Origin of the sequence: Rhizorhabdus phycosphaerae, assembly GCF_011044255.1 — a bacterium.
Taxonomy (GTDB): domain Bacteria; phylum Pseudomonadota; class Alphaproteobacteria; order Sphingomonadales; family Sphingomonadaceae; genus Rhizorhabdus; species Rhizorhabdus phycosphaerae.
Genome location: NZ_CP049107.1, coordinates 2,671,517 through 2,785,288, shown reverse-complemented (window position 1 = coordinate 2,785,288; position 113,772 = coordinate 2,671,517). Strand labels below are relative to the sequence as shown.

The 113,772-nt window shown below is 66.4% G+C and carries 100 protein-coding genes (2 of these 100 only partly in view); 38 read left to right on the top strand and 62 right to left on the bottom strand.

What is annotated here, in order from left to right; genetic code table 11:
• Nucleotides 1–429: the 3' end of a tRNA glutamyl-Q(34) synthetase GluQRS gene (gene gluQRS, locus G6P88_RS12925; RefSeq protein WP_165323529.1), read on the top strand. 429 nt of this gene lie to the left of the window's left edge; only the last 429 of its 858 coding nucleotides appear in the window; its start codon lies off the left edge, out of view; its stop codon occupies nt 427–429.
• A gap of 12 nt (nt 430–441) precedes the next feature.
• Here gluQRS and G6P88_RS12920 read toward each other — a convergent pair whose 3' ends face one another.
• Both G6P88_RS12920 and G6P88_RS12915 read right to left on the bottom strand, forming a co-directional pair.
• The gene (locus G6P88_RS12920) at nt 442–2,412 is read right to left on the bottom strand and encodes an OPT family oligopeptide transporter (RefSeq protein ID WP_165325178.1); all 1,971 of its coding nucleotides are present in this window, start codon (nt 2,410–2,412) and stop codon (nt 442–444) included.
• A gap of 323 nt (nt 2,413–2,735) precedes the next feature.
• Entirely contained in the window at nt 2,736–3,953 is a 1,218-nt protein-coding gene (locus G6P88_RS12915; RefSeq protein WP_165323528.1) for a polyhydroxyalkanoate depolymerase, read from the bottom strand.
• Between the two features lie 135 nt (nt 3,954–4,088).
• On the opposite strand from G6P88_RS12915, the gene G6P88_RS12910 reads away from it, so the two are divergent.
• Nucleotides 4,089–4,745, top strand: coding sequence for a glutathione S-transferase (locus G6P88_RS12910; protein WP_165325177.1), 657 nt, complete (start codon nt 4,089–4,091; stop codon nt 4,743–4,745).
• A 14-nt stretch (nt 4,746–4,759) separates the two neighbouring features.
• Here G6P88_RS12910 and galE read toward each other — a convergent pair whose 3' ends face one another.
• From galE to G6P88_RS12865, 9 genes are all read right to left on the bottom strand, one after another.
• Complete coding sequence (galE, locus tag G6P88_RS12905; protein WP_165323527.1) at nt 4,760–5,770, bottom strand: UDP-glucose 4-epimerase GalE; 1,011 nt, start codon at nt 5,768–5,770, stop codon at nt 4,760–4,762.
• Nucleotides 5,771–5,831: 61 nt separating this feature from the next.
• Complete coding sequence (locus G6P88_RS12900; protein WP_165323526.1) at nt 5,832–6,458, bottom strand: response regulator transcription factor; 627 nt, start codon at nt 6,456–6,458, stop codon at nt 5,832–5,834.
• Nucleotides 6,455–8,515, bottom strand: coding sequence for a PAS domain S-box protein (locus G6P88_RS12895; RefSeq protein WP_165323525.1), 2,061 nt, complete (start codon nt 8,513–8,515; stop codon nt 6,455–6,457). The genes G6P88_RS12900 and G6P88_RS12895 overlap by 4 nt, the downstream gene beginning before the upstream one ends.
• Nucleotides 8,516–8,644: 129 nt before the next feature.
• Nucleotides 8,645–9,496: an HpcH/HpaI aldolase/citrate lyase family protein gene (locus G6P88_RS12890; RefSeq protein WP_165323524.1), complete on the bottom strand. Its 852-nt coding sequence runs from the start codon at nt 9,494–9,496 to the stop codon at nt 8,645–8,647.
• A 72-nt stretch (nt 9,497–9,568) separates the two neighbouring features.
• Nucleotides 9,569–10,369 carry a LytR/AlgR family response regulator transcription factor gene (locus tag G6P88_RS12885; protein WP_165323523.1) on the bottom strand — a complete coding sequence of 267 codons (801 nt, stop codon included), beginning with the start codon at nt 10,367–10,369 and terminating at the stop codon, nt 9,569–9,571.
• On the bottom strand, nt 10,366–11,475 hold the full coding sequence (locus G6P88_RS12880; RefSeq protein WP_165325176.1) for a sensor histidine kinase: 1,110 nt from the start codon (nt 11,473–11,475) through the stop codon (nt 10,366–10,368). Before G6P88_RS12880 ends, G6P88_RS12885 begins: the two co-directional genes overlap by 4 nt.
• Nucleotides 11,476–11,517: 42 nt before the next feature.
• Nucleotides 11,518–12,807 carry a dicarboxylate/amino acid:cation symporter gene (locus G6P88_RS12875; protein WP_165323522.1) on the bottom strand — a complete coding sequence of 430 codons (1,290 nt, stop codon included), beginning with the start codon at nt 12,805–12,807 and terminating at the stop codon, nt 11,518–11,520.
• 64 nt (nt 12,808–12,871) lie between these two features.
• A complete protein-coding gene (locus G6P88_RS12870; RefSeq protein ID WP_165323521.1) occupies nt 12,872–14,893 on the bottom strand; it encodes a TonB-dependent receptor in 2,022 nt (673 codons plus the stop codon).
• Between the two features lie 98 nt (nt 14,894–14,991).
• On the bottom strand, nt 14,992–15,783 hold the full coding sequence (locus G6P88_RS12865; protein ID WP_165323520.1) for a GNAT family N-acetyltransferase: 792 nt from the start codon (nt 15,781–15,783) through the stop codon (nt 14,992–14,994).
• A 137-nt stretch (nt 15,784–15,920) separates the two neighbouring features.
• Here G6P88_RS12865 and zwf point away from each other — a divergent pair, with 137 nt between their 5' ends.
• The 5 genes from zwf to eda all read left to right on the top strand — a co-directional run bounded on the left by zwf (nt 15,921) and on the right by eda (nt 21,625).
• A complete protein-coding gene (gene zwf, locus G6P88_RS12860) occupies nt 15,921–17,405 on the top strand; it encodes a glucose-6-phosphate dehydrogenase (protein ID WP_165323519.1) in 1,485 nt (494 codons plus the stop codon).
• Between the two features lie 66 nt (nt 17,406–17,471).
• Nucleotides 17,472–18,176 (top strand): 6-phosphogluconolactonase, encoded by a 705-nt coding sequence (gene pgl / locus G6P88_RS12855; RefSeq protein WP_165323518.1) that lies wholly within the window; start codon nt 17,472–17,474, stop codon nt 18,174–18,176.
• 55 nt (nt 18,177–18,231) lie between these two features.
• Entirely contained in the window at nt 18,232–20,052 is a 1,821-nt protein-coding gene (gene edd, locus G6P88_RS12850) for a phosphogluconate dehydratase (protein WP_165323517.1), read from the top strand.
• Nucleotides 20,052–21,017, top strand: coding sequence for a glucokinase (locus G6P88_RS12845; RefSeq protein ID WP_165323516.1), 966 nt, complete (start codon nt 20,052–20,054; stop codon nt 21,015–21,017). Before edd ends, G6P88_RS12845 begins: the two co-directional genes overlap by 1 nt.
• Nucleotides 21,014–21,625, top strand: a complete 612-nt coding sequence (eda, locus tag G6P88_RS12840) for a bifunctional 4-hydroxy-2-oxoglutarate aldolase/2-dehydro-3-deoxy-phosphogluconate aldolase (protein ID WP_165323515.1) — start codon at nt 21,014–21,016, stop codon at nt 21,623–21,625. Before G6P88_RS12845 ends, eda begins: the two co-directional genes overlap by 4 nt.
• A 31-nt stretch (nt 21,626–21,656) precedes the next feature.
• Here eda and G6P88_RS12835 read toward each other — a convergent pair whose 3' ends face one another.
• From G6P88_RS12835 to G6P88_RS12800, 8 genes are all read right to left on the bottom strand, one after another.
• Complete coding sequence (locus tag G6P88_RS12835; protein ID WP_226946552.1) at nt 21,657–22,007, bottom strand: energy transducer TonB; 351 nt, start codon at nt 22,005–22,007, stop codon at nt 21,657–21,659.
• 73 nt (nt 22,008–22,080) lie between these two features.
• The gene (locus G6P88_RS12830) at nt 22,081–24,000 is read right to left on the bottom strand and encodes a methyl-accepting chemotaxis protein (RefSeq protein ID WP_226946551.1); all 1,920 of its coding nucleotides are present in this window, start codon (nt 23,998–24,000) and stop codon (nt 22,081–22,083) included.
• A gap of 251 nt (nt 24,001–24,251) precedes the next feature.
• Nucleotides 24,252–26,234: an acetyl-CoA carboxylase biotin carboxylase subunit gene (locus G6P88_RS12825; protein WP_165323514.1), complete on the bottom strand. Its 1,983-nt coding sequence runs from the start codon at nt 26,232–26,234 to the stop codon at nt 24,252–24,254.
• Nucleotides 26,235–26,296: 62 nt separating this feature from the next.
• Nucleotides 26,297–27,289, bottom strand: a complete 993-nt coding sequence (gene bioB / locus G6P88_RS12820; RefSeq protein ID WP_165323513.1) for a biotin synthase BioB — start codon at nt 27,287–27,289, stop codon at nt 26,297–26,299.
• Nucleotides 27,286–29,436 (bottom strand): methylmalonyl-CoA mutase, encoded by a 2,151-nt coding sequence (gene scpA, locus G6P88_RS12815; RefSeq protein WP_165323512.1) that lies wholly within the window; start codon nt 29,434–29,436, stop codon nt 27,286–27,288. The genes bioB and scpA overlap by 4 nt, the downstream gene beginning before the upstream one ends.
• 19 nt (nt 29,437–29,455) lie before the next feature.
• On the bottom strand, nt 29,456–29,893 hold the full coding sequence (mce, locus tag G6P88_RS12810) for a methylmalonyl-CoA epimerase (protein ID WP_165323511.1): 438 nt from the start codon (nt 29,891–29,893) through the stop codon (nt 29,456–29,458).
• 72 nt (nt 29,894–29,965) lie between these two features.
• Nucleotides 29,966–31,153, bottom strand: a complete 1,188-nt coding sequence (gene bktB / locus G6P88_RS12805; protein ID WP_165323510.1) for a beta-ketothiolase BktB — start codon at nt 31,151–31,153, stop codon at nt 29,966–29,968.
• A gap of 30 nt (nt 31,154–31,183) precedes the next feature.
• Entirely contained in the window at nt 31,184–32,716 is a 1,533-nt protein-coding gene (locus G6P88_RS12800; protein ID WP_165323509.1) for an acyl-CoA carboxylase subunit beta, read from the bottom strand.
• Between the two features lie 133 nt (nt 32,717–32,849).
• On the opposite strand from G6P88_RS12800, the gene G6P88_RS12795 reads away from it, so the two are divergent.
• On the top strand, nt 32,850–34,268 hold the full coding sequence (locus G6P88_RS12795) for a helix-turn-helix domain-containing protein (protein ID WP_165323508.1): 1,419 nt from the start codon (nt 32,850–32,852) through the stop codon (nt 34,266–34,268).
• Between the two features lie 49 nt (nt 34,269–34,317).
• Here the strand turns inward: G6P88_RS12795 and G6P88_RS12790 are convergent, their stop codons facing one another.
• The gene (locus tag G6P88_RS12790; protein ID WP_206335947.1) at nt 34,318–35,190 is read right to left on the bottom strand and encodes a 3-hydroxyacyl-CoA dehydrogenase family protein; all 873 of its coding nucleotides are present in this window, start codon (nt 35,188–35,190) and stop codon (nt 34,318–34,320) included.
• 37 nt (nt 35,191–35,227) lie between these two features.
• Entirely contained in the window at nt 35,228–36,376 is a 1,149-nt protein-coding gene (gene queG / locus G6P88_RS12785) for a tRNA epoxyqueuosine(34) reductase QueG (protein WP_165325172.1), read from the bottom strand.
• An 89-nt stretch (nt 36,377–36,465) separates the two neighbouring features.
• Between queG and msrB the strand changes: the two genes are divergently transcribed.
• Nucleotides 36,466–36,951 (top strand): peptide-methionine (R)-S-oxide reductase MsrB, encoded by a 486-nt coding sequence (gene msrB, locus G6P88_RS12780; protein ID WP_206335760.1) that lies wholly within the window; start codon nt 36,466–36,468, stop codon nt 36,949–36,951.
• Between the two features lie 102 nt (nt 36,952–37,053).
• Here msrB and G6P88_RS20445 read toward each other — a convergent pair whose 3' ends face one another.
• Nucleotides 37,054–37,881: a cold-shock protein gene (locus tag G6P88_RS20445; RefSeq protein WP_165323507.1), complete on the bottom strand. Its 828-nt coding sequence runs from the start codon at nt 37,879–37,881 to the stop codon at nt 37,054–37,056.
• A 375-nt stretch (nt 37,882–38,256) separates the two neighbouring features.
• Here G6P88_RS20445 and G6P88_RS12770 point away from each other — a divergent pair, with 375 nt between their 5' ends.
• The 6 genes from G6P88_RS12770 to rpoN all read left to right on the top strand — a co-directional run bounded on the left by G6P88_RS12770 (nt 38,257) and on the right by rpoN (nt 43,439).
• Nucleotides 38,257–39,018: a TerC family protein gene (locus tag G6P88_RS12770; RefSeq protein WP_165323506.1), complete on the top strand. Its 762-nt coding sequence runs from the start codon at nt 38,257–38,259 to the stop codon at nt 39,016–39,018.
• Nucleotides 39,019–39,054: 36 nt separating this feature from the next.
• Nucleotides 39,055–39,672 (top strand): ribonuclease D, encoded by a 618-nt coding sequence (locus G6P88_RS12765; protein WP_165323505.1) that lies wholly within the window; start codon nt 39,055–39,057, stop codon nt 39,670–39,672.
• A gap of 42 nt (nt 39,673–39,714) precedes the next feature.
• Nucleotides 39,715–40,392: an LPS export ABC transporter periplasmic protein LptC gene (gene lptC, locus G6P88_RS12760; RefSeq protein ID WP_165323504.1), complete on the top strand. Its 678-nt coding sequence runs from the start codon at nt 39,715–39,717 to the stop codon at nt 40,390–40,392.
• A gap of 20 nt (nt 40,393–40,412) precedes the next feature.
• The gene (locus tag G6P88_RS12755) at nt 40,413–40,925 is read left to right on the top strand and encodes an LptA/OstA family protein (protein WP_165323503.1); all 513 of its coding nucleotides are present in this window, start codon (nt 40,413–40,415) and stop codon (nt 40,923–40,925) included.
• Between the two features lie 157 nt (nt 40,926–41,082).
• Nucleotides 41,083–41,859, top strand: coding sequence for an LPS export ABC transporter ATP-binding protein (lptB, locus tag G6P88_RS12750; protein WP_165323502.1), 777 nt, complete (start codon nt 41,083–41,085; stop codon nt 41,857–41,859).
• Nucleotides 41,860–41,882: 23 nt separating this feature from the next.
• Nucleotides 41,883–43,439: an RNA polymerase factor sigma-54 gene (rpoN, locus tag G6P88_RS12745; protein ID WP_165323501.1), complete on the top strand. Its 1,557-nt coding sequence runs from the start codon at nt 41,883–41,885 to the stop codon at nt 43,437–43,439.
• Between the two features lie 34 nt (nt 43,440–43,473).
• Here the strand turns inward: rpoN and G6P88_RS12740 are convergent, their stop codons facing one another.
• From G6P88_RS12740 to G6P88_RS12730, 3 genes are all read right to left on the bottom strand, one after another.
• The gene (locus tag G6P88_RS12740; protein WP_165323500.1) at nt 43,474–44,232 is read right to left on the bottom strand and encodes a MerR family transcriptional regulator; all 759 of its coding nucleotides are present in this window, start codon (nt 44,230–44,232) and stop codon (nt 43,474–43,476) included.
• Between the two features lie 53 nt (nt 44,233–44,285).
• The gene (locus tag G6P88_RS12735; protein ID WP_165323499.1) at nt 44,286–44,507 is read right to left on the bottom strand and encodes a hypothetical protein; all 222 of its coding nucleotides are present in this window, start codon (nt 44,505–44,507) and stop codon (nt 44,286–44,288) included.
• A gap of 64 nt (nt 44,508–44,571) precedes the next feature.
• Entirely contained in the window at nt 44,572–45,828 is a 1,257-nt protein-coding gene (locus tag G6P88_RS12730) for a NupC/NupG family nucleoside CNT transporter (protein WP_165323498.1), read from the bottom strand.
• 101 nt (nt 45,829–45,929) lie between these two features.
• Between G6P88_RS12730 and G6P88_RS12725 the strand changes: the two genes are divergently transcribed.
• Together G6P88_RS12725 and argB are read left to right on the top strand one after the other, a co-directional pair.
• Nucleotides 45,930–46,586, top strand: coding sequence for a queuosine precursor transporter (locus G6P88_RS12725; RefSeq protein WP_165323497.1), 657 nt, complete (start codon nt 45,930–45,932; stop codon nt 46,584–46,586).
• A gap of 80 nt (nt 46,587–46,666) precedes the next feature.
• Nucleotides 46,667–47,572, top strand: coding sequence for an acetylglutamate kinase (gene argB, locus G6P88_RS12720; RefSeq protein ID WP_165323496.1), 906 nt, complete (start codon nt 46,667–46,669; stop codon nt 47,570–47,572).
• A 161-nt stretch (nt 47,573–47,733) separates the two neighbouring features.
• Here argB and dapD read toward each other — a convergent pair whose 3' ends face one another.
• The 10 genes from dapD to G6P88_RS12670 form a co-directional block, all read right to left on the bottom strand.
• Nucleotides 47,734–48,558, bottom strand: a complete 825-nt coding sequence (gene dapD, locus G6P88_RS12715) for a 2,3,4,5-tetrahydropyridine-2,6-dicarboxylate N-succinyltransferase (protein ID WP_165323495.1) — start codon at nt 48,556–48,558, stop codon at nt 47,734–47,736.
• 10 nt (nt 48,559–48,568) lie between these two features.
• Nucleotides 48,569–49,237, bottom strand: coding sequence for a pyrimidine 5'-nucleotidase (locus G6P88_RS12710; RefSeq protein ID WP_165323494.1), 669 nt, complete (start codon nt 49,235–49,237; stop codon nt 48,569–48,571).
• 81 nt (nt 49,238–49,318) lie between these two features.
• Complete coding sequence (locus G6P88_RS12705; RefSeq protein WP_165323493.1) at nt 49,319–50,011, bottom strand: VIT1/CCC1 transporter family protein; 693 nt, start codon at nt 50,009–50,011, stop codon at nt 49,319–49,321.
• A gap of 86 nt (nt 50,012–50,097) precedes the next feature.
• A complete protein-coding gene (locus G6P88_RS12700; protein ID WP_165323492.1) occupies nt 50,098–50,460 on the bottom strand; it encodes a HesB/IscA family protein in 363 nt (120 codons plus the stop codon).
• A gap of 25 nt (nt 50,461–50,485) precedes the next feature.
• Entirely contained in the window at nt 50,486–50,986 is a 501-nt protein-coding gene (locus G6P88_RS12695; RefSeq protein WP_165323491.1) for an SUF system Fe-S cluster assembly protein, read from the bottom strand.
• Nucleotides 50,983–52,197, bottom strand: coding sequence for a cysteine desulfurase (locus G6P88_RS12690; RefSeq protein ID WP_165323490.1), 1,215 nt, complete (start codon nt 52,195–52,197; stop codon nt 50,983–50,985). The genes G6P88_RS12695 and G6P88_RS12690 overlap by 4 nt, the downstream gene beginning before the upstream one ends.
• The gene (locus G6P88_RS12685; RefSeq protein WP_165323489.1) at nt 52,194–53,276 is read right to left on the bottom strand and encodes a SufB/SufD family protein; all 1,083 of its coding nucleotides are present in this window, start codon (nt 53,274–53,276) and stop codon (nt 52,194–52,196) included. Before G6P88_RS12685 ends, G6P88_RS12690 begins: the two co-directional genes overlap by 4 nt.
• 157 nt (nt 53,277–53,433) lie before the next feature.
• On the bottom strand, nt 53,434–54,177 hold the full coding sequence (gene sufC / locus G6P88_RS12680) for a Fe-S cluster assembly ATPase SufC (protein WP_165323488.1): 744 nt from the start codon (nt 54,175–54,177) through the stop codon (nt 53,434–53,436).
• 58 nt (nt 54,178–54,235) lie between these two features.
• A complete protein-coding gene (gene sufB / locus G6P88_RS12675) occupies nt 54,236–55,708 on the bottom strand; it encodes a Fe-S cluster assembly protein SufB (RefSeq protein WP_165323487.1) in 1,473 nt (490 codons plus the stop codon).
• A 4-nt stretch (nt 55,709–55,712) separates the two neighbouring features.
• Nucleotides 55,713–56,117 (bottom strand): SUF system Fe-S cluster assembly regulator, encoded by a 405-nt coding sequence (locus G6P88_RS12670; RefSeq protein ID WP_165323486.1) that lies wholly within the window; start codon nt 56,115–56,117, stop codon nt 55,713–55,715.
• 304 nt (nt 56,118–56,421) lie between these two features.
• Here G6P88_RS12670 and G6P88_RS12665 point away from each other — a divergent pair, with 304 nt between their 5' ends.
• The 3 genes from G6P88_RS12665 to G6P88_RS12655 all read left to right on the top strand — a co-directional run bounded on the left by G6P88_RS12665 (nt 56,422) and on the right by G6P88_RS12655 (nt 61,101).
• A complete protein-coding gene (locus tag G6P88_RS12665) occupies nt 56,422–57,456 on the top strand; it encodes a quinone-dependent dihydroorotate dehydrogenase (protein WP_165323485.1) in 1,035 nt (344 codons plus the stop codon).
• Between the two features lie 68 nt (nt 57,457–57,524).
• Nucleotides 57,525–59,243 carry a gamma-glutamyltransferase gene (ggt, locus tag G6P88_RS12660; RefSeq protein ID WP_165323484.1) on the top strand — a complete coding sequence of 573 codons (1,719 nt, stop codon included), beginning with the start codon at nt 57,525–57,527 and terminating at the stop codon, nt 59,241–59,243.
• An 82-nt stretch (nt 59,244–59,325) separates the two neighbouring features.
• A complete protein-coding gene (locus G6P88_RS12655) occupies nt 59,326–61,101 on the top strand; it encodes an AMP-dependent synthetase/ligase (protein WP_165325170.1) in 1,776 nt (591 codons plus the stop codon).
• Here G6P88_RS12655 and G6P88_RS12650 read toward each other — a convergent pair.
• The 3 genes from G6P88_RS12650 to G6P88_RS12640 are packed head-to-tail and all read right to left on the bottom strand — an operon-like array spanning nt 61,034 to nt 64,690.
• On the bottom strand, nt 61,034–62,020 hold the full coding sequence (locus G6P88_RS12650) for a putative 2OG-Fe(II) oxygenase (protein ID WP_165323483.1): 987 nt from the start codon (nt 62,018–62,020) through the stop codon (nt 61,034–61,036). The two genes, G6P88_RS12655 and G6P88_RS12650, sit on opposite strands and share 68 nt — an antisense overlap.
• Entirely contained in the window at nt 62,017–62,973 is a 957-nt protein-coding gene (locus tag G6P88_RS12645) for an aspartyl/asparaginyl beta-hydroxylase (RefSeq protein WP_165323482.1), read from the bottom strand. The genes G6P88_RS12650 and G6P88_RS12645 overlap by 4 nt, the downstream gene beginning before the upstream one ends.
• A complete protein-coding gene (locus G6P88_RS12640; RefSeq protein WP_247710550.1) occupies nt 62,966–64,690 on the bottom strand; it encodes an asparagine synthase-related protein in 1,725 nt (574 codons plus the stop codon). Before G6P88_RS12640 ends, G6P88_RS12645 begins: the two co-directional genes overlap by 8 nt.
• Before the next feature lie 927 nt (nt 64,691–65,617).
• On the opposite strand from G6P88_RS12640, the gene G6P88_RS12635 reads away from it, so the two are divergent.
• A complete protein-coding gene (locus tag G6P88_RS12635; protein WP_165323480.1) occupies nt 65,618–67,963 on the top strand; it encodes a TonB-dependent receptor in 2,346 nt (781 codons plus the stop codon).
• Between the two features lie 85 nt (nt 67,964–68,048).
• Here G6P88_RS12635 and G6P88_RS12630 read toward each other — a convergent pair whose 3' ends face one another.
• Genes G6P88_RS12630 through G6P88_RS12620 form a run of 3 tightly spaced genes read right to left on the bottom strand, consistent with a single transcriptional unit; the run spans nt 68,049 to nt 70,725 of the window.
• On the bottom strand, nt 68,049–68,609 hold the full coding sequence (locus tag G6P88_RS12630; RefSeq protein WP_165323479.1) for a hypothetical protein: 561 nt from the start codon (nt 68,607–68,609) through the stop codon (nt 68,049–68,051).
• 41 nt (nt 68,610–68,650) lie between these two features.
• Nucleotides 68,651–70,048, bottom strand: a complete 1,398-nt coding sequence (locus tag G6P88_RS12625; RefSeq protein ID WP_165323478.1) for a sensor histidine kinase — start codon at nt 70,046–70,048, stop codon at nt 68,651–68,653.
• Nucleotides 70,045–70,725: a response regulator transcription factor gene (locus tag G6P88_RS12620; RefSeq protein ID WP_165323477.1), complete on the bottom strand. Its 681-nt coding sequence runs from the start codon at nt 70,723–70,725 to the stop codon at nt 70,045–70,047. The genes G6P88_RS12625 and G6P88_RS12620 overlap by 4 nt, the downstream gene beginning before the upstream one ends.
• Before the next feature lie 215 nt (nt 70,726–70,940).
• On the opposite strand from G6P88_RS12620, the gene G6P88_RS12615 reads away from it, so the two are divergent.
• From G6P88_RS12615 to G6P88_RS12605, 3 genes are all read left to right on the top strand, one after another.
• Nucleotides 70,941–71,939: a DUF4272 domain-containing protein gene (locus G6P88_RS12615; protein ID WP_165323476.1), complete on the top strand. Its 999-nt coding sequence runs from the start codon at nt 70,941–70,943 to the stop codon at nt 71,937–71,939.
• 263 nt (nt 71,940–72,202) lie between these two features.
• Nucleotides 72,203–72,841 (top strand): hypothetical protein, encoded by a 639-nt coding sequence (locus G6P88_RS12610; protein WP_226946550.1) that lies wholly within the window; start codon nt 72,203–72,205, stop codon nt 72,839–72,841.
• A 53-nt stretch (nt 72,842–72,894) separates the two neighbouring features.
• On the top strand, nt 72,895–73,440 hold the full coding sequence (locus G6P88_RS12605; RefSeq protein WP_165323475.1) for a hypothetical protein: 546 nt from the start codon (nt 72,895–72,897) through the stop codon (nt 73,438–73,440).
• A gap of 82 nt (nt 73,441–73,522) precedes the next feature.
• Here G6P88_RS12605 and G6P88_RS12600 read toward each other — a convergent pair whose 3' ends face one another.
• From G6P88_RS12600 to G6P88_RS12590, 3 genes are all read right to left on the bottom strand, one after another.
• A complete protein-coding gene (locus G6P88_RS12600; protein ID WP_165323474.1) occupies nt 73,523–74,935 on the bottom strand; it encodes a methyl-accepting chemotaxis protein in 1,413 nt (470 codons plus the stop codon).
• A 157-nt stretch (nt 74,936–75,092) separates the two neighbouring features.
• Nucleotides 75,093–75,491: a hypothetical protein gene (locus tag G6P88_RS12595; RefSeq protein WP_165323473.1), complete on the bottom strand. Its 399-nt coding sequence runs from the start codon at nt 75,489–75,491 to the stop codon at nt 75,093–75,095.
• Nucleotides 75,492–75,577: 86 nt separating this feature from the next.
• Nucleotides 75,578–75,760 carry a hypothetical protein gene (locus G6P88_RS12590; RefSeq protein WP_165323472.1) on the bottom strand — a complete coding sequence of 61 codons (183 nt, stop codon included), beginning with the start codon at nt 75,758–75,760 and terminating at the stop codon, nt 75,578–75,580.
• Between the two features lie 137 nt (nt 75,761–75,897).
• Between G6P88_RS12590 and rlmN the strand changes: the two genes are divergently transcribed.
• The 3 genes from rlmN (at nt 75,898) to G6P88_RS12575 (ending at nt 78,650) form a co-directional block, all read left to right on the top strand.
• On the top strand, nt 75,898–77,106 hold the full coding sequence (gene rlmN / locus G6P88_RS12585; RefSeq protein WP_226946549.1) for a dual-specificity RNA methyltransferase RlmN: 1,209 nt from the start codon (nt 75,898–75,900) through the stop codon (nt 77,104–77,106).
• A complete protein-coding gene (locus tag G6P88_RS12580; protein WP_165323471.1) occupies nt 77,106–77,288 on the top strand; it encodes a hypothetical protein in 183 nt (60 codons plus the stop codon). Before rlmN ends, G6P88_RS12580 begins: the two co-directional genes overlap by 1 nt.
• 135 nt (nt 77,289–77,423) lie before the next feature.
• Nucleotides 77,424–78,650 carry an SAM-dependent methyltransferase gene (locus tag G6P88_RS12575; RefSeq protein ID WP_165323470.1) on the top strand — a complete coding sequence of 409 codons (1,227 nt, stop codon included), beginning with the start codon at nt 77,424–77,426 and terminating at the stop codon, nt 78,648–78,650.
• Between the two features lie 56 nt (nt 78,651–78,706).
• Here G6P88_RS12575 and G6P88_RS12570 read toward each other — a convergent pair whose 3' ends face one another.
• Complete coding sequence (locus G6P88_RS12570; protein WP_165323469.1) at nt 78,707–79,336, bottom strand: EF-hand domain-containing protein; 630 nt, start codon at nt 79,334–79,336, stop codon at nt 78,707–78,709.
• Nucleotides 79,337–79,532: 196 nt separating this feature from the next.
• Entirely contained in the window at nt 79,533–80,048 is a 516-nt protein-coding gene (locus G6P88_RS12565; protein ID WP_226946548.1) for an EF-hand domain-containing protein, read from the bottom strand.
• Nucleotides 80,049–80,126: 78 nt separating this feature from the next.
• Between G6P88_RS12565 and G6P88_RS12560 the strand changes: the two genes are divergently transcribed.
• Nucleotides 80,127–81,344, top strand: a complete 1,218-nt coding sequence (locus G6P88_RS12560; RefSeq protein ID WP_165325166.1) for an argininosuccinate synthase — start codon at nt 80,127–80,129, stop codon at nt 81,342–81,344.
• A 48-nt stretch (nt 81,345–81,392) separates the two neighbouring features.
• Here the strand turns inward: G6P88_RS12560 and G6P88_RS12555 are convergent, their stop codons facing one another.
• Nucleotides 81,393–82,946, bottom strand: a complete 1,554-nt coding sequence (locus G6P88_RS12555; protein WP_165323468.1) for a glycosyltransferase family 39 protein — start codon at nt 82,944–82,946, stop codon at nt 81,393–81,395.
• 165 nt (nt 82,947–83,111) lie between these two features.
• Between G6P88_RS12555 and G6P88_RS12550 the strand changes: the two genes are divergently transcribed.
• A complete protein-coding gene (locus G6P88_RS12550) occupies nt 83,112–84,341 on the top strand; it encodes an MFS transporter (protein WP_165323467.1) in 1,230 nt (409 codons plus the stop codon).
• A 26-nt stretch (nt 84,342–84,367) separates the two neighbouring features.
• Here G6P88_RS12550 and G6P88_RS12545 read toward each other — a convergent pair whose 3' ends face one another.
• On the bottom strand, nt 84,368–85,216 hold the full coding sequence (locus G6P88_RS12545) for an SDR family NAD(P)-dependent oxidoreductase (RefSeq protein WP_165323466.1): 849 nt from the start codon (nt 85,214–85,216) through the stop codon (nt 84,368–84,370).
• 214 nt (nt 85,217–85,430) lie between these two features.
• Between G6P88_RS12545 and G6P88_RS12540 the strand changes: the two genes are divergently transcribed.
• Both G6P88_RS12540 and G6P88_RS12535 read left to right on the top strand, forming a co-directional pair.
• A complete protein-coding gene (locus tag G6P88_RS12540) occupies nt 85,431–87,713 on the top strand; it encodes a TonB-dependent receptor (RefSeq protein ID WP_206335756.1) in 2,283 nt (760 codons plus the stop codon).
• 214 nt (nt 87,714–87,927) lie between these two features.
• On the top strand, nt 87,928–90,864 hold the full coding sequence (locus G6P88_RS12535) for a PAS domain-containing protein (RefSeq protein WP_165323464.1): 2,937 nt from the start codon (nt 87,928–87,930) through the stop codon (nt 90,862–90,864).
• An 8-nt stretch (nt 90,865–90,872) separates the two neighbouring features.
• Here the strand turns inward: G6P88_RS12535 and G6P88_RS12530 are convergent, their stop codons facing one another.
• On the bottom strand, nt 90,873–93,173 hold the full coding sequence (locus tag G6P88_RS12530) for an FdhF/YdeP family oxidoreductase (protein ID WP_165323463.1): 2,301 nt from the start codon (nt 93,171–93,173) through the stop codon (nt 90,873–90,875).
• 204 nt (nt 93,174–93,377) lie between these two features.
• Between G6P88_RS12530 and G6P88_RS12525 the strand changes: the two genes are divergently transcribed.
• Nucleotides 93,378–95,021: a histidine kinase famiy protein gene (locus tag G6P88_RS12525; RefSeq protein WP_226946547.1), complete on the top strand. Its 1,644-nt coding sequence runs from the start codon at nt 93,378–93,380 to the stop codon at nt 95,019–95,021.
• A gap of 14 nt (nt 95,022–95,035) precedes the next feature.
• On the opposite strand, the gene G6P88_RS12520 is transcribed toward G6P88_RS12525, so the two are convergent.
• Nucleotides 95,036–96,838 carry a methyl-accepting chemotaxis protein gene (locus tag G6P88_RS12520; RefSeq protein WP_165323462.1) on the bottom strand — a complete coding sequence of 601 codons (1,803 nt, stop codon included), beginning with the start codon at nt 96,836–96,838 and terminating at the stop codon, nt 95,036–95,038.
• A gap of 196 nt (nt 96,839–97,034) precedes the next feature.
• Here G6P88_RS12520 and G6P88_RS12515 point away from each other — a divergent pair, with 196 nt between their 5' ends.
• The 3 genes from G6P88_RS12515 to G6P88_RS12505 all read left to right on the top strand — a co-directional run bounded on the left by G6P88_RS12515 (nt 97,035) and on the right by G6P88_RS12505 (nt 102,099).
• On the top strand, nt 97,035–98,585 hold the full coding sequence (locus G6P88_RS12515) for an NAD(P)/FAD-dependent oxidoreductase (protein ID WP_165323461.1): 1,551 nt from the start codon (nt 97,035–97,037) through the stop codon (nt 98,583–98,585).
• 16 nt (nt 98,586–98,601) lie between these two features.
• Entirely contained in the window at nt 98,602–100,410 is a 1,809-nt protein-coding gene (locus G6P88_RS12510; protein ID WP_165323460.1) for a hypothetical protein, read from the top strand.
• 72 nt (nt 100,411–100,482) lie between these two features.
• Complete coding sequence (locus G6P88_RS12505; protein WP_165323459.1) at nt 100,483–102,099, top strand: hypothetical protein; 1,617 nt, start codon at nt 100,483–100,485, stop codon at nt 102,097–102,099.
• Here the strand turns inward: G6P88_RS12505 and G6P88_RS12500 are convergent.
• From G6P88_RS12500 to G6P88_RS12490, 3 genes are read right to left on the bottom strand one after another with little or no spacing between them, the layout of a single operon-like run.
• Nucleotides 102,027–102,758, bottom strand: coding sequence for a class I SAM-dependent methyltransferase (locus G6P88_RS12500; RefSeq protein ID WP_165323458.1), 732 nt, complete (start codon nt 102,756–102,758; stop codon nt 102,027–102,029). The genes G6P88_RS12505 and G6P88_RS12500 overlap by 73 nt on opposite strands.
• Nucleotides 102,758–103,750, bottom strand: coding sequence for a glycosyltransferase family 2 protein (locus G6P88_RS12495; protein ID WP_165323457.1), 993 nt, complete (start codon nt 103,748–103,750; stop codon nt 102,758–102,760). Before G6P88_RS12495 ends, G6P88_RS12500 begins: the two co-directional genes overlap by 1 nt.
• Nucleotides 103,747–104,163, bottom strand: coding sequence for a GtrA family protein (locus G6P88_RS12490; protein ID WP_165323456.1), 417 nt, complete (start codon nt 104,161–104,163; stop codon nt 103,747–103,749). The genes G6P88_RS12495 and G6P88_RS12490 overlap by 4 nt, the downstream gene beginning before the upstream one ends.
• Before the next feature lie 307 nt (nt 104,164–104,470).
• On the opposite strand from G6P88_RS12490, the gene G6P88_RS12485 reads away from it, so the two are divergent.
• Entirely contained in the window at nt 104,471–106,249 is a 1,779-nt protein-coding gene (locus tag G6P88_RS12485) for an AcrB/AcrD/AcrF family protein (protein ID WP_226946546.1), read from the top strand.
• A gap of 9 nt (nt 106,250–106,258) precedes the next feature.
• Here G6P88_RS12485 and G6P88_RS12480 read toward each other — a convergent pair whose 3' ends face one another.
• From G6P88_RS12480 to G6P88_RS12460, 5 genes are all read right to left on the bottom strand, one after another.
• On the bottom strand, nt 106,259–106,900 hold the full coding sequence (locus tag G6P88_RS12480; RefSeq protein ID WP_165325164.1) for a MarC family protein: 642 nt from the start codon (nt 106,898–106,900) through the stop codon (nt 106,259–106,261).
• A gap of 21 nt (nt 106,901–106,921) precedes the next feature.
• Nucleotides 106,922–107,815: a bifunctional methylenetetrahydrofolate dehydrogenase/methenyltetrahydrofolate cyclohydrolase FolD gene (folD, locus tag G6P88_RS12475; protein ID WP_165323454.1), complete on the bottom strand. Its 894-nt coding sequence runs from the start codon at nt 107,813–107,815 to the stop codon at nt 106,922–106,924.
• A complete protein-coding gene (locus G6P88_RS12470; protein ID WP_165325163.1) occupies nt 107,812–108,099 on the bottom strand; it encodes a DUF167 family protein in 288 nt (95 codons plus the stop codon). The genes folD and G6P88_RS12470 overlap by 4 nt, the downstream gene beginning before the upstream one ends.
• A 26-nt stretch (nt 108,100–108,125) precedes the next feature.
• Complete coding sequence (locus G6P88_RS12465) at nt 108,126–108,428, bottom strand: YggT family protein (protein ID WP_165323453.1); 303 nt, start codon at nt 108,426–108,428, stop codon at nt 108,126–108,128.
• A gap of 95 nt (nt 108,429–108,523) precedes the next feature.
• On the bottom strand, nt 108,524–109,015 hold the full coding sequence (locus tag G6P88_RS12460; RefSeq protein ID WP_165323452.1) for a hypothetical protein: 492 nt from the start codon (nt 109,013–109,015) through the stop codon (nt 108,524–108,526).
• A 373-nt stretch (nt 109,016–109,388) separates the two neighbouring features.
• Between G6P88_RS12460 and G6P88_RS12455 the strand changes: the two genes are divergently transcribed.
• Complete coding sequence (locus G6P88_RS12455; RefSeq protein WP_165323451.1) at nt 109,389–109,733, top strand: PilZ domain-containing protein; 345 nt, start codon at nt 109,389–109,391, stop codon at nt 109,731–109,733.
• A 104-nt stretch (nt 109,734–109,837) separates the two neighbouring features.
• On the opposite strand, the gene G6P88_RS12450 is transcribed toward G6P88_RS12455, so the two are convergent.
• Together G6P88_RS12450 and G6P88_RS12445 are read right to left on the bottom strand one after the other, a co-directional pair.
• Nucleotides 109,838–110,620 (bottom strand): sulfite exporter TauE/SafE family protein, encoded by a 783-nt coding sequence (locus G6P88_RS12450; protein ID WP_165323450.1) that lies wholly within the window; start codon nt 110,618–110,620, stop codon nt 109,838–109,840.
• A 150-nt stretch (nt 110,621–110,770) separates the two neighbouring features.
• Nucleotides 110,771–111,556, bottom strand: a complete 786-nt coding sequence (locus tag G6P88_RS12445; RefSeq protein WP_226946545.1) for a DODA-type extradiol aromatic ring-opening family dioxygenase — start codon at nt 111,554–111,556, stop codon at nt 110,771–110,773.
• Nucleotides 111,557–111,700: 144 nt separating this feature from the next.
• On the opposite strand from G6P88_RS12445, the gene G6P88_RS12440 reads away from it, so the two are divergent.
• The gene (locus G6P88_RS12440; RefSeq protein ID WP_165323448.1) at nt 111,701–112,078 is read left to right on the top strand and encodes a VOC family protein; all 378 of its coding nucleotides are present in this window, start codon (nt 111,701–111,703) and stop codon (nt 112,076–112,078) included.
• Nucleotides 112,079–112,126: 48 nt separating this feature from the next.
• On the opposite strand, the gene G6P88_RS12435 is transcribed toward G6P88_RS12440, so the two are convergent.
• Both G6P88_RS12435 and G6P88_RS12430 read right to left on the bottom strand, forming a co-directional pair.
• A complete protein-coding gene (locus G6P88_RS12435) occupies nt 112,127–113,197 on the bottom strand; it encodes an AI-2E family transporter (protein ID WP_165323447.1) in 1,071 nt (356 codons plus the stop codon).
• A gap of 167 nt (nt 113,198–113,364) precedes the next feature.
• Nucleotides 113,365–113,772, bottom strand: the 3' portion of a protein-coding gene (locus G6P88_RS12430; RefSeq protein ID WP_226946544.1) for a TlpA family protein disulfide reductase. The gene runs 141 nt beyond the window's last position; only the last 408 of its 549 coding nucleotides appear in the window; its start codon lies beyond the right edge, outside the window; the stop codon is at nt 113,365–113,367.

The window sequence follows — 113,772 nt, the reverse complement described above, 5'->3', positions numbered from 1 at the left end:
GCCGGCGAACAGCATTGCTGGCGGCTGGACGCCGGACGCTCGATTGCCCTGACCGGGCCGCTCGAGTGGCATGATGCCGATGCGGGGCGCGTCGTCGCCCGGCCCGAGGTGCATGGCGATGTCGTGCTGGCGCGCAAGGATGCGCCGACCAGCTATCACCTCGCCGTCACGGTCGACGATGCCGATCAGGGGGTCACCGACATCGTGCGCGGGCGCGACCTGTTCGAGGCGACCCATGTGCACCGCCTGCTCCAGGCGCTGCTCGGGCTGCCGACGCCGCGTTACCATCATCATGGTCTGTTGACCGATGCGGACGGCAATCGCCTGGCCAAGCGCGCCGGATCCCCATCGCTGGCGTCGATGCGCGAGGATGGGACGGACCCTGCCACAATCCTGGCGCAACTGCGCGGTGCACACGCTACGGGCTGATCGCGTGTCCGCTCAGCTCCCAATGCGCGCAGCGGCGCGGGCCGCTCCCCTGTAGAGCAGCACCAGCAACAACGCGACCAGCACGGCCCCGGCCGCCATGGCGAGGCCCGGATGTGCGCCGCCCACCAGCGCGAGCGGCGCACCGCTGCCCGTCGCGACGATCAGCCCGGCCAGCAGCACCCCGAACAGGCTTTCGCCGACGATGAAGCCCGAAGCGAGCAGAACCCCCATGCGTTGGGCAGCACCGCCCCGATGGCGGCGTTCGTAGAGATGGCCCATCACCGCGCCGATGACGACCGGCAAGGTCGCCGACATCGGCAGGTAGATGCCGATCCCGACCGCGAGCGGCGGCAGGCGCAACAGACCGCGGCGGCCGAGCAGCGCGTCCAGCGCGACCAACACGAGGCCCGCGCCCGCGCCCAGAAAGATCATGTTCCAGTCGAGCCCCTCGCCCAATATGCCGCGCGCGAGGCCGGCGATCAGCGTCGCCTGCGGCGCGGGCAGCGGCGACGTCGGGCTCGGCAGACCCGTGCCCGGCAGCGGGGCGAAGCCATAGGCCTGGTTGAGCAGGTCGAGGATCGGGGGGATCACGGCGGACCCGGCGAGCGTGCCGACCATCAGCGCGACCTGCTGCTTCCACGGCGTCGCACCGATCAGCTGGCCGGTCTTGAGGTCCTGGAGATTGTCGTTGGCGATCACCGCGCAGGCGAGCACCAGCGCGGTCACGAACAGGGCGAAGGCGACGAGCTGCGGCCCCGCCTCGGCGCCGGCCAACGGCCTGACCGCAACCGCCAGCAGCAGCGCGGACCCCAGCACGGCGAGGATCGCGAGGCCCGACACCGGGCTGTTGGACGAACCGATCAGCCCCGCCATATAACCGCACACGGCCGCCACGAACCCGCCCATCAGCAGGACGTAGACATAGAAGGCGAGCGACAGCGGCACGGCAAGACCGGCGAGCGGGCCGCTGGCCAGAAAATGCCAGAGCAGCCCCAGAATCGGCAATGCCACCAGGACGACGATGACCGCGAGCCAGCCCACCGGAACATCCTGTTCCTCGATCGGCAGCAGCGCACCTTCGGCCTTGCGCCGGCGGGACGCGGCCATTGCGTCGGCCATGCCGCGCCAGAGGGGGCGTGCGAGCTTGCCCAGCGTCCAGATCGAGGCGGCGGCGATGACACCCGCACCGAAGAAGCGCACCTGTCCGGCGAACACGGCGAGCGCGGCCTCTTCGGCGGGGCCGGGCGCAGCTGCGATCGCCGACAGGATCGGGGTGGCGACACCAAAGGCGATGAGCAGCCCCAGCCCCATGGCGAGGCCGACCGACAGGCCGACCAGATGCCCCGCGCCGAGCAGCGCGAAGGACAGCGACGCGGACACGCCGGTCGCGGCATAGCTTCCGCCCAGCCGGAACCAGGTCGAAGCCTCGGCCGCGACCAGCCGGGTGGCTGCCAGCAGGGCGAAACCGATCGATGCCAGCGACCCGAGCCCGATCGTCCGCAGCCCGGCGCGCGCCTCGGCCGCACCCTCGACGGTCTGCGTGCCCACCCTGAGCACCTCGGCGGCGGCGACACCCTCGGGATAGGGAAGATCGGAACCGGTCACCAGCGCGCGCCGTAGCGGCACCGACAGGACGACGCCCATCATCCCGCCCGACGCACAGAGCAAGAAGGTCTGCCAGAAGGGAAAGCCCTGCCACCAGCCGATCATCACGAGCCCCGGCAGGACGAAGATGATCGAGGCGATGCAACCCGCCGCAGACGCCACGGTCTGGACGATGTTGTTTTCGAAGATGGTGCTGCCCCGGACCAGGCGCAGGAGCGCCATCGAGATGACCGCCGCCGGGATCGAGGTCGCAAAGGTCAGGCCCACCCTGAGCCCGAGATACACGTTCGCCGCCGTGAAGACGAAGGTGATCGCAATGCCGAGCAACACGCCCCGCAGCGTCAGCTCGCGCACGACCGCGCCGTCCCGTCCCGTCATCGCGTCGTCCTTGTCGCCATTCTCCGCCTGCATGCTCTGTCCCACCCGACGTGGCAATGCCGCGGCGGAGTGCCCCGACCATGGCCATCAACGCAGGTGCAGTGAACTGACAGCGATGAAACTCGAAAAAACGGCAGAATCAAACGATTGCAGCTTCTTTTCGCACCTGCACATTTTTTGCTTGCCGAATCATGTTCGCAGATGCACAAAGGAGAGGCCTTTCAGGCATCCTCTCCTAAAACTTTCAAGGCCGGTCCCTCGGGATCGGCCTCTTTTTTTTGCCTGGTGCTTGGAACGGCTACCGCGCCGCGCGGCCGTGAGGATCAGGAGGCGGCGAGGATGTGGGCCCGCACCTGCGGGTAAATCTGGCTTTCCCAGCGCCGACCGCTGAACACGCCATAATGGCCGACGCCGGCCTGCAGATAATGGCGCTTCATATGCGGGCGCAGTCCCGTACAAAGATCGTGGGCCGCTGCGGTCTGGCCGACCGCGCAGATGTCGTCGCGTTCGCCTTCGACGGTCAGCAGCGCGGTACGCCGGATCCGGCTGCAATCGACACGCTTGCCGCGATGGTCGAGTTCGCCTTTTGCCAGCAGGGCGCGCTGGAACACGCGATCGATCGTCTCCAGATAGAATTCGGCGGTCAGGTCGAGCACCGCGAAATATTCGTCGTAGAATTCGCGGATCGACCGCGCCTGCTCCTCCTCGCCATCGGCAAGATGCTGATAGAGCGTGCGATGCTGCTCGAAATGGCGGCCCGAGTTCATCGCCATAAAGGCGCTCAGCTGAAGGAAGCCCGGATAGACTTTCCTCCCCCGCCCCTCGTAGCGCAGGGGCACGCTATGGATGAGATTGTCCTTGAACCACTCGAAACTGTTGGCGGTGGCGAGCTCGTTCACGGCAGTGGGATTGATCCGCACGTCGACCGGTCCACCCATCAGCGTCAGGCTGCGCGGGCAGGCGGGATTGGCGTCCTCCGCCATACGCGCAACCGCCGCCAGCGCGGGGACGCAGGGCTGGCACACTGCGACCATGTGGACCGGCGGGCCGATTTCCTCGAGGAAATGGACGACATGGTCGACATAGTCGTCGAAGCCGAACGCCCCGGCCGCCAGGGGAATGTCGCGCGCATTCTTCCAGTCGGTGACATAGACGTCATGGTCACGCAGCAGCACCTCGATCGTGTTGCGCAGCAGCGTGGCAAAATGGCCCGAGATCGGGGCGACGAGCAGCACCTTGGGCTGTTCGAGGACGGGACCGTCCTTGGCAAAGCGAAGCAGATCTCCAAAGGGGGTGGCGGCGATCACCTCCTCGCGTATCGGCACATCCGCATTGCCGCTCAGAGCGGTGGTGATGCGATAGTCGGGCCGTTCGGCGATCAGCCGGGTGTTCGCGACCATGTCCAGCGCCGCGAACATGCTGTTGGCCAGCGGTTCCCGGGCCAGCGCCCCGAACATGGGCCGCGCCCGCAGCCCCGCCTCGGCCATCATCCGCATCGGCGCGGCGAGATCGGTCATCGCCTGGTAGAACTGATACAACATGGCAGACGCGCCCCCTCTGCGGACAATAAGCCAGCTCTTTGACCGCGTGCCAATGTTTTTATGTTGCACTGCGCCATAAAATTTTGACGCCCGTCCCGCTTTGGTGCCATGATCGCAGACATAGAGGGGGTGCCGATGCCGCAAGCCGTCCTGACGCTGTCCAGCCGAAACTACTCCTCCTGGTCGCTGCGCGGCTGGCTGCTCTGCCGGATGGCGGGGCTCGACCCCGTCGAGGAGATGGTCCCGATCGATGCGCCGGGCCAGCGGGCAGAGCTGCTGCTGCTGTCGCCCTCGGTTTTGGTGCCGCGTTTGACCCATGAAGGCGCCGGCATCTGGGATACGCTCGCCATCGCCGAATATCTGCACGAGAGCTTTCCCGATGCAGGCCTCTATCCCGCCGACAAGCTCGCTCGCGCGCATTGCCGCTCGATATCGGGCGAGATTCATTCGGGCTTCCAGAATCTCCGCTCGGCGCTACCGATGAACCTCCGCACGCGGCATGAGAGCTTCCGGCTGTTCGCCGGCGCAAAGCCCGATATCGAGCGGATCGAGGCGATCTGGCAGGATTGTATCGCCCGTTATGGCGGCCCCTGGCTGTTCGGCGCCGCGCCGACCGTGGCAGACGCGATGTTCGCCCCGGTGGCGACCCGCTTCGTCACCTATGCGGTCCCGCTCGCTCCCGCCTGCGCCGCCTATCGCGACACGGTGATTGCCTGGCCGCTGATGCAGCAATGGACGAAGGCTGCGCTGGAGGAGCCCGAAGAGGTCGAGGAACTGGACGCGGAATTCTGACGGCGCTCGGCTGATCAGCCCCGCGCGGCGAGCTTTCGTTCCCACGCCAGCGCGTGCGCCACGATCGTGTCGAGGTCGGCCAGGCGCGGGCGCCATGGGGTCGTCGCGAGGATGCGGCTATTGTCCGCGATCAGCGCGTCCGGGTCGCCTGCGCGGCGCGGTTCCATGCGGCGGACGATGCTGCTGCCCGCCATCCGATCGACCGAGTCGAGCACTTCGAGCACGGAGAAGCCGCGGCCATAGCCGCAGTTCATCACATGGCTCGCATCCGGATCGGCGATCAGCGTTTCGAGCGCATGGAGATGTGCGTCGGCCAGATCGGCGACATGGATATAGTCGCGCACCCCGGTGCCGTCCGGTGTCGCATAGTCGGTCCCGAAGATCGCCACCTCGGGCCGCCGGCCGAGCGCGGCCTCGACCGCAACCTTTATCAGATGCGTGGCGCCCGCCGTCGACTGGCCGGTGCGGCCCTGCGGATCGGCCCCGGCGACGTTGAAATAGCGCAGCGCGCAATAGTTGATCGGATGCGCGGCGGCGACGTCCTTGAGCATCGCCTCGGTCATCAGCTTCGACATGCCATAGGGATTGATCGGGACGGTCGGCATGTCCTCGCGGACCGGAATGCTGTCCGGGATGCCGTAGGTGGCCGCGGTCGAGGAGAAGAGGAAATGGCGCACGCCGCCCCGCACCGCGCTTTCGATCAGGCTGCGGCTGTTGGCGGTGTTGTTGCGATAATATTTGAGCGGATCCACGACCGATTCGGGGACGACGACCGAGCCCGCAAAATGGAGGATCGCACCGATCCCGTCCTCGGCCAGGATGCGCGCGACCAGCGCGTCGTCGGCAATGTCGCCTTCGTGGAAGCGGGCGCGGGAGTCCACCGCCCAGCGGAAGCCCGTGACGAGATTGTCGAGGACGGACACCTGCCAGCCGGCATCGAGCAGCGCCAGCACGGCATGGCTGCCGATGTAGCCGGCGCCGCCGGTGACGAGGACGGAGAAGGGCCGGGACGCAGCGGAAGTCATGCCACTGACCTATCCGGCACGCACGGACCGGTCAAACTCTCTGCGCGCCGTTACGTTCAGCCTATTTCGGCAGCACCGAAACCAGCCCAGCCGCGAAGGCGATCCGCACCGCTTCCGCCACGCTGCGGACGCCCAGCTTGTCCATCAGATTGGCGCGATAGATCTCCACAGTGCGTGGGCTGATGTCGAGTTCGAAGGCGATGATCTTGTTCGCCTTGCCATCGATCAGCCCCAGCAGAACGTCGCGCTCGCGCGGCGTCAGTCGTTCGATGCCGTCACGCGCGGACTGAATAGCGCTCTCCTCGCGCTCGCGATCTTCGATCCGGGCGAAACCGGCGGCAAGCGCCCCGAGCAGCATCCGGTTGTCATAGGGCTTCTCGATGAAGTCGATCGCGCCGGCCTTCATCGCCTCGACCGCGATGCCGATGTCCCCCTGTCCGGTCAGCAGGATCGTCTCGAAGCGGCGATCGCGCTGACGCAGCAGGCGCAGCACCTCGAGCCCGTTGAGGCCCGGCATGTTGAGGTCGAGCAGCACGCAGCCCGGCTCAAGACGCGGAAGTTCCTGCAGGAAGGTCTCGCCCGAGGGAAAGCCGGAGGTGATGAAGCCGCCCGCCGCCTCGAGCAGCATCTCGACCGAGGCACGCAGGCCATCATCGTCGTCGACGACATAGACATGCCGCTCGGTCATCGCCCGCCCTCCCCGCTCATCGGCTGCAGCGTGAACGCGAAGACAGCGCCTCCTCCCGGAACCGATTCCGCCGACAGCTGGCCACCATGCGCTTCGATGATCCGGCGCGATATGGCCAGGCCGAAGCCGAGCCCTTCGCGCTTGGTGGTCGCAAATGGCCGGAACAGCCTTTCAAGCATTTCGGGCGCCACGCCTGGGCCCGAATCACGCACTTGCACTTCGATCAAATCGTCTCTCGCTAAAGTCGTTGCGATGGTGAGGTCGTGCGGGCCATTTCCCTTTGCGGCCATGGCATCCGCGGCGTTGCGGATCAGGTTGACCAGAACCTGCTGGATCTGCACCCGGTCGCACAGCACGTAACGGTCTTCCTCTTCGAATTCGTAATGGAGCCGGATGCCGAAGGCGCCGCTGTTGAACAGTGCCAGCGCGGCTGCTTCCCGTGCCAGCGCCGGGAGCAATTCTGCCCGCATGTCGGCCTCTCCGCGCAGGATGAAGGCCCGCAGGCGCCGAATAATCTCCCCCGCACGCGAAGCCTGTTCGCTGGCCCGGACCACCGCGTGACGCAGCCTGTCCGGATCAGGCTCTTCGGTCGACCCCAGCATCAGGTCGACCGCGCCGAGAAAATTGACCACCGCCGACAGCGGCTGGCTGAGCTCATGCGCGAGTACTGCGGCCATTTCGCCCATCATGCCGAGACGGGAGACCTGCGACAGATCGTTGTTCATCCGCCGGAATCGCTCTTCTGTGGCGATCGCCGGCCGCATGTCGCGCCCGAACACGACGAACAGGCGGGCGCCATCGATCCGTGTCTGCCCGATCACGAAGGACAAGGGCAGGATTTCGCCGTCGGCGCGGCGCAGGCTGATTGGCAGTGGCCATTCCGAATCGAGGCCCCGGTGGAGCGCTGCGCGCAGGTCGCGGCGGATCGCGGACCGACCGCGATCATCCTCGATCAGGTCCACCAGCCTGCGGCCGACCAGTTCCGCCTCGGGATAGCCAAGCAGGCGGCAGGCCGAGGCGCTGCACACGCGGACCACGCCGCGCTGGTTGCAGACGAACATGGCATCGGGAACGGTCGCGAGGATCGCCTCGCGCTCGGCCTCTCCGGAGCGCAGGGCCCGCTCTCGCGCGCGCCGTTCGGTGACGTCGAGATGGGTACCGAGCAGGCGCAACGGTCGCCCGTCGAGATCGCGGATGATCCGCGCCCAGCCTTCCGCGAGCCGCTTGCCCCGCCGGGGATGCTCGAACTCGAAGTCGAAATGCACGCGGTCATGGCCGCTGGCCTCGATCGCCTCGAGCGCCTTGCGCATATGGGTATAATGTTCGGGACCGGGCCCGTCGACCGGGCTACCGCCCGCACAATTTTCGAGCGGACGGCCGAAGAACATCTCCCCCGGTGTCGTCCAGATCGGCCGCCGCGACGGCAGGTCGATTTCGTAGATGAAGATGCCCTGGACGGACACGGCGGTCGCCAGGCGGGCCTCGCTGAGCCGCAGGGCATCCTGCGCGTTGCGCCATTCGGTGACGTCGGTCACGGCGATCACCGCCGCATGGCGGCCAAGGCCCTGGTCGAGGAGCTTGATATTGTCGTGCACGATGAGCTGGCGGCCATCGCGATGATATTCGACCATCTCGTTGGTCATCCGCCCTTCGCGCAGCAGGCTGGTCCACAACCCCTTGAGGCTCTGCCGGGATCGGCTGCACAGGAGGTCGACGCGACGCGCGCCCACCGCATGAGCCGCCGACCAGCCGTAAAGTTCCTCGCAGCCCCGCGACCAATGCTGGATCACGCCGCAATCATCGACCACCATGACGGCGGTGAGTTCGAGCGCATCGGTCAGTTCGCGGCGTTCGAGATCGGCCGAAACGACCGCCCGCACATGGGCGGTCCAGGCCGCGCCGAGCAGCGCCGAGAAGGCGAGCAGCGCCAGAAGCACGATCTGGAGGACGTCGGCCGGTCCGAATGGCGGAGCGAGATAAGCAGCGCGGAGCAGCGTTCCGATCAGGACGAGCGCGAACGCCGCCAGGAGACCGATGGTCCGACGATCGATGGCCATGCGCGACATAGCGCGCGGCAGGAGGGGTAAGGCCCGCGTCTTCTTTCCCCCTTCGGGTCTTTTCCCTTCGTTCAGCGAATCACGGCGATAAGCGGAACTACGGGGAAGCCCCGGGTTTACAGCAGACCGTCAGTTTTTAGCGGCCCTCGCCAGCACCGCCTGCGCCTGGTCGAGATGCAAACGCTCCACCATCTCGCCCCCCACCCGCACAGCGCCCTTGCCGGCATTCTCGGGCAGCTCGAACGCCGCGATGGCGGCGCGGGCCCAGGCGATCTCGTCATCGTCCGGGCTGAAGGCGCGATTGGCGACCTCGATCTGGCGGGGATGGATCAGCGTCTTGCCGTCGAAGCCATAGGCGCGCGCCTCGACGCATTGCCGGGCCAGCCCCGCCTCGTCGTCGAAAGCGTTGTAGACGCCGTCCAGCACCGCGAGGCCGTGGCCCTTCGCAGCGGCGACGGCCATCGCCATCATTCCCAGAAAGGGGGTGCGCTCGACGGTGAGGCGCGCGCCCATCTCCTTGGCAAGGTCGTTGGTCCCCAGCACGAAAGCGCCGGGGCGCACCGCCATGGCCGCGGCAACAGCGTCCAGCCGGAAAATCGCGCGGCAGCTTTCCACCATCGCCCAGAACCCCGTCGTCGGAGGCGCCTCGGCCAGCGCCGCCAGATAGCGATGGACGATCTCCGCATCGCCGACCTTCGGCGCAAGAATCGCATCGGGGCGGGCGGCAACGGCGGCCGCCAGATCGTCCTGTGCCCAGGGCGTGCCGAGCGCGTTGACGCGGATGACGAGCTCGCGCTCGCCGAAACCCCCGTCGCGGACGGCGCGCACCGCATTGGCCCGCGCCTCCTCCTTCGCCTCCGGCGCCACCGCATCCTCGAGGTCGAGGATGACGACGTCGCACGGCAGGTCGCGCGCCTTGTCGATGGCGCGCTGGTTCGAGGCGGGCATGTAGAGGGCGCTGCGGCGGGGTCTGACGGTCATGCGGAACTCCTTCGCGCCCGGCATGAAAGCATCCGCGCCCGCGATCAAGCCTTCAGCCGCAGCCGCCGGACCTCAATGGACGAAGCGCGCCACGACCTCGCGATAGGAGCGGCTGACCTTCACCTGCGCGCCCGAATCGAGCACCAGGAAACATTCGCCATTGGTGTGCGGCTTGACCTCGCGGACCAGATCGAGATTGACGATGGTCGAGCGGTGGACGCGCTGGAAGCGACGGGGATCCAGCCTTTTCTCGAGATCCTTCATCGTTTCGCGCAGGATCAGCGTGTTGTCGCCGGTGTAGATGCACATATAATCGCCGGCAGCATCGATGCGCTCGATCGAGTCCACGTCGACGCGGAAGATCTTGCCGCGATCCTTGATGTTGATCATCTTCTCGAAGCGGTTCGAGGCAGGTGCCTCATCGCCCTCGCCGAGCGTATCGACCGCATCCGGTGCGACCTCGGCCAGCACTTCCTTGAGACGGCCGACTTCCTCGATGCCCTTTTTTTCGGCCAGCCGCTGGCGCACCCGGTCGAGCGTATCGGCCAGCCGCTGCTCGTCGACCGGCTTCAGCAGATAATCGAGCGCCTGCGCCTGGAAGGCCCTGATCGCGTGATCCTCATAGGCGGTGACGAAGACGAACAGCGGCGGCTCGATCTCCATCAGGCCCTGGATCACCGAGAATCCGTCGAAGCCGGGCATCTGGATGTCGAGAAAGACCAGATCGGGCTTGTGGGTCTTGATCGCGCGGATCGCTTCCCGGCCGTTCAGGCAGGTTTCGATGATTTCGACATCCTCGTGCGGCGCCAGCCGGAGCTTCAGGCCCTGAATGGCCAGGGGCTCGTCATCGACGAGAATGGTGCGGATCGTCATGCATTGTCCTTGCGCTGTTTCGCGGTGTGGAAGGGGATGTCGATAACGACCCCGAACCCTTCCGCCCGATCAGTCTGGACCTCAAATCTCTGGTCCGTGCCATATGCCTGCGCCAGCCTGTCGCGAATGTTCGCCAGACCGACGCCTGTCGAATAGGTGGGACGCGTCACTCCATCGGTCAACCCCGGGCCAGTATCGGTGACCGTAATGATCAGGCGGCGATCGGGTTCCATGCCGGTCAACCGGGCGGTGACGTTGATGTCCGCGCCCTCCTCGAGCGGAGTCACCGCATATTTTATCGCATTCTCCACCAGCGGCTGCAGCAGCAGCGACGGCAGCCGCGCCTCGGCTGCATGGGGGTCGATCTCGAAGCTCGCGCGCAGGCGATCCTCGAACCGCATCTTCTCGATGTCGAGATAGAGCTTCAGCGTCTCCACCTCCTGGGTCAGGCTGACCGTGCCCTCGGGCTCGTTGGCGAGCGTGTAGCGCAGGAAGGACGACAGGCGGGACAGCATCGCGTTGGCCCGCTGGGTTTCCTTGAGCAGCACCAGCGTCGAGATAGAATTGAGGGTGTTGAACAGGAAATGCGGGTTGAGCTGATAGCGCAGCATCGCCAGCTGTGCCGAGCTGGCCTGGCTCTCCAGCCGCTGGACGCGGTCCGACTGCTCCTCGAGCAGCAGGTAGAAGTTGATGCCATAATAGAGCGCCGACCAGGCGGCGAGCAGCGCGAGGTCGAGCAGGATCGCGCCGAAGAACTGGATGCCCTTGGGCATTTCTTGCGGTCGATAGAAGGTCGCATGCGCCCAGGTCTCGATCGACGAGAAGGTGACCGAGGCGAAGACCAGGATCAGGATCGAGACCGTCCAGGTCACGATCGGCCGCAACCGGATCAGCCGGCGATAGGCCGACGCCATCAGCAGGGTCAGCGAATAGCCCGTGGCGGTCGACAGGGCGGTCGGGACGACGAACAACAGCCCCATGTTGTTGGCGAGCCCGCCGAGCGCGCGCAGGACGAAATAGCCCGTCCAGCCGGCCGACTGGAGCACCCAGAAGGCGTGGTTCTTGTCGTCGAAGAACGGCTTCGAGCCGATAAGCGAAATTGGCATCATGGAAGGCTTAGCCGATGCCGGGGCGTTTGTTTAGCCTCGCTAAGCGCCGCGGTGGCCGAGGGCGGCGGCCAGCTTTTCGCGATCGAGTCCCCCTTCCCAGCGGGCGACGACCACGGTCGCGACGGCATTGCCGATGAAATTGGTCAGGCTGCGGCATTCGGACATGAACCGGTCGATGCCCAGGATCAGCGCCATGCCGGCGACCGGCACCGACGGCACGATCGACAGCGTGGCCGCCAGCGTCACGAAGCCCGCCCCGGTTACCCCCGCCGCGCCCTTGGACGAGATCATCGCCACCAGCAGCAGGCTGATCTGTTCGCCCAGCGACAGGTCGATGTCGCAGGCCTGGGCGATGAACAGCGCCGCCAGCGTCATGTAGATGTTGGTGCCGTCGAGGTTGAAGGAATAGCCGGTCGGCACCACCAGCCCGACGACCGGCTTGGCGCAGCCGGCCTGCTCCATCTTCGTCATTAGGTTCGGGAGCGCGCTCTCAGAGCTCGACGTGCCCAGCACGAGCAGCAGTTCGTCCTTCAGATAGGCGATCAGGCGCAGGATCGAAAAACCTGCGGCGCGCGCGATCAATCCCAGAACGACAAGGATGAACAGGGCGGAAGTCAGGTAGAAGCAGAGGATCAGCCCGCCCAGATTGGCTAGCGTCCCGACCCCGAATTTGCCGATGGTGAAGGCCATCGCGCCAAAAGCGCCGATCGGGGCCGCCTTCATCAGGATCGCGACGAGCCGGAAGATCACCAGCGTGAGCGTCTCGAGCAGATCGAGCACAGGACTTGCCCGGGGACCGACGAGCGACAGGGCGATGCCGAACAGGATCGCGACGAACAGCACCTGCAATATCTCGCCCTTGGCGATGGCGGACAGCAGCGTGTCGGGGATAATTCCCATCAGAAAGCCGACCAGCGACTGGTCGTGCGCCTTCTGCGCATAGTCGGCGACATGGCTCGCATCGAGCGCGGCGGGAGCGATGTGGAGCCCGCTGCCGGGCTGGACGACGTTGGCGACGATCAGCCCGACGATCAGCGCCAGCGTGGATACGGTCAGGAAGTAGCCGAAGGCCTTGGCAGCGACGCGGCCGAGTTCGCCCAGATGGCCGAGCCCTGCAATGCCCGTGACAACCGTGAGGAAGATCACCGGCGCGATGATCATCTTGACCAGCTTGATGAAAGCGTCGCCGAGTGGCTTGAGCTGCTCGCCCACGTCCGGGGCCAGCCAACCGAGCGCCACACCGAGCAGGATCGCCACCAGCACCTGCGCATAGAGCGAGCGCCAGAAGGGCGGCCGGGTCGCCGGCGCGTCGGCCGTGTCGATGATCATCGCGGAAACACTCTCCAATGGGGATGCCGATCGCACCACATCGGTGCGGCGACATCAATCCCGGTCAGCGAACGTAACGCAGGGCCAGCCAGAGCGTCCGCGGGGTCGCACGTTCGATGGTTCCGTCTGCACCGACGGTCGCCTCGACCAGCTTGTCGGCGAGATTTTCGGCGCGCACTTCTGCGGTCAGCCCGCTGCCAAGCTGGACCGATGCGACCGCATCGAAGGTGAGCGCATCGCGCAGCCTGCGGCTGTTCTGGTCATCCTCGAACTGGCGCCCGACATAGCGCGCCGTTACCCCCGCCCGCGCCGTGCCGGGGCGATTCCATTCCAGCTGCAGGCTACCCTGGTCCTGCGGGGTCTGCGCCGGGCGCAGGCCCGAGAGCGCCACGGCCGCGCCGCTTGCCCGGACGCGCGGATCGATATGCGAATAGCTGGCCGACAGACGCCATTCGCCCAGCGTCCCCGTCGCCTCCACCTCCACGCCCCGGCTGCGGATCGCGTCCACATTCTGGCGCTGGCGGGTATTCGGCGCGATCGTCACGTTGGAGACCGCATCGTCGAGCCGGTTCCAGAACAGCGTGACCGCCGCGCGCCAGCCCGGCAGCGGCGCATAGGACAGTGCGCCCTCGATCCCCTTCACGCGCTCGGGGTCGAGCAGCGGGTTGGCGATGGTGCTGTCATTGCCCGCGCGAAACGGGCGATACAGTTCGTTCAGCGTGGGCAGGCGCCAGCCGGTATAAGCCGCGCCGCGCAGCTGGACCGCCGCCAGCCCCGGCGGATTCCAGGCGATGCCGGCGCGGCCGGTCGTCTCGGTTCCCGAGCGGTCGGCGTAGCGCTGGCTGTTCGCCGCGACCAGCGCGCCGCTGTTGCGGTTGATCTCGGTCCGCCGGCCCTTGCGCAGTTCCCAGCGGTCGACACGGCCGCTCGCGGTCACGGTCAGGCCCGGCGCCGGAAGCAGGGCGAGCTCGGCGAAACCGCCATAGATGGTCTGCTCGCCACCGGCCACGCGACCGACATTGGTCGCGACCACAAGTTCCTCGGTCCGGCCGCTGACATGGCGCAGGTCGCCACCGACGCGCAGCGTCCGCCCTTCACCCAGCCAGGGTCTAAGCTCGAAGCGACCGCCGACCCCGTTGGCCGGCACATTATACTGGTCGAGCGACTGGCTGACGCTGGCCCGACGCGCGCCGATGCTCGCGAAGCCGCTGGAGAACTCGCGATGCTGGAGCCAGGCGGTCGCCTCCCAGCCCCATCGGCCACGCCCGACCAGTCGCAGCGACGTATCCACGGCGAGATTCGCGTTTCCGGTAAAGGGCACGCCCCGATCGCGCTGGTCGAGCAGAAACGACCCATTGGCCTGCAGTTCGACATCCCCTCCCGCGGGGATCACGGCGCGCGCCGATCCCCGGCTCTGGCGATAGCGCGCGGCCCGGTCGATCGGTCCGCGGTCCTCCGCCACGATCGGCACGAAGCCGTCGCCGCGTGCATAGCCCGCCGACAGCATCGCGAAGCCGCCGCCCAGTGCAGCGGTTACCGTCGCGTCGGCATCGACCGACTCGCGGCTGCCATAAGCCAAACCGGCATCGACGCGCGGCGCATCGTCCCCGCCGATGCTCGTCAGTTCGATCGTGCCGGCAAGCGCGCCCGCGCCCTGGACACCGCTGCCGCCCCCGCGCGTGACGCGGACATGGCCGATCCGGGCCGGATCCAGCGCCGCCCAGCTTATCCATCCGCCGAAGGGGTCGATCACCGGCACGCCGTCGAGCAGGACCAGCGCGCGTGTCGCCGCATTGCCGCCGAGCCCGCGCAGGGTCGCGCCCTGGCTGGTGGGGTGGGCCGAGCGCGAATCGGAGCGGCGGAACTGCTGGAAGCCAGCCGCGTCGCGCAGAACGTCCTCCATCCTGCCGCTGGCGGACAGGGTCAGACGGTCCCGATCGATGCTGACGACATCATAAGCGGCGTCGCCTGGAGACCGGTCGAGTCCGTAGCCCGACACGATGATCGGCGCGTCGTCCGCCGCCTGCGCCGGCGCGGACAGGACGGCCACCAGCGCGGCGCTCAACAGATGGCGGGCATGCCGCAAGGTGATCCTCCCTCATGTTTCAGGAAGGCGGATCACCATCATGAGCGCGGCGCGTCAATGCGTTTCGTCGGGCAGCTGCGTCCGGATGAATGGAAAACTCAGGCGGCAACCTCGAAGCGCTGGGCATAGCGCGCGGCGATGCGCGCCACCGGCACAAGCACGAACACGTCGATCGTGTTGAAGGCGCGATCTATATAGGCGCCGTCGCCGATCTCCGCGCCGACCCGCAAATAGGCCTTGATCAGCGGCGGCAGGCGACGCAGCGCGATGCGCGGGTCATAGCCGCCGATCGGCAGCGCCGCGAGCGGGATGGCCTGCTCCCCGATCGCGCGGGCCCGCAGCTCCGGCATCGCCATATGATTGTGGGCAAGCAGCGAGAGGCCCTCGGCATGGTCGGCGGGATCGATGCCGGGAAAGCTCGCGCAGCCGAACATGTAGCCGATGGCATGCCGCTGCAGATAATCGGCGATGCCGCGCCACAGCAGCTGGATGGTACCGGCATCCCGATAGGCGGGGTCGACACAGGACCGCCCCAGTTCGAGCAGTTCGACGCCCTCGCGCCGACCATGGGCCAGGACCGGCGACAGATCGAACTCATGCGCCGAATAGAAGCCGGCATGGGCCTCGGCGACACTCTGTCGAAGCAGGCGATAGGTGCCGACGACCGGACTGCCCGGGCGGCCATGATCCTCGACGAGCAGATGGTCGCAAAGCCCGTCATAGGGATCGACGTCCCGCCGGTCGGTGGTCTCACCGATATCAGCCCCCATCGCGCCGAAGAAGATGTCGTAGCGCAGCTGCTGGGCGGCGACGATGTCCCGCTCGCCCTGTGCCAGTCGGACCGCGAGCCGCCGTTCACCAAAACCGGTCGACGAAACTACCTGCGCCATGGACCCGTCCCCTTTCTGCAACTATTGGACGGCAATAATCGCGCAGTGCGACATGGCCGCTACCGCGCGGCGATCCATTTGCTACACAGGCGTTCCATCCGCGTTACAAAGGGCCGGATGCGCGGCCCGGAACGGGCATGGTGGAAGACGAGGGAGACGAACTGGTGACGACACCCAGCGAAAAGCTGCTTCTGTTCGGCGCGACCGGCGACCTGTCGCAGCGCATGTTGTTGCCATCCTTGTACGGGCTAGCCGCTGAGGGTCTTTTGTCGCCCGGCCTTGCAATCGTTTGCACTGCCCGAACCGGAATGGACGACGCCGGCTTCCGGGGCTTCGCGGAAACGGCCCTGCGCCGTTTCGTTCCCGCCGAGCGCCTCGACGACGAGGCGCTCGCGGCCTTCCTGACGCGGCTCAGCTATGTACCGGTCGACGCGTCGAGGGAAGGGGACTTCGCCACCCTGGCCGCCCATGTGGGGTCGACCGAACGCGGCATGTCGATCTTCCTGTCGACCGCGCCATCGCTGTTCGGCTCGACGATCGAGGGACTGGCCAAAGCGGGCCTTGCCGGCGACGGCGTCCGCATCGGCCTCGAAAAGCCGCTCGGCTACGACATGGCGTCCAGCCGCGTGATCAACGACGCGGTGGCAGCGGTCTTCCCCGAGGATCGTACCTTTCGCATCGACCATTATCTGGGCAAGGAAACCGTCCAGAATCTGCTGGCGCTGCGCTTCGCCAACAGCCTGTTCGAGCCGCTGTGGCGCGCGGGCGGGATCGAGCATGTCCAGATCACCGTGTCGGAAACGGTCGGCCTGGAGGGCCGCGTCGGCTTCTACGACGGCGCCGGCGCGATCCGCGACATGGTGCAGAACCACATGCTCCAGCTGCTCGCGCTGGTGGCGATGGAGCCGCCCGCGCAGTTCGACGCGACCTCGGTCCGCGACGAGAAGGTCAAGGTGCTGCGCTCGCTGCGCCCGATCGACCGCGCGACCGTCGCGACCCACAGCGTCATCGGCCAATATGGCCCGGGCGCCATGGCGGGCGGCCCCGTACCCGGCTATCTCGACGAGCTGGGCAAGCCGTCGGATACCGAGACCTTCGTCGCGCTCAAGGCGCATATCGACAATTGGCGCTGGCGCGGTGTGCCCTTCTACCTGCGCACGGGCAAGCGCCTGCCCAGCCGCCAGTCCGAGATCTTCATCCGCTTCAAGAGCGTGCCCCACTCGATCTTCGAAGGGCGCGGCGCGATGTTGCAACCCAACAAGCTGATCATCCGTTTGCAACCCGACGAGAATGTCCGCCTGATGCTGATGTCGAAGGAGCCCGGCCTGGATCGCGACGGCATCCGCCTGCGCGAGGTGCCGCTCGACATCTCCATGCCCAACGCCTTCGCCGACAGCCGGCGTCGGATCGCCTATGAAAGGCTGCTGCTCGACCTGATCGAGGGCGACCAGACCTTGTTCGTCCGGCGCGACGAGGTAGAGGCGCAGTGGGAGTGGATCGATGCGATCCGCGACGGCTGGGTGGCCAATTCGATGAAGCCCCGTCCCTATACGGCGGGAACCTGGGGACCGTCGGCCGCGATTGCGCTGACCGAACGCGACGGGGTCACCTGGCACGATTGAGGTGCGCGGACGCTCCGCGCGCGGCACGGCCGTCTCGCGAGGCGAGGGCCAGAGAAGGAACGATAGATGATCGAAGCCGAATGGTGGGATTATGAGGATGCCGGCGAGCTCGCCGAGGCGGTGGCCGGCGATGTCGCCTTCATCATCGAGTCGGCGCTCGATGCGCGCGGACAATGCCTGATCGCCCTTCCCGGCGGGCAGACGCCGATCCCGATCTACGAAAAGCTGGCCAAAGCCAAGATCGACTGGAAGAAGGTGATGATCGTCCCCACCGACGACCGGATCGTAGCGATGACCGATCCGCTGTCGAACGCGGCGATGCTCGCCCGCATCTTCCTGCCGAAGGGCGCGCGGGTCATTCCCTTCATCAGCGAAAAGGCCCCCGACCATAAGGCCGCCGGTCGCGCGGCCGACGCGCGGTTGCAGGAGCTGCCCTGGCCGCCCGATCTGGTCTGGCTCGGCATGGGCAATGACGGGCACACCGCCTCGATTTTCGCCGGTCCCGATCTCGACGAGGCGCTGGATGCCCCCAAGGCGCGTCGCGCGGTGGGCGTGCTGCCCGATCCGTTGCCCGCCGAAGCCCCCGTCGCCCGCGTGACGCTGACCCGTGCCGCCATATTGTCGGCCCGCACGCTGACCGTGGTCGTCACCGGCAAGGACAAGAAGAAATTGCTGGAGCGCGCGATCAAGGACGGCGCTGGATCGCCGCTGCCGATCGGGCGCGTCCTTGCGGACGCCGAGCAGGCGATCGACATTCATTGGTGCGCGTGACCGGCGACGGGCGACGAGGCGCGCCCGGCCCGGTCCCAGCGAGGGAGTGGGAAAGATGACATTGCATCCGGCCGTCGAGGCCGTCACAGCCCGCATCGTCGAGCGGTCCAGACCCGGCCGGCAGGCCTATCTCGACCTGATCGAGCGCGAACGCGACACGGGCGTGGATCGTCCGCGCCTGTCCTGCGGCAATCTGGCGCATGGCTTCGCCGCTTCGGGCGAGGACAAGGCCGCTATCCGCGATGGCCGCGCGATGAACATCAGCATCGTGACCGCCTATAACGACATGCTGTCGGCGCATCAGCCTTATGGCCGCTATCCGGACCAGATGAAGCTGTGGGCGCGTGAGGCGGGGCTGACCGCGCAGGTCGCAGGCGGCGTTCCCGCCATGTGCGACGGCGTCACCCAGGGCCAGAAAGGCATGGAGCTTTCGCTGTTCAGCCGCGACACCATCGCCCTGTCGACCGCGGTCGCGCTCAGCCACGGCATGTTCGAGGGCGCCGCGCTGCTCGGCATCTGCGACAAGATCGTGCCCGGCCTGCTGATCGGCGCCCTGCGCTTCGGGCATCTCCCGATCATCCTGATTCCGGCCGGTCCGATGCCTTCGGGCCTCGCCAACAAGGAAAAGCAGCGCATCCGCCAGCTTTATGCCGAAGGCAAGGTCGGCCGGGAGGAACTGCTCGAGGCCGAATCCGCCTCCTATCACGGCGCCGGCACCTGCACCTTCTACGGCACCGCCAATTCGAACCAGATGATGATGGAGGTCATGGGCCTCCACATCCCCGGGGCGGCCTTCGTCAATCCCGGCACCAGGCTGCGCCAGGAGCTGACCCGCGCCGCCGTCCACCGGCTCGGCAAGATCGGCTGGGACGGCGACGATTATCGCCCGCTGGGCCGCTGCGTCGACGAGAAGGCGATCGTCAACGCCGCCGTCGGCCTGCTGGCGACCGGCGGGTCGACCAACCATGTCATCCACCTGCCCGCCATCGCCCGCGCCGCCGGGATCCTGATCGACTGGGAGGATATCGACCGGCTGTCGGCGGCGGTGCCGTTGATCGCGCGCGTCTATCCGAACGGTTCGGGCGACGTGAACCATTTCCAGGCGGCGGGCGGCATGGCCTATGTCATCGCGACCCTGATCGACGGCGGGCTGCTCCATCGCGACATCCTCACCGTCGCCGGAAAGGACCTCGGCGACTATGCCGCCGATCCGACGCTCGACGGCGAAACCCTCACATGGGAACCGGCGCCTGCCGCGCCGCGCGACGAAACGATGCTGCGCCCGGTGTCGAACCCGTTCCTGCCGGACGGCGGCATGCGCCTCGTCCAGGGCAATCTCGGCCGCGGCACGTTCAAGACCAGCGCGGTCGCGTCCGAGCGATGGACGATCGAGGCGCCGGTCCGCGTGTTCGACGATCAGGACCAGGTGACCGCCGCGTTCAAGGCCGGAGAGCTGGACCGCGACGTGGTCGTGGTGGTCCGCTTCCAGGGGCCGCGCGCCAACGGCATGCCCGAACTGCACAAGCTCACGCCATCTCTCGGCGTACTGCAGGATCGTGGCCATCGCGTCGCGCTCGTCACCGACGGGCGCATGTCGGGGGCAAGCGGGAAAGTGCCTGCGGCGATCCACCTCACGCCCGAGGCGCTGGCCCACGGGCCGATCGCCAAGCTGCGCGATGGCGATATAGTGCGGCTGTGCGGGCACAAGGGCGAGATCACGGTCCTCGTCGACGAAGCCGAATGGCAGGCGCGCGAACCGGCGGCCCCGCCCCCGGCTGCGCAGGGAACCGGTCGCGAATTGTTCGCCTTCATGCGCGCGGGCGCCGACACCGCCGAGCGCGGCGGATCGGCGATGCTGGCGGCGGCCGGGCTCTGATGAAGCTCGTCGCGGTCGACCTGGGCGGCACCAATGCCCGCTTCGCCATAGCCGAACTGCACGCCGGCGGGCGCCCGACGCTCGGCACCCCGCGCAAATACCGGACGGCGGACCATGCCGGCCTGGCCGATGCCTGGGCCGCCTTTGCCCGCGACGAGGGCGGCGCCCTGCCCGACGCCGCCTGCATCGCGATCGCCGGACCGGTCGAGGGGGAGTTGATCCGCTTCACCAACAACAGCTGGACGATCCGGCCCGCCACGCTGGCGGAAGAGCTGGGGCTGAGCAGCGTCACGCTGATCAACGATTTCGCCGCGATGGCAGCCGCGGTCGGCGTCCTCACCGAAGACGAACTGGTGCCACTCGGTGGTCCCGGCGGCGCGCTGCCCGAGACCGGCGTGACCACCGTGATCGGACCCGGCACGGGGCTGGGCGTGGCCCAACTGGTCCGCCGGCACGGACGACGCATCGTCCTGCCCACCGAAGGCGGGCATATCGACTTTGCGGCCCTCGACGGCTTCGAGGAGAAGCTGCTCGCACGGCTGCGCGAGCGTCATCGCCGCGTATCGATCGAAAGGATCGTCTCGGGCCCGGCGCTGTCCGACATCCACGAAACGCTGGCGATGGTCGGCGGCCTGGCGATCGTTCCCCGCGACGATGCGTCGCTATGGCAGGTCGCCATCGACGGCACCGACGCGCTGGCCGCACAGGCGCTCGATCGCCTGGTCATGTCCTTCGGCGCCGTGGCGGGCGATCTCGCGCTGGCGCACGGCGCGAATGCAGTGGTCGTCACCGGCGGCCTCGCCAATCGGATCGAGGCGCGGCTCAAGGGCCCCCTGTTCCACGATCGTTTTCGCGCAAAAGGCCGTTTCGAGGCTCGCATGGCGCATTTCCCCATCCGGCTCGCCCGCCATCCCGAAGCGGGATTGCTTGGCGCGGCCGCAGCCTTTCAGGAGGAGCAGGCATGAACGTCGAGCAGGTGATGATGCTGGCCCCGGTGATCCCGGTGCTGGTGATCCACGACGTGGCGCAGGCACGGCCGATCGCGGAGGCACTGGTCGAAGGCGGGCTGCCCGCGCTCGAAGTCACGTTGCGAACCCCGGCCGCGCTCGATGTCATTCGCGAGATGGCGAAGGTGGAGGGTGCGGTCGTCGGTGCGGGGACCGTCCTCAATCCGGACGATGTGAAGGCCAGTGCCGATGCCGGCGCGCGTTTCCTGGTGTCACCGGGGCTGACCGACCGGCTTGCGGACGCGGCGATCGCCAGCGGCCTGCCCTTCCTGCCGGGCACCGCCAATGCAGGCGATGTCATGCGCGGGCTCGACATGGGGCTGACCCATTTCAAATTCTTCCCCGCCACCGCCAATGGCGGCATTCCCGCGCTGAAGGCGCTGGCGGCGCCGCTGTTCAGGGCGCGCTTCTGCCCGACCGGGGGGATCACCGAGCAGACCGCAGCCGACTGGCTCGCGCTCGATTCGGTGCTCTGCGTCGGCGGCAGCTGGGTCGTGCCCGCTGGTGCTCCCGACGTGGCCGAAATACGCAAGCGGGCGGCCGCCGCGGCAAATTTGCCGCGCTGACCGCCCGCCTTTGTCTTCTACCGGCTGAAGCTTACTGAAGCTTCCAGGTCAGCGGGATCACGACCGAAGCCGCGCCACCCGGAGGGGCCGGGAAGGTGCCGACGCGCTTGATCGCCGCCAGTGCTTCCTTGTCGAGGAGCGACGAGCCCGAGGGCTGCACGATCGACACGGCCGCCACCGAACCATCGTCGGAGACGTCGAGCTTGACCTTGGCGGTACCTTCGTCGCCGCGCATCTGGGCCGCGTTCGGATAATCCTGCTTCGAAGCGATCATCTGGCGGATGCGGGCCGTCCATTCGGGCGTCGCCGCGGCATTCGCCGCGCCGGCGACCATCGTCGCAGCGGTCAGACCGATGAGGAGATTACGAAAGCGTACAGTCACATTGCCCTCCGTGATTGGAAATATGGGGTGGGTTGGTGGAACGGCGGAGCCGGATACGCCGCCGTCGGGGGGATCAGAACTCGGTCCAGTCCTCTTCCTCGACCTTCAGCGCGAGTGCACCGTGGACGGGAGCGGGGCTGGCCCATTTCGCAGGAGCGGCAGCGCGCGCCGGAGCGGGAGCGGGAGCCGGACGGGCCGCGCGGGCCGGGGCGGGAGCCCGGCGCGCCGGGGCCTGCTGGCCGGTGCGGAAGCCACCGACGCGATCGGCAAGCCGCTGCGCCTCGGCCGAGAGGCTCTGAACGCTGGCATTGGTCTCTTCGACCATGGCGGCATTCTGCTGGGTGGCATTGTCCATCGAGGACACGCCGGCGTTGATCTCGTTGAGACCGGTCGCCTGCTGCTCGTTGGCGGCGGCGATCTCCGCGATGAGGTCGGCGACCTGCCCGAATTCCTCGACGATCGTTCCCAGCGCCGAACCCGAGCGTTCGACCAGTTCCACACCGCTCACGACCTGGTGGCCCGAGGTCGCGATCAGATCGCGGATCTTGCCGGCGGCGTCGGTGCAGCGCTGTGCCAGCACGCGGACCTCGGTCGCGACGACCGCGAAGCCGGCACCCGCCGGGCCCGCCCGGGCCGCCTCGACACCGGCATTGAGCGCCAGGAGGTTGGTCTGGAAGGCGAGGTTGTCGATCGTGGAGACGATCTCCTCCATCTCGCGGCTCGACGATTCGATCGTCCGCATCGCCTCAATCGCCTGACGGGCGGTGGTGCCCATCGATTCGGCTGCCGAGCGGGCGGCCGCAACCTTCTCGCTCGTCTCGCGGGCATTGCCGGCGGTCAGGCGGACGGTGCCCATGAACTCTTCGAGCGCATTGGCGGTGCGGGCGAGCGAATGGGCCTGGCTCTCGGTGCGCTGCGACAGGTCCTGCGCCGCCTGAGCGATTTCGCCGGTGCCCGAGCGGATCGTACCGAAGCCGTCGATGATCTCGCTGATCGTCGTCGACAGACGGTCGAGCGCCTCGTTGAAGTCATGGTGCAGCTGCGCGAGCGGACCTTCGGCATCGTTGGGGACGCGGACGGTCAGGTCGCCATGGGCGACGGCCGAGAGGCCGGCGCCGATGAGCTCGACCGTGCGCTGGGTTGCCTGGGCCTGGGCAAGCTCTTCGGCGGCGCGACGCTGGTCGGCCAGGGCGCGCTCCTGCTCGGCAGCGAACAGGGCCTTGAAGCCGTCGAGTGCACGGGCCAGCCCGCCGATCTCGTCATGGCGGCGCAGCGCCGGGATCGAAACCGACAGGTCGCCATTCGAGAGAGAGTGGACCGCAGCGCTCATCTTGGACAGCGGACGGGCAATGCCCATCAGCAACATGACCATCAGGATGACGGCGAGCGCAAGCGAGCCTGCGATCAGCTGGATAACCAGGGTCCGGGTCTTGGCGTAGATGGCTGCCGCAGACTGGGATGCAGCCTGGCCGCCCTTGTCGTTCAGGTCCACGAGCGAGAGAATGTTGTCCTCGACCGCGTAGAATTTATCGAGGCTATCGCCACGAAAAAGCGCCACGGCAGCGGCCGCGTCGCCTGACTCGGCGGTCTGGGTCAGCTGCGCATTCGAGGCAAGATATTCTTCCCAGCTCGCCTTGAGGCCGTCATAGGCCGCAAGCTGCTCGGGCCCCTTGGCATAAGGCGCATAGTCGTCGAGCATGCGGCGGATCGCCTTGTCAGCGTTGCGCAGCTGGATGCCGGCCTTGCGGCGCCCGGCCTCGTCCTCGGACATGACGTGGAGGCCCTGGCTGATCCGATATTGCGACGTATAGGCATGGATGTCGCCCACCAGCTTGGTGGCGGGAAGCCACTGCGTTCGCATCTCGTTCGAGCGCTCGTTGACTTCGCCGATCTTGACGACCGCGAAGGCGCCAAGGCCCGCAAGCATCCCCAGCATCAGCAGGAATGCCAGCCCCATTTTCGCACCGATCCCGAACCGGGCCAGTAGTCCCATCTCTACCTCCATCTTGGCCAGGGTAGGCGATGCGAATCGCCCCCTACGCTTCCGACAAGGTAGTAACCGCAAGATTATTGATTATTCGTAAGGCTCGCCGCACGCAGTCGCCGAAAGCTCCGCGATTTCGGTTACTTACAACAGGGTTTGCTAACGAACCATAAACCATGACCCGAAGCGGAAAGCCGCTCCGGGTCATGGTGCCGAGCCTGTGTTCAGGACCGAAACGACCGGAAACCCGGCCGCTACGCTCACTCGAACTCGAGAATCACCGCATCGACGGCCAGGCTGTCACCCGGCTTGGCGGCGACCGTCTTGACCGTACCGGCCTTTTCGGCGCGCAGGATATTTTCCATCTTCATCGCCTCGACGACGGCGAGCGGCTGGCCCGCCTCGACCTTTGCGCCCTCACCGACGTGAATCGCAGTGACGAGACCCGGCATCGGGCACAGGAGGAAGCGCGAGAGATCCGGCGGGACCTTCTCGATCATATGGTGCGACAGGGCGGCCACGCGCGGCGTCAGCACGCGCAGGCTGTGGCTGGCGCCACGGGTCGTGAACGTCCACCCGGTCCGCTTGCGCTCCACGCGCAGCGACAGGCCTTCGCCGTCGACGACCGCCTCGACCAGGCGCTGGCCCGGGATATAGGGCGCGTCGACCACGACCGGGGTGCCATCGACGGTGACGGCGTCGCCAGCGATCTCCACCGCGCGCTCGACGCCGTCGAGGGTGACGACCCAGCTGGTCGAAGGCTCGGCCGGGCCATTGAGGCGGCCGTCGATATGCGCGGCGCGGGCCGAATCGATGCTGGCGAGAACGCCGGCAATCGCCGCCAGGTGCAGGCTGAGCTTCTCACTGGCAGGGGCGCCCTGGAAGCCCTCGGGGAATTCCTCGGCAATGAAACCGGTCGTGATGTTGCCCGAGCGGAATCGCGGATGCTGCATCAGCGCCGAGAGGAAATCGATGTTATGGCCGATGCCATCGATTTCGAAGCGGTCGAGCGCGGTGATTTGCTTGTCGATCGCGGCCTCGCGCGTCTCGCCCCAGGTCACCAGCTTGGCGATCATCGGGTCGTAGAACATCGAGATTTCGGAGCCCTCATAGACGCCATCGTCGACGCGGACATTGTCCACCTCGGCCGGCGGACGATAGCGGACGAGGCGGCCGGTCGACGGCAGGAAGCCGCGATAGGGATCCTCGGCATAGACGCGGTTCTCGACCGCCCAGCCGTTGATCTTCACATCGTCCTGCGTGAAGGCCAGCTTTTCGCCATAGGCCACGCGGATCATCTGTTCGACCAGATCGAGGCCGGTGATATATTCGGTCACCGGATGCTCGACCTGCAGGCGCGTGTTCATCTCCAGGAAGTAGAAGCCCTGGCCGGTCTTGTCGGCGCCCGACACGATCAGCTCGACCGTGCCGGCGCTATAATAGCCGACGGCGCGCGCGAGCGCGACGGCCTGCTCGCCCATCGCCTTGCGCATCTCGGGCGACACGAAGGGCGAAGGCGCCTCTTCGACGACCTTCTGGTGGCGCCGCTGGATCGAGCATTCGCGCTCGTTCAGGTAGAGGATGTTGCCATGCTTATCGCCGAGCACCTGGATCTCGATGTGGCGCGGGCTCTCGATGAACTTCTCGATGAAGACGCGGTCGTCGCCGAAGCTGGCGAGACCCTCGCGCTTCACGCTCTCGAAATTCTCGCGGACGTCCTTCTCGCTATAGGCAAGGCGCATGCCCTTGCCGCCGCCGCCGGCCGAGGCCTTCATCATCACCGGATAGCCGATGTCGTTGGCGATACGGACCGCGTGGTCGGTGTCCTCGATCTCGCCGACGAAGCCGGGGACGACGTTGACGCCGGCCTGCTTGGCGAGCTTCTTCGATTCGATCTTGTCGCCCATCGCGGCGATCGCGCCCACCGGCGGGCCGATGAAGGCGATGCCGGCGGCGTCGAGCGCCTCGGCGAAGCTGGTCCGCTCGGACAGGAAGCCATAGCCCGGATGGACCGCCTCGGCGCCGGTCGCCTTGCAGGCGGCGATGATCTTGTCGGCGATCAGATAGGATTCGGACGCGGGCGAGGCGCCGATGTGGATCGCCTCGTCGGCCATCTCGACATGCGGCGCGCGCGCATCGGCATCCGAATAGACGGCGACCGTCTTGATGCCCATGCGGCGGGCGGTCTTGATGACGCGGCAGGCGATTTCACCGCGATTGGCGATCAGGATCTTCTTGAACATGGGCGTCGTCGCTTCCCTATCCCGTATCTTGTCCTTCCGTCCCGAGGGACGGCGGCGTAATTCTATTCCGCGGCCAGGGCTTCCGGCGCGGTGTCGTTGATCGAGCCCTTGAGGCCCAGCTTGTCGAACAGGCGGCTGTCGGCATCGCTGCCCTGGTTGCCCGTGGTCAGCAGCCGGTCGCCGGTGAAGATCGAATTGGCTCCCGCCAGGAAGCACAGCGCCTGGGTCGCATCGCCCATGCTTTCGCGACCGGCCGAAAGGCGCACGACCGAGGCGGGCATGGTGATCCGCGCGACCGCGACGGTGCGGACGAATTCGATATCGTCGATTCGTGCTTCGGGCAGCCCTTCGAGCATGTCGCCGAGCGGCGTGCCCTTGACCGGCACGAGCGCATTGATCGGGACCGACCCCGGATGGTCGGGCAGGGTCGCCAGCGCATGGATGAAACCGACGCGATCGGCGCGGTCCTCGCCCATGCCGACGATCCCGCCGCAGCAGACATTGATCCCGGCTTTCCGCACGCGCTCCAGCGTCTGGAGCCGGTCGTCATAGGTGCGGGTTGTCACGACCTTGTCGTAATATTCCGGCGAGCTGTCGAGATTGTGGTTGTAATAGTCGAGCCCGGCCTCGGCGAGACGCTCGGTCTGTTCGTCCGACAACATGCCCAGCGTCATGCAGGTCTCGAGGCCCATCGCCTTGACCCCCTCGACCATCGCCACGATCGCGTCCATGTCGCGGTCCTTGGGGCTGCGCCAGGCAGCGCCCATGCAGAAACGCTCGGAGCCGGAGTCCTTCGCCTCGCGCGCGGCGGCGAGAACCTCTTCGACCTGCATCAGCTTCGAGGCCTTGAGTTCCGTCTCGTTCGATGCCGCCTGGCTGCAATAGCCGCAATTCTCGGCGCAACCGCCGGTCTTGATCGACAGCAGCGTGGATAGCTGCACCGCATTGGCGTCGTGATGCTGGCGGTGCACCGCCTGCGCCTGCCACAGCAGGTCGTTGAACGGCATTTCGAACAGCGCCGCGATCTCCTCGCGGGTCCAGTCGTGACGGATCATTCGGCAGCCTCCTCAACATTTTCCGGGGGCTGGTTATGGCCCAGAAGGCGGAGAACTTCAGTAGCCGCGGTGACGAGATTGGTCCCCGGCCCGAAAATGCCCTGTACCCCGACGTCGCGCAGGAACTGATAATCCTGCGCGGGAATAACCCCGCCGGCGATCACCTTGATGTCCGAACGCCCCGCATCCTTCAGATGCTGGATCAGCTCGGGAATCAGCGTCTTGTGGCCCGCCGCCAGGCTCGATGCGCCGACGACGTCGACATCTGCCTTCAGCGCCAGATCGGCAGCTTCCTTAGGGGTCTGGAACAATGGCCCCGCAACCACCTCGAAGCCGAGATCGCCAAAGGCGGACGAGACGAGATTGGCGCCGCGATCATGGCCGTCCTGGCCCATCTTGGCGACCAGCATGCGCGGCTTGCGGCCCTTGCGGCGGGTGATCGCCTCGACGCCGTCGATCAGGCCCGCCCAGCTGCGATCGTCGCCATAGGCGCCGCCATAGATGCCCTTGACCGGCTTCGGCGTCGTGTCGAAGCGGCCGAAGACCGCCTCCATCGCCGAGGAGATTTCGCCCAGGGTCGCCCGCGCGCGGGCACATTCCACGGCCAGTCCGAGAAGATTGTCCTTGCCCTTCGCGCCCTCGGTCAGTGCAGCCAGCGCGGCCTGGCACTTCGCCTCGTCGCGACCGGCCTTGACCTTCTGGATACGCCGGATCTGCGCTTCGCGGACCGCGACATTGTCGACGTCGAGGATGTCGATCGGATCCTCTTCGGCCAGCTTGTACTTGTTGACCCCGACGATCACCTCTTCGACGCGGTCGATCCGGGCGGCCTTCGCGGCCGATGCTTCCTCGATCATCGCCTTGGGCCAGCCGGCGGCGACCGCCTTGGCCATGCCGCCCTCGGCCTCGACCTTCTCGATGATCTCCCAGGCGCGGTCGACCAGCTGCTGCGTCAGGCTCTCGATATAATAGGAGCCGCCCAGCGGATCGACGACCTTGGTCATCCCGGTCTCTTCCTGGATGACGATCTGGGTGTTGCGCGCGATGCGGGCCGAGAAGTCGGTCGGCAGCGCGATCGCCTCGTCGAGGGCGTTGGTGTGGAGCGACTGGGTACCGCCCAGCATCGCGGCCATCGCCTCGATCGTGGTGCGGATGACGTTGTTGTACGGATCCTGCTCGGTCAGCGACACGCCCGACGTCTGGCAGTGGGTGCGCAGCATCTTCGAGCGTTCGTCCTTCGCGCCGAGCTTCGTCATCACCCGGTGCCACAGGACGCGCGCGGCGCGCAGCTTGGCGATCTCCATGAAGAAGTTCATGCCGATCGCGAAGAAGAAGCTCAGCCGTCCGGCGAACTTGTCGATGTCGAGGCCCGAGGCCACGCCATATTTCACATATTCCATGCCGTCGGCGATGGTGAAGGCGAGCTCCTGGACCTGCGTCGCCCCCGCCTCCTGCATGTGATAGCCGGAGATCGAGATCGAGTTGAACTTCGGCATGTTCTGCGAGGTGAAGGCGAAGATGTCCGAGATGATCCGCATGCTCGGCTCGGGCGGGTAGATATAGGTGTTGCGGACCATGAACTCCTTGAGGATGTCGTTCTGGATGGTCCCGTCGAGCTGAGCCATCGGAACGCCCTGCTCCTCGCCCGCGACGATGAAGAAGGCGAGGATCGGGATGACCGCGCCGTTCATCGTCATCGACACCGACATCTGATCGAGCGGAATGCCGTCGAACAGGATCTTCATGTCGTCGATCGTGTCGATCGCCACGCCCGCCTTGCCGACGTCGCCGGTCACGCGCGGATGGTCGCTGTCATAGCCGCGGTGGGTGGCCAGGTCGAAGGCGACCGACAGGCCCTTCTGCCCGGCCTTCAGATTGCGATGATAGAAGGCATTGGATTCCTCGGCGGTCGAGAAACCGGCATATTGGCGGATCGTCCAGGGACGACCGGCATACATCGACGCACGCACGCCGCGGGTGAAGGGGGCGAAGCCGGGCAGGCCCGGGTCGAGATCGGCCACGTCGTCCGCCGTGTAGAGCGGCTTCACGGCGATGCCCTCGGGCGTGTTCCAGGTCAGGTCCTTGCCCTTGACCTCCTTGGCGGCAGCGGCCTCCCACTGGGCCAGATCGGGCGTCTTGTCGCTCATCGCAGATTCCTCGGCTTTCTCAGTGGCCGGTGCCGGGGTCGTTCGGACCACCCGGCGATTCCATGATCTCGGTCAGCACCCCGCCCATGTCCTTGGGATGGACGAAGAAGATATAGGTACCGTGCGCGCCGATGCGCGGCTCGCCCAGCACCTTCGCGCCCTTGCCCTCGAACCAGGCCTTGGCGGCGTGAATGTCGGGCACCTCATAGCAGAGATGATGCTGGCCGCCCGCCGGATTCTTGGCGAGGAAGCCGTGGATCGGCGAGCTTTCGCCGAGCGGCTCGATCAGCTCGATCTGGGTATTGGGCGTGTCGACGAAGCAGACTTTCACCCCCTGCGCGGGAAGGTCGAACGGTTCACGGACCACCTCGGCACCCATGACGTCGCGATAGAAGGCGATGCTCTTCTCGATCGAGGGGGTCGCGACCCCGACATGATTAAGACGGCCCAGTTTCATCTCGATATCCCGTTATACCCGCTGTGACCGTCGGGCGTGCGACCGGCGAAGGCCTGCACGCCCGACCGTCCGTCAGACCCGCTCGATGATCAGGGCAATGCCCTGGCCGCCGCCGATGCACATCGTGATCAGCGCATAGCGACCGCCGATCCGTTCCAGCTCATAGGCCGCCTTGACCGTCAGGATCGTGCCGGTGGCACCAACCGGGTGACCCAGCGCGATGCCCGAACCATTGGGGTTCAGCTTTTCGCGGTCGAAGCCGAGCGCCTTGGCAACCGACAGCGCCTGCGCGGCAAACGCCTCGTTGGCCTCGATCACGTCCATGTCGGCCAGCGTCAGGCCGGCGCGCTTCAGCGCGATCGGCACCGCCTTGATCGGACCTTCGCCCATATATTCGGGCTCGACGCCGGCATGACCCCAGGCGACGATCTTCGCCAGCGGCTTGAGGCCACGCTTCTCGACCTCGCCCGCGGTGGCGAGGACCACCGCAGCGGCGCCGTCGTTGATGCCCGAAGCGTTGGCGGCGGTGACGCTGCCGTCCTTCTTGAAGGCCGGCTTCATCGCGGCCAGCGTCTCGATCTTGGTGTCGGCGCGGACATGCTCGTCGGTGTCGAAAACGGTGGTGCCCTTGCGGCTCTTGATCTCGACCGGAAGGATCTGCGTCTTGAAGCGGCCTTCCGCGATCGCGCGTGCGGCGCGCTGATGCCCCTCGACCGCGAGCGCGTCCTGCTCCTCGCGGCTGATGCCGTGGCGGTCGGCGCAATTTTCGGCGGTGATGCCCATATGATAGCCGCCGCTGGCGTCCTGCAGGCCCTGCACCAGGGCATCGACGAGCACATTATTGCCCATCTTCACGCCCCAGCGCGCACCATGATCATGATAGGGCACGTTCGACATCGACTCAGCGCCACCGGCGAGGGTGATGGTCGCTTCGCCGAGCTGCATCATCTGCGCCGAAGAGACGATCGCCTGGATGCCCGAGCCGCACAGGCGGTTCAGCGTCATCGCGGGGACCTCGAATGGAACGCCGGCGTTGAGCGCGATCGTGCGCGCCAGCATCGCGTCCTTGGCGCTGGTCGGCATGACCTGGCCGAACACGACATGGCCCACATCGGCGGGGGCGACACCGGCGCGCGACAGCGCCTCGGTCGCGACGAGACCACCCAGGTCGGACGGATAGAAGCCCTTCAGCGCACCGCCGAAGTCGCCGATCGCGGTCCGTACGCCGCCGACGATGTAGATGTCTTCGAATTGGGCCATGTTCGATTCCTGCAATTGACCCCCGCTTCTTCAGAGCGGGATGTTGTCGTGCTTCTTCCAGGGGTTTTCGAGGCTCTTGTTCTTGAGCTTGCGAAGACCCAGGGCGATCCGCCGCCGCGTGGAGTGCGGCATGATCACCTCGTCGATGAAGCCCTTCGACGCCGCCACGAACGGGTTGGCGAAGCGATCCTCATATTCCTTGGTCCGTTCGGCGATCTTCTGTGCGTCGCCTATGTCCTTGCGGAAGATGATCTCGACCGCGCCCTTGGCGCCCATGACCGCGATCTCGGCGGTGGGCCAGGCATAGTTGAGGTCGCCGCGCAGATGCTTGGAGGCCATCACGTCATAGGCGCCGCCATAGGCCTTGCGCGTGATGACGGTGATCTTCGGGACGGTCGCCTCGCCATAGGCGAAGAGCAGCTTGGCGCCATGCTTGATGATGCCGTTATGCTCCTGCGCGGTGCCGGGCAGGAAGCCGGGCACGTCGACGAAGGTGACGATCGGAATATCGAAGGCGTCGCAGAAGCGGACGAAGCGCGCCGCCTTCTTCGACGAGTTGATGTCGAGCACGCCCGCCAGCACCATCGGCTGGTTGGCGACGATGCCCACCGGGCGGCCTTCGATCCGGCCGAAGCCGATCACGATGTTCGCGGCATGGTTCGGCTGCACCTCGAAGAAGTCGCCTTCGTCGACGACCTTCGCGATCAGCTCCTTCATGTCATAGGGCTTGGCCGCGCTGTCGGGGATCAGCGTATCGAGGCTGGGCTCGAGGCGATCCCAAGGATCGTCGGTCGGGCGGGTCGGCAGTTCGTGCCGGTTCGACAGCGGCAGGAAGTCGACGAATTCGCGGACGCTCAGCAGCGCCTCGATATCGTTCTCGAAGGCATTGTCGGCGACCGAGGTCTTGGTCGTGTGCGTGACCGCACCGCCAAGCTCCTCCTGGGTGACGACCTCGTTGGTGACGGTCTTCACCACGTCGGGGCCGGTCACGAACATGAACGAGCTGTCCTTCACCATGAAGATGAAGTCGGTCATCGCCGGCGAATAGACCGCGCCGCCGGCGCAGGGGCCCATGATCACGCTGATCTGCGGCACGACGCCCGAGGCGAGGATGTTGCGCTGGAACACCTCGGCATAGCCGCCGAGCGAGGCGACGCCCTCCTGGATGCGGGCGCCGCCCGAATCGTTGAGGCCGATCACGGGCGCGCCGACCTTCAGCGCCATGTCCATGATCTTGCAGATCTTCTGCGCATGCCGTTCGGACAAAGCGCCGCCATAGACGGTGAAGTCCTGGCTGAAGACGAAGACGAGACGGCCGTTGATCGTGCCCGAACCGGTGACGACACCGTCGCCCGGAATATGCTCGGCCTCCATGCCGAAGTCGGTGCAATTATGCTCGACATACATGTCGAGCTCCTCGAACGAGTCCGCATCGAGCAGAACGTCAATGCGCTCGCGCGCCGTCAGCTTGCCCTTCGCGTGCTGCGCATCGATGCGCTTCTGTCCGCCACCGAGCCGCGCCGCCGCGCGCTTTTCCTCGAGCTTCTGCAGGATCGCCAGCATTCGGGTCCAATGCTCCCTTCGGATTCATAGTTGCGCCCCCTTTCCAAGCTTTCGCCGATAAGGCAAATGTGAACTTGCGGATTTGCGAAATACGGGTTTGCAAATAGTCGCCAATGCGAATCCCGGAGGAGCGATGGCACGGCGAGCCGGTACCCGCCTCTTTGCGGGCCACGAATTGAAGCAGTTGCGACAGAGGGTCGGCCTGGGCCAGGCGGCCATGGCTGCGCGCGTCGGCCTGTCGGTTTCCTACCTGTCGCAGCTGGAGAATGACGACCGCCCGATCACACCCGCGGTGAACGAGGCCTTCGCCGCCGCCTTCCCGATCGACTGGAACAACAACGCCGCCGAGGACAGCGACCGGCGCCTTGCCGGGCTGCGCGAGGCGCTCGCCGATCCGCTGTTCGCGGGGGCGGGAGTGGAGCCGCAGGCGCTGCACCGGCTGGTCGAGCAGCAGCCGCAGTTCGCCGACCAGTTCATCCGCCTCCACGACGCCAAGCGCCGCGCCGAGGAGAGGCTTCAGCTCAACGACGACCGCTTCGCCAGCGGGGTGCCGGGCGACGACCGCCTGCCCTGGGAAGAGGTGCGCGACTGGTTTCACGAGGCCGGCAATTATGTCGACAATATCGACCGGGCCGCCGAGACGCTGGCGAACGAATTCGCCGCAGAGCCACTGCCCGAGGCGCTGCTCGCCCATGCGCTGAAAAAGCGACACGGCGTCGACACCGTGATCGCTGTCGATGATGGCGGGATGCTGCGCCGGTTCGACCGGGCGCGCGGGCTGCTTACCATCGGTTCAGCCCAGCCGCCCGAAACGCGCCGCTTCACCATGGCCCATCAGCTCGCCCAGCTCGAATTCCGCTGGCAGATCGCCGCCGTCGCCGCCCAGGCGCGGCTGCGCGCGGCCGAGGCCCACCCGCTGCTGTCGGTCGGCCTCGCAAATTATGCCGCCGGTGCGCTGCTGATGCCCTATGGCCGCTTTCGCGAGACCGCCCGCGCGCTGCGCCACGACATCGACCGGCTGTGCCAGCGCTTCGGGGTGAGCTTCGAACAGGCCTGCCACCGCCTGTCGACGCTGCAGCGTCCCGGCGAGCGTGGCATCCCCTTCTTCTTCTGCCGGGTCGACATGGCCGGCAACATCACCAAGCGCCATTCGGCGACGCGGCTGCAATTCGCCCGCTTCGGCGGTGCCTGCCCGCTGTGGATCGTCCACGAAGCCGTGGCGATCCCAGACCGTATCCTCGTCCAGCTGGCGGAGATGCCCGACGGGGTGCGCTATGTCTCGATGGCCAAGGGTCTGGTGAAGCCGTCGGGAAGCTTCACCCGCGCGCCGCGCCGCTTCGCAGTCGCGCTCGGCTGCGAGGTCGAGCATGCGCGTGACTTCATTTACGCCGATGCGCTCGACACCGCCAATCTCGGCGCGGCCACGCCGATCGGCATCTCGTGCCGGCTATGCCCGCGGCCGCATTGCGACCAGCGCGCCTTCCCGCCGGCGGGGCAGCCGATCACTGTCGACGCCGACAATCGCGACGTCGTGCCCTATCGGCTCGCCTGACGGGCGCGGCCCGGAAAGCCGCGCCCCACGGTCGATCAACCAGTGGCGATCAGAAGGACGGGACCGGCGTCTCGCCCGAATAGTCGTAGAAGCCCTTGCCCGTCTTGCGGCCGAGCCAGCCGGCCTCGACCATCTTCACGAGGATCGGCGCAGGGCGGTACTTCGGATCGCCGAAATCGGCCTGGAACACCTTGAGCACCTCGACGATCGTGTCGAGGCCGACCATGTCGGCCAGGGTCAGCGGGCCCATCGGATGGCCGCAGCCGAGCTTCATGCCGGCGTCGATGTCAGGGATCGAGGCGAGCCGCTCGCCGGCCGCGAAGCAGGCTTCGTTGAGCAGCGGCAGCAGGATGCGGTTGACCACGAAGCCGGGGCTGTCGGCAGCCAGGATCGTCGTCTTGCCGGTCTTGCGCCCGAATTCCTCGGCGATCTCGACGGCGGCGGAACCGGTGGCGAGGCCCTTGATGAGCTCGAGCAACGGCATCAGCGGGACCGGATTGAAGAAATGCATGCCGATGAAGCGTGCGGGATCGGGCGCGGCCTGCGCCAGACGCGTGATCGAGATCGACGAGGTGTTGGTGGCGAGGATCGCGTTGGGCGCGAGCACCTTGCCGATATTGTCGAAGATGGTCCTCTTGATCGGCTCACGCTCGGTTGCGGCCTCGATGATCAGGTCGGCGGCGCGCATCGGTTCGAGATCGGCAACCGGCTCGAGCAGGGCGACGGTCGCATCGCGCTTGGCGGCGTCGAGCTTACCGCGCTCTACCGCGCGATCGAGCTGCTTGACGATGCCGGCCTTGCCCTTGGCCGCGACCTCAAGCGACACGTCGGAGAGAAGCACCTTGATTCCGGCCTGTGCGGCGATCTGCGCAATGCCCGCGCCCATCTGCCCCGCGCCGACGACTCCGACGATATCCACCATCATCCTGTCTCCCGAATTCATTGACTCGGCGTGGCTGTTATCCCCGCTCCGTCGCCTTCGCAATCGCAACATCCCATTCGGTCTGGACCTGCTGGTCATTTTCATAGCCCCGGCGGCGGTTCGCCTCGGCTGCGACCGCATCGGGATCGATCCGCGCCAGCGCCCAGATCGCGGCGCCGCGCACCTCCGCGGCAGGATCGTCCAGCAGCCGCGCGACGGGCTTGGCGAGATGGGGCGATGCCCCGTTGCCCGCTGCGATCAACGCGTTGCGCATCATCCGGTCACGTCCGATCCGCTTGATCGGTGATCCCGCAAAAACCGCGCGAAAGCCCGGATCATCGAGGCCCAGAAGGTCCTCCAGCTCGGGCGCCGCCAGTTCGGCGCGGGCGGCGAAGGCCTTGTTTGCAGCCCCCGCCGCGGCGAACTTGTTCCAGGGACAGACGGCAAGACAATCGTCGCAGCCATAAATGCGATTGCCTATCCCTTCGCGCAGGTCGAACGCTATCGGCCCCTTATGCTCGATCGTCAGATAGGAAACGCAGCGTCGCGCATCGAGAATATAGGGTCGCGGAAAAGCATCGGTCGGACAGGCGCGCTGACAGGCGTCGCAGCTGCCGCAATGGTCCGCCTGGGGGGGGTCGGAGGGCAGGTCGAGGCTGGTCATGATCGCGCCGAGAAACAACCAGCTGCCATGGGTGCGCGAGACCAGGTTGCTGTGCTTACCCTGCCAGCCGATGCCGGCGGCGGCGGCGAGCGGCTTTTCCATCACGGGCGCGGTGTCGACGAAGACCTTGAGCTCGCCGCCGGCCTGCTCGACCAGCCAGCGGGCGAGCGCCTTGAGCGCCTTCTTGACGATGTCATGATAGTCGCTGCCCTGCGCATAGACGGAGATGCGGCCGATGCCCGGCGCGCCGGCCAGCCGCAGCGGATCTTCCTTCGGCGCATAGCTCATGCCGAGCATGATCAGACTGCGCGCATCGGGCCATAGCGCCTGCGGGCGGGCGCGCTGCTCGCGGCGGGCTTCCATCCAGTCCATCGATCCATGCGCACCGGATTCGAGCCAGCGGTCCAGATGCCCAGCCGCCTCCGGTGCGGCATCCGCCCGGGCGAATCCGCAGGCGGCGAAGCCTAGCGCCGCCGCCTGGGCTCGTATCGCGTCGCGCAGACTATAAGGGTCGAGGGTCATCATCGCCTCTTTAGGACGCGATCGTAACCGGAGCCACGCTTGTCGCGTATCTTCCTCGAGCCCATATCCGGAATAGAGGAGACAGGATCATGATCGATCGACGGATGGTGCTCGGCGCGGGCGTGGTGACGATGATCGGCGCGGCGCTGGGCGGTCGGGCCTTTTCCGCTCCCGGCAAGCGCTTCGCGGTGACGATGAGCGAAGCGGAGTGGCGCCGCAAACTCAGCCCGGCCGCCTATGCGGTGCTGCGGGAACAGGCAACCGAGCGGGCCTATACGAGCCCGCTCGACAAGGAGAAGCGGTCGGGCAACTTCCTGTGCGCGGGCTGCGACCTGCCCCTGTTTTCGTCGCTGACCAAGTTCGACAGCGGAACGGGCTGGCCGAGCTTCTTCCGCCCGCTGCCCGGCGCGGTCGGCACCACCACCGATTACAAGATCGGCTATCCGCGCACCGAGGTGCATTGCAGCCGCTGTGGCGGGCATCTCGGCCATGTGTTCGACGACGGGCCGCCGCCAACCGGCAAGCGTTACTGCATGAACGGCGTCGCGATGCGCTTCGTGCCGAAGAAGGCCTGAGGTTCGCACAGCAACGCGGCCTTAGGATTCCCGCCACGCCGGACAAAAGAAAAGCCCGGCTCTCGGGAGAGAGCCGGGCCTATCTTCAAGCCGATCGCGAGATCAGCTGAGCGGCGACAGGTTCACCGCAGCATATTTGCCGCGACGATCGACCTCGAGTTCGAACTCGAGGCGGTCGCCTTCGTTGAGGTTCGTCATACCGGCGCGCTCGACGGCCGAGATGTGAACGAACGCGTCGGGCTGTCCGTCATCGCGCTGGATGAAGCCGAAGCCCTTCATCGCGTTGAAGAACTTGACCGTGCCGCTCGCCTTCTCACCGGTGAGCTGGCGCGCGGGGCCGGCACCGGCACCGGGTGCCGGACGCGGACCGCGATCCTCGACGGCCATAGGCTCACCATCGATCTTGAGGTCGGTGGCCGAGATGCGGCCGCCGCGATCGACGAGCGTGAACTCGAGCGGCTGTCCTTCGGCGAGACCGGTCAGGCCGGCCTGCTCGACGGCAGAGATATGGACGAACACGTCCTCACCGCCATCGTCACGAACGATGAAGCCGAAGCCCTTCTGTCCGTTGAAGAATTTGACGATGCCCTTGCCCTCGCCGATGACCTGCGCCGGCATGCCGCCGCCGCCACCGCCGCCGCCGCGGAAACCGCCGCCGCCACCGCCGCCGCGGAAGCCACCGCCGCCGCCGCCACCGTAGCCGCCGCCACCGCCGCCGCCGAAGCGATCGCCGCCACCGCCGCCGTAGCCGCCGCCACCGCCGAAGCGATCGCCACCACCGCCGCCGTAACCGCCGCCACCGCCGAAGCGATCACCGCCGCCGCCATAGCCGCCACCGCCGCCGCTGTAACCGCCGAAGCTGTCGTCACCGAAGCCATCGCGCTTGTCCCTGCCGCCGCGCGGACCGCGCCTACCTCTATCGAAACCCATGCCTTGCAATTCTTCCCGAATCTCGCCCCATTCAACGAAAGGACGTGGCGCCGGGCGTGGGCACGTCATCCTTCCGGCACGCAAAAACCATCCGCGCCATCCAACAGACATAAAGCAAACAGCGCGATACTGCGAGCGCTTTCATGGCGAAGACCCCGTCTGGACGGCGTCAATTCGGTCCAAAATGTCGACAGACCGATAATGTTACCGTATTTTCGCGCTTTGGCATTGACGAGCGCCGCGCGAAAAGTTCTTCGACATGCGGCTTGATCGCCCGAGTCGCGCCGGGCAGAAGCTGCGTTCTTCTCCGCGCCGGAACCTTCGCCCGAACGGATACGTTACGGCCGCGAATCTCTCCCAATCCGCAAGGGCATCATGTCGGACATCCTCGCTATCTTCGCCGATCCCGCCAACTGGGCCGCACTCGCCGCGCTCGTGACGATGGAAGTGGTGCTGGGGATCGACAATCTGATCTTCATCTCGATCCTGACCAACAAGCTGCCCGACGCCTATCGCGCCAAGGCGCGGATGATCGGCATCTCGCTGGCTCTGGTTCTTCGCCTCGCCCTGCTCAGTCTCGTCGCCTTCATCGTCACGCTGACCCAGCCCTTGTTCGAGCTGTTCGGCCAGCCGCTGTCCTGGCGCGACCTCATCCTGATCGCCGGTGGCCTCTTCCTGGTCTGGAAAGCGACAAAGGAGATCCACCATAATGTCGACCAGGATGACGAAGGCGAGATGTTCGACGGAAAGAAGACCGGTCTGGGCTTCGGCGCGGTGATCTTCCAGATCATCCTGCTCGACCTCGTCTTCTCGATCGATTCGATCATCACCGCCGTCGGCATGACCGAACATGTCCCCATCATGTTCGTCGCGGTGATCGCCGCAGTCATCGCCATGATGACCGCCGCCGGCCCTCTGTCGCGCTTCATCGAGAAGAACCCGACGATCGTCATGCTCGCGCTCGCCTTCCTGTTCATGATCGGCATGACGCTGATCGCCGAGGGCTTCGGGGTGCATGTTCCCAAGGGCTACATCTATGCCGCCATGGCCTTTTCGGCAGGCGTGGAAGCGCTCAACATGATCCAGCGCAACCGCCGACTGCGCCTGCGTCGGGCGGCGGAGCAGGCAGGGAAGTAAGTTGCCCTCGACCGCTGCCGGCCTTATGGCGATGCGATGACAGTCTATTTGCATCAGGAAGACCTGCCCGAGGGCGCGCTGGGCCCCGGGCCGGTCGCGGTCGACACCGAGACGATGGGGCTGATCACCCCGCGCGACCGGCTCTGCCTGGTCCAGATCTCCGACGGGCGGGGCGACGAACATCTCGTCCGCTTCGCGCCCGGCAGCGACTATGCGGCCCCCAATCTGCGCGCGGTACTCGCCGATCCGGAGCGACTGAAGCTCTATCATTTCGCCCGCTTCGACCTGGCGGCGATCAAACATTATATCGGCGTGATGGCCGCACCGGTCTATTGCACCAAGACGGCCTCGCGGCTGATCCGCACCTACACCGACCGCCATGGGCTGAAGGAACTGGTGCGCGAGCTTCTCGGCCAGGACGTGTCCAAGCAGCAGCAGTCGTCGGACTGGGGCGCCCCTGACCTGTCCGAAGCGCAGAAGGACTATGCCGCGTCCGATGTCCGCTATCTACACGCAATGCGCACCATCCTCGACGAGCGTCTCGCCCGGGAAGGCCGCACCGCGCTGGCACAAGCCTGTTTCGACTTCCTGCCGGCCCGCGCCGAGCTGGACCTCGCTGGCTGGCCGGAAATCGACATCTTCGCGCATGTCTGATCTCCGGCGCGCCCGCGCCACTGCCTGACGGAGCTCCGACGCATGTCCGAACTCGCCGACCGCGCCCGCAGCCAGCGTCAGCTCTGGGCCGCCAGCGGCAGCCGGCACGATCGGCTGATCGGGATATTGCGCCTGGTGCTGCCGGTCGCCATCGCCATCCTCGCCATCCTCCTGGCCATCGCCCCGTTGACGGTGGGCCGGGACATCAGCTTCGTCCTGTCGAAGGACCGGGTGGCCGTTGCGCGGGAGCGGATGCGCGTCACCACCGCCACCTATCGCGGGCAGGACGCCAAGGGGCAGGCCTTCCAGCTCACCGCCGGTTCGGCCGTCCAGACCACCTCGCGCGACCCGGTGGTGCGGATGCAGAAGCTCGCCGCGCAGATCCAGCTTCCCGAGGGGCCCGCGCGCATCGTCGCCAATAATGGCCGCTACGACATGGACAGCGAGAAGGTCGCGATCGACGGACCGGTCCATTTCACCTCGGCCGACGGCTATAATATCCAGACCCGCGACGTCGGCATCGACCTGCAGACGCGCAAGGTGGCGAGCGAGGGGCCTGTCGACGGGCGCATGAACGTCGGCACCTTCTCCGGCGACCGCTTCACCGCGGACCTCAATGCCAGGGTCGTCGTTCTGGAAGGCCGAGCGCGCTTGCATATCGACCAGCGAAGCGCCACAGCAGCGCCCAAGGCTCCTGCGCGGGCGAAGAACGGAGGTTGAGCGTGGTCGGACGGGCTCGAATGGCGAAAAGGCTGCTGGTCGCGACGCTGTCGCTGACTGCGCTTCCGCTCGCCGCGCAGACCACGACCTCGCTGAAAAACCACAATGCCAACGCGCCCGTCGATTTCGCTGCCGACCGAATCGAACTGCAGGACCGCACAGATCGCGCGATCCTGACCGGCAATGTCGAGGTCAAGCAGGGCGACATGACCCTGCGGGCCGCACGCGTGACGATCAACTACAGCTCGGCCGCCCAGACCCAGGTCAATCGCATGGACGCCTCGGGCAGCGTCGTCCTCACCACCGCGACCGAGACCGCCCGTTCGCAATATGCGATCTACGATCTGCGCACCCGGCTCGTGACGATGATCGGCGGCGTCACCGTCAGCCGTGCCGGCAAGGGCGAAACCAAGGGCAACCGGCTCGTGATCAACATGAACAGCGGCCTGGCCTCGCTCGACGGCGGGGCAGCCGGCAGCGGTGGCGGTCGCGTCACCGGCCGCTTCACGCCTCCGCCGCGCTCGCAGAACTGATCGGCGGACGGGCCGGACTCGCAGCGCGACCCACGCCATCGTCCCCATCCAACCGGCCGGCGCCAAAAACGTCCATGCAGGAAGCTTGCCAGTTTCCATGAAGGGCGGGCTCGGCTAATCAGGCCATAAGCGAACCGATCGCCGGGATGATCCGACCATGAATGACTCAGCCACTCTCGAACGACCCGCCGGCTCAGACGGCACGGGCGTGGTGCGCGGCTTGTCGGTGGTTTCGATCGCGAAGAGCTATGATCGGCGCCAGGTGCTGAGCGACATCTCGCTCGATGTCGCCCGGGGCGAAGTGGTCGGCCTGCTCGGCCCGAACGGCGCCGGCAAGACGACCTGCTTCTATTCGGTGATGGGGCTGGTCCGCCCCGACGCCGGTCGCATCCTGCTCGACGGCGACGACATCACCACCCTGCCGATGTACCGGCGCGCCATATTGGGGCTCGGCTATCTGCCGCAGGAAACCTCGATCTTCCGTGGCCTGTCGGTCAGCCAGAACATCATGGCGGTGCTCGAGCTGATCGAACCCGACAAGGCCCAGCGCACCGAGCGCCTCGATTCGCTGCTGACCGAGTTCCACCTGACGCATCTGCGCGACTCGCCCGCCATGGCGCTGTCGGGCGGCGAGCGGCGGCGCTGCGAGATCGCCCGCGCGCTGGCCGCTGATCCGTCGATCATGCTGCTCGACGAGCCTTTCGCCGGCATCGACCCGATCTCGATCGCCGATATCCGTGATCTCGTCCGCGACCTGAAGAGCCGCGACATCGGCGTGCTGATCACCGATCACAATGTCCGCGAGACGCTCGACATCGTCGATCGCGCCTGCATCATCTATGACGGCAAGGTGCTGTTCCAGGGCAGTCCCGCCGCGCTCGTCGCCGATCCCAATGTCCGTCGCCTCTATCTGGGCGAGGGCTTCTCGCTCTGACCATGCCCCGGGGGCTCTGAACCATGGCATTGGGGCCGCGCCTCGACCTACGGCAGAGCCAGTCGCTGGTCATGACGCCGCAGCTCCAGCAGGCGATCAAGCTGCTGGCGCTCTCCAATCTCGAGATCGAGGCCTTCATCGCCGAGGAGATCGAGAAGAACCCCCTGCTGGAATCCGGCGGCGAACGCGGGGACAGTGAGCCCGCCGGAGATCCGGCGGGCGATCCGTCGGACGCGCCGGCCTTCGATGCGACACCGGATGGGGGCGATTTCGACGATGGCTTTGGCGAGTTCGATGATGGCGGACCGACCGCCGACCGCCTGATCGAGGCAGGAGACGGGGTCGCCGACGCCCCGCTCGACGCCGATTATGCGGCCGAAACCTTCCACCATGACAGCCCGAGCGACTCGTTGCAGGGCATGGACGGCGCCCTCGGCGTGCAGGGCGCGGCGGGCTCCGCCTCGGAGGACGCGTTCGATCCGGGCGAGAGCGCCTCGGCCGATCTGTCGCTTCACGACCATCTCCTCGCCCAGGCCGGCGAGATTCTGTCCGGAGCGGACCTTGCCATTGCCGTGCGCCTGATCGACCTGATCGACGAGGCCGGCTATTTCGAGGGGCAGACCTTCGACATCGCGCAGGCCCTCGACGTGCCGCTGTTCGACGTCGAGCGGGTGCTGTCGGTGATCCAGACGCTCGATCCGACCGGTGTCGGCGCCCGCTCGCTCGCCGAGTGCATCGCGCTCCAGGCGCGCGAGGCGGACCGCTACGATCCGGCGATGGCGAAGCTGATCGACAATCTCGACCTGCTGGCGCGGGGCGCGATCCCCCAGCTACGGCGGCTGTGCGGTGTCGACGAGGAAGACATGGCCGACATGATCCGCGAGCTGCGGGGCTATGACCCCAAGCCGGGGCTGCGCTTCGGCGGCGAACCCGCCGCGCCGGTCACCCCGGATATATTCGTGCGGCGCAAAGGCGACGGCTGGGCGATCGAACTGAACAATGCCAGCCTGCCCCGTCTGATCGTCAACCGCAGCTATTATGCGGAGTTGTCGAGCGGACCGCAGGACAAGAGCAGCAAGGCGTGGCTCGGCGAATGCCTCGCCTCGGCCAACTGGCTGGTAAAGGCGCTCGACCAGCGCGCCCGGACGATCGTCAAGGTCACGCAGGAAATCGTCAAGCAGCAGGAAGCCTTCTTCCTCCATGGAGTCGAACATCTTCGCCCGCTGACGCTCAGGACCGTCGCCGATGCGGTCGGCATGCACGAATCGACGATCAGCCGCGTGACCTCGAACAAATATCTGTTCTGCGAGCGCGGGCTGCACGAGCTCAAATATTTCTTCACCTCGGGCGTGGCCGCGGCCGATGGCGGCGACGCGGTGTCAGCCGAAGCGGTCAAGAGCCAGATCGCCAAGCTGATCGCAGCCGAGGGCGACGACATTTTGTCCGACGACAAGCTGGTCGAACTGCTGCGCGACAAGGGGTTCGACCTCGCCCGCCGCACCGTCGCCAAATATCGCGAAGCGATCGGCCTCGGCTCCTCGGTCCAGCGCCGGCGTCAGCGGGCGATGAAGGCGGCGTAGCGCGCGCTACACCGCCTCGCACGCTGCGATCGCCTCAGCCGGCCGTAGCCGACGCGGCCTGAACGAAGGCCCACACCCGCGAGGAGAAGGGCGCTTCGACCTCGCTTTGCCATTCGTCCATGCGGTCATAAAGCCGGGACGCTCCCGCCATCATTTCGGGGCTTGCCACCCGAGTGAACGGCTCGAGCAAAGCCCGCCATTCGGCCAGATAGGCCTGAGCGCGCGGACTGGCCGGATCGAGCGGCAACGCCGCCTCGATCCTGGCGCCCAGATCCTTCCACGCCTCGGCATAGGCCTTCGGATCGAAATCGGCCGGCAGCAGCGCCTTGCGGTCGGACCAATGCTGCTGCTCTCCGGGTCCGTAATAACGGTCCACGACCGCCTGCCATTTCTCTTCGCTCATTGTCTCGTCTCCACATCGGATCAGCGAGCAGAGGGTCGCGACGTCGATCGGCTCGCCGCGATCGATGCGGGACAGGGTCGTCTGGAGCAACAAGCGGGTTTCGGCGATCTCGGCGGCGCGGATCTCGAGCTCGGCCAGCCGTGCGGCGACCTGATTGCCGAGATCAGCCTTGCGATCCGCCAGCATCGCCGCGATCGCCGACAGGCTGAACCCGGCGCGCTTCAGGGTGAGAATGGCGTCGAGCCGGGCCAGCTCGCCCGAACCATAAGCGCGTCTTCCGCTGGCAGTCCGGAGCGGACGGATCAGGCCCCGCGCTTCATAGAAGCGCAAAGCGCGTGATGTGACGCCCGTTGAGCGGACGACGGTGGCAATGTCGAGAATCGGCTCCATGACGGCGGAGTAGCGCTTGACCCTGGGTCAAGTTCAAGCCGCAAAGGCGATACTCAGCCCTTCGAAAATCCGGTGAGCAGACCAAGCCCCTCGATCGTCGAGGCCTTCAGTGGCGGCTTCGTCTGCTCGTTAAGGCGAGGGTCACTCTCATCGAGGGTTGATAGGTCGAGCGGCACGGTATCGGCAGCCGACGCCGCCCCCGCCCTGCCCGAAGGAAGGGTCATGATCGGCACCGCCACGATCAGGGCCGCGCCGATCGCCAATGCGCATTTCATGTCCGAACTCCTGCCAGAGACCTGCGTGACGATATCCGCCTAACGCAGGAGCAGGCGATAGGGTTCAGGAGGCGATGAGAAGACCTGCCAGCGCCGCCGACATGAGGTTCGCCAGACTGCCGGCGACGAGCGCCTTGATGCCCAGCCGGGCGATCATCGGCCGCTGGTTCGGAGCCAGGCTGCCGGCCGACGCCATCTGGATCGCGATCGAGGAGAAATTGGCGAAGCCGCACAGCGCGAAAGTGGTGACGGCGACGCTGTGCGGACTCAGCGTGTCCTTGATCTGCCCGAGATGGATATAGGCCACGAACTCGTTGAGGGTGACCTTTTCGCCGAACAGCCCGCCGACGATCTGCGCCTGGTCCCAGGGGATGTTCAGCAGGACCATGATCGGTGCGAAGATGAACCCCAATATCTGCTGGAAGCTGAGCGTCGGATAGCCGAACAGCGCGCCCGCCTGGCCGAGCAGCCCGTTGGCGAGCGCCACGAGGCCGACGAAGGCCAGCACCATCGCGCCGACCGACACCGCGATGCGCACGCCGGTCTGCGCGCCCAGCGCCGCCGCCATGATGATATTGTCCGGACGCTCGCCTTCCTCATTGGCCTCGGCGATCGCGATCGCCTCCTCCTCGAGCAGGTCGGCCGACCGGCCCTCGGGCAGAACCGGATCGGGCATCATGATCTTGGCCATCAGCAACCCGCCCGGCGCCGCCATGAAGCTCGCCGCAAGCAGCAGGTCGACGCTAATCCCCATCGCAGCATAGGCGGCCAGGATGGTGCCCGCCACGCCGGCCATGCCCGTCGCCATCACTGCGAACATCTGGTGCGGCGCGAGGCCCGCCAGATAGGGCCGGATCACGAGTGGCGACTCGCTCTGCCCGACGAAGATGTTCGCCGCCGCGCACAGCGACTCGACCTTCGACACGCCGGTCACCTTCTCAATCGCACCGCCCACCCAGCGGATCACGAACTGCATGATGCCCAGATAATAGAGGATCGAGACCAGCGAGGCGAAGAAGATGATCACCGGAAGCGCGGCGAGCGCGAAGCTGTTGCCGCCGATCTCGGGCTTGACCAGCGAACCGAACAGGAAATTGGTCCCCGACTGGGCATAGCTCAGCAGGCTCGAAACGCCAGAGGCCATACCGCCGAGCAGCGCACGCCCCCAGGGCACGTAGAGGACGAGCACGGCGATGCCCGCCTGCAGCGCAAAGGCCGAACCCACGACGCGCAGGCGGATCGCCTTCCGGTCGGACGACAGCGCCACCGCCACGAGCAGGATCAGCACGATGCCGGCCAGCCCGGTCAGCCATTTCGTCATCCGGAAACTTCCCAAAGCGCGATGAAAGGCCCACCTTGTCGAGCGCGTGGCGCCGGTCAAGCGCTCTTTCGCCGCCGCCGCAAAGCCGTTAGCAGTGCGGCATGACCGCCTCCATCCCGCCGGCGCAGGACGCCCGCCCGCCTCGCTCGCTGTTCGTCATCTCGATCTTCTATGGCGGCATGGTGTGCATCGCCGGGGTGCTCGGGGTGAAGCAGGTGGCGCTCGGCCCGCTTGCCGTAGAGGCAGGCATATTCGCCTTTCTGCTGCTGGTCGTCATGGGCAGCGCGGTGGCCGAGCTGCACGGGCGGACGGTGGCCGATTCGCTCGTGCGCTGGGGCTTCCTGCCGCTGATCATGTCGGCACTGCTCATCCAGCTGGTGCTCGCCCTGCCGACCGATCCGGGCATGTACCCGCCCGCCGTCGAAGCCTTTCCGATCGTCGTCGGCCAGGGCGCCCGGATGATGATCGCCGGCCTGATCTCCTATGGGCTGTCTCAGACGCTCAACGTGCTGATCTTCGACCGGTTGAAGGGCAGCGGGGTCGGGCGCTTCGTCTGGCTGCGCGGCATGATCGCGAGCGTGATCAGCCAGATCGCCGACACGATCATGTTCATCACGATCAGCTTCTACGGCGAGCGCGAGATAGTCGGCCTGATGGGCGGCCAGATGCTGACCAAGGTCGTCCTCTCGATCGTGCTGGTTCCCCCGCTGATCACCGCCTTCGTGGCCGCCGGCCGCCGGATAGACGCGCGCGGCTGAGCGGCTGTCCGGGATTGGAAGCCGGCACAGGCTGAAAGCGATGCTTTATCCCGCGCCCCGCCTCCGCTAAGGGGCGCGCCATGTCGACCGATCACAGCCCCGACCCGATCCTCCTGTCCAAGGCCGAGACCCTCACCGAGGCGCTGCCCTATATGCAGCGCTATGCCGGCGAGACCTTCGTGGTGAAATATGGCGGTCACGCCATGGGCGATCCCGAGGCCGCGCGCGATTTCGCCGAGGACATCGTGCTGCTCAAGGCGGTCGGGATCAACCCGGTGGTGGTCCATGGCGGCGGCCCGCAGATCGGCCGCATGCTCAAGACGCTGGGCGTCGAGAGCAGCTTCGTCGACGGACTGCGCGTCACCGATGCCGAAACCGCGCGCATCGCCGAGATGGTGCTGTGCGGATCGATCAACAAGGAAATCGTGTCCTGGATCGCGCAGGCGGGCGGCCGCGCGGTCGGCCTCTCCGGCAAGGATGGCCGCATGGTCGTCGCCGAGAAGGTCAGCAGGACGCGCCGCAACCCGGAAAACGACCTCGACGAGGTCGTCGATCTGGGTTTCGTCGGCGAACCTGCCGATATCGACCGCCGTGTGATCGACACCATTTCCAAGGCCGGCATGATTCCGGTCATCGCGCCGATCGCGATCGGCGAGGACGGCCACACATATAACGTCAATGCCGACACCATGGCCGGCGCGATCGCCATCGCCCTTGGCGCCGCCCGCCTGTTCCTGCTGACCGACGTGGCCGGCGTGCTCGACAAGCAGAAGCAGCTGATCCGCGAACTCAGCCCGCCGCAGATCGCAGCCCTGCGCGAGGACGGCACGATCCAGGGCGGCATGATCCCCAAGCTCGAGACCTGCGTCGATGCGGTCGAGGGCGGGGTCGATGCCGCCGTCATCCTCGACGGACGGGTGCCCCACGCGATGCTGATCGAAGCCTTCACCAAGCGCGGCGCCGGCACCCTGATCGGCATGGGCTAGAAAATAAGCCCCTCCCTTTCAAGGGAGGGGAAAGGGGTGGGTGCGAGCGCCAGCGAGCTCCCTCGCTTGTAAGGCACAGCCTCACTGTTGAGGCATCGCCTCCCTCATTTCCGCACCCCACCCTTACATCCCTCCCCCGAAGGGGAGGGACATCATGAGGCTCAGTCGCGCAGCAGCTCGTTGATGCCGGTCTTCGATCGGGTCTGCGCGTCGACGCGCTTCACGATCACCGCGCAATAGAGGCCGGGGCCGCCATCCTTGCCCGGCAGCGTGCCGGGGACGACCACCGAATAGCTCGGCACGCGCCCGATGAAGACCTCGCCGCTCGCGCGGTCGACGATCTTGGTCGACGCGCCGAGATAGACGCCCATCGACAGCACCGCGCCCTGCTCGACCACAACGCCCTCGGCCACTTCCGAGCGGGCGCCGATGAAGCAGTCGTCCTCGATCACGACCGGGCCCGCCTGCAGTGGCTCGAGCACGCCGCCAATGCCGACGCCGCCCGACAGATGGACGTTGCGGCCGATCTGCGCGCAGCTGCCGACCGTCGTCCAGGTGTCGACCATCGTGCCTTCGCCGACGAAGGCGCCGAGATTGACGAAGCTGGGCATCAGCACCGCGCCCTTGGCGATGTGCGCGCCGCGACGGACGATCGAACCGGGCACCGCGCGGAAGCCGGCGGAACGGAACTCTGCCTCGCCCCAACCCGCGAACTTCGAGGGCACCTTGTCCCACCAGCTGGTGCCGCCGGGACCGCCGGGAATCAGTTCCATGTCGTTGAGGCGGAAGGACAGCAGGACCGCCTTCTTGAGCCACTGGTTGACGGTCCAGCCGCCCTCGCCCTTCTCGGCCACGCGCCGCTCGCCCGAATCGAGCAGGCCGAGTGCGGTGTCGACGGCGTCGCGGACCTCACCCTTGGTCGAGAAGCCGATGCTCTCGCGTTCGTCCCAGGCCTTTTCGATGATCTGCTGCAGATCGGCGCTCATGTCGTTCCCCTCAAAGCGTGGCTGTCAGTTCGTCGAGCCAGTGCCCGACATCGCGAATCTCATAGTCGATGAAGCTGTGGTCGGCTTCGTGGTCGCCATATTCGGACCCGTTGTTGACCCACACGGTGGTCATGCCGATCGCCTTGGCGGGCTTCAGGTTGCGGGCCATATCCTCGACGAACAGAGAGGTGCGAGGATCGATGCCGAAGGCCTCGACCATCGACGCATAGCTCGCCGCGTGGGGCTTGGGCTGATAGGCGCAGGCGTGGATATCGTGGATCGCCTCGAAGCTCTTCGACAGGCCCAGTTTCTGCAGCACGCGACCGGCATAATCGGCATCGCCATTGGTGAAGATCAGCTTGCGGCCGGGCAGCTTCGCGACCGCGTCGATCAGACGCCGATCCTCGGACAGCACGTCCATCTCGATGTCGTGGACGAAGGAGAGGAATTCGTGCGGGTCGATGCCGTGGCTCTGCATCAGCCCCGACAATGTCGTGCCATGCTCGCGGAACATCTGCTTCTGGACGCGCTTGGCCTCGACCGGATCGACGCCGAGCAGCCGCTGGACATAGAGCCCCATGCGGACGTCGATCAGCCCGAACAGGTCGACCGACGCCGGGTAGAGCGTGTTGTCCAGATCGAAGATCCAGGCGTCGATATGGCGGAGCGCTGCATCCATGGCCGCGCGAGTAGCCGTTGCACGAAGTGGTGGCAACCCGCGCCGACGGCGCCAGCCAGGGAGGGCCATCAACCCCGGGCGTCAGACGGCGGTGCCGACCAGACTGCCGATTCCCGCCGTGAGCGCCATCGCCAGAGCACCCCAGAAGACGACCCGCAACACCGGCCGCAGGACGGGCGCTCCACCGGCCCGGGCGCCGAGTGCGCCGAGCAATGCCAGGAACAGGATCGAACCGATCGCCTCACCGGCGACCATCCAGGCCATCGGCAAGGAGGCCGCCAGCACCAGCGGCAGCAGCGCGCCGGCGGTGAAGGTTGCCGCCGAGGCGAGTGCCGCGACCACCGGCCGCGCGGTCGTGACCTCGGTGATGTTGAGTTCGTCGCGGGCATGGGCACCGATCGCGTCGCGCGCCATCATCTGCGCGGCGACCTTGTCGGCGGTTTCGGGATCGACGCCCCGCCCGACATAGATGGCGGCGAGTTCCTTCAGCTCCATCTGCGGGTCCGTCGCGAGTTCGTCGCGCTCGCGCCCGAGATCGGCGGCTTCGGTGTCCGCCTGCGAGCTCACCGAGACATATTCGCCTGCAGCCATCGACATCGCGCCGGCGACGAGGCCCGCCGTCGCGGCAACCAGCAGGGCAGGCCGGTCGGCGCCCGACGCGGCGACGCCGAGGATCAGACTCGCCGTCGAGACGATTCCGTCATTCGCGCCCAGTACGGCGGCCCGAAGCCAGCCGATGCGCGCAACCAGATGCGATTCCTTGTGCCGCCTCATCGAGCCTCGTCCTCGTCGGGGCGATCGGCATAGATCGCCTGCCGAGGCCGGTCATAGCATGGATGCGCGAACGACGACGAACGACGTCAGACGGTGAAGCTCTCGCCGCAGCCGCACATGCCCTTGGCATTGGGATTCTGGAAGACGAAGCCAGCCGAGAAATCGTCCTCGACCCAGTCCATCGTCGAGCCGACCAGATAAAGAAGCGACCCGCCGTCGACGTAGAAATCGCCGCCGGGCGTGACGATCTTCTCGTCGAACGGGTCGGCCTCGGTCACATAGTCGACCGAGTAGGCGAGACCCGAGCAGCCGCGACGCGGGGTCGACAGCTTGACCCCGATCGCACCGTCCGGCGCCGTCTCCATCAGCCTGGCGATGCGTGCCTCGGCCGATGGCGTCAGGATCAGCGCAGCCGGGCGGGCGCGGGTCGTGGTGGTGGTCGCGGTCATTATGGTCTCCATCCCCAAAGGGCGTTCAGAGCATTCCCAGTTCGAGCTTGGCTTCGTCCGACATCTTCTGCGGGTCCCAGGGCGGATCCCAGATCAGGTTGACCTCTGCCGAGCCGACCCCCGGCACAGCCCCGACCCGCAGCTCGACTTCGCCCGGCATCGATTCGGCCACCGGGCAGTGCGGCGTGGTCAGCGTCATCGTCACGACGACATGGGCATTATCCGCTACCTCGACGCCATAGACGAGCCCGAGATCGTAGATGTTCACCGGAATTTCCGGATCGTAGATCTCCTTGAGAGCGGTGATGACACCCTCGTAGATTTCACCGCCGGGCTCGCCCGCCGCGTCGGCCTGCGGCCGCTGCGCCAGGAAACCGTCGAGATAATCGGGCTTCCGCGGGGGTTGCTCCGCAGGCCTGTCCGCATCGAGCGCTTCGAGATCGACCCGCACCCGGGGCGGGGGCGTCACCGATTCGACCTCTTCGGTCAGGATCTTGCCGCTGTCGTTGGTCCGTTCGTCCATCATCCGAATATCCGCGTCACACGTTCGATCCCGCGCGCCAGAGCGGCCACGTCATCCTCGTCATTATAGATACCGAAGCTCGCCCGCGCCGTCGCCGGCAGGTCGAGATGGTCCATCAGCGGCTGGGCACAATGGTGCCCCGCGCGGATCGCCACGCCTTCCTCGTCCAATATGGTGCCGATGTCGTGGGGATGCACCCCCTCGATCGCGAAGCTGACGATTCCCGCCGAGTCCGCCGGCCCGAACAGCCGCACGCTGTTGATCGCCGACAGCGCGTCGCGCGCCTTGGCGACCAGCGCCTTCTCATGCGCCTCGATCGCATCGAGCCCGATCGCATCGACATAGTCGATCGCGGCACGGAGACCCAGCGCGCCGACGATGTTGGGAGTCCCCGCCTCGAAACGCTGCGGCGGCGGCGCCCAGCTGGTCGCGGCAAAGGTGACGCGGTCGATCATCGATCCGCCACCCTGATAGGGTGGCATCGCGTCGAGCAGCTCTCCGCGCGCCCACAAGGCGCCGATCCCGGTGGGGCCATAGAGCTTGTGCCCGGAAAAGACGTAGAAATCGCAGTCGAGCGCTTGCACGTCGACCGTCATCCGCGGTACCGCCTGACAACCGTCGATCAGGATCTTCGCGCCGACGCGGTGCGCCAGATCGGCGGCGCGGCGCGCGTCGAGAGCCGAGCCCAGCACGTTCGACACATGGGCGAGCGCCACCAGACGGTGCCGATCGGTCAGCATCGCCTCGGCGGCGTCGAGGTCGATCCGGCCGTCGGCGGTCAGCGGGCAGACGTCGATCTCGACCCCGGTACGCTCGCGCAGCAACTGCCACGGGACGATGTTCGAATGATGTTCGAGCTGCGACAGCAGGATGCGGTCGCCAGCCTTGAGCGTCGACACGCCCCAGCTCTGCGCCACCAGGTTGATCGCCTCGGTGGCGCCGCGGACGAAGACGATCTCGTCGCTGCTGCGCGCGTTGACGAAGCGGGCGACCCGCTGGCGCGCCGCCTCATAGGCGATCGTCATGTCGGCCGAGCGGCGATAGACGCCGCGATGGACGGTCGCATAATCCTCGCCATAGGCTCGGGCGATGGCATCGATCACGGCCTGCGGCTTCTGCGCCGTGGCGGCGGTGTCGAGATAATGCCAACCCTCGGGAAGGCCCGGAAAGTCGGCCCGGCGGCTCATCTTCGCGATGTCGGCGATCGCATTCATGCTCTCTCCTCCAGCCAGGCCTCGGCATCCGCCTGGAACGCCTCACGCACCGCCTCGTCGCCGATCCGCGACAGCGCGTCGGCGATGAAGGCCTGGGTCAACAGCGCGCGGGCACGATCGGGGGTGATGCCGCGCGAGGTCATGTAGAACAGCGCCTGCGCATCGAGTTCGCCGACCGTGGCGCCATGCGCGCATTTCACGTCGTCGGCGAAGATCTCGAGCTCGGGCTTAAGGTTCACCGTAGCGGTGCGCTTGAGCATCAACCCGCGCAGGCTCTGCTCGCCGTCGGTCTTCTGCGCGTCGCGCGCCACTTCGACCTTCGCGGCCATGCTCGTCGTCGCACGGTCGTCGGCGACCGCGCGCCACAGCTGGCGGCTCGTGCCCTCCGCACTGGCATGGTGGACCACGACCGCCGCGTCATGGCGCTGCTCGCCGCGCGCCAGCAGCGCACCGCCATGTTCGGCGACGGCGCCCGGTCCCTTGATGCGAATCTCGGCGTCGAGCCGGGTTCCCGCCCCGCCCGCGCCGAGCAGCGTGGTGACGAGGCTCGCGCCCCCGTCCAGCCGCGCTTCGTCGCGCAGCGAGACGAAGCCCGTTTCCTGCACGATCCGGATCGCCCGCATCAGCCGCGCCGAGCGGCTCAGCGCGATGCGGGTCAGCCGGTTCGTCCAGCCGTCGCCGACATAGGTCTCGACGATCGACGCATGGGCATCCTCGCCGAGTTCGATGCTCGCCGGCACATGATTCGCCCCGCCGGTCGCGACATGAACGATCTCGACCGGCGGCGCGCCGGCGACAGCATCCTTGCCCAACGTCAGGGTCCAGCCCTGCCCCTGGGCCAGACGACCCAGCGGGTGCACGGACGTCGCGTCCACCGTGCCGACCGTGACCGGACCGGAACTGCTGCGCTCCGCATCGAAGCGCCCATCGACGAACAGCAGCCGCGGACCGCTGCCGATCCAGAGACCGGCCACGTCGACGGGCACATCGCGCTTCGATTCCGACGCCAATGCTTCCAGCCCGGAGAGATCTGACCAGCGCCATGCCTCGTCACGAGGCGAGGGAAGCGAGAGAGTCATGCCCATTCCTCCCCGGCACGGGGAGGGGGACCGGCAAAGCCAGTGGAGGGGCAGCGCAGGACCGCGCAGACAGCGGTGGAGGAGAGGTCGGACCCCTCCTCAACCATCCTGCGGATGGTCCCCCTCCCCGTTCCGGGGAGGAACTGGATCGCCGTCGTCACGCCGCGATCGCTCCATAGCCTTCACGTTCGAGTTCAAGCGCGAGCTCGGCACCACCGGTGCGGACAATCCGACCGGCCGCAAGAACGTGGACGAAGTCGGGTTTCACATAGTCGAGGAGGCGCTGGTAATGGGTGATCAGCAGCACCGCTTTGTCGGGCTTGCGCATGATCATGTTGATGCCCTCGCCGACCGTGCGCAGCGCATCGATGTCGAGGCCCGAGTCGGTCTCGTCGAGGATCGCCATCGCCGGGTCGATGATGCCCATCTGCACCATCTCGTTGCGCTTCTTCTCGCCACCCGAAAAGCCGACGTTCACCGCCCGCTTGAGCATGTCCATGTTCAGCCCCAGCGCATCGGCCTGGGCGCGGGCGCGCTTGAGGAAGTCGCCGCCCGACAGCGGCTCCTCGCCGCGCAGCCGCCGCTGCGCGTTGAGCGCCTCGCGCAGGAACTGGACGTTCGACACACCCGGAATCTCGACCGGATACTGGAAGCCGAGGAACAGGCCGGCGGCGGCGCGCTCATGCGGTGCCTTTTCCAGCAGGTCCTCGCCCTGGAACGAAACGCTGCCCCCGGTCACCTCATAGCCGGGCCGTCCGGCCAGGACATAGGACAGCGTCGACTTGCCGGCGCCGTTCGGCCCCATGATCGCGTGGATTTCGCCCGGCCCGACGGAGAGGGTGAGCCCTTTGAGGATCGGCTTGCCATCGACTTCGGCGTGGAGGTTTTCAATCTTGAGCATGGTCATCTCTTTAGCCCCTCTCCTTCAGGGGAGGGGTTGGGTTGGGGCGTACGGGCGCTCATCCGACGCTGCCTTCGAGCGAAATGCCGAGCAGCTTCTGCGCCTCGACCGCGAATTCCATCGGTAGCTGCTGCAGCACTTCCTTGGCGAAGCCGTTGACGATCAGCGCGACCGACGCCTCCTGATCGAGGCCGCGCGACATGGCGTAGAAGAGCTGGTCGTCGCTGATCTTCGAGGTCGTCGCCTCATGCTCGATCTGCGCCGAAGGGTTCTTCACCTCGATATAGGGCACGGTGTGCGCCCCGCAGCGGTCGCCCAGAAGCAGGCTGTCGCACTGGGTGAAGTTGCGCGCGCCCTCAGCGGTCGGTGCCACGCGGACGAGGCCGCGATAGGTGTTGTCGCTGCGCCCGGCCGAGATGCCCTTCGACACGATCGTCGATTTCGATCCCTTGCCGAGATGGATCATCTTGGTGCCGGTATCGGCCTGCTGGCGGTTGTTGGTGACCGCGACCGAATAGAATTCGCCGACGCTGTTCTCGCCCGCGAGCACGCAGCTCGGATATTTCCAGGTGATCGCGCTGCCCGTCTCGACCTGGGTCCAACTGACCTTGCTGTTGCGGCCCTGGCAGAGCGCACGCTTTGTGACGAAATTATAGATTCCGCCCCGGCCCTCGGCATCGCCCGGATACCAGTTCTGCACGGTCGAATATTTGATCTCGGCATCGTCGAGCGCGACCAGCTCGACCACGGCGGCGTGGAGCTGGTTCTCGTCGCGCATCGGCGCGGTGCAGCCCTCCAGATAGGACACGTGACTGCCCTTGTCGGCGACGATCAGCGTGCGTTCGAACTGGCCCGTATTCTCCGCGTTGATACGGAAATAGGTGCTGAGCTCCATCGGGCAACGAACGCCCTCGGGAATGTAGACAAAGGTGCCGTCCGAAAAGACCGCGCAGTTGAGCGTCGCAAAATAATTGTCGTGCATCGGCACGACCTTGCCCAGCCATTTGCGGACGAGATCGGGATATTCGCGGATCGCTTCGGAGATCGAGCGGAAGATGACCCCCGCCTTTTCCAGCTCGGCGCGGAAGGTGGTGGCCACCGAAACGCTGTCGAAGACCGCGTCGACCGCGACCTTGCGCGCGCCCTCGACGCCGGCGAGAACCTTCTGCTCCTCGATCGGGATACCGAGTTTTTGATAAACCTTGAGGATTTCCGGATCGACCTCGTCGAGGCTCGACACCGTCTCCTTCTTCTTGGGCGCCGCATAATAATAGGCGTCCTGATAGTCGATCGGCGGAACGTTCAGCTTGGCCCAGTCGGGCGGGGTCATGGTCAGCCAGTGGCGATAGGCCTTGAGCCGCCATTCGAGCATCCATTCGGGCTCGTTCTTCTTGGCCGAAATGAAGCGGACCGTGTCCTCGCTCAATCCCTTAGGCGCAAAGTCCTGCTCGACCTCCGAGGTGAAGCCCCACTCGTAATTGGAGGCGCGGTCCGCGGCCTCATGGGCCGCCTTGTTGCGTACGTCGCTCATGATCTCATACCCTCGACAGGGTTTCGAGGCTGACGCCGCCAAGGGCGCCGCGAATGGTGTCGTTGACGACCGACCAGTGCGGTTTGACCCGGCATGCGCCTTCGAGGCTGCAATCGTGCCGGTGGTCGTCGACGCAGGCGGTCATCGCGATCGGCCCTTCGACCGCCTCGACGATGTCCGCAAGGCTGATAGACGCCGCATCGCGCGCCAGCCGGACGCCGCCGCCCGTGCCGCGCGCGGAAACCAGCAGGCCTGCCTGGGTCAGCCGACCCATCAGCTTCTGCGCGGTGGGCAGCGGCACGCCCGTCTCGTCGGACAGCAACGTCGCGGTCAACCGCTCGCCGTGCCCGTGGCGGGCGGCGGCGGACAGCATGACGACGGCATAGTCGGCGAGGCTGGACAGGCGCATGGCGTTCGTTCGCTTCCAATCGGACGGATTCGATCCGATTGGGCAAATGGGCGTTCGCCTGCGTAACGTCAAGGAAAAGTGGGATGAGCCGCCCTGCCTCTTGGGGCAGGCAGGGCGGCTCGGTCCGGCTGCTTCGGGGGGGCCGTATGCAGCCGGGTGGGGATCGCCCACCCTGATGGGTGTGCAACCGATATACGCGAACGAGGGCGTGCTATTCCCCGTCGCAAAGAATTCTTCGCAGCCGGCCCCCTGCCGTCGACAAGTTCGGCATGACGCGCGCCTTCCTGCGCGCTAAGCGCGGCCCATGTCTCTCTACGCCGCCTTCCGCCCGCTCCTGTTCACCCTCGAAGCCGAACGCGCGCACCGGGCGACGATCCGGGCACTGCGGCTGAAGCCGCGCGGCGCCCCGGCGGCAGACGACCCCCGTCTCGCCAGCACAGTGGCGGGGCTGCGCTTCCCCAATCCGGTCGGTCTCGCCGCAGGCTTCGACAAGGACGCACAGGTCCCCGACGCCATTCTCTCACTGGGCTTCGGCTTTGCCGAAGTGGGCACGCTCACCCCCTTCCCCCAGGCCGGCAATCCCCGCCCCCGCCTGTTCCGCCTGATCGAGGACCGGGCCGTCATCAACCGCATGGGATTCAACAATGGCGGCCAGGCGGCGGCGTTCGAGCGCCTGCTCCGCCGCAACGACCGGCCGGGCATCGTCGGGGTGAACATCGGCGCCAACAAGGATGCCGCCGATCGCATCGCCGATTATGCCAATGGCGTGCGGGTGATGGCGGGGGTGGCGCGCTACCTGACGGTCAACATCTCCTCGCCCAACACGCCCGGACTGCGCGCATTGCAGGATCGCGGAGCGCTCACGGAACTGCTGGCCGCCGTCATGGAGGCCCGCCCCGCCGGCGGCCCGCCGGTCTTCCTGAAGGTGGCGCCCGATCTCGAGCCCGCCGACATCGACGACATCGCCGAGATCGCGGGCGAGTTTCGCCTCGACGGCCTGATCGTGTCGAACACCACCATTTCGCGCCCGCCGCTCCGCTCGCGCCATGCGCAGGAGACCGGCGGCCTGTCGGGAGCGCCGTTGCACGATCTTGCCGCGCGCCGCCTTTCCGATTTCCGCAACGCGACCGGCGGCACGATGCCGCTGATCGCCGCAGGTGGCATCGCCTCGGCCGAGGATGCCTATGCCCGGATCCGCGCAGGGGCGAGCCTGGTGCAGCTTTATTCGGCGCTCGTCTATGAAGGTCCGGGCCTCGCCCGCCGGATCAATCGGGGTCTCGCCGCGCTGCTGAAGCGCGACGGCTGCGCTTCGGTCGCGGATGCCGTCGGGCGGGGCTGAACCGCCCCGGGAGGCCGGCGCAAGCGGAGGGCTTTCGCCCTGCACGATCCGGCCTTAAGCTCGCCGCCATGCTGCATCGCGCCCTCCCCATCCTCACCGCCCTTTCGCTCTTCCTCGCGCCGGTTGCGGCCCCGGTTGCGGCTGATGCCGGGACGGTCGCCGCCGCCGAACCGCGCGCCGCCGCCGCAGGGCAGGAGATTTTGCGCAAGGGAGGCAGCGCGGCCGACGCCGCGATGGCGATCATGCTCGCGCTGACGGTGACCGAACCCATGTCCTCGGGCATCGGTGGAGGCGGCTTCCTGCTCCATCATGACGGCAAGACCGGTAAACTCGAGACAGTCGACGGCCGCGAGACCGCCCCGGCCTCGGCCGGCCACGACCGTTTCCTCGGCGCCGACGGAAAGCCCCTGCCCTATATGCAGGCGGTGCCCGGCGGCTATTCGGTCGGCATTCCCGGCAATATCGCGCTGATGGCCGAGACGCACAAACGCTGGGGCAAGCTGCCCTGGGCCAAGCTGTTCGAACCCGCGATCCGTCTCGCCGAGCAGGGCTATACGCTGCTGCCCGACAACAAGCCTGGCCCGTTCGCGGTGCAGGGCACCCTCGCCTATCGCCTCAAGCAGTTCGAGAAGCTGTGGGCCGATTTCCCCGAAGCGCGCGCCATCTACTGGAAGGACGGGCGCCCGCTGACGACCGGCGAGACGGTGCGCAATCCCGCTCTGGCGGCGACGCTGCGAATGATCGCCGCCAAGGGGCCCGACGCCTTCTACAAGGGCGAGATTGCCAGCCAGATCAGCCAGGCCGTCGGACGATCGAAGCGCAACCCCACGACGCTGACGGTCGGCGATCTGGCGGGCTATCGCGCGAAGCTGCGCGCGCCCGTGTGCGGCAGCTATCGCGGACATCGCATCTGCGGGATGGGCCTGCCTTCGTCGGGTGCGATCACCGATCTGATGATGCTCGGCATGCTCGAACGCTTCGATCTCGCCAAACTCGGCAAGGATTCGCCGGTCGCCTGGCATCTGATCGGCGAGGCGATGCGGCTGGCCTATGCCGACCGCGATGCCTGGCTGGGCGATTCCGATTTCGTGAAGGTGCCCGTCGCCGGCCTGCTCGACCCCGCCTATCTGGCCGAGCGGTCGAAGCTGATTTCGCCCGACAAGACCCTCGGCACCTATCTCCCCGGCACGCCGCCGGGCGCTTCGCCGCTCGCGATGACCAAAGCCCCGGCCGAGCAAGGCACGACCCACTTCGTCGCAGTCGACGATCGAGGCGACATCGTCTCGATGACCTCGACCGTCGAAGGGCCGTTCGGCAGCTCGCTCGTCGCCGGCGGCTTCTTCCTCAACAACGAGCTGACCGACTTCAACGAGGATCCTTACGACAAGGGCCGCCTCGTCCCCAACCATGTTCAGCCGGGCAAACGGCCGCTGTCCTCGATGGCGCCGACGCTCGTCTACGGCAAGGACGGCAAGCCATGGCTGGCCCTCGGCTCGGCCGGTGGGCGCACGATCATCATGCATGCGCTGAAGGCAATGATCGGCACGATCGATTGGGGCCTGCCCGCCGATCAGGCGATCGCCCTGCCCAACATCTTCTTCCGAGGGCCCGCGCTGGTGGTCGAGCGCAACAGCCCGCTCGAGGCGCTGGTGCCCGGCCTCACCCAGCTGGGCGAGACGGTGAGCGTCGGCGACATACCGTCGAAGCTGACCATATTGGAGCGCGGCAAGACGGGCTGGACCGGCGCGGCCGATCCCCGCAGCCCGGGCGTCGCGTTGTCACAATAAGGCGCAGGAAGCGGGTGCAAAGGCCGGATTCGGCGCTATACCCCGCATGAGAGCGGCCAGATCCGCCGGTGCAGGAGAGATGATGCGTAGCTTCGAGCGTTTTCCCAACCTCGTCACCATGTTCTTCACGCGCGCAGCGGAGAAGGGCGACGCGCCCTTTCTCTGGGCCAAGGACGGCGGCCAATGGCATGCGCTGAGCTGGGCTGCGGTCGCCCGCCGCGTCGCCTCGCTCGCCGCCGCCCTGCGCGCGCAGGGCCTCAAGGACGGCGACCGCGTCGTGCTCGTCTCCGAGAACCGCCCCGAATTCTGTATCGCCGATCTGGCGATCATGGCCGCCGGCTGCGTCACGGTGCCGACCTACACGACCAATACCGAGCGCGACCACACCCATATCCTCGAGAACAGTGGCGCGCGCGCGGCGATCGTGTCGACCGCGAAGCTGGCGCAGGTGCTGTTGCCGGCGATCGTCCGTTCCTCGACCTGCGAGTTCCTGGTCGGCATGGAGCCGATGCCGCAGACCGCCGTCCGTACGCTCGACTTCGCCACGCTGGCCGGCGACGCGTCGGCCGATGTCGAGGCCGCCGCCGCGACCGCCGCCGACCTGCGCCGCGAAGACCTCGCCTGCCTGATCTACACCAGCGGCACTGGCGGCGCCCCGCGCGGCGTGCGCCAGCATCACGGCGCGATCCTGTGCAACGTCGAGGGCTGCCTCGACATCATCCAGGCGGATTTCGGCTGGGACGAGGAGGTGTTCCTGTCCTTCCTGCCGCTGAGCCACGCCTATGAACATTCGGGCGGACAATTCCTGCCGATCGGGCTCGGCGGGCAGATCTATTATGCCGAAGGGCTGGAGAAGCTCGCCGCCAATATCGAGGAAGTCCGCCCGACGATCATGGTCGTGGTCCCGCGCCTGTTCGAGATGCTGCGCGCGCGCCTGATCAAGGCCGTCGAGAAGCAGGGCGGGATCGGCAAGAAGCTGCTCGACAAGGCGATCGAACTCGGCACGCGCGAGAAACTGCGCCTGACCGACTATCCCTACAAGCTTGCGATCGACGCCTTGCTCAAGCCCAAGGTGCAGAAGCGGTTCGGCGGCCGGATCAAGGCGCTGGTGTCGGGCGGCGCCCCGCTCAATCCCGAGGTCGGCCAGTTCTTCTCCTCGCTCGGCCTGACCCTGCTGCAGGGCTATGGCCAGACCGAGTCCGGTCCGGTCGTCTCGTGCAACCGCCCGAAAGTCGGGATTGCGCTCGACACGGTCGGTCCGCCGATGAAAGGGGTCGAGGTCCGCATCGCCGAGGATGGCGAGATCCTGATCCGGGGCGAGCTGGTGATGGCCGGTTACTGGCGCAACGAGGCGGAAACCGAGCGCGTCCTGAAAGATGGATGGCTCCATTCGGGCGATGTCGGCCATCTCGACGAAAAGGGCCGCCTCAAGATCACCGATCGCAAGAAGGACCTGATCGTCAACGACAAGGGCGACAATGTCGCGCCGCAGAAGCTGGAAGGCATGCTGACGCTCCAGCCCGAGATCGCCCAGGCGATGGTCTCGGGCGACCGGCGGCCCTATATCGTCGGCCTGATCGTCCCCGACCAGGAATGGCTGGCCGGCTGGGCCGCCGATCGCGGCCTGTCACCCGAAATGGCGAAGCTGCGCGACAACCCCGATCTCCACCGCGCACTGATGGCAGCGGTCGACCGCGTCAACGTCGACCTGTCGGTGATCGAAAAGGTCCGCCGCATCGTGATCGCCGACGAGCCCTTCTCGATCGCCAACGAGCAGATGACCCCCTCGCTCAAGAACCGCCGCCACGCGATCCGCGCAGTCTATGGCGAACGAATCGACGCCTTGTACCGGGCATAGGATCCGGGGGCTGGGAGGGCCCTGAGCTGACCAGCGGATAGAGCTCGAAGGCGACGCAGATGCGCCGGTCGTCGCAGCCGAGCGCTACCGTCTCATGGCTGAAATGGCTGGGCATCATCACGACCATGCCCGGTTCCGGCCGGATCCAGTGCTCATCCCAACCCGCCGCCGCGTCGAAGCCGCGCCCGGCCGCCGGCCCGACGCGCAGCCATCCTCGCCGCGCCTCGGCGTCCGCCACCGCATCGGGTACGGCAACATAATAGACCCCGTTCATCCAGCTCGTGGCGTGGAGGTGGGACAGGTGGCGCGTGTCTGCGCCGGAAACGACGCTCCACGCGCGCAATCCGAAGGCGGCCGGGCGCGACCGGAGAAACGGATGGGCAGCGTCGTCTCCCAAGCCTTCCACATAGGCTTCCGCTGCCACACGCAGCCGCTGGAGCATGGCCTGCAACAGCGGGCTATCGACCGCCTCGAGGTGATTGCGTCGCCACCCGTCGCGAATCGAGCGCCCCTGCGGCCGCGCATAATAGTCGAGATCACCGCTCAACTCCTTGGCGAGCAGAGGGAGTTCCGGGGCGTCGGGGCCGTCCAGCCAGGTGATCGACAGAAAACGCTCCGAGTCCATCAGGGCGCGAGCGGCGGCGCGCTCGCCCGCCCAGATCGCGGACGCCGCCAGAAGATCGAAGCTTCGGGGATTGGCGAAACCTGCCGCCACGAGCGCCGCCACAAGCGGATAGAGCGTCTCGCGGGGACGCGCCCAACACAACAGGTCGACCAGGGCGGGAAAGGCTTCGAGATTGGCATCTTCCCGTTGCATGTGGAGGCATAGCGCAGCGGCTGCGGCGATGTCGCCCCGCAACAGCAGAAAGCCGGCCTTGCGGGCCGTGGCGATCGGATCGGCCGTCACGCTGCCTGTCATGCAAACCGTGCCATGCGCTGCCACGGTTCGCGCAGGAAGCGATCACAGAGCGCGCGAATCTCGGGAGTCACCGCGGCATGCTTTTCGGCACGATCGTCGCGGAAGGCCGTGCGGCCGCTTCGACTCCATGCTTTCAGGCGAGTCTCCTCCTGCATGGCTGCCAGTTCGGCTTCGGTGGGCAAGATACCCAGATGCGGGAGCAGCCTGGTGATCACCGCCTGCGGCAGGTCCGCATAGTCGATCACCAGCCAGCCTGCGGGATCGGTTTCGACCATGTCCGCCATCGCAGTGAACGCCCGACCCAGGCAGCGCGCGATAAACTCGCCGTCGCTCAGGTCCCGCTGCGCGGCGAGGCCGATTCCGGACAGGAGCGGCGACCAGACGGCATCGCGCAGTTTCAGCCAGCCGGGAGGGCCTTTCAGATTGGATACGAGAATTTCCAGCGGGTCGCGGATGAGGAGCAATCGCCGCATGTCCGGGTAGAGAATCGTGAACAGATCGACGTCGCGGGAACTGCGCAGCGACTGCTTGATCACCAGGTGGCGCGCCTCGGGCGCAATCCGCTGGCCGATCGATCGCACAGCCGTCCTGAGCGCCGCCATGCGTCGATCCTGCGGTACGAGACTCCAGAAGGCGCCGCATATATCGACGACCGCCCCAGGTTCGTCAGTCACCTGGAGACTGGCTATCCGCGACAGCATCCGGGCGGTAAGCGTCGATCCGCAGCGGGTGAGGTGCCAAATCGACAGCAGCGGCGGCAGCACGGTGCCCGATGGCGCATGGTCGACGACCCGAACCTGACGAACCTGCGCCGTATCGGGATGCTCGGCCGGCGGCCGCCCATGCAGCCCGAACAGAAAATTGTCCGCCGTCACTGGTCTCAGCAGGAAGGTGCCACCGTCACCCGACGGTGCCGCCCTTACCGGCATGAAGAGGCGGTCGTCGTCAGGCATTGCTGCCTTCCTGCATCAGAATGAACTGGCCGACCCGCAGCGCATCGCCGAGGCCATTGCGCAGCCTGTGAGACATGGGGAAACGCGACGCCTCCTCGGGCGTGGCCGGCCATGCGTCGAGTATTGCCCGCATCTTTTGCGTATCGATCACCGAACTGGCGAGAGTGGACTGCTCTATCCGATCGATCTCGGCAGCCATCCAGTCGCGCCGCAAACTCATCCAGCCATACCAGTCGGAATGCTGCAGACCGATCCGACGTTCTTCGTAGATCGACGCCGGGGCGCGATCTGCCAGCGCCCGACGGGCCAGCAGCCGAGTGACGCCAGCGCGGCGATATTGATCCCGGGGCAGAGAAAGGCAGAATTCGACCAGCGCGAGATCGACATAGGGATCGCGCCACGACCAGTCCTGCCCCTGGGTGAAATGCGAATAGTGCGCCATGCCGTTCCGGAAGCGGTCGACCAGTTCCAATTGCCGGTCGAGATCCGGCGAACCGGTATTCCATTGCGGAACGTCATGCTCCTCGAACTGTAGGCGACGTGCGACATCCTCCCGAATGCTGCTCCATTCCTGCCACCAATAGTCCGACTGGCCGCGCAACCGGCGCTGAAAGCGCTGCAGGCGCGGGAAAAAAGGCATGATCCCCTGACGCCACAATGCGCGAGGCCGGGCGTGCCATCCGCGATCGGGTACAACCAGATTGTCCCACCCCGCCGACAAACGCCCCTGTTTCAACTGATCGGCTACCACATAGGCGCCAGTATAGCTCATCGTGGCGTTGCCAGCATCGGCGGAGAGCAACACGGACAAGCCCTGTTCCCGCATCAGGTCGGTGAGCGGCAGCCCCAACCAGGCGACCTGATAAGGCCGCTTGAACGGCCAGTCGCGGCTTTGCAGCGGTCCGCCGGGATACTCCAGGTCGAGGCCGGGTTGTCGCGCATCCCGGACATGCGGCCTCAGCTGGGGATAGCGCGCCAGAAAGGGCTGGAGGCGATCCCACTCGCCGCCGAAATGATGCGGCCCCGGTTCAAGCAGAGGAACATTCGGGTCCGGTCTGACCGTCAGCGTGTGGACCGCCGCATCATGCTGCCGCGCGGCCGCGGCGACCATCGCGGTCGAATCGAGGCCGGCGGAAAGCAAGCTCAGGACAGGGGTTCCGCTCGGGCAACGGGATGCGACCGCGCGGTCGAGACGTTCGCGTGCGGCCTCGACATAATCTTCGTCCCGGCGCAGACGGAGTGTCGTGCGAGGCTCGGGAGACCAGAAGCGGCCAGCCCGCACCGATCCACGACACCATTGCAGCCACTGCCCGGGCTGGAGACGACGTATCGCGCGCCAGGGGGTCCGGTCGCCGACCCGGCTTTCCATCTTGGCCAATCGCATGGCCAGCGCGTCGGTGTCCGGCTCGGCGTCGACGTCCGGAAAGGCTAGTAGCCAACTGGGGCTACTCGCTGCGACGATCCCATCGACGGTCTGCGCATAGCAGAGGCTTGCCCGACCCATGGGGCAGCTCGCCAGGAACAATGTCCGGCTTTCCGGAGACCAGCGCGCTATCACATAGTCGCCATCGAGGCGGGAAAGGCCCGCCGGCCCTCGCTCTTCGATCAGCCGATCGACGATCAGGGCAGCGGGCGTAGCCGGGTCGATGGCAAGCTCGGCCGCGATCTCCCCGAGATTGTAAATCGCCCCCCCGAGCATGGTGACCTGCCCCGACATCTCGTGGGGCAGGATAGCAGGGGCGGTTCGGCGGGAGCGCGTCGTTCGGGCCCTTTTCAGGCTGACTAAGGCCCCTTCGTCATCGTCGTATTTCTCTGAAATCTCCATGCCATGTGGAGATCTGCGGTGAAGCTCCGATGCGAACAGACCCGCGCCGACGAGAAAGCTCATGGCCTTTCAGTCATGCGTTATCGGATCTCCGGCGCTCTTCGCCAAAAAGATCAGGAGTGGGTGTTGAGGCCGCCGTCGCTCGATTGATCGGACGTCCCCTGCGTTAACGTACCGGAGTCGTATATGGAAAGAACCGGCGCAACCCATTCGAGCCGCAGAGAGTTTTCCATATCAGACGAAACCAGTTCTGATTCTGGAGTGGCGTTACGCATAACATTCCCCTTCGGTACGACCTTCGCCCATTGGCCTAGCAGGTTACGGCAAGGCAATGAAGAATCTTCGAACGCGGCCCGATAGCCGCCATGACGCTTTAGCCCTGCGATCGTTCGTTGGTGGAACTGCCCCGCCCCGCGGGCTCCTGATTCGACGAACGGACCAGTCCAACGGGGTGCCTTGCGCGTGACGAAAGCCCACAGGGGAAAGCCAGCGATCCCCGGCAGCGTGAAGGCAGGATGTTGCCGCCTTCGGAAGCCAATCAGAATAGATCTATTGCACTACACCACTAAATAACGGATATAATGATCTACTACATAGAATATTAATGTAGCAAATGTAAAATGTTAAAATAATTTCATGGAAAAAATTATTGTTGATTATATTATTCGTTTCTTCTTCTTAATTCGGTGTGATTAATTCGATAAATGAATCCGAAATGAAATAGTCTTTTCAGTATGTTGACTATAACTGTCACATAACTGCCTTCGCCTAATCCTATTCGGCGCCCCGATAGCTAACAACAGCAAAGGGGCTTCCCAGATGCGTTCTCTCTCCCGACTCCACCTGAGCCTTCTGACGGCCAGCGCGATTGTGGCGCTTGCGGCGCCGGCCTCGGCGCAGTCCGTTCCCACTACCGCGCCCGATGCAGAGGCCGATGCAGAGGCCGATGCGGGAGATGCAGGCGGCCTGAACGAGATCGTCGTCACCGCGACCAAGCGCGAAACCGATCTGCAGAAGACGCCGATCGCGATTTCGGTGCTCAGCACCGAAGCGCTGAAAGAGCGCCATGTGCAGAGCCTGCTCGATCTGGGCGACGGCACGATCCCGGGCCTGCGCGTGGCGACCTTCGAAGCTCGCCAGTCGGCGCTGACGATCGGCATTCGCGGCATCGTGCCGCTCGACGCCAACCAGCCCGCCCGCGAACAGGGCGTCGGCGTCTATATCGACGGCGTCTATCTGGGGCGCCAGCAAGGCCTAAACGCCGCGATGATGGACGTCGAGCGAGTCGAGGTGCTCAAGGGTCCGCAGGGCACGCTGTTCGGACGCAACACCGAGGGCGGCGCCGTCAGCATGGTCACGCGCGCGCCATCGGGGCAGTTCGGCTTTCGCGGTTCGGCCGGCATCGGCAATTATGGCAGCTACACCGCCGACGGCCATCTCGACCTGCCGACCTTCGCGAACATCTCGCTGAAGTTCGACGGCGCGGTCCAGTCGCGCGGCGCGACCGTCAAGAACCCGCTGCCGGGCAATGTCGGCTGGAACTATTATGACCGGAAGGGCTATCGCGCCGCCGCCCGTTGGCAGCCGAGCCCCGATTTCACCGCCGACTATGCCTATGACTACAGCCTCGACAAAAACTCGCCCTTCTACAGCCAGCTGCTGAACTACAACCCGCTCGGCCGCACCGTGGTAGCCCCGGGCGCCACGGTCGGCGCGGGCCAGATCGCGCCGCTCGCCCCGATCGTCGTCGTCAGCGACAAGCGGATGAAGGTCGCCGACATCGGGGTTCCCCAGCAGCCGAGCGTCGACCGCAGCTTCGGCCACACGCTCCATCTGAGCTGGAAGCCATCCGACGCGCTCGAACTGCGGTCGATCACCGCCTATCGCGAGGTCGAGGTCGAGCAGTGGGACAATAGCGGCGGCGCACACCGCGTCCCCGTCTTCACCCCCAACGGCAATTTCAGCCGCTATTCGCTGGCCGGCCTGTGGCAGCACCAGATCAGCCAGGAGTTCCAGGCGGTCGGCAGCCTCGGCCGGGTCGATTATGTCGGCGGCCTCTATTATTTCCACGAGAAGGCCAGCGACGACGCCTCGACGCCGAGCAGCAACAAGTGGAACGCGAGCGGCACCGGCTACACGATCAACGATCCGACGCCCACCATCCGCGGCTTCCGCTCGATCGACCGCGCCAGCACCGCCTGGTCGACCAGCTATGCCGCCTATGGCCAGGCGACCTACACGCCCGACATGGCGGGCGACAGCATTCACATCACGCTGGGCGGCCGCTACACCCACGACGCGAAGCATGGCGAGCTGACCAAGGTCAACAATGTCGCCACCAACTTCACCTTCCGCGAGAAGAACGACCGCTTCGACCCGATGGCGACCGTGGCGTGGGAGGCAGCGCAGGACGTCAATCTCTACGCCAAGTTCGCGACCGGCTATCGCGCCGGGGGCGCCAGCTCGCGCTCGCTCACCTATCGCTCCTTCGGCCCGGAGAAGGTGAAGTCCTACGAGATCGGCGCCAAGACCGAGCTGTTCGACCGCCATCTGCGGCTGAACGTCGCGGGCTACATCATGGATCGTACCGGCAGCCAGATCGACTTCAGCCTGGTCACCCCGCAGGCGAACGGATCGACCCGCAACACGCTCGAGACGATCAACGCGCCGGGTACGACCCGCATCCGCGGCATTGAGGTCGAGGCGACGGCCAAGCTGTTCGAGGGCCTGACCGTGAGCGGCAGCTATGCCTATACCTACACCAAGATCCCGCCGACGCTGAACCCCTTCTCGAACGTGATCCAGCCGGTCTTCATCGTGTTCACGCCGCGCAACGCGGCCGCCGGCTCGATCGACTATGAGCTGCCGGTGCCGGTCGGCACGCTGCGCGTCCACTTCGACGCCAATTATGCGCAGGCGACGCAGACCTTCGACCAGTTCGCGCTGAAGGCCGACTCCTCCTTCATCGCCAATGGCCGCATCTCGCTTGCCGACATCGATCTCAAGCGCGGCGATGCGAAGCTCACCGTCTCGCTGTGGAGCCGTAACCTGTTCAACGAACAATATATCTATCGCCGTGACCCGTCCAACCGGGCCACGCTGGGCGACTATGGCAATTTCAACGAGCCACGCACCTATGGCGTGCAGGGCAGCATAAGCTTCTGAGCACAACCGGCACCGACCGGTTGGACAAGCGATGACGGCCTCTTCCGGCGACGGAAGGGGCCGTTCGCATCTCGCCTTCGGGCGATCAGTGCGTCCAGTCGAGTGTAAGCCTGTCGAAATGCCAGCGCAGTTGCGCCGGGCTGGCGCCATCGACATCGTTCACGCGGCGCAGCACCGCCTCGCCCTCGATCCGCACCGGGCGCCCGTCCCGATCATCGCCGGTAACGATCACGGGCGCGGTATAATAGAGCGAGCCGGCCGCGCCGTCGATCATGCCGTCGGAAACGGCGACGCTGCGCCGGGGCAGGTCAGCGAACATTCGCGCAAAGGCCTCGCGACTCCACCGCTGCCGGTCCGCCTCGCCAAGCATCGCGCGGGCCTCGTCATATCGACCGAGCTCGATCGCACGCGCGAAGCCGAGCAGCAGATCCCGTGCACCCGCCTCCCCGCGCTGGGCCGCAGGCGCAGGCGCGGAGACGGGCGGGCCTGCGGGCGACCGCGCCGCCTTTGCCGGACCAGTATCGACATTGGCAGTCACATGCGCCGCCGCGTTGCCCGGGAGGCCCGCCTCCTTGTCAGGCGCCTGCCCGCACGCGACCAGCGCCAGCAACGGGAGAACGAGGAGGCAGGCTTCGGACTTGTGCATGTGACGAGAACGGCGAAGCCGCAGCCTGCGTTCCCCTGGCCTCATCGGGCGAAGCGGGCAGCGCTCCCCGAGCCCGCCAGAGCCCTTGGTCGGCCGTGGAGATCGGCCAGGGGGAAACGCAGCACGACACGCAGGCCGGGCGCTGCATCCTCCAGTTGCATCGTGCCGCCATGCAGGCGCGTGATCGCCTCGACGAGGGGAAGGCCCAGGCCATGGCCGGCGCTGGCGCGGCTGCGGTCGAGCCGGCCGAAACGGCGGAGGACTTGGCCATGATCCTCGGCTGCGATGCCGGGTCCATCATCCTCGACGACCAGCGCCACGGTATCCGCACCATCGCTGCGGACCGAAAGGCGGATATGCGATCCGGGCGGGGCGTGGCGGATCGCATTCTCCACCAGATTGATCGCGGCCTGCGCCAGCAGCCTGCGGTCGCCCAGTATCGATGCGGCCAGGCGCGCGCCTTCCTCCAGATGGTGGCCGGCATCCTCCGCCGCGGGCGAGAGGGTCCCGACCACTTCCTCGGCAAGCGCATCGAGATCGACCCGTTCGAAGCCGGCTCGGCGCGCGCCCGCTTCGATCTCGGCGATCCGCAGGATCGCGGCGAACATGGCAAGCAACTGGTCGCAGTCCTCCAGCGCGGCCTCGATGTCTGCCGCCCGATCTCCCTCCGAGCGGGCGATCGTCGACAGGCGCGCACGCAGCCGGGCGAGCGGCGTGCGCAGGTCGTGCGCGATGTCGTTCGACACGTTGCGCACCTCCTCCATCAGCAGGGCGATGCGATCGAGCATGGCGTTGAAGGCGCGCGCCTGCTGGTCGAAGGCGCTGTCCGAGCCGTCGACGGGTACGCGCCGCTGCATGTCTCCATCGACAATCGCCTCGACCGTGCGGCGCATCGCCACGATCCGCCGGCCGATGATCGTGCCGAAGGTCGCGACGCCAGCGACCACGATCAGGATGATCGATCCGAAGCCGAACAGGTAGATGCGCCGGCGGGCATCGGCATAATCGTCGAACGGCTCGGTCTCCGCGACCACGGTGAGGATCAGGCCGTCCCCGACAGGGCGGACGAGCGCCCGACCGCCCGACAGACCTTTTACCCCGAGCCCTTTGTCGACCGTGGTGAACCCTTCCGGCAGGGGCCGGTTGAGGCGGATATTGCCGGTCAGAACCTCGCCGTTCGCCGTGGTGAGCAGAAGGCCGAGGTCGCCGCTGTCGCGGTCGCGCATCATCGCTTCGAGCGCCCTGCCGACGCCTGCGCGATCGGTCCGCGTGGCAAGGGCCGCCACCTCGCTGGCCACGGTCGCGACCCGCCGATCGACCAGCTCGCGCACCGCATCATGCGTCGCGCGATAGACCAGCATGCCCGTAAGCGCGGTCGCGGCTATGAAGGCCAGCAGGAAAGCGGCGGTCAGCGCCCGGAGGGAGCGCAGCCTTTTCATGCGGGCAGGCGATAGCCGACGCCGCGGATCGTAACGATCGGATCCTCGCCTCCGTCCGCCATCAGCTTGGATCGCACGCGACGGATATGGACCTCGACCAGATTGGTCGCCGGCTCGAAATCATAGCCCCAGACCTTTTCGAGCAGCATCGCCCGGGTCACGATCGAGTCGGCGTTGCGAACCAGCTCGGTCAGCAGGGCGAACTCGATCTTGCTGAGCTCGACCGCCTTGCCTGCTCTCCACGCGCGGAAGCGCGCCGGACTGACGACGATGTCGCCCGCGCGCAGGCTGTCGCCCTCCTGCACCGTCTGCCGACGCCCGCGCAGGATCGCGTTGAGGCGCGCATTGATCTCGGCGGCCGTCACCGGCTTGACGACATAATCGTCGGCGCCCGCATCGAGCCCCTCGATCTTCTCGACCGGCCGGCCCAGCGCGCTGAGCACGAGAACAGGCAACCCGATCGCATCCTGGCGGAGGCGCTGCAGCACCGAGAGACCGTCGACCTGCGGCAGCATGATATCGAGGATCATCGCATCGAACCGGTCGCGGACCACCGCATCCAGCGCGGCCCGCCCATCGGTTGCCACCGTCACTTCGTGCCCCATGTCGCGCAATTCCTGGCCCAGCATGGCGACAAGCGCGGCATCGTCTTCGACCAGGAGAAGATGGAGACTCATGAAATCCTCAGACGGCGTTGGTTGCAAGGTGGCACGGTCGCTTGAGCAGAACCAGCCGCAGGACGGAAGCGGAGGGGCAATGGTGGCGCAAAGGGACGGTCATTTTCGTGTCATCCTGCGCGCTTTCGGCGAAGCAGATGCCAAGGTGATGCCTCATGGCCAGTCATTGTGGATTGGGTTATCGTTCTTAATATGTTCCGATTCGGAGGGCTACTATGACGGTAGGGTTGATGGATGCGGACATCCGCTTCCCGGTGCTGGGCTTCCCTGTCGATGGGGATCCGATGCCGTTTCAAGCCATCGGTTTGCTCCGCGGCAAGACGGGCTGGCTGTCGGAACGCGGTCGCCATCTCGGGCTCGAGATCGTGGATGCCGCCGGGCGCAGCTGGACCGTGGCGGGGGTCGCCGAAAGGGCTCCTGCAGCACGCAAATGGTGGCAGTTCGGCCGAGCGAAAGACGATGATGCGCCGGCCGAGGTGATGCTTACGCCCGGTCCCGCCCGGTCCTTCGAAGATACGCGCGCGCGCATCCTTGCCTTTGCCGATGACCTGTTCGAGGCAGACGATGACGACGCGCTGGCCGCGCGTGCGGCGGAGACGATGGATGCGCTCGCTGCCGCCGCCTTTGAACTGATGGTCCGGGCGCAGGGCCGACGCCTGCTGCGCGGTGACGGCGGCATCGCGGTCCGCTCCCAGGGGGAGGTAGTGACGCGGGCGCTCGTCCTGTCGGCGGTGGTGCTGGCGGTCCATGGCGCCGACCGCGACCCCCTGCTCGACTGGCTCGTCGAAGAACAACTGGCGGACTTGACACCGTCAGAATCCGATCTGTTCATTGTCGACACTCTGCCGGACGAGCAGCGTTATCGTTCAGCGATCGAAATCGAACGTCTGGCCGCACTTCTCTGGGCGCTCGGCCTCTACGACCTGCCGGTGTCGCAAGAGCCCACCGAGATCGAAGCCGATCTCCCGGCGATCGTCTCGATGATGCCCCCGGGTGGAAATCGGAGCGCAGAAGAGATTCGCGCATCGACGCTGCGCCCGGCCAAGGAGATCGCGGCGCTCGCCGAGCGGCAAACCGCGCTCATGCGCGCTGCCGACCGCATGCTGGCGCAGAATGAAGAGGATGAAGGGCAGGCCCTGATCGCTTATGTCGCCGAAGGCCGCTTCATCGCCCTGCAATGGATCATCAATCCCGATCGTATCGACTGGAGTTGAACGGCTATTGCGGGATGGCGCCAAGCTCGCGCGCGAGGAAACCGAAGTTGTGACGCTGGGTGGCCCTTTGGCCCGCGGCAAAGTCGATCGATTGAACAGGCTGCCTTCGGTCGATGACCGACCCGCCCCTTCCCCGCCTGAGGGGCACGGTGGACAGGCTCATGAGCTAACTGTACTGCCTACATCATACAGTCGGAAGCGGAAGAGGCTTCGCTATCCTTTTCGATTGGCAGGTTCCAAAATTGCATGTCTCTGGGGGGCGCATGAAGAGTGATGGCGAATCAGGCAAAGAGCGCCCGGCGGCAGCTTCGGAGCGGATCCTGCGCGCAATAGCGGCCGAGTTCCCGCGTCTGCACGACCGGCAGGGGCTGCTCGACAGCGCGGCGCTGGCGGCAGCCCATGGACGGGGCGAAGGCGAGACGCTGAGCGAACATGAGCGCCAGGCCGCCGCGCGGACGCTGACCCGGATGGTCAGCGACGGGACGGTCGGCGAACTGCTCTGGCCGCGCGGCCATGCCGACAAGGTGCAGCTGCCCGAACAGGGGATGATCGCGGTGTCGGTCGATCTCGGCTCGCTGCGCGAGGAGCGGCTCGCCTGGGAGGCCCGGCGCGAGGGGGAGGAGCCGAGCCAGGAGGCGATCGTGCGCGAGATCGTCCGGCGGTCGCGCGGCTGGATCTCGGCCAATCTCGACGACGGCAAGCTGCCGCTGCTGCTGGTCAATGCCAGCATCATCCATGGCTCCAACGCCTTCGATATCCTGATCTCCGCGCAATATCGCAACCCCTACAACCTGCTGCGCTACACCCGGGAAGTCGTACAGGTCGCGCCGCATGTCGCTGGCACCCACACAATGCTGGTGGCGCAGAGCTATGGCTTTCCCGACCTGATCGGCGAGCGGTGAACGATCCGTCCGGGAAAGTCCGACAGTCCGGATCCACAGGGCCTCTCGGCCGCTTGCGTCGCTATGCGGAGCACACTGATCCCCGCGCCGAATCGTGCAACTGGATCGCGCTGGCCGTGGCCTCGAACCAGCCCATATATCCGCTCTATCTGCTCTGGGCTGTGGGCGGCGACTGGTGGGTGTCCGCCTGGACCTTCCTGTCGACGCCTTTCTTCCTCGCAGTGCCCGCGGTCGCGCGGCGCAATGGGGCAGCCGGACGTGCGCTGCTGCCGCTGGCTGGAATCGGCAATGGCATCGTGAGCGCGAAAGCTTTCGGAACCGCATCGGGCGTCGAACTCTTCCTCATTGCCTGCGCGCTGATCGCCCTGCTCGCCTTCCGCCGGAGCGAGTGGCGCTGGACGGCAGGACTCTGGTCGGCGGCGGCAGGCGCGTTCTTGCTCCACGACCATTATGGCGCTGCGCTCGGGCGCTTCGACGCCGGCCAATATGCCGCTTTCTTCCGCCTCAATGCCTATAGCGTCGCAGCCCTGTCGGGCCTGGTGCTGCTGAGCCTGGGCCGCCTTGCCTGGCGCGAGCGACGGGCCGGCATGGACGGCTGAAGGGAAGAGCAGCGGGGTTGCCGGTCGACCCCGCCTACCCGCATCGTCATGCCGCCCCGGTCAAGAGGCGACAGCGATGACCTCAGAACTCCTGCCAGGCATCCGCATCGGGCATCGCCTTCAGCGCGGCATTTCCGTGAAAGCGCGGCGCGGGCGAGGGAGCGCGGCGCACCGGCGCGGCGATGGATGCCGGCTGGTCGGCGAAGCCGAAACGCTGCACCATCTGGCCCAGCGTATCGGCTTCCGACGACAGGCTGCGGGCAGCCGCGCTGGCCTGCTCGACCATCGCCGCATTTTGCTGCGTCGACTTTTCGATTTCGGCCACGGCGACATTCGCCTTGCTGATTCCCTCGGCCTGCTCGGTCGCGGAGCAGGCGATATCGCGCACCAGCGCCGAAGTGGTGCCAATGCCTTCGAGGATCGTGTCGAAAGCCCTGCCCGAGCGGCTGACCAGCTCCACGCCCTGTTTGACCTGCTGTGCGCTCTTCTCGATCAGCGACTTGATCTCGCTTGCGGAATCGGCGGAGCGCTGGGCCAGCGCCCGGACCTCGTTCGCCACGACGGCGAATCCCTTGCCCGAGTCGCCTGCCCGCGCCGCCTCGACACCTGCATTGAGTGCAAGCAAATTGGTCTGGAAGGCGATGCCGTCGATCACCGAGACAATCTGCGCGATCTCCGAACTGGACTTCTCGATCGCGCTCATCGCGCGGACGGCATCGCGAACGACGTCGCTGCCGCTTTCGGCGCTGGCACGCGCCGTGTCGCTGATCCGTTCGGCCTCCGCCGCGCTCTTGGCGGCGCTCCGTACCACGGTCGAAAGCTGCTCCATGGTCAGCGCGGTGGCTTCGATCGAACTCGCCTGGCCTTCGGTGCGGCGCGCCAGATCGTCGGACGCCTGGCTGATCTCGGCCGATCCGGTGCGGATGCGCTGGGCCGATTGATTGACCTCGCCGATCGCCGCCTGCAGCGCGTCGCCGGCTTCATTGAAGTTTATCCGCACCGCCTCATATTCGGCCGGGAAGGGCTTCGACAGGCGATGGCTGAAATCGCCGGCTGCAAGCTGGCGAAGGCCGGCGCTAAGCGAGTCGACGACGTCATGCTGCTGCATCGACTCGCGCAGTTCGGCCTCGGCCCGGATGCGGGCGATCGCCGCCTCCTTGAACTTGAACATCGCGCGCGCCATGCGACCCACGCAATCCTCATAGTCGACATAGTCGACCGGCGTATCGAGGTCGCCATCCGCCAGAGCCTCCATCCGTTCGACCGTCGCGACATACGGATCCGCCGTGGCCTTCCGGAACAGCGTGGCAAGCACCGCCGCAGCCGCAGTTCCTGCCAGGGCGAGGCCGGTAACGCCATGCGGAATGCCAAGAAGCGGGCTCTCCCACAACATCGTCGCGGCGAGAAGCGTCGGAGCCCCCTGAACCGCGATCACGCTGGAGAAGGCAACCGATAATTTACGTCTGACCGGCAGATGCTTTTCGAACCACAGCATCGCAATCCCCACCTGAACTTTTCCCGACAGGCGTTATATTTCAGACATCGTTCGCGAAGCATGAATCACATTACAGCAACACAGCGGAAACTTCATGTACCTTGGTACAGGTTGATCTAGAGGATCGACGCCACGTCCGTCGTAAGGACGGCCGCCGTCAGCGTTGCGGCGGGCGCTTGCCGGAGCCGGGGCGATCGGGACGGGGACGGCGCTGCTGGTCGCGCCCGCCGGCAGGGCGGCCAGGGCCGCCGGGTCCGCGGCCGGGCGTGGGGGCCACCTGCGGGCGGGGCGGCCGGGGGGTGACGCCGGCGACCTTCGGATTGAGCACGGTATAGCCCTCCGACTGCAGCTTGGTGAAGGCCGCCCGCACGCTCGTCTGGATCGACGCCTGCAGGTCGGCCGGCAGATCCTGGAAGGTGGTGTTGGGATGGATCGCAGCCAAATCGCGCAGCAAGGCATTGGGCACGCCCTTGGATGCGGTGCGCAGGGCGCCGAGCCCGTCGATCACGGCGGCGACGATCACGTCGTGCATAACCTCGGCGGCTGATCTGGTCACATCGTCTCTCCGTAGCGGGCCGGCTTCCGACGCGCCGCTATACAGGCTGCGCGGCGGCGCGGAAGCAAAATGCGCGTGCCAGGGGGTCAGCCGGGACGAACGTCCGCAGCCTCATCCTCCTCGCGTGCCTGCTGCGCCCGGGTTTCGAACATCCGGGCCATTTCGAGATGCGCTTCCCGCGCCCGCGATGACGGAGCGCGCGCGGCCTTCAGCCGCTCCTCTTCGGCGCGGCGCAGGTTGAAGAAGGCGATGACGTCGATTCGATTCATGCTGTGTCCTGGCCGCAGGATGCGGATCCGCCGCCGCGTGGGCGATTAGTATTGTTCCTACGCCCCACCCCGTGCCCGACCGGAGCCGACCGGCGGGTAGAGTGGCAAAATGCCCACGAATCGCCTATGTGCTGCGCATGAATCACCCCCAGCCCGTCGCCATGCCGATTCCCGGCCACATCGATCCTGTGCCCGTTCCGCGCGATCTGAAGCCGCGCAGCGACGGCCGCATCGACCTGCTCGGCCTGTCGCGCGACGATTTGCGCATGGCGCTCGAGACCGCCCAGCTAGAGCCGCGCCAGGCCAAGCTGCGTGCGAAGCAGCTGTGGCACTGGATCTACAATCGTGGCGCCACCGACTTCGCGGTAATGACCGACATCGCCAAGGACATGCGCGTCTGGCTCGAACAGCGCTTCGTCGTCTCGCGCCCCGGCGTGGTGGAAGCGCAGGTCTCCACCGACGGCACGCGCAAATGGCTGCTCCGCTCGGACGACGGCCAGGATTACGAGATGGTGTTCATCCCCGATGCCGATCGCGGCACGCTGTGCGTGTCGAGCCAGGTGGGCTGCACGCTCAACTGCCGCTTCTGTCACACCGGGACGATGCGTCTGGTCCGCAACCTGACCCCCGGCGAGATCGTGGGACAGGTGATGCTCGCGCGCGATGCACTCGGCGAATGGCCGTCGCAGCCCGAGGGCCGGATGCTCACCAACATCGTCATGATGGGCATGGGCGAACCGCTCTACAATTTCGACAATGTCCGCGACGCGCTGAAGCTGGTGATGGACGGCGACGGGCTGGCGCTGTCGAAGCGGCGCATCACCCTGTCGACCGCCGGCGTCGTCCCGATGATGGCGCGCGCGGGCGAGGAGATCGGGGTGAATCTCGCCGTGTCGCTGCACGCGATCACCAAGGAGGTGCGCGACGAGATCGTCCCGCTCAACCGCAAATATGGCATCGAGGAACTGCTGCAGGCCTGTGCCGACTATCCGGGCGCCAACAATGCGCGCCGCATCACCTTTGAATATGTGATGCTCAAGGACAAGAACGACCGCGACGAGGACGCACATGAGCTGGTCCGCCTGATCCGCAAGTATAAGCTGCCGGCCAAGGTCAACCTGATCCCGTTCAATCCGTGGCCCGGCGCCGCCTATGACTGCTCGGAGCCCGAGCGGATCGCACGCTTTTCCGATATCATCTTCAAGGCCGGCATCTCGGCGCCGGTCCGCACCCCGCGCGGCCGCGACATCATGGCGGCCTGCGGGCAGCTCAAATCGGCGTCGGAGAAGAAGAGCCGGGCCGAGCTCGACCGCCTGGCGGCCGAGAAGCAGGCGGCACTGGGCTGATGTCTGGCGACCGCTTCGAACGGCATCGCCAGCCCTGGACCACCGACGAGGTCCAGAAGCTCCACACCCTGGCCAAGAAAGGCATGGCGCTGAAGGCCATAGCCAAGGCGCTCAAGCGGTCCGAGGAATCGACCAAGGACCGCGCGAAGGCGGACGGATTGTCGATCGCCAAACTGCGCTGAACGATCTGGCCGGCGAGCAAGGCTACGCAACCAAGCCCCGGATATTCCGCCGCTTTATTACGCTATTTTAACCAGCCGGCCTCTTGCACCCGAGGCCGCAGGACGGTTTTATGGCGCGGCTGGAGGCCCTGACCCATGTCCCTGTTCGATCGTTTTGCCGGCCATCTGTTCAAGCGCGGGGAGATGACGATCATCCTCGCTGACGGGGAAGCCCGGCATTACGGAACCCCCGATCCAGCGATCAAGCCGGTGACGATCCGTTTCATCGACCGGGGCGTGCCCGCCTTCATCGCCCGAAATCCCCATCTCCATGCCGCCGAAGCCTTCATGGAAGGGCGGCTCGTGATCGAGCAGGGCGACATCCGCGATCTGGTCGACCTCGTGCGTGTGAATGGTCGGTGGGAGGAGGGCCGGATCACGCTGCGCGGTACGTTCCGCCATCTCGTCCGCGACCGGCTGCGCGCGGCGATCCAGAGCGTCAACTGGGCGACCCGGTCCAAGTCGAACGTCGCCCATCATTATGACCTCAACGACCGGCTTTACGATCTCTTCCTCGACGCCGACCGCCAATATAGCTGCGCCTATTTCACCGGCCCCGACGTCGACCTCGACACCGCGCAGGCCGACAAGAAGGCCCATATCGCCGCCAAGCTCCACCTGAGCCCCGGTCAGCGGGTGCTGGACATCGGCTGCGGCTGGGGCGGCATGGCGCTCTACCTGAACCGTGCGGCCGGCGTGGACGTGCTCGGTATCACCCTGTCCGAGGAACAGCTGAAGGTCGCGCGGCGCCGCGCGGCGGAGGCCGGCGTCTCCGACCGGGTGAAGTTCGAGCTGATCGATTATCGTGCGCTGGAGGGGAAGTTCGACCGGATCGTGTCGGTCGGCATGTTCGAACATGTCGGCGTGCCGCAATATGAGACCTTCTTCGCCAAATGCCGCGACCTGCTGACCGAGGATGGGGTGATGCTGCTCCACACGATCGGGCGACTGGGCGTGCCCGGCAAGACCGATGCCTTCACCCTCAAATATATCTTCCCCGGCGGCTATAACCCGGCGCTGTCGGAAATCGTCGCGGCGAGCGAACCCGCCCGCATGATCGTGAGCGACGTCGAGACGCTTCGTCTTCATTACGGCATGACGCTCGACCGCTGGTACGACCGCACGGTCGCCGCCCGCGACGCGATCGTGGCGCTGTACGACGAGCGCTTCTATCGCATGTGGACCTTCTACCTCGCCGGTGCGCGTGCCGCCTTCTACCATGGCAATCTGTGCAACTATCAGATCCAATATGTCCGCAACCGGCGGACATTGCCGATCACGCGCGACTATATGATCGACACCGAGCGCCGCCTGCCGCGCTGACGCGAAAAAGGGTCCGCGCCGGAGCACGGACCCTTCTTCTTCACGGCATGACAGGCTCAGCCGCGCGGGGGCGGGGGCGGAGCATCCGGGCCGCGATCACCGCGCTTGGCCTTCCATTCGGCGCGCATCGCGTCGCGCGCGGCGCGCTGCTCGTCGGGGCTGATCGTCCCATCGCGATTGGCGTCGACCTTGTCGAACATCGCGAGCGCCGACGACTGGGCCTCGGCGAGACTGATCTTGCCGTCCTTGTTGGCGTCGGCACGACCGAACCAGAGTCCGCCGCCGCCCATCATCATGCCGCCAGGATGGCGCTTCATGCCCTTGTGGCGGCCACGCGGACCATCGCCCTCACCGGGCGGCGGGGGCGGGGGTGTCAGGAACTCATCCTTGGACACAGCGCCATTGCCGTCCTTGTCGAGCTTGGCGAACTTTTCACCACGCCGCTCCTCGCGACGCTCGGCGAACGCTTCGCGCATCTTGGTCCGGGCGGCGTCCATCTCCGCCTTGGTGACGAAGCCATCGCCATTGCTGTCGAGGCGCTTGAACATTTCGGCGACGCGCGTCTGCGCTTCTGCGCGGGTGGTGGGGGGCGGTGGCGGCCCGTCGCGGCCGGGGGCGGCAACCGCCACCCCCGCCACGAGCATGGAAGCAAGCGCCGTAGCGCCGATCAATCTTGTCCTGGTCATGTCCTGCATCCTTCCTGCGATCCAAACGTCCGAAGACGGGAAAAGGGCAGACGAACCGGCATGAACAGGGGGGAGATGCCGGTCCGTCCTGTGATGCCTTCTGGAGGGCGAAACTTGCAGCCATAGTTCTTGGCTGAAATACAAATGTCGTCGTTGAAATATTCGCATGTTCGACGGCGCTTGTCTGAACATCTGTTCAGGAAAACCTGCCCAATAGCCACTGGGCGAGGCCCATTTGCTCTTCTGCCGCGGCGCGCTCCTTTTCGTCGAGTATGCCGTCATGGTCGCGATCGACCGAGTCGAAGCGGGCACGGGCGACCGCGCGCACCTCGGCCAAGGACAAGGCGCCGTCCCCGTCTCGATCGGCGGCGCGATAGACGATATCGGCTATTCCACCCTGGCTGAGCGGCCCGTTGGCGTTGAGAGACAGCCGCACGCGTCCGTCGGACGCCTCCTCCATCATGAAAGGCTCGGGATCGCGGCGGGCGGTTAGCAGCCCTCGGGCAAGCCCGAGCGCATCGGCCGTCTCGATCCGGTCGAGCCGACCATCGCCGTTCCGGTCGGCACCGGCGAAATATTGCCCGACGGCGCTGTCGAGCCCCTCGCGCGTCATCGGCAACTGCTGCGCCTGGGACGGGGTCATCGCGACCAGCGCTCCCGCCAGTACCGACAACCGCAACCGAAGAGTGGACACCCGCAACCGCTCCGCCATGGAAGGACGCTATCAGCTTGAATGGCAGCGCCCCGCATGGCAAGGGCGCCGCGCCTTTGATGCGGCATGGAGACGATGATGAGCGACGTGAAGCGGGTGGTTCTGGCCTTTTCTGGGGGACTCGACACGAGCGTCATCCTGAAATGGCTGCAGCAGACCTACCAGTGCGAGGTCGTCACCTTCACCGCCGATCTCGGCCAGGGCGAAGAGCTCGAGCCGGCGCGCGCGAAGGCCAAGCTGATGGGCGTGCCCGATCATCACATCTTCATCGACGACCTGCGCGAGGAATTCGTGCGGGACTATGTCTTCCCGATGATGCGCTCCAACGCCCTGTATGAAGGCCTGTATCTGCTCGGCACCTCGATCGCGCGCCCGCTGATCGCCAAGCGCCAGATCGAGATCGCCCGGCAGGTCGGCGCCGACGCGGTCAGCCATGGCGCGACCGGCAAGGGCAACGACCAGGTCCGCTTCGAGCTCGGCTACTATGGCCTTGCCCCCGACATCCGCGTGATCGCGCCGTGGCGCGAATGGGACCTGACCAGCCGAACCGCGCTGATCGCCTTCGCCGAGGCGCACCAGATTCCGGTGCCCAAGGACAAGCGCGGCGAGTCGCCCTTCTCCACCGACGCCAACATGCTCCACACCTCGTCCGAGGGTAAGGTGCTCGAGGATCCGTGGGAGGAGGTGCCGGACTATGTCTATTCGCGCACGGTCAATCCCGAGGACGCCCCCGACGCGCCCGAGTTCATCACGATCGATTTCGAGCGTGGCGACGGCGTGGCGATCAACGGCGTCGGCATGAGCCCGGCGACCCTGCTCGAGACGCTCAACGACTATGGCCGCAAGCATGGCATCGGCCGCCTCGACCTGGTCGAAAACCGCTTCGTCGGCATGAAGTCGCGCGGTATGTACGAAACGCCGGGCGGCACCATCTATCACCTCGCCCATCGCGGCATCGAGCAGATCACGCTGGATCGCGGCGCCGCGCATCTCAAGGACGAGCTGGCGCCGCGCTATGCCGAGCTGATCTACAACGGCTTCTGGTTCTCGCCCGAGCGCGAGATGCTTCAGGCCGCGATCGACCACAGCCAGGAGAAGGTGACCGGGACGGTCCGGCTCAAGCTGTACAAGGGCGGCGTCTATGTCGTCGGCCGCAAGTCGCCGAACACGCTCTATTCGGAGAAGGTCGTCACCTTCGAGGACGACGCGGGCGCCTATGACCAGCGCGATGCCGCCGGCTTCATCAAGCTCAACGCGCTCAGGCTCCGCCTGCTCGGCCGCCGGGACGGTCGCTGACACCCATTGAGCGGCGCTTCCGGGCGCCGCCGACCCTCTGGGTCCATTCTACTCCGGCGCGAGATCCGTCCGGCGCAGCCCGATGATGTCGATCGGGCCTTCTCGATAGCGCCCAACCTCGACCCGACCACGCGACAATTCCTCCAGGAAGACGTCACCCTTGTCATAGGCCCAGGGGCCCAGACGGAGCAGCCAGATCGTCGGCACCGCGCGGGTCGCCGGCTCCTGCGCGATTGCGCGCAGATGATCTCGGTCGAGAGACGGAACGCCGCGCGATCCGCTGACATACCAGCTGCCCGGCGGCGGGTTCAGAGTCGGAATGGCGGTCGGGATCGGCCGACTGGGCATCGCTAGCCCCCGGTCGAGCACGGCGCGGTCGAAGGGCAGGGCACCCTCGTTCGGATAGGCGAAGAGGCGGTCGCCCGCCGAAAAGCGCGGCTGGAGCCATTCGACGGCACGGTACCAGTCGCGCTGCGGGTGCGCGCGCGTCACGGCGACCATGCCGAACTGGGCAATCAGCAGCCAGACCAGCGCGGCGGTCGGCAGCAGCCATCCCAACCTGCCATGGGTCCAGCCTATGCCCAGCCCCATCAGCAGGAGCGCCGGGGTGGCAAGCGCAGCCATCGTCCGAACGATGAACACCGGGGTGATCGTCGCCGAGATCAGCAGCGACAGGATCAGCGGCAGGAAGGCAAGGATCGCCAGCGCAGCCAGCAGCGGTCGCCCGCGCGGCATACGCCACAGGAGCGATGCGCCCAGAAGCAGCAGGATGGCCGCCGCCACGCGCATGTCATCGCGCGGTCCCGTGTAAAGCATCGTCGCGCGGCGCCACAGGTCGCGGGTCGAGAAGTGGAGCCAGGTCGCCTTGATCCATTCGGGCGCCTGATCGAGCAGGATGAACAGCGCCGGGAGCCAGACGGCGATGACGAGAAGCCCTCCTGCCGCCAGCCACAGCCAATCGGCTTTCGTCATAGCGCGGAGGCGGATCACGCAGATCAGGGCGAGGCCGAGGGCGGCTGCGTAGAGCGGCCCCAGATTGTGCAGCCACAGGATCAGAGCGGTGCAGCCGAGATAGGCCAGATAGGCCCGACCGAGGAGCGGCCGGCCCGCCTGGCGCCGTTCGGCGACATGGAGCAGGGCGAGGCAGGCCCCGGCATAGGTCAGGATCATCGCTGGATAGGGGCGAATCTCGCGGGTCATTTCGACGACCACCGGCGAGACCGCGACGACCAGCAGTGTAGCAAGCACTACAACCCTGCGATCCACGCCTGCGATCCGCGCCAGACGGGCGGCGGCCACACCGATCAGCGGCAGGCTGAGCATCCCGCAGGCCAGACCGAGCAGTCGGTGCGCGACGAGGCCCTCTCCGGCCAGCAGGGTCCAGCCGCGCAGCAGCGAATAATAGAAGGGTGGATGCGTCTCATAGCGCGGCACGATGTGCCACAGAAAATCCCAGCCCTGCGCGGCGGCATAGGCGCTATAGGCCTCGTCCAGCCACATCGGCTCGAGCCAGATACCCCAGCCACGCGCCCAGAGCGCAAGCAGGACCGCGGCCGAGACAAGCGGCCAGAAGAGGAGGCGGGCGAAAGCCGGTAGCGTCATTCTTCGGCGCATAGGCCAGTCATGCCCGCCCGCGCCAGTGGCAGACGCCGTTCGCGTCCTGAGATCGGAACAATGCCCATATTGGGCGGGTGCGCCCCGGGTCCGCATGTCATCGCTGTTACCGAGCCGCGCCAGACGGCCGACAGACTATTGGAGGGGGTGTCGATGGTGGCCATTCCGCCCGACGAACAGCCGGCACCGGCCGAACCGCTGTCGCTGCGTACCATCATCGGGCTGGCGATCCTGTCCCTGGGCTCCTTCCTCGTCGGGGCCATGCTGACCGTGGTGATCCCGGTGCTGCCCAATATCGCCCGCGAGATGGGCGGGGGCGACGTCGCGGTGGCGGTGCAGATGCTCATCGCCATGCCGATGCTGGGCCTGGTTCTCGGCGGATTCGGGGCAGGGTTTCTCTTTCGCCGCTTTCAGCCACGCACCGTCTTTCTCGGCGGGCTCGTCGCTTATGGACTGATCGGCGTGGCGGGATTCGGGCTGAGCCTGCCGCTGCTTATCGGCTCACGCCTGCTGATCGGCATCGTCGCCGCCGTCATCGCCGCCGCTTCGACGGCACTGGTCGGCGAGCGGGTACCCGAAAGGCTGCGCCCGCGCGTGCTCGGCTGGTCGGTGGCGGGAGCCGCAGCTTTGGGGATACTCGCCATGATCGCCTCGGGCAGGATCGCCGACGCCTATGGCTGGCGCACGTCCTTCCTTCTCTTTCCCGTCATCGGCGGGCTGATGTTCGCGCTGGTCGCTACCTGCTCCTCGCCCTCACCGGCCACCATAAGGGAGACGACCGTCGGCGCGCGCGACTGGCGGGGGCTCGCAGCCCTCTGGCCGGTCTTCGTCTTCGTGGTGCTGGTCAACATGACGGCGTTCACGACCAACTCCCAGTCGAGCTTCCTGCTGGCCGAGATCGGCGTCGACAGCGCGCAGGGGCGCGCGCAGATGATGGGCATCAACCAGGCGCTGATCTTCGCCACCGCGATCCTCTTTCCGGTCGCGCGCCGCCTGATCGGCATGGGCATGCTCCCGTTCGTCATATTGGGGATCATCGGCGGCGGCCTGCTGCTGTTCGCGCGGGCGCACGACATGGCGACCGCCGCGATCGGGCTGGCGCTGCTCGGAATCGGCAACGGTCTGCTCTTTCCCTATCAGAGCAATTTGCTGCTCCAGCGGGCACGTCCGGACCTCCGCGGGCAGGCGGCCGGACTGGTCGTCAGCTGCCAGTTCCTGGCCGATGCGATCAATCCGCTAATCCTGGGTCCGGTGATCATCCTGTTCGGCCTGCGCACCGCCATCGCCTGGGTGGGCATCCTCACCCTCGCCGGCTGCGCTCTCGCCCTCGTCGCCGGCCTCCGGTCGAGGGCGGCGACCCCGGCCCCGGCGGGTGTCGCCTGATCGCGACGCCCCGCCCGAACCGGCCTTCAGGCCGCCGGCAATCCGATCGACGGATTGCGCGCCGCCGCGGCGTCATTGCCCCGCGCGGCGGCTATATGTCCGTTTTCCGGATGGGTGATGACGTAGAAACGATTTTCGCGGATCGCTTCGAGCGACTGGCGTGCGACCTCCTCGGAGGTGAGGCCATCGGCGCGGATCTTCGCCAGCATCTCGCGGAACACCGGCGGAATCGGGTCGCTCTCGGCCAGGTCGGGAAGATGGGCCGGCCGCCGCTCCTCGGAGCGCTGGAAGGTTGCCAGCGTGGTTCCGGGACAGATAGCGGTCACCCCGACCGGCGGATTCGCCGCCGCCAGTTCCCGGTACAGCGTCTCGGCATAGGAGATGACCGCCGCCTTGCTGGCGCAATAGGGGCCGTTGAGCGCCACTCCGGTAAACGAGCAGACGCCCGACGCGGTGACCGCGATATGCGAATCGGCCTGTCCCATCAGGGTCGGCAGGAAAGGCTGGATCGCATGGATCACGCCGTAGAGGTTCGTGCCCAATACCCAGCGCCAGTCATTGATCGACAGCGTCGTGGCGGGGCGGCCGACCGTGGTTACCCCGGCATTGGCGATCACCAGATTGACGGTGCCGAAATGGTTCAGCACATCCCGGGCAAAGGCCTCGCTGGCATCCCAGTCGCCAATATCGAAGGCGCGCGCGAACACGTCGATGCCGCGTCCGGCAAGTTCGGCGCGCAGCGCCTCGAGCGTGTCGGCCTCGATGTCCATGATCGCCAGCCGCGCGCCCTCGGCCGCAAGCTGTTCGGCCAGTGCCCGGCCAATGCCGTTGGCCGCTCCAGTGATCACCGCCACGCGCCCTTTGAAATCCTTCATGCCGTCCTCTCGTCGCTGCTATGTTTATTCTTGATAAGATTACCATGATTGATAGGTTGTCAATCGACAGATCACCGACGGCGGCGAGAGACCGGACAGAAGCGGTGTGAAGAACGGCCGGCGGGGCTGCCGGCACAGGAGAAAGACGACGTCCTTCAGGGCGCGTCCATAGGAGGGGAAGATGAAAGCAATGAGGAGTCGAATCACGTCCGTCTTGCGCGGAGGCACCGCATTGTCGGTGGCCTTCGTCGGACTCGTTTCTGCGCCGGCGTTCGCCGAGGAGCAGGCCGATCCGGTCGCAAGCCAGGGTGGCCTCGCCGATATCATCGTCACTGCGCGCCGGCGCGCGGAGCGGGCCGAAACTGCGCCGCTGCCGATCACCGCGATCGGGGGCAAGGATATCGAGCAACGGGTGCTCACCCGGCTCAGTGCGCTCGCCGATCTCGCCCCGAACCTCAAAATCACGCAGGGATCGGGCAGCGCCAACGCCCCCGTCGTGTTCATTCGCGGCATCGGCACGCTGTCGACCACACTCTACACCGAGCCGGCCGTCGCCCTCTATGTCGACGGGGTCTACACGCCGCGCGCGACAAGTGCGGCCTTCGACCTTCCCGACCTGGAGCGCGTCGAAGTGCTGCGCGGTCCGCAGGGCACGCTGTTCGGACGCAACACGACCGGCGGCGCGATCATGCTGGTAACCCAGGCACCCACCGACGAACCGAGCGCCAAGGTCTCGATCGGCTATGGTCGCTATGACGACAAGATGCTCTCCGCCGTGCTTCAGACCGGCGCGATCGGCCAGTCCGACTGGCGCCTGAAGCTGGGCGCCAACTGGCGCCAGCGCGATGGTTGGGTGCGCACGCCCGGCCTGTCGAAATCCGACTGGGGCGGCAACGAGAAGGATCTGGGCCTAACCGCTGCGCTCGCTGGCTCGTTCGGCGATCTCGAGATCGACAACCGCTTCCGCTATGCGCGCAATGTCTCCTTCACCGCCTGGCAGGCGATCGGCGGCACGCCGGCGGCGATTACGGCCTACACCAATTCGGCGGCGGCCAATCCGTCGGGTCCGCCGCTGGTGCTCAGCCCCAAAGCGCTCGACCTCAGCTATCGCGACCCGCGCATTCAGGGCAATGCGGTGATCAAGAGCTGGGGCGACACGCTGACGCTGACCTATCCGATCGCGGAGACCGCGCAGTTCAAGTCGATCACCAACTATGCCGAGATCGATCAGCATCTGCGCAATTATCTGGGTGGCAGCTATATTCTCGGCACGGTCCTCAACCCGCGCAACCCTGCCCAGCGGGTCGAGCCCATCAGCGTCCATGCGGCGCCGACCAACCCCGGCACGCAGAAGCAGCTCAGCCAGGAGGTCCAGGTTGCGGGCGACCTCGCCGACTTCGAATATGTGCTGGGTCTCTATTATTGGTGGGAGAAGGTGAACGAGAACGTCACCACAGTCCTCAACTCACCGGTGGGCGCGGCGTGGATCCGTCTCGACCGCAGCGTGACCTATGAGCAGACCACCAAGTCCTACGCGGCCTTCGGCGAGGTGAAGTGGAAGCCCGCTTCGCTCGACGAGAAGCTCGAGGTGACCGTCGGCGGCCGCTACACCAAGGACAAGCGCGACATCGCCACCGGCATCGTCCAGACGACGACCACCACCACGACCACCAACCAGGTCGGCAAGAATGACTGGAGCAATTTCGGCTATAGCGGATCGATCAGCTATCGCTGGGTTCCTGGCTTCATGACCTATGGCCGGATCGCCTCGAGCTTCCGCGCGGGCGGTTTCAACGCCCTCGCACCAGGATCGCCAGGCTGGGATCCCGAAAAAGCGATCACCTACGAACTGGGCTGGAAGCTGACCGCACTCAACCGCCATCTGCGGCTGGACGGCAACGTCTTCCAGATCGATTACGACAATCTGCAGGTCAACCAGTTCAACAGCGTGACCCGCACCAACTTCATCGTCAACGCGGCCAAGGCGCGCTACCGCGGCTTCGAACTCGAAGGCGCGCTGCTGCTGGGCGAACATGTCCAGCTGGACGGCAATGTCGGCTATGTCGATCCGAAATATAAGGAATATAACCAGATCGTCGGCGGCGTGGTGACCAATGTCGGCTCGACCGCCCATTTCGCCTATCTCAGCAAATGGTCGACCCATGTCGGCGCGCAGGTAAAGACCTCGCCCATGCCGATGGGAGTGGCGACGTTCCGCGTCGATTATTCGACCAAGAGCAGCGCGCGTCTGGCGGTGATCGACTCACTGGCTCCAACCCTGCAGGGGTTCCGGACCGGAACTCAGAAAGAACTGTCCGCACGGGTGATCCTGTCCGACATCCCCGCTGGCGATAATGTGAAGCTGACCGCCCAGCTGTTCGGCGAGAATCTGACCAACAACCGTTACTATAGCTTCGCGACCGACTTCGGATCGCTGGCGACGGCGATCTTCAACCGGCCCCGGACATGGGGCGCGAGGCTGACCGCCGAATTCTGATCGGCGACCAGTCGGAGACCGAGGGCCGCTTCCGCTTGCGGGGGCGGCCCTTCTCATCCCGGTCGCGGAACTATCGATCATTCTGGACATTCTTTTCCAATCCGCTCCCCGGTGGCGCGGCTGAAGCCGGTATATATGCTGGCTCCCATGATCGGTCCGCTGCGGCTAAGCCGCCGGCGCAGACCTGTCATGGGCTGACGTCGTTGGGGGAAGCATGCCGAGATCGGAACAGTTGAGCCGCGAACAGCTGCTTGAACGGCAGGCTTTCCAGCTCGCCTTCCTCGACACGCTGCGCGAGATCAACGACGCACAGGCTATTCTCGACACGGCCTCGCGGATGCTGGCGGACAGGCTGGGCGCCGACCGCTGCGGCTTCGCTTCGCTGGCTGTGGACGGCGGCCTCAGCCGGATTGACGCCGATTCGGGAGGGCGGCTGGAAAATCTCCAGGGGCGGCTCCGGCCGATGGAGGGCTATGGCGAGGCTCTGATGGCCGAACTTCGGGTCGGGCGCACTCTGATCCTCGACGATGTTACGACCCATCCGCTGAGCGCCGGTCATGACGAAAGCTGGGCGGCCATCGACACGCGCGCAGCGATCATTTGCCCGATCATGCGCAACGGACAGCTCGACAGCCTGCTTTATGTGAACATGCAGCGGCCCCGGGCCTGGGAAACCGTCGAAGTTTCCCTGGTCGAGGACGTTGCGCTGCGGATCCGCGAAGCTGCCGACCGCGTGCGCAGCGAAGAGGCGCTGCGGATGAGCGAGCATCGCTATCGCAGCCTGTTCAATTCGATCGATGCCGGCTTCTGCGTCATCGAGGTCATATTCGGCGACCGCGGCGAGGCGCTCGACTATCGCTTCCTCGAGGTGAACGAATCCTTCGAGCATTATACCGGCGTAGCCAATGCTGCGGGCCGATCGATGCGGGAGATCGCACCGAACCACGAGCAACATTGGTTCGACCTCTATGGAGAGGTGGCGCGCTCCGGCAAGACCGCGCGGCTGGAGCTTCCGGCCAAGGCGCTTGAGGACCGATGGTATCTTGTCAGCGCCTACCGGATCGACGATCCGGCGAAACATCATGTGGCAGTGCTGTTCTACGACATCACCGAGCGGCGGCACACGGAACGCGCGCTGGAGCGCAGCCGCGAGGAACTGGAACTGGCCACGAAGGCAGCCCGCCTCGGCCGGTTCGACTATCGCCCGGTCGAGCAGACGCTGAAGTGGGATGACCGCTGCCGGGAATTGTTCGGCCTGCCGCCGGGTGCCGCCGTGTCCTATGAATCGACCTTTCTGGGAGGGCTCCATCCGGAGGACCGCGAGAGGGCACATGCCGCCGTCGTCGCGTCGCTCGATCCCGACGGCAACCACGAGTTCGAGGTCGAGTATCGGACCATCGGCATCGAAGACGGCAAGTTGCGCCACATCGCCGCGCATGGCCTGGCGTTCTTCGACGGCCGAAGGCCGGTCCGTCTGATCGGAACGGTGCAGGACATCACCCGCGACCGGCTGGCCAATGCCGCGATGCGCGAGGTGGAAGAGCGCCTGCGCCTTGCCGGGCGCGCCACCAACGACGCGGTCTGGGACTGGGATTTCCGGACGAACATGGTGATCTGGAACGAGGCGCTCGAGCGCGCCTATGGACACAGGCTGACCGAAGTAGAACCGACCGGGGAATGGTGGCTGGGAAGCATCCACCCCGAGGACCGGGACCGGATCGACCGCAGCATCCATGCGGTGATCGATTCCTCGGGCACCGACTGGAGCGACGAATATCGCTTCGCCCGCGCCGATGGCAGCTATGCCGACGTGCTCGATCGCGGATATGTTCTCCGCGACGCTGCGGGAACGCCGATCCGCATGGTGGGCGCCATGCAGGACGTCTCGGCGCGCAAGGCCGTCGAGCGTCAGCTTCACCGCGAAAAGATCGGACTGCAGGCCGAGGTCGCGGCGACGGCGGCCGAGCGCGACCGCGCCGAGGAGGCGTTGCGCCAGTCACAGAAGATGGAGGCGGTCGGACAGCTGACGGGAGGCCTCGCGCATGATTTCAACAATCTGCTGACCGGTATCTCCGGTGCGCTGGAGATGATGCAAATCCGCATCGCCCAGGGCCGCGTCTACGAGCTGGAGAAATATTCGATCGCCGCGCAGGGCGCGGTCAAGCGCGCGGCCGCTCTAACGCACCGCCTGCTCGCCTTCTCGCGGCGACAGACGCTCGATCCCAAACCGACCGACGTGAACCGGCTGATCTTCGACCTGGAGGACCTGATCCGGCGCACGGTCGGGCCGGCTGTTGCCGTCGAGACGGTCGGCAAGGCGGGTCTGTGGACGACCCTGGTGGACCCCAACCAGCTCGAGAACGCGATCATCAATCTCTGCATCAACGCGCGCGACGCGATGCCGCAGGGGGGACGGATCACGATAGAGACCGCCAACAAGTGGCTCGACGAGCGCGCCGCCCGCGAGCGCGACCTGGAAGCCGGGCAGTATGTTTCGATCTGCGTGACGGATACCGGCACGGGCATGGCTCCGGACATTGCGGCGCGCGCCTTCGATCCCTTCTTCACCACCAAACCCATGGGGGAGGGGACCGGGCTCGGCCTTTCGATGATCTATGGCTTCGCGCGACAGTCGGGAGGACAGGTCCGCATCTACACCGAGATCGGGTTGGGCACGACGATGTGCATCTACCTGCCGCGGCATGCGGAAGCCGCGCCTGCCGATGGCGACGTCGCACCGCAACCTACCGCGCCGCTGGCTGAAGCCGAGCGCGGAGCGGGATGCGTGCTGGTGGTCGACGACGAACCGACCGTGCGAATGCTGGTCGTCGAAGTGGTCGAGGAGCTCGGCTACAATGTCGTCGAGGCGGCCGACGGCGCCGGCGCGCTGGCAGCCGTCCACGCCACCCCGCATATCGACCTGCTCATCACCGATGTCGGGCTTCCCGGCGGGATGAACGGTCGGCAGGTGGCGGACGCCGCGCTGGTGCTCCGTCCCGATCTCCGGGTGCTGTTCATGACCGGATATGCCGAGAATGCCGTGATCGGCAATGGCCAGCTGGCCCCGAACATGGCCCTGCTCACCAAGCCCTTCCCGATGGACATGCTCGCCGCCCGGATTCAGGAGATCATGGCTGACCGGGCGGGCTGAGGCACGGATCAGGCGAGAATGCGGACCGGGATCGCTTTGGACGCAGGCGTCCCCGAGGCACCGTCATGGCGCGACAGCGGCGAGAGCGGATTGAGCTCGGGGAAATAGCCCGCGATGGCACCGCGCGGCAGATCATAGGGGATGACGGCGAGCCCCTCGACCGAGCGGGCGATTCCGTCCGCCGCATCGCCGACCAGGGCTACCCGCTGCCCCTTCTTCAGGCCCAGCGCCGCCATATCGGCAGGTGCCATCATCACGATCATGCGATCGCCCTCTATGCCGCGCAACCGGTCAGACATGCCATAGACCGTGGTGTTGAACTGGTCGTTCGAGCGCAGCGTGATCAGCCGGAAGCGGCCGGGCCGGTCGACGAGGTCGGCAGCATCAAGCGAGCCGGGGATGGTGAACTGCGCCTTGCCGCTCTCGGTCTTCCAGATCCGGTCATGCGCGCTGTTACCGCGATAAAAGCCGCCGGGCTCGTTCATGCGCCGGTTCATGTCGGCGAACTGATCGGGCCAGGTGCGCGCGATCAGGTCGCGGATGCGGCCATAATCTGCGACCCACGCATCCCATGGCAGCGTGTCGCGCGGCTCCAGCGTCGCCTTGGCCAGGCCGGCGACGATCGCGACCTCGGAAAGTAGATGGGGGCTGGCCGGGGTCCGCCGCCCGATCGAACCGTGAATATGGCTGAAACTGTCCTCCATGCTCACCTGTTGCGGTCCGCCGGCCTGTATGTCTTCCTCTGCCCGCACGAGACAGGGCAGAAGCCAGCTGGATCGTCCAGGTATCAGATGGGTGCGATTGAGCCGGGTTGCGACATGGACGGTGAGCTCCATCCCTCCCCACGCCCGGGCCACCCGGTCCTGATCCGGCACCGCCCGTACCAGATTGCCGCCGAGACCGATGAAGGCCTTGGCCTCGCCGGCCAGCAGCGCTTCGAGAAACTCGACTGTGTTGTGACCCTTCTGCATCGGGGCTTCGAACCCGAACAGCTCCCGATAGGCGTCGTTGGGGGCCAGTTCTGGCTTCTCGGTAATTCCGACCGTGCGCTGCCCCTGGACGTTGCTATGCCCCCGGATCGGCTGACAGCCTGCGCCCTTGCGGCCGATATTGCCACGCAACAGGAGCAGGTTGACGAGGGCGCCGATGGCATCCGACCCATGGACATGCTGGGTAAGGCCCATGCCATAGATGCCGATAACCCGCTCGGACGCGGCATAGATCGCGCCGGCCGTCTCCAGCTCGGCGCGACCGACCCCCGACTGCCTTTCCAGCTCGGCCCAGTCGCTCTGTTCGACGAAGCGGAGCCAGTCGGCGAGACCATGGCAATGCTCTTCCAGAAAGGCCCGGTCGAGCACACCGGGACCGCCCCGCGCGCGATCCTCTGCGTCGAGCGCGAGCACATGCTTGGCGACGCCGGTCAACGCGGCAATGTCGCCGCCCGGGCGGACCTGCACATAATGACTCGCGATCGGCGTCGATCGGCCGAGCGCCATGTCGACCGGGCTCTGGGGATCGGCGAAGGCGATCAGGCCCTTTTCCTTGAGCGGATTGAACGCGACGATGCGACAGCCGCGGTCCACCGCATCCTTCAGGGGATGCAGGATGCGCGGCGAATTGGTGCCGGGGTTCTGGCCCACGTAGAAGATCGCGTCGCAATGGGCGAGGTCGTCGAAGGTGCAGGTGCCCACCGGGGTCCCCAGCACCGTCTTGAGCGCCACCGACGTCGTCTCGTGGCACATGTTCGAGCTGTCGGGCAGATTATTGTGCCCATAGAGACGGGCAAACAATGCGTAGAGGTAGGAGGCTTCGAGCGCAGCCTTTCCCGACGCGTAAAAGGTCGCGGACCGGGGCTCCAGCCGCCGCAGCTCGGCCCCGATCGCGGAAAAGGCCTCGTCCCAATCGGTCTCGACATAGCGGTCGGTGGCCGCATCATAGCGCATCGGATGGGTGAGCCGGCCCACCCGCTCGAGATCATAGTCCGACCAGCGCGCCAGCTCCGCGACCGGATGAGCCGCGAAGAAGGCGGGGGTGCAGCGATCGGTGGTGAGGTCCCAGAGGGTGGCTTTCGCACCATTCTCGCAAAATTCCACGAGCCCGGGATTGGGCACCTTGGTCCAGGCGCAGGAGGTGCACATCGTCCCCCCCGGTTTGTTGAGCCCGGCGAGCGTGTCGAGCGCCGCCAGCCCGGCACCGGACGTCTTCAGCGTCCCGATCATGCCCCGTACCGAACCCCAGCCGCCGACGGCGCCCCGATACTCCACGGCGACGAGGGGGTTGAGCGCACCGGGACGGATTTCCTTCTCCATGTCGAACCTGGTCCTTCGTCGGGCGGCAGACCGCCGCATGAGAGAGCCCCTCCCTCGGTCGGGGACGACGGCTGAACCGGCCGCGCCGCCGGCGGGTTCCGGCCGTGCCGTGCCGAGACACTAACTGTTCCTTTGGGCAGGACAAGGCGCTGAACCAACGCCGCGATCGCGCGTTCAGACCGCGCCAGCCCTTATGGCCTTGTTATGCAGCGAGGATATGTGACGCACGATCGTTCGGACATGCCCCCCGGCAGCCCTGCCCCGCTGCAGAGCGCGGGCGCCAATCCGGACATGCGCGACGAGCATAACGCGATCTTCTTCGCCGCCGTGCGGGCGACGCGCATGCCGATGATCGTCACCGACCCGCATGCGCCGGACCATCCGATCGTCTTCGCCAACCCGGCCTTCCTCAACATGACCGGCTACACGCCGGAGGAGTTGCTTGGGAAAAATTGCCGGCTGATGCAGGGCCCGGACACCGATCGGGATACCGTCGCCGAAGTACGCCGCGCGATCGCCGAACGCCGTGAAACCGCCGTCGAAATTCTCAACTACAAGAAGAGCGGCGCGAGCTTCTGGAACGCGCTGTTCGTGTCGCCCGTGTTCGACCGCGACGGCAAGCTCATCTACTATTTCGGCTCGCAACTCGACGTCAGCCGTCGTCGCGACGCCGAGGATGCGCTGCGGCAGGCGCAGAAGATGGAGGCGATCGGCCAGCTCAGCGGCGGGATCGCGCATGACTTCAACAATCTGCTGACGGTCATCCAGGGCTTCTCCGACATATTGAAGAACCGGCTCGAACAGCCCGACGGCTTCGACTTTTCCAGGGCGCGCCGTCAGGTGGAGGCCATTTCGCAGGCGGCCGAACGCGGTAGTTCGCTCACCCAGCAGATGCTCGCCTTCGCGCGCAAGCAGCGCCTCGAGGGCAGGATCATCAACGTCAACGAGATGATCGAGCAGCTGATGCCCGTCATCGAGCGCACGCTGCCCGACCAGATCTCGGTCGAACGCCGGCTGTCCGACCATGCTTGCAACGCGCGCATCGACACCACCCAGGCCGAGCTGGCGCTATTGAACGTCGTGATCAATGCGCGCGACGCCATGCCGGCTGGCGGTAAGATTTCCATCGAGACGGCGACAGTGGCCATCCGCGACGGCAGCGTCACGCTGGCCCAGCTGCCGCCGGGCCATTATGCGCAGGTGACGATCAGCGACACCGGCACCGGCATGAGCCCCGATATCCTCGAGCGGGTGACCGAGCCGTTCTTCACCACCAAGGAGCAGGGCAAGGGAACCGGGCTCGGCCTGTCGATGGTCTACGGTTTCGCGCGCCAGTCGGGCGGCGCCCTGCTCGTCGAGTCGGACGAAGGCTCCGGCACCAAGGTTCGGCTTCTCTTCCCCTGCGAGGACGGGCCTGTCGAGCCCGAGGGTACCCGGCCAGCGCGGCGCGGCGAGCGGTCACGCGGCGCCGAAACGATCCTGCTGGTCGAGGACCAGTCCGACGTGGCGGCCTATGCTCAGGACGTACTGGAGGAGTTCGGCTACCAGATTTTGCGCGCGTCCAACGGGGTGGAGGCACTTCAGATCCTCGAGGGCACCGAGGACATCGACATGCTGTTCACCGACCTGATCATGCCGGGACGGCTCAACGGGGTTCAGCTGGCCCGCGAAGCGCGGCGCCGGCGTCAACACATCAAGGTCCTGCTGACCACCGGCTATGCCGAGACTGCCATGGAGCGGATCGACGTCAGGGCCGACGAGTTCGATATCCTCAACAAGCCCTATCGGCGCTCGGAGCTCGCGACCAAGGTGCGAATCGTCATGGACGGGCCGACCGGAGTCGGCTGACCCCGCAACACGGATTAGCTGGCGAGCGCGAAGGCCAGATCGGGATCATCGGACCTTGGGATCGCCTCCTGCCGGGCTGCGGCGGGATGCGCCCCGGTCAGCGGGCGGGTCTCGACATTGCGGGTCCGGAACGTCGAGACTAGTTCCTTGAGCGCGGTCGCGTCGCCGGCAAGGCTGGTCGTGGCGGCCGTGGACTGTTCCACCATCGCGGCGTTCTGCTGGGTCATCTGGTCCATCAGCTGCATGCCCTGGGTCAGATGCTGGAGATGGCTGGCCTGCTCGTCCGCGGCGTCGGCGATCTCGGACACGAGCCGCCGGATCGCGGTCATCTGATCCTCGATATTCTTCAGGCGTACGCCGGTCTCGCCGACCAATTCGACGCCACGCCCAACATGCTCCGAGCCGGTATCGATCAATATCTTCACCTTGCTGGCGGCATCGGCCGAGCGTTGCGCCAGGGCACGAACCTCGTTCGCGACCACGGCGAAGCCGGCACCGGCACTGCCCGCCCGCGCCGCTTCGACCCCGGCATTCAGCGCTAGGAGATTGGTCTGGAAGGCGATTCCGTCGATCATCTCGGCGATCGCGGCGATCTGTCGGGAGGACGATTCGATCGCGCTCATCGCCTCGATCGCACTGCCGACGACGGCCTCCCCCTCGTCGACCTTTGCGCACGCCAGTGTCACGCTGCTCTGCGCTGTCGCCGCGCTGACCGCCGTCTGGCGGACATTGCCGCTCAACTGCTCCATGGTCGAGGCCGTCTCCGCGAGGCTCGTCGCCTGCCGCTCGTTGCGGTTGGCGAGATCGCTGGAGGCGGTGCTGAGTTCCGACAGGTTGCGCATCACCGACGAGGCGCCGGCCCTTACCGCCCGCATCGCCTCGGCCAGCCCATCGACCGCCCGGTTATAATTGTGCCGCAATTCCTCATATTCGACGGGGAAAGGCTCGGAGAGCTTATGCTCGAGGTCGCGTCGGGCGAGGTGCGAGAGCCCCACGGACAGCGAATCGACGACGACCGCGCGTTCCTGCTCGGCCCGGCGCCGGTCCAGGCCGGACGTGCGAAATCCCTCGGTCGCCTCGGCCATGATACCGATCTCGTCGCCCCGATCGAGATAGGCATCCATCGTCACGCCGAAGTCGCCGCCTGCCATCATCCGCATCGCCTGGGCGGCATCGTTGATCGGGTCGATGATCCGGTTCTGGACAAAGCCGGAAGCGCGCAGAATGGCGATGATGACCGCTCCGGAGAGAAGTGCGACGACAAGCAGCGCAAGGGCCACAATGATGCCATGCCGCCGATCGCTGGCAGCCCGGTATGTCTTGGACAGATCGACCAGCCGCAGAACCTCCGCATTCTGCCGTCGATAGGCCTCGGTGAGCGGCCCCTTCTGCAAGGCGATGAGGGCGGCGCTGTCGCGGCGGGCCAAGGCAGGCAGGAACTGGCGGTCCACCGCCATCCAGAAAAGGTCGGCCCTGCGAATCGTTTCGTCGAGCGCCGGACGCAGTTCCTCCGGCACGGGCGCGTCGTGCCAATAGGCCTTCCGGGCCAGGAACTCGGCGCGCAGCGTGGAGAGGCGAGACAGCTGCTCCCTTGTATCCACGGGATCGTCCGCCATGAGCGTGGCGACCAGATAGGGCTCCACCACGAAGGCGGGCGGCGGCAGGATATCCGCCAGCATCTCGTCCTGCAGCGAATTGGCGCGCGACATCGGCCCGCCGAGTCGGATTTGCGCGATGACGACGCCGATCAGGAGCAGGGCGCCGATGACCAGGGCGACCAGGAGACGACGTGCCGACGAGACTTGTGTGCTGAGCATCGCGGTGTTCCATCCGCTGTCCGAGAGCAGGCCCCTTATGCCTAACGGTCGTTAATCCCTGGTTGGCGTTGCGGCTGTGCACGGGGAATTCGCTTTGCGGATACTACTTGCGGAACGACCATCCCGAAAACCGATCATTAACCATCCTCTAACCCGTTGCGGGCATGACCGGGCGAACCGAAGCTGGGGATAGACGATGGCCCGCGCCACCAATCATGTCGACGTCGCGATCATAGGAGCGGGGCCGGCGGGCCTGACGGCGGGCTATCTGCTCGGCAAGCAGGGCTTCACCGTTACCCTCGTCGAAAAGGATCCGCATCAGGTGGGCGGGATCAGCCGCACCGTCGAGCATCGCGGCTTTCGCTTCGACATCGGCGGCCACCGCTTCTTTTCCAAGTCGCGCGAAGTGGTGGACCTCTGGAACGAACTGCTGCCCGACGACTTCATCGAGCGGCCGCGGATGAGCCGCATCTTCTATCGCGGCAAATTCTACAGCTATCCGCTGCGCGCATTCGAGGCGCTGCGCAATCTGGGCCTGATCCAGTCGACCTTGTGCATGGCGAGCTTCTTCCGCTGGAAACTGTTTCCGCACCGCGAGGTGCGCAGCTTCGAGCAATGGGTGGTGAACCAGTTCGGTTCGCGGCTGTTCGGCATCTTCTTCAAGACCTACACCGAGAAGGTCTGGGGCATGCCCTGCAGCGAGATGTCGGCCGACTGGGCGGCGCAACGCATCAAGGGCCTGAGCCTCGGCAAGGCCGTGCTCGACGGCATCCGCCGCTCGCTGGGCCTGAACCGCAGACCGAATGATGGGATGCAGGCGAAGACGCTCCTCGAAAGCTTCCGCTATCCGCGCAAGGGCCCGGGCATGATGTGGGACGCCGCGCGCGACCGCATCCTGGAGCAGGGCAATTGCCTGTTGATGGGGCACAGGCTGCACCAGCTGTCCTGGGACGAGACCGCCGGCCTCTGGCGCATCGCCGCCATGGACGAAGCCGGACGACTGAGCCTGATGACCGCCGACCATGTGATCAGCTCGGCCCCGATGCGCGAGCTCGCCACGCGCCTCCACCCGCTGCCCGAGAGCCTGCCGCAGGCAATGTCGCTGAACTATCGCGACTTCCTGACGGTGGCTCTGATGATCCGGTCCGAGGATCTGTTCCCCGACAACTGGATCTACATTCATGACGACCGGGTGAAGGTCGGCCGCATCCAGAATTTCCGCAGCTGGTCGCCCGAGATGGTGCCCGACCCTGCGCTCGCCTGCGTCGGCCTCGAATATTTCTGCTTCGAAGGCGACGGCCTTTGGTCCTCGTCCGACGAGGCACTGGTCGAACTGGCGAAGCGCGAGCTGGCCGAACTGGGCCTGTGCGAACCGCAGCAGGTCGTCGGGGGCGCAGTGGTACGCCAGGAGAAGGCCTATCCAGTCTATGACGATGCCTATGCCGACAATGTCGCGGCCGTTCGCACCGAACTGGAGAGCCGCTATCCGACGTTGCACTTCGTCGGCCGCAACGGCATGCATCGCTACAATAATCAGGACCATGCGATGATGACGGCGATGCTGACCGCGCGGAACATCGCCGCCGGCACACGCCGTCATGACGTGTGGTCGGTCAACGAGGATGCCGAATATCACGAGGCCGGACGCGAGGGCGAGGAGGCTCTGGCGGATGCGGCCGGCGTGAAGGCCGCGCTCGGTTCGGAACGGCAGGTGCCCACACGTCTTGCCGGCCGCAAGGCCGCCTGATCGCGGCCGCACCGCCATGTCGGCCCTCGCGGATGGTGACGGGGCGAAGGATGCCCTGACGCGATCGAGGCTGATTCTTGGCGTGACCGCGCTTTGGCTGCTGGCCTGTTCGATTCTCACGGCCATGGCCTGGCCGCACGTCGGTCCGCTCGAAATGTGGGATCCCGACGATTATCTGCGGCTCCAGCAGGTCCGCGACTGGCTCGGCGGGCAGAGCTTTTTCGACGTCACCCAATATCGGATCGATCCGCCCGGGGGCGTGCCGATGCACTGGTCGCGGCTCGTCGACCTGCCGCTGGCGGCGATCATCCTGCTGACCCAGCCGCTGATCGGGATCGATGCTGCGGAACGGCTCGCTTCGGTCGTCGTACCGCTCGTCACATTGGGCGGACTGCTGGGTGCGATCGCCCTCCTCACCGCCCGACTGGCCGACCGCCGCACCGCCCTGCTCGCTGCCATGCTGGGCACGACGGCACCGCTGATGCTGTTCCACCTGCTGCCACTGCGGATCGACCATCATGGCTGGCAGACGATGCTGGGCATGACTGCCATCGCTGCCGCCTTCGATCCGAGACCGGCGCGCGGCGGAGCGCTGTCGGGGATCGCTGCCGCGCTCTGGCTTGCCGTGTCGCTCGAAGCGCTGCCCATGGCCGGGCTGCTGGGCCTGCTGCTCGCACTGCGCTGGATAATGGGCGAGGATGGCAGCCGCTTTCGCGGTTTCGCTACCGCGCTGGGCGCCGGCACGCTGGCACTGTTCGCTGCAACACATGATCCGGCCGCCTGGTCGCGTCCATGGTGCGACGCGATGAGCCCCGCCTGGCTTGGACCACTGGCGGCGACCCCGCTCCTGGCAGGGCTCGGTGCGCGGCGACTGGATGAAAAAGGCCCCATGGCCAAGCTTTCACTCCTCGCCGCAGCAGCAGCGGTGGGCGCGGCCCTGCTGATGATGACGGCCCCCATTTGCCTGTCCGGCCCTTTCGGCCAGCTCGATCGGGTGGTGCACCGCTTCTGGTACGAAAATGTCCCCGAAGGCCTGCCCATCTGGCGGCAGGCGGCGGGCAACGCGATGCTGTTGTTGCTGTTCCCGCTGGTGGGCCTGACGGGCAGCCTGCTTGCCTGGCGTGCTGCACGGCAAGCGGATACCCCCGCGCGGGACTGGGCAACGATGATGGCGCTGGCCGTGGGCTCGTTCCTGCTGTCGATGCTCGTCCAGCGGACGGGCGGCTTCGCACAGGCCTGCGCCTTGCCCGGTGCGGCATGGCTGCTGGGACAGGCGCTCGATCGGGTCGGGCGGCACGGCCTGTCCTTTGTCCGCATCGCCGGCAGCGCGCTCTCGATCATGGCGCTGTCGCCGATCGGGGCCATGGTCGCTGGGGAAAGCCTGCTGATGCTCCGGGGCCGGCCGACCGAGAAACCCGATGTAGCGCATGCTACGCCAAGCCGAACCTGCTTCGCGCCCTGCTCCGGCCTGTCGGTCCTGGCGCAACTGCCGCCCAGCCGAATCCTGACTGGCCTCGACCTGACCCCGCGCCTGCTCCTTCTGACGCGGCACAGCTATGCTGCGAGCGGCCACCACCGCGGGGCCCCCGCCATGCGCCGGGTCATCGACGCCTTCACGCAACCGCCCGAAGCCGCACACCGTCTGATGATCGAGCGGTCGATGACCTTGTTGCTGATCGACCCGGCGGGCAGCGAGGCCGGAATCTATGCGAAAGCGTCACCCAATGGATTGATGGCAATGCTGCTGGCGGGGCGCGCGCCCTCCTGGCTCCGCCCCGTGCCGCTTCCCGGCAGCACGCTCAAGCTTTGGCGGCGCACCGACTGAGGCGCGTTGCCGGCACTCGCACCACGCTGCCCCTTGCCGTCGCCCGCGGCGCGACATAAGGCGCGGATCGCGATGTTTCGGTCCACTCCACCTGTAACGCCTCCGTCCGGCTGGTGGACGAGCAGCTGGTACATCGTCCTCGTGGCGCTGCTGTCGGTGGTGCCGCTCATCCACCCGCCGGTGCCGCCGCTGGTGGACCTGATGGGCCATATGGGCCGTTACCGGGTCGAACTCGCCGATCCCGCCTCTCCGCTTCTCACCGAATATTACCGCTTCCGCTGGGCGCTGATGGGCAATCTCGGCGTCGACCTGCTGATCATCCCGATGTCGAAACTGTTCGGGCTCGAACTGGGCGTGAAGCTGATCGTGATGTCGGTACCCGCGCTGACCATCACCGGCCTGCTGCTGGTCGCGCGCGAAGTCCATGGCCGGCTGCCGGCGACCGCCGGGCTCGTCCTGCCCTTCGCTTATTGCTGGCCCTTCCAGTGGGGCTTCATCAACTATGTCTTCGCCATGGCGCTGGCGCTCAACGCCTTCGCGCTGTGGCTCTATCTCGCGCGGATGAGCCGGATCCGGCTGCGCGCGATCATCTTCCTGCCGCTCGGCTGCCTGATCTGGCTGGCGCACGGCTTTGCCTGGGGCGTGCTGGGCCTGCTGGCCTTCGCCGCCGAAATCGTGCGCATGCGCGACGTCGAGGGCCGAAGCTTCTTTGAATCGCTGTGGCGGGGCAGCCTTCACTGCCTGCCGCTCGCGCCGCCGATGCTGCTGATGATCGCCTGGCGCTCGGGCGATGTGCAGGGACAGACGACCGACTGGTTCAACTGGAAGGCGAAATACGTCTATCTGATCTCGTCGCTGCGCAACCACTGGATGCATTTCGACATCACGCTGGTCAGCGCGCTGATCCTGCTGGTGATGTTCGGCCTGACCACGATCGGCTGGCGGCAGATCGGCTTCGACATGCGCCGGACGCTGGGCGTGGCGACGCTGGTCCTCGTGATCGCCTATGTGCTGATGCCGCGGATCGTGATCGGGTCGGCCTATGCCGATATGCGGCTCGCCCCCTATGTGATCGCGGTCGGCGTGATCGGCCTCGTTCCGCGCTTCACCAACCGCAAGGCGTTGAACGCGATCGCGATCCTAGCCCTCCTGATCTTCGGCGTGCGGGTATGGCAGTCGACCGACCGCTTCGCCGCCTTCTCCGACTTTCAGGAGAGCCAGCTCAAGGCGCTCGACCATGTCGAACGCCACAGCCGCGTGTTCGCCCTCGTCGAGCTGCCCTGCCTTTCGCGCTGGGAATCGCCGCGCCTCGAGCATCTCGGCGCAATGGCGATCGTGCGGCGCGAGGCCTTCGTCAACGGGCAGTGGACGATGCCCGGCGCGCAGCTTCTGAGCATCGCCTATGCCCCGGCCAAGGGCTATGCCGAGGATCCGACGCAGGTGATGCGGCCGCGCCATTGCCGCGCGCGCTGGGCCCGCAGCATCGAGAGCTCGCTCGCGCTGTTCCCGCGTCAGGCGTTCGATTATCTCTGGCTGATCAACGCCTCGCGCGAGCATTGGCCGGTCAACGACCCGACCCTGAAGCTGGTCTGGGACGGCGGCGAGCGCGGCGCGCTCTATCGCATCGTCGGTGCGGCAACCATCGCGATGGACACCCCGAAGGGCATGCTCAAGCTCGCCACCCAGTGACGTTCCGCCCCGAACAGGGCGGTCAGCACGGCATTGACGGGACGCGACGGCATCGCATCGTCGCCGCCTTCCTTGCCCGTGATCTTGCCGACGAGGCGCACCAGCGCGATCAGCGGGAAGAGCAGCGTGTTGAAATGCGACAGGAAGCGCGGCGCGAGGCCGGCGCGCTCGAACACCTCGCGCAGCTGCCGACCGGTGTAGCGGCGCTGGTGATGGTGAGCCACGTCATGCGCGCTCCACATCCAGGGCGCGCCCGGCACGGTGACGAGAATGCGCCCGCCCGGCGCCAGCTTGGTCCGCAGATAGGCCAGCGCCTCGACGTCCTGCGGAATATGTTCGAGCACGTCGAGCAGGACGATCAGGTCATAGGCCCCGTCGTCGAGCGGCACATGGGGCAGATAGCCGCCCTTGATCGAGAGGCCGCTGCGCTGCTCGGCAAAGGCGCGCGCATCGTCGTCGGGCTCGATCGCGTCCACTGTCCCGAAGCGCTGGAGCAAGGCGAGGTTCGAGCCCGTGCCGGCGCCGACCTCGAGGATGCGCAGCGGTCCCGCCTTGGGACGATGGTGTTCGATCAGGGCGGCGATGATCTTGCGGCGCGCAACGAACCACCAATGGTCCTTGTCGATCTCGGCCATCCGGTCATAGGCGGCGCGGTCCATCAGGCAAGGTCCCTGGCTTCGGGATCGGGGCAACCGATCCGGTCGCGAACGATGTAGATCGGCCGCTTCTTGGTTTCGACGAGGATCCGCCCGACATATTCACCGAGAATGCCGAGCGACAGCAGCTGGACGCCGCCGAGGAAGAGAGTGGCGACCATCAGCGAGGGATAGCCCGCGACGTCGGCGCCGTAGATCAGCGTGCGGACGCCGATGAAGACCGCATAGACCAGGGCGATCACCGCGATCAGCGCACCGACATAGGACCAGACCCGGAGCGGTGCGGTCGAGGCCGAGGTGATGCCGTCGATCGCCAGCTGCCACAGCTTCCAATAGTTGAACTTGGTGGTGCCGACGGCGCGCTCGGCCCGGTCATATTCGACCGCCGTTTGGCGGAAGCCCGACCAGGCGAACAGGCCCTTCATGAAGCGGTTGCGCTCGGGCATCCGCTTGATCACCTCCACCACACGCCGGTCGAGCAGGCGGAAGTCGCCCGCATGTTCGGGGATCTTGTCCTTCGAGAGCCAGTTGTGCGCCCGATAATAGAGATCGGCGGTGAGGCGCTTGGGCAGGCTGTCAGTCATGCGGTTGCGCCGCACGCCGTAAACGACGTCATAGCCCTCGCGCCATTTGGCGATCATCTCGCCGATCACCTCGGGCGGGTCCTGCATGTCGACGTCGATCGGGATCACCAGCTGGCCGCGGGCATTGTCGATGCCAGCCGACAGCGCCGCTTCCTTGCCGAAGTTGCGCGACAGCGACAGCGCCGAGATCCGGGCATCGGCCTCATGCGCGAGCAGGATCGCGGCCATCGTCCGGTCGCTGCTGCCGTCGTCGACGAATAGGATTTCCCAGGCGATCGGACGCCCTTCCGGATCGGCGAGCGCATCGAGCACGCGCGACATGCGGGTGACGAAGGGCGCGATCGCGTCCTCCTCGTCCTTCACCGGGACGATTACGGACAAGAGCGGCACCGAAAGGTGCGGGTCGCTCATTCGAACACCCATTGGCGGTTCAGCCAGAAGACGAGAAGCGGGGTCACGCATAGGACAAGGGGATAGGGGGCCCAGATCGGAAGGTCCATATGCTGGACCAGCAGCCAGACCCACAGGCTGTTCAGCGCGAAGCTGATCAGCGAGACGATCGCGAAGCGCAGGATGCGGACCGTCTGCCGGTCGCGCGAGCCATGGCCGCGAAAGCTCCATTTGCCGTGAATGACATAGCCGGTCGCGGCCGCACCGACGAAGCCGCAGGTCCAGGCAAGATTGGGATCCATCCCGCCGAGCCGGACGAGCGCATGATAGATGCCGATATTGACGACCGAGGCCAGCGCGCCGGTGACGCCGTAGCGCAGCAATTGACCGAGCAGGGCCATGCGCTCGCGGGTCAGGATCGGGAAGTCGGACATCGGCCGCGCTTTTCCACAAAAGCGCCGGAGCGACAAGCGGTCCGCAAGTGGGGGCATCTCGCGGAGGAACACGCTCCCCGGGGCAAGGGAACCCCGAAGGAGCGCCTCCCGTGGGGTGGAAATTGCCAGTCCGATCCCCGCGTGTCCGTTTCCGGATGCGAGGGATCACAGCATTTTGAAGCTGAACGCCAGCCTAACGACTGCGTAACGACCCTTGCGCCTGACAGCCAAGGCCGTTGCGGCCCGTGCAAGCTCGCCCTAAGCGGACGCGATGCAGGCGCCCCCAGACACCGCTTTCGAAGATCGCATGATGGCGTGGATCGAACGCCAGTGGCGGATCGCCATCTGGCTGCTGTTCGCCGGCACCTGCGCTTATTTCGTCTATTATAAATGGGGCCAGATACGCTGGCTCGCGCTGAGCGACACCGACGACAATCTGCGTCTGGCCGAGGTCAAGGCCTGGCTGGGCGGGCAGGGATGGTTCGATCTCCGCCAGTATCGGCTGGCCCCGCCCGAGGGGCTGAACGTCCACTGGTCGCGTATCGTGGACCTGCCGATCGCCGGGCTGCTCCTCCTGTTCCGCCCGCTGTTCGGGGATTTCACGGCCGACCGCATCGCGGTCGCGGTCGCACCGATGCTCGCGCTGGCACCCGCGCTCTGGGCGCTCGTCCTCACCATTCGCCGGGTCGTCCATCCCCGCGCCTATCCGGTCGCCTTCGCGATCCTGATGTGCGCGCAGACGACCTTGTTCATGTGGATGCCGCTGCGCATCGACCATCATGGCTGGCAGCTGGCATCGCTGATGGTGGTCGTTGCCGGCCTCGCCGATCCGCGCGCGCGACGCGGCGGGGTTCTCGCCGGGGCCGCGACCGCCTTCTCGCTGAGCATCGGTCTCGAACTCATTCCGCTGATGGCGGTGGCAGGTGCATCGGTTGCGCTGCGCTGGGCCATTGCGGGCGCGCCGGACGACGCGCAGCGGCTGCGAAGCTACGCCGTCTCGCTGGGCGGCGGCTGTGCGATCGGCTTCGCAGCCTTCGCCTCCAACGACAATCGCGCGATGGTCTGCGACGTGCTGTCGCCCGTCTATCTGTCGACGCTGCTGCTGACATCGGCACTGATGACCGCCCTCAGCTTCCTGCGCGGCGACCGCCGGATGCTCAGGCTCGCGCTGCTGTTCCTCGCCGGTGCGGCCATCGCCGGCTTCTACGCGGTCAGCTTCCCCCAATGCCTGGGCCGCCCCGAGGCGATTTCGCCCGAGCTCGAGCGACTGTGGTTCTCGCACATCCGCGAGGTCAAGCCGATCTATGCCAAGCCCTGGCGTGACGCGTTGCAGACCAGCTGGCTGCCCCTCATCGGCGCGGTCGGCGCGCTGATCGCCGCGTGGCGCGCGCGCGGAACCGCCGCCGGTCCGGTCTGGGCGACGCTGGCTCTGCTCAGCCTGCTGGCGACCGCCGGCCTTGCCTGGCAATCGCGCTTCGGCCCGCAGGCCCAGCTGCTGGCGGTCTTCGGTGCGACCTGGCTGGGCTGGCAGCTCTTGCCGCGGCTGCTCGATTCGGGCTCCTCGCTGGTTCGCGTCGGCGGGACCTTGCTCGTCTTCTTCGCGCTGTCGGGACAGCTTGCGCAGTTCGCAGCGATGCTGCCCAAGTCGAACAAGGAGCAGCGGCGTGAAAAGGTCGTCAACCGGGCCGAAGGCAAGCCGCGCCGCTGCGTGACGCTGCCGGCGCTGGCCCAGCTCGACCGGCTTCCGCCCGCGACCATGCTGACCTTCGTCGACCTCGGTCCGCGCCTGATCGCGATCACGAAGCATAGCGCCGTAGCCGGCCCCTATCACCGCAATGGTGCTGCGATCCTCGACGTCCACCACGCCTTCCGCGCGACCTCGCCCGAGGTGGCGCATGAAGTCATGCGGCGGCGTGGCGCGACGATGCTGCTGCTATGTCCCGGCATGGCGGAATCGACCATCTACCGCGCCCGCGCGCCGCAGGGCTTCTACAGCCAGCTGGTCGATGGGCAGGTTCCCGACTGGCTGCAGCCGGTGGAGCTTCCCGCCAATTCACCCTTCCGCCTGTGGAAGAGAGTCGGCTGATCGCGCCGCTCAGGCGACGCCGAACGACGTCCTGATCCCGTCGATCACGAACTGCGCGGCGAGCGCCGCCAGCAGCACGCCGAGCACGCGGGTGATCATCGCCTCCAGCTTCGGCCCGAGCACGCGCATCAGCGGGCCCGCGGCGAGCAGCGCGGCGAGAGTGAGCGTCAGGACCGCCGCAAGCGCAGCCAGCACGATGAAGGTCTGCTGGAGACCATGGCTGCGCGAGACGAGCAGCATCACGGTCGCGATCGATCCGGGCCCCGCTATCATCGGGATCGCCATCGGGAAGACCGAGATATCCTCGATCGGGCGGCGTTCTTCCGCCGCCTTGCGGCTGATCTCGTCGGCACGGCCCTCGCGCCGTTCGGTGCGCTTCTCGAACACCATTTCCAGCGCGATCAGGAACAGCATGATGCCGCCGGCGATGCGGAAGGCGTCGAGGCTGATGCCCAGCGTCGCCAGCAATTTCTCGCCGACCAGTGCGAACACCAGCAGCAGGATGGTCGCGATCACGGTCGAACGGATCGCCATCGAGCGCCGCTGCCCATGGGGCGCGTCGCGCGTGAGGCTGGCGAAGATCGGCGCGCAGCCCGGCGGATCGATGACCACGAACAGGGTCACGAAGGCCGATAGGAACAGCGCGAGCATATCGGGCTCGAACAGGGACATTCAGATCGCGTCCGGGGCGAGCGCGATCCCCGCGCGACGATGCGCGGCGACCAGCGTGTTGCGGAGCAGGACGGCGATCGTCATCGGGCCGACCCCGCCGGGCACCGGGGTGACGGCCGAGGCCACGGCAGCGGCCTCGTCATAGGCGACGTCGCCGACCAGCCGGGTCTTGCCGGCCTCGGCACCGGGGACGCGGTTGATGCCGACGTCGATCACCACCGCGCCCGGCTTGATCCAGTCTCCGCGCACCATTTCGGGACGGCCGACTGCCGCGACGACGATGTCCGCGCGCCGGACGACCTCGGGCAGGTCGCGGGTACGGCTGTGGGCGACGGTGACGGTGCAGCTTTCGGCCAGCAGGAGCTGTGCCATCGGCTTGCCGACGATGTTCGAACGCCCGATGACGACGGCATTCAGGCCCGACAGGTCGCCGAGCCGATCCTTGAGCAGCATCAGGCATCCAAGCGGGGTGCAGGGGACATAGCCCGGCTGTCCGACCGCCAGCCGGCCGGCATTGACGACGTGGAAACCGTCGACATCCTTGTCGGGATCGATCGTCGCGATCACCTGTTGCTCGTCGAGCGGTGCGGGCAAAGGCAGCTGGACGAGGATACCGTCGACGCGGTCGTCTTCGTTGAGCTGGCGCACGAGCGCCAGAAGCTGGTCCTGCGTCGCATCGGCGGGCAAGCGATGCTCGAAGCTCTCCATCCCCGCCTCGACGGTCGCCTTGTGCTTCGAGCGGACATAGACCTGGCTGGCCGGATCCTCGCCGACAAGCACGACCGCGAGGCCGGGCGCACGGCCCGTCGTCTCGCGAAACGGGCCGACCAGCGCCGCCACCCGCCCGCGGAGCCCTGCCGCGAATGCCTTGCCGTCGATGATGTCCGCGCTCATGCCTTGTCCCTGACGATGATTTCGAGTGCGGCCGCGAGACGCGCCGGTTCACCCTGTATGTCGAGCCTCTTTAGACGCGATGTGGCGCCGCTGGCCAGAGTCACGTCCCGGCGCGCAACGCCCAGCGTCTTGGTGAGCAACCTTATGAGCGCGTCGTTGGCCGCACCGTCGGTCGGCGCCGCGCAGAGCTTGACGGAGAGCCAGTTGCGGCCGTCATCTCCACGCACGACGCCTTCGATCGCATCACGACCGGCGCGCGGGGTGACGCGGACGGCGAGCTTCAGGCCGTCCGGCGCCGGTGTCCAGGCCGTCAGACGCCCGCCGCAGCGGCCTGGACGATGCCGTAACCTATTACCATCCGCGCGATGTAGATCAGCAGCAGGACGACGAGCGGCGACAGATCGATCTGGCCGAAATCGGGCATGATACGCTGGACGGGGCGGTAGACGGGCTCGGTGATCTTCTGGAGCGCGAACAGCACCTGCCGGACGAAGTCGTTATAGGTGTTGATCACGTTGAACGCGACGAGCCAGGACATGATCCCCTGGATGATCACGATCCAGGTGAACACACCCAGCAGCATGTCCACGATCTGCAGCAGGAGAACCAGCATCTAAGCCCCTTCGCGAATGACCCACATGGCGTCACGGCCCGATGTAGGGGCGTGCGGGCCATCGGGCAACCGCCAGAGGCGGTCCACGGCGCCCGTCAGTCGAAGAAACCCATGTGATCTGGCAGGCCCAGTTCCTCGGCGAGATCCTTGAGGTCCTCCGCGCGGCGCAGATTGGCTAGCACTTCCTTGCGATCCTCGGGATCGTCGTCCGCCATCGCGACCTTGGTAAGCTTGATGATCCGGTCGCGCACCGCCGGGAAACCAATCTGGTCGAGGCGGTCGAGATCGAACTCCAGGATCGCATTGGGCGCTTTCCAGAACGGCCAGAATTGCCACCAGCGGCGCGGGCCGGGCGCCGGCGACGCCCGCCGGACCGCGCGCACCCGCCAATGGCCGCCATCGTCGTCGAACATCTCCATCCCGGTCAGGATGTCGTCTGCCGCGACATATTCGGGAAATTCGCGCAGCAGCCAGGCGTCGTCGAAATAACAGAGCGCATTGTCGCGCAGGATGCCGAGCACCGGCAGCGGAATCCGGTGCCCGCCCACGATGGCATGATGCGGATCGTAGCTGTCGTCCTCGGCCATGGCCTTCCCCCGAGTCGCACCTGGAACAAGACGGGAACATATCAGACCATAGCCGAGGCGCAATGCCGCTACCGGTGAGACCTCGGCTTAGGCCTTGCCCCCCGTTTTTGGGCGGTTTCTCACTATAGGAGGCGATTCCAACCGGCAGGTTCTTCTGTCGGAGCGTGGTGCCGCGGAGGCACGCTCAGCAAGACCGCAGCGCGGCGCCCTCATCCGCTTTCCATGGATGCGACGGCGCCGAGGACACAGCCTCCGTACAATCCGCAAAGGATTGCGGGTAACCCCGAATAGCGCTTCGAGCCGGCCTCATGCGATTGGAGCATCAACAGGAACGACAGCGGCGGATCTACGATATCCGCGAGGATTGAGACGGATGCTCGAACGGTTGAAGGATTTTTCCCGCCACGCCCTGGCCCGGATCACCGGCCAGTCGGAAGCGAACGATGGCGATCGGCGGCGCAGCGAGCGCAACGAGACGCTGATCTTCGGAACGGTCATGTCGGGCGGCCAGATGGTGCCCGTGCGCGTACTCGATCTGTCGCGCGGCGGCGCCCGGATCGAGTTGCCCGAGCCGCAGAACATCCGCGACCTCGTCTGGCTGCACTGGCCGCGTCTGGAACGGCTCGGCCGGGTGATGTGGGCGGAGGGCCGGTCGATCGGCGTCAAGTTCGCGCAGCCGCTCGGCCCGCAGGAATTGCATTTGATCCTGGCGGCTTAAGTCCCGAGCCCCTTTCGCGAATGGCGCTCAGGCCGGCGCGCGACCGCGAATGGGGCGCCGCCAGCGATCCGGTACTTGTAGCATAGCGTAACCGTCCGCCGCACTCAGTGCAGCGCGCGCCACAGGCTGTAGAGGCTGGTGACGCTCAGGACGATACCCACGAGCAGCATGAGGCGCCTGGCCTCGATCCTCTTCGCGAGAATCGCACCCAGCGGGGCGGCCATCAGCCCACCGATGATCAGGCCGACCGCAGCGATCGAGAAGGCTTCCAGACCCAGGGTCAGGATGAAGGTCAGCGAGATCGTCGTCGTCAGGAAGAACTCGGCGGTGTTGACCGTGCCGATCGTGTAACGCGGCTCGGTCCCCTGGACGAGCAGGTTGGACGTCACGACCGGCCCCCAGCCGCCGCCGCCCGCCGCATCGAGGAAGCCCCCCGCCAGACCCAGCGGTTCGACGACTTTCGCCGGCTTATACTCGCCGCCGTGATTCATCCGCCACGCCCGCCACAGCAGATAGAAGCCGATCCCCGTCAGATAGGCCATGACGAAGGGACGAGCGACCGATCCGTCGATGTTCGACAGGATATAGGCCCCGGTGATTCCACCGAGCATGCCAGGAACGACGAGCCGGGAGAAAAGCTTCCAGTCGATGTTGCGATGATAGACATGGCTGATCGCCGAGGCGGCGGTGGTGAAGGTCTCCACCAGATGGACGCTGGCCGAGGCGCGGGCCGGGGCCACGCCCATCACGCTCACCAGCAGCGTGTTGGTGATGACGCCGAACGCCATGCCCAGGGCACCATCGACAAGCTGGGCGACGAAGCCGACCCCGATGAAGGGCAGGATCGACTGGACTTGCTCCATCGTCAGTTCGGGCAACACGAACATGGCAGCTTTTCTCCCCCGTCGACGATGGGCCGAATGCCACCCTCGCGATGTCCCGTCCTTATCTCAATCAAATTAATCGACAAGACATGGCCGGGTCAGTTCTTCTTCGCCGGCCGCAAGAGAAACTTCGATGGCGCCGGGACGCGCCGCTCAATCGAAGCGGAAGCCGGAGATCATCGTTCCCAATACGGTTTCTCCATAAATTCTATTCCCGCGCCCCTGCGAGGCGCCCGCCGCCACCATCAGCGGCAGCAGGTGCTCCTCGCGCGGATGGGCGTAACGGCCGGCAGGCGCTTCGGCCCAGCCCGCCAGCCGTTCGGCGCGTCCTTCGGGCGCCGCTTCGACGGACTCGACGAGCCAGTCGTCGAACAGCCGCGACGGCTCCGCTGCCGTGGATTGTCGATAGGCCTGCATATTGTGGAAACTCATGCCCGCGCCGACGATCAGCACGCCCTCGTCGCGCAAGGGCTGCAGCGCGCCGCCCGCCCGTGCGGCGAGCAGCGGATCGAGGCTGCGATCGAGCGACATCTCGACCACCGGAACGTCCGCGTCGGGAAAGGCGACCATCAGCGGGACGAACGCCCCATGGTCGAGGCCGCGATCCCCATCGACGGCGCCATCCAGTCCCGCGCTGCGCAATAGCCCGGCCGCGCGCTCGGCAAGCGCCGGGTCGCCGGGAACCGGGTATCGCAGGCGATAGGTATGCTCGGGAAAGCCGTAATAGTCGAAAAGGAGATCGGGCCGCGCCGCGCCTGTCAGCCGGAAGCCGTCCGTTTCCCAATGGCCGGTGACGATCAGGATCGCGCGCGGCCGTTCCGGCAGGATATTGGGGAGGCTGCGCAGGAAATGCTCCATGCCGGTCCACATTCCCTGGGGATCGTCCATGAAGAAACAGGGTCCGCCACCGTGCGGGATGTAGAGACTGGGCATCGTCATGCGGACAAGATCGGGCGACGCGCGGATCATTGCAAGGGAGGGGTCCGGACATTCCCCGGGGGGCATCATCGACACGCCACGAAGTCCGTGCCAATCCTTGCCGCGCGACGGCCGGGGGGTCGTCGGTACAAGGAGAGACGTTCCATGTTCAGCCACATCATGCTCGGTGCGAACGACATCGCGGCATCGAAGAAATTCTACGACGCGATTCTGGGTGTCCTCGGCGTCGCTCCCGGCGCGGGCGGCGACGACCGGGTGTTCTGGATGACGCCGACCGGCATCTTCGCGATCACCAAGCCGATCAACGGCGAGCCGGCCGGTCCCGGCAATGGCAGCACGATCGGCTTTTCGGTGTCGGGGCCCGAGCAGGCCGATGCCTGGCACGCCGCCGGCCTGGCCGCGGGCGGCAGCGCCTGCGAGGATCCTCCGGGCGTCCGTCCGAGCAGCATGGGCGATCTCTATCTCGCCTATCTGCGCGATCCCGCCGGCAACAAGCTCTGCGCCCTGCACCGGATGGGATGACGAATCGGCCCCGGCGCATCACGCGCCGGGGCTTGTCCCACCAAGTTTTCAGGCTTCGCGGGCACGCGCGTCGGCGAAGATCGTCCAGACGCTGATGAACATGGCGGCGATCACCGGCCCCACGACGAGGCCATGGATGCCGAACACCTCGAGGCCGCCGAGCGTGGTGATGAGAACCACATAATCGGGCAGGCGCGTGTCGCGACCGACCAGCACCGGGCGCAGGATATTGTCGACCATGCCGATCACCAGCACGCCCACGCCGACGAGGATGATCGCCTTCACGACCGCGCCCGTGGCGAGCAGGTAGAGCGCGACGGGAACCCAGACCAGTCCTGCACCGACAGCGGGGATCAGCGAGGCGATGCCCATCATCGTACCGAGCAGCAGAGCGCCCTGAACGCCCAGGGCCCAGATCGCCACGCCCCCCAGAGCGCCCTGCACGATCGCGACCACCATGCTGCCCTTGATCGTGGCGCGGGTGACGACGATGAAATTGCGGACCAGCGCATTGCGCTGATGCGGCTCCAGCGGGACCGACTCGACCACCGCCTTGCCCAGCCCTTCGCCGTCGCGCAGCAGGAAGAAGGCCAGGTACAGCATGACGCCGATGACCAGCGTGAAGTGCAGCGCCTGTTGCCCCACCAGCAGCGCCTGGCTGGCCAGCGCGCCGAAGCTTCCGCTGAGGGCGTCGGTCAACTGGCGACGCGCCTGGTCGAAATCGGTCCAGCCGGACCGGCGAAGCATGGTTTCGGCCCAGTCGGGGAGCGCTGCGGTCATCTGCCCGAACAGCTGGGCGATGTCGATCTGGCCGGACTGCAGCTTCGCGTAGAAGCTCAGCAGCTCGTCGATCAGTGCCGAAGCAAGGAAGAGCGCGGGCAAGACGACGATCACAGTGATCAGCAACAGGGTCAGGAAGGCAGCACTTCCCGGCTTGCCGGGCATACGGTCCTGCAGCGCCTTGTTGACCGGGTAGAAGAGGATGGTGAGGACGAGGGCCCACAGGATCGCGCCGAACAATGGGGCGATGACGACCGCGAACCCCACCGTCGCGAGCAGCACGATCACCAGGAACGAGCCCTGCTCATAGCGTATCGGTTTCTGGTCCCCCGCGTCCATTCTTCAACTCCCACACTGACGGCGCCACCAGGCGGCCATCGTCCCGCTGCGTGCAAAATGCCACGGGATTCGTGACGGTTCCATCGCCACCCGAATTTGTGGGCGGATCGAGCGGGTGAATCCCGCCTTGTGGGGAGGCGGTGCCACGACCGCCGGCCCGGCAAGAATCAGCCGGCCGGCGAGATGGCGTCCGCAATCAGCTTCTTCGCCGGGGCGCCGTTCCAGTCCATCGCGCCATAGACGCGCCACAGTTCCTTGCCCTGCGCATCATAGAAAACGGTCGTCGGCAGGGTTTCGGTTCCCAATGCCTGCATCAGCACATTCTGCTGGTCCGAATGACGGGTGAGGGCCTTGAATCCCTTCTGCTCGAAAAAGGGGCCGATGACCTTCGCACCTTCCAGGTCCTGGCTGACCGTAATCAGGCGGAAACGCTCCTCCTCCTGTGCCATGCGGTCGAGCGCCGGCATCTCGGCGACGCAGGGCGCGCACCAGGTCGCCCACAGATTGACCATCAGCGGCTTGCCGCGAAACTGGGTGAGCGTCGCGGGGCCACCCTTTTCGTCGGCAAAGGGTAT

What these genes read in the sequence shown, in the direction of transcription:
- mce (WP_165323511.1), bottom strand. Translation starts at nt 29,893, where the DNA reads ATGAAACTGGGCCGTCTTAATCATGTCGGGGTCGCGACCCCCTCGATC.
- G6P88_RS12890 (WP_165323524.1), bottom strand. Translation starts at nt 9,496, where the DNA reads ATGACCGTCAGACCCCGCCGCAGCGCCCTCTACATGCCCGCCTCGAAC.
- G6P88_RS12700 (WP_165323492.1), bottom strand. Translation starts at nt 50,460, where the DNA reads ATGACCGCGACCACCACCACGACCCGCGCCCGCCCGGCTGCGCTGATC.
- G6P88_RS12545 (WP_165323466.1), bottom strand. Translation starts at nt 85,216, where the DNA reads ATGAAGGATTTCAAAGGGCGCGTGGCGGTGATCACTGGAGCGGCCAAC.
- G6P88_RS12600 (WP_165323474.1), bottom strand. Translation starts at nt 74,935, where the DNA reads ATGCTGTGGTTCGAAAAGCATCTGCCGGTCAGACGTAAATTATCGGTT.
- G6P88_RS12795 (WP_165323508.1), top strand. Translation starts at nt 32,850, where the DNA reads ATGGCACGGCGAGCCGGTACCCGCCTCTTTGCGGGCCACGAATTGAAG.
- folD (WP_165323454.1), bottom strand. Translation starts at nt 107,815, where the DNA reads ATGAGCGCGGACATCATCGACGGCAAGGCATTCGCGGCAGGGCTCCGC.
- G6P88_RS12455 (WP_165323451.1), top strand. Translation starts at nt 109,389, where the DNA reads ATGCTCGAACGGTTGAAGGATTTTTCCCGCCACGCCCTGGCCCGGATC.
- G6P88_RS12450 (WP_165323450.1), bottom strand. Translation starts at nt 110,620, where the DNA reads ATGTTCGTGTTGCCCGAACTGACGATGGAGCAAGTCCAGTCGATCCTG.
- G6P88_RS12740 (WP_165323500.1), bottom strand. Translation starts at nt 44,232, where the DNA reads ATGGAGCCGATTCTCGACATTGCCACCGTCGTCCGCTCAACGGGCGTC.
- bktB (WP_165323510.1), bottom strand. Translation starts at nt 31,153, where the DNA reads ATGGCCCAATTCGAAGACATCTACATCGTCGGCGGCGTACGGACCGCG.
- G6P88_RS12525 (WP_226946547.1), top strand. Translation starts at nt 93,378, where the DNA reads ATGCAGCGAGGATATGTGACGCACGATCGTTCGGACATGCCCCCCGGC.
- G6P88_RS12900 (WP_165323526.1), bottom strand. Translation starts at nt 6,458, where the DNA reads ATGACCGAGCGGCATGTCTATGTCGTCGACGACGATGATGGCCTGCGT.
- msrB (WP_206335760.1), top strand. Translation starts at nt 36,466, where the DNA reads ATGATCGATCGACGGATGGTGCTCGGCGCGGGCGTGGTGACGATGATC.
- queG (WP_165325172.1), bottom strand. Translation starts at nt 36,376, where the DNA reads ATGACCCTCGACCCTTATAGTCTGCGCGACGCGATACGAGCCCAGGCG.
- G6P88_RS12630 (WP_165323479.1), bottom strand. Translation starts at nt 68,609, where the DNA reads ATGCACAAGTCCGAAGCCTGCCTCCTCGTTCTCCCGTTGCTGGCGCTG.
- G6P88_RS12485 (WP_226946546.1), top strand. Translation starts at nt 104,471, where the DNA reads ATGATGGCGTGGATCGAACGCCAGTGGCGGATCGCCATCTGGCTGCTG.
- G6P88_RS12655 (WP_165325170.1), top strand. Translation starts at nt 59,326, where the DNA reads ATGCGTAGCTTCGAGCGTTTTCCCAACCTCGTCACCATGTTCTTCACG.
- G6P88_RS12705 (WP_165323493.1), bottom strand. Translation starts at nt 50,011, where the DNA reads ATGAGGCGGCACAAGGAATCGCATCTGGTTGCGCGCATCGGCTGGCTT.
- G6P88_RS12560 (WP_165325166.1), top strand. Translation starts at nt 80,127, where the DNA reads ATGAGCGACGTGAAGCGGGTGGTTCTGGCCTTTTCTGGGGGACTCGAC.
- G6P88_RS12800 (WP_165323509.1), bottom strand. Translation starts at nt 32,716, where the DNA reads ATGCTGGCGATCCTGCAGAAGCTCGAGGAAAAGCGCGCGGCGGCGCGG.
- G6P88_RS12755 (WP_165323503.1), top strand. Translation starts at nt 40,413, where the DNA reads ATGGCGAAAAGGCTGCTGGTCGCGACGCTGTCGCTGACTGCGCTTCCG.
- G6P88_RS12635 (WP_165323480.1), top strand. Translation starts at nt 65,618, where the DNA reads ATGCGTTCTCTCTCCCGACTCCACCTGAGCCTTCTGACGGCCAGCGCG.
- G6P88_RS12625 (WP_165323478.1), bottom strand. Translation starts at nt 70,048, where the DNA reads ATGAAAAGGCTGCGCTCCCTCCGGGCGCTGACCGCCGCTTTCCTGCTG.
- G6P88_RS12770 (WP_165323506.1), top strand. Translation starts at nt 38,257, where the DNA reads ATGTCGGACATCCTCGCTATCTTCGCCGATCCCGCCAACTGGGCCGCA.
- G6P88_RS20445 (WP_165323507.1), bottom strand. Translation starts at nt 37,881, where the DNA reads ATGGGTTTCGATAGAGGTAGGCGCGGTCCGCGCGGCGGCAGGGACAAG.
- edd (WP_165323517.1), top strand. Translation starts at nt 18,232, where the DNA reads ATGACATTGCATCCGGCCGTCGAGGCCGTCACAGCCCGCATCGTCGAG.
- G6P88_RS12645 (WP_165323482.1), bottom strand. Translation starts at nt 62,973, where the DNA reads ATGCCTGACGACGACCGCCTCTTCATGCCGGTAAGGGCGGCACCGTCG.
- G6P88_RS12665 (WP_165323485.1), top strand. Translation starts at nt 56,422, where the DNA reads ATGTCTCTCTACGCCGCCTTCCGCCCGCTCCTGTTCACCCTCGAAGCC.
- G6P88_RS12520 (WP_165323462.1), bottom strand. Translation starts at nt 96,838, where the DNA reads ATGCTCAGCACACAAGTCTCGTCGGCACGTCGTCTCCTGGTCGCCCTG.
- G6P88_RS12910 (WP_165325177.1), top strand. Translation starts at nt 4,089, where the DNA reads ATGCCGCAAGCCGTCCTGACGCTGTCCAGCCGAAACTACTCCTCCTGG.
- sufB (WP_165323487.1), bottom strand. Translation starts at nt 55,708, where the DNA reads ATGAGCGACGTACGCAACAAGGCGGCCCATGAGGCCGCGGACCGCGCC.
- G6P88_RS12765 (WP_165323505.1), top strand. Translation starts at nt 39,055, where the DNA reads ATGACAGTCTATTTGCATCAGGAAGACCTGCCCGAGGGCGCGCTGGGC.
- G6P88_RS12640 (WP_247710550.1), bottom strand. Translation starts at nt 64,690, where the DNA reads ATGTCGGGGCAGGTCACCATGCTCGGGGGGGCGATTTACAATCTCGGG.
- G6P88_RS12490 (WP_165323456.1), bottom strand. Translation starts at nt 104,163, where the DNA reads ATGTCCGACTTCCCGATCCTGACCCGCGAGCGCATGGCCCTGCTCGGT.
- zwf (WP_165323519.1), top strand. Translation starts at nt 15,921, where the DNA reads ATGGTGGAAGACGAGGGAGACGAACTGGTGACGACACCCAGCGAAAAG.
- G6P88_RS12550 (WP_165323467.1), top strand. Translation starts at nt 83,112, where the DNA reads ATGGTGGCCATTCCGCCCGACGAACAGCCGGCACCGGCCGAACCGCTG.
- G6P88_RS12565 (WP_226946548.1), bottom strand. Translation starts at nt 80,048, where the DNA reads ATGGCGGAGCGGTTGCGGGTGTCCACTCTTCGGTTGCGGTTGTCGGTA.
- G6P88_RS12885 (WP_165323523.1), bottom strand. Translation starts at nt 10,369, where the DNA reads ATGACGATCCGCACCATTCTCGTCGATGACGAGCCCCTGGCCATTCAG.
- G6P88_RS12495 (WP_165323457.1), bottom strand. Translation starts at nt 103,750, where the DNA reads ATGAGCGACCCGCACCTTTCGGTGCCGCTCTTGTCCGTAATCGTCCCG.
- G6P88_RS12690 (WP_165323490.1), bottom strand. Translation starts at nt 52,197, where the DNA reads ATGAATGCGATCGCCGACATCGCGAAGATGAGCCGCCGGGCCGACTTT.
- G6P88_RS12590 (WP_165323472.1), bottom strand. Translation starts at nt 75,760, where the DNA reads ATGAATCGAATCGACGTCATCGCCTTCTTCAACCTGCGCCGCGCCGAA.
- G6P88_RS12825 (WP_165323514.1), bottom strand. Translation starts at nt 26,234, where the DNA reads ATGTTCAAGAAGATCCTGATCGCCAATCGCGGTGAAATCGCCTGCCGC.
- G6P88_RS12710 (WP_165323494.1), bottom strand. Translation starts at nt 49,237, where the DNA reads ATGGATGCAGCGCTCCGCCATATCGACGCCTGGATCTTCGATCTGGAC.
- G6P88_RS12500 (WP_165323458.1), bottom strand. Translation starts at nt 102,758, where the DNA reads ATGGACCGCGCCGCCTATGACCGGATGGCCGAGATCGACAAGGACCAT.
- G6P88_RS12435 (WP_165323447.1), bottom strand. Translation starts at nt 113,197, where the DNA reads ATGGACGCGGGGGACCAGAAACCGATACGCTATGAGCAGGGCTCGTTC.
- G6P88_RS12530 (WP_165323463.1), bottom strand. Translation starts at nt 93,173, where the DNA reads ATGGAGAAGGAAATCCGTCCCGGTGCGCTCAACCCCCTCGTCGCCGTG.
- G6P88_RS12610 (WP_226946550.1), top strand. Translation starts at nt 72,203, where the DNA reads ATGAAGAGTGATGGCGAATCAGGCAAAGAGCGCCCGGCGGCAGCTTCG.
- G6P88_RS12440 (WP_165323448.1), top strand. Translation starts at nt 111,701, where the DNA reads ATGTTCAGCCACATCATGCTCGGTGCGAACGACATCGCGGCATCGAAG.
- G6P88_RS12915 (WP_165323528.1), bottom strand. Translation starts at nt 3,953, where the DNA reads ATGTTGTATCAGTTCTACCAGGCGATGACCGATCTCGCCGCGCCGATG.
- G6P88_RS12735 (WP_165323499.1), bottom strand. Translation starts at nt 44,507, where the DNA reads ATGAAATGCGCATTGGCGATCGGCGCGGCCCTGATCGTGGCGGTGCCG.
- G6P88_RS12865 (WP_165323520.1), bottom strand. Translation starts at nt 15,783, where the DNA reads ATGGCGCAGGTAGTTTCGTCGACCGGTTTTGGTGAACGGCGGCTCGCG.
- G6P88_RS12670 (WP_165323486.1), bottom strand. Translation starts at nt 56,117, where the DNA reads ATGCGCCTGTCCAGCCTCGCCGACTATGCCGTCGTCATGCTGTCCGCC.
- G6P88_RS12555 (WP_165323468.1), bottom strand. Translation starts at nt 82,946, where the DNA reads ATGACGCTACCGGCTTTCGCCCGCCTCCTCTTCTGGCCGCTTGTCTCG.
- G6P88_RS12535 (WP_165323464.1), top strand. Translation starts at nt 87,928, where the DNA reads ATGCCGAGATCGGAACAGTTGAGCCGCGAACAGCTGCTTGAACGGCAG.
- G6P88_RS12730 (WP_165323498.1), bottom strand. Translation starts at nt 45,828, where the DNA reads ATGACGAAATGGCTGACCGGGCTGGCCGGCATCGTGCTGATCCTGCTC.
- G6P88_RS12920 (WP_165325178.1), bottom strand. Translation starts at nt 2,412, where the DNA reads ATGACGGGACGGGACGGCGCGGTCGTGCGCGAGCTGACGCTGCGGGGC.
- dapD (WP_165323495.1), bottom strand. Translation starts at nt 48,558, where the DNA reads ATGAGCGCCGATCTGCAGCAGATCATCGAAAAGGCCTGGGACGAACGC.
- G6P88_RS12465 (WP_165323453.1), bottom strand. Translation starts at nt 108,428, where the DNA reads ATGCTGGTTCTCCTGCTGCAGATCGTGGACATGCTGCTGGGTGTGTTC.
- G6P88_RS12875 (WP_165323522.1), bottom strand. Translation starts at nt 12,807, where the DNA reads ATGATCATCGACACGGCCGACGCGCCGGCGACCCGGCCGCCCTTCTGG.
- lptB (WP_165323502.1), top strand. Translation starts at nt 41,083, where the DNA reads ATGAATGACTCAGCCACTCTCGAACGACCCGCCGGCTCAGACGGCACG.
- G6P88_RS12445 (WP_226946545.1), bottom strand. Translation starts at nt 111,556, where the DNA reads ATGACGATGCCCAGTCTCTACATCCCGCACGGTGGCGGACCCTGTTTC.
- argB (WP_165323496.1), top strand. Translation starts at nt 46,667, where the DNA reads ATGTCGACCGATCACAGCCCCGACCCGATCCTCCTGTCCAAGGCCGAG.
- G6P88_RS12620 (WP_165323477.1), bottom strand. Translation starts at nt 70,725, where the DNA reads ATGAGTCTCCATCTTCTCCTGGTCGAAGACGATGCCGCGCTTGTCGCC.
- G6P88_RS12695 (WP_165323491.1), bottom strand. Translation starts at nt 50,986, where the DNA reads ATGATGGACGAACGGACCAACGACAGCGGCAAGATCCTGACCGAAGAG.
- G6P88_RS12480 (WP_165325164.1), bottom strand. Translation starts at nt 106,900, where the DNA reads ATGCTCGCGCTGTTCCTATCGGCCTTCGTGACCCTGTTCGTGGTCATC.
- bioB (WP_165323513.1), bottom strand. Translation starts at nt 27,289, where the DNA reads ATGATCCGTCACGACTGGACCCGCGAGGAGATCGCGGCGCTGTTCGAA.
- eda (WP_165323515.1), top strand. Translation starts at nt 21,014, where the DNA reads ATGAACGTCGAGCAGGTGATGATGCTGGCCCCGGTGATCCCGGTGCTG.
- G6P88_RS12615 (WP_165323476.1), top strand. Translation starts at nt 70,941, where the DNA reads ATGACGGTAGGGTTGATGGATGCGGACATCCGCTTCCCGGTGCTGGGC.
- scpA (WP_165323512.1), bottom strand. Translation starts at nt 29,436, where the DNA reads ATGAGCGACAAGACGCCCGATCTGGCCCAGTGGGAGGCCGCTGCCGCC.
- rpoN (WP_165323501.1), top strand. Translation starts at nt 41,883, where the DNA reads ATGGCATTGGGGCCGCGCCTCGACCTACGGCAGAGCCAGTCGCTGGTC.
- rlmN (WP_226946549.1), top strand. Translation starts at nt 75,898, where the DNA reads ATGAATCACCCCCAGCCCGTCGCCATGCCGATTCCCGGCCACATCGAT.
- G6P88_RS12895 (WP_165323525.1), bottom strand. Translation starts at nt 8,515, where the DNA reads ATGGCCATCGATCGTCGGACCATCGGTCTCCTGGCGGCGTTCGCGCTC.
- G6P88_RS12725 (WP_165323497.1), top strand. Translation starts at nt 45,930, where the DNA reads ATGACCGCCTCCATCCCGCCGGCGCAGGACGCCCGCCCGCCTCGCTCG.
- G6P88_RS12575 (WP_165323470.1), top strand. Translation starts at nt 77,424, where the DNA reads ATGTCCCTGTTCGATCGTTTTGCCGGCCATCTGTTCAAGCGCGGGGAG.
- ggt (WP_165323484.1), top strand. Translation starts at nt 57,525, where the DNA reads ATGCTGCATCGCGCCCTCCCCATCCTCACCGCCCTTTCGCTCTTCCTC.
- G6P88_RS12880 (WP_165325176.1), bottom strand. Translation starts at nt 11,475, where the DNA reads ATGCCAATTTCGCTTATCGGCTCGAAGCCGTTCTTCGACGACAAGAAC.
- sufC (WP_165323488.1), bottom strand. Translation starts at nt 54,177, where the DNA reads ATGCTCAAGATTGAAAACCTCCACGCCGAAGTCGATGGCAAGCCGATC.
- G6P88_RS12460 (WP_165323452.1), bottom strand. Translation starts at nt 109,015, where the DNA reads ATGGCCGAGGACGACAGCTACGATCCGCATCATGCCATCGTGGGCGGG.
- G6P88_RS12650 (WP_165323483.1), bottom strand. Translation starts at nt 62,020, where the DNA reads ATGACAGGCAGCGTGACGGCCGATCCGATCGCCACGGCCCGCAAGGCC.
- galE (WP_165323527.1), bottom strand. Translation starts at nt 5,770, where the DNA reads ATGACTTCCGCTGCGTCCCGGCCCTTCTCCGTCCTCGTCACCGGCGGC.
- lptC (WP_165323504.1), top strand. Translation starts at nt 39,715, where the DNA reads ATGTCCGAACTCGCCGACCGCGCCCGCAGCCAGCGTCAGCTCTGGGCC.
- G6P88_RS12505 (WP_165323459.1), top strand. Translation starts at nt 100,483, where the DNA reads ATGTTTCGGTCCACTCCACCTGTAACGCCTCCGTCCGGCTGGTGGACG.
- G6P88_RS12510 (WP_165323460.1), top strand. Translation starts at nt 98,602, where the DNA reads ATGTCGGCCCTCGCGGATGGTGACGGGGCGAAGGATGCCCTGACGCGA.
- G6P88_RS12515 (WP_165323461.1), top strand. Translation starts at nt 97,035, where the DNA reads ATGGCCCGCGCCACCAATCATGTCGACGTCGCGATCATAGGAGCGGGG.
- G6P88_RS12790 (WP_206335947.1), bottom strand. Translation starts at nt 35,190, where the DNA reads ATGGTGGATATCGTCGGAGTCGTCGGCGCGGGGCAGATGGGCGCGGGC.
- G6P88_RS12570 (WP_165323469.1), bottom strand. Translation starts at nt 79,336, where the DNA reads ATGACCAGGACAAGATTGATCGGCGCTACGGCGCTTGCTTCCATGCTC.
- pgl (WP_165323518.1), top strand. Translation starts at nt 17,472, where the DNA reads ATGATCGAAGCCGAATGGTGGGATTATGAGGATGCCGGCGAGCTCGCC.
- G6P88_RS12830 (WP_226946551.1), bottom strand. Translation starts at nt 24,000, where the DNA reads ATGGGACTACTGGCCCGGTTCGGGATCGGTGCGAAAATGGGGCTGGCA.
- G6P88_RS12685 (WP_165323489.1), bottom strand. Translation starts at nt 53,276, where the DNA reads ATGACTCTCTCGCTTCCCTCGCCTCGTGACGAGGCATGGCGCTGGTCA.
- G6P88_RS12845 (WP_165323516.1), top strand. Translation starts at nt 20,052, where the DNA reads ATGAAGCTCGTCGCGGTCGACCTGGGCGGCACCAATGCCCGCTTCGCC.
- G6P88_RS12580 (WP_165323471.1), top strand. Translation starts at nt 77,106, where the DNA reads ATGTCTGGCGACCGCTTCGAACGGCATCGCCAGCCCTGGACCACCGAC.